The 115,343-nt window shown below is 57.1% G+C and carries 96 protein-coding genes and 3 pseudogenes (1 of these 99 running past the window's edge); 34 read left to right on the forward strand and 65 right to left on the reverse strand.

Annotated features, from left to right (window positions below):
- Nucleotides 1-119 precede the first annotated feature (119 nt).
- Entirely contained in the window at nucleotides 120-1,184 is a 1,065-nt protein-coding gene (locus IM282_RS10785) for an AI-2E family transporter (RefSeq protein ID WP_003860546.1), read from the reverse strand.
- 220 nt (nucleotides 1,185-1,404) lie between these two features.
- Here IM282_RS10785 and bepA point away from each other — a divergent pair, with 220 nt between their 5' ends.
- Both bepA and arsC read left to right on the forward strand, forming a co-directional pair.
- Nucleotides 1,405-2,868, forward strand: coding sequence for a beta-barrel assembly-enhancing protease (gene bepA / locus IM282_RS10790; protein WP_003860547.1), 1,464 nt, complete (start codon nucleotides 1,405-1,407; stop codon nucleotides 2,866-2,868).
- Between the two features lie 13 nt (nucleotides 2,869-2,881).
- Nucleotides 2,882-3,238, forward strand: coding sequence for an arsenate reductase (glutaredoxin) (arsC, locus tag IM282_RS10795; RefSeq protein ID WP_022648973.1), 357 nt, complete (start codon nucleotides 2,882-2,884; stop codon nucleotides 3,236-3,238).
- On the opposite strand, the gene IM282_RS10800 is transcribed toward arsC, so the two are convergent.
- Nucleotides 3,235-4,059, reverse strand: a complete 825-nt coding sequence (locus IM282_RS10800) for a homeodomain-like domain protein (protein ID WP_032623803.1) — start codon at nucleotides 4,057-4,059, stop codon at nucleotides 3,235-3,237. The genes arsC and IM282_RS10800 overlap by 4 nt on opposite strands.
- A 147-nt stretch (nucleotides 4,060-4,206) precedes the next feature.
- On the opposite strand from IM282_RS10800, the gene celB reads away from it, so the two are divergent.
- From celB to IM282_RS10815, 3 genes are read left to right on the forward strand one after another with little or no spacing between them, the layout of a single operon-like run.
- Nucleotides 4,207-5,526: a PTS cellobiose transporter subunit IIC gene (celB, locus tag IM282_RS10805; protein WP_023306683.1), complete on the forward strand. Its 1,320-nt coding sequence runs from the start codon at nucleotides 4,207-4,209 to the stop codon at nucleotides 5,524-5,526.
- A gap of 3 nt (nucleotides 5,527-5,529) precedes the next feature.
- Entirely contained in the window at nucleotides 5,530-6,486 is a 957-nt protein-coding gene (locus tag IM282_RS10810) for a N(4)-(beta-N-acetylglucosaminyl)-L-asparaginase (RefSeq protein ID WP_192970391.1), read from the forward strand.
- The gene (locus IM282_RS10815) at nucleotides 6,486-7,904 is read left to right on the forward strand and encodes a M17 family metallopeptidase (protein ID WP_063850019.1); all 1,419 of its coding nucleotides are present in this window, start codon (nucleotides 6,486-6,488) and stop codon (nucleotides 7,902-7,904) included. Before IM282_RS10810 ends, IM282_RS10815 begins: the two co-directional genes overlap by 1 nt.
- Before the next feature lie 76 nt (nucleotides 7,905-7,980).
- Here the strand turns inward: IM282_RS10815 and IM282_RS10820 are convergent, their stop codons facing one another.
- From IM282_RS10820 to IM282_RS10835, 4 genes are all read right to left on the reverse strand, one after another.
- Nucleotides 7,981-8,682 (reverse strand): DnaA inactivator Hda, encoded by a 702-nt coding sequence (locus IM282_RS10820; RefSeq protein ID WP_211482948.1) that lies wholly within the window; start codon nucleotides 8,680-8,682, stop codon nucleotides 7,981-7,983.
- A 97-nt stretch (nucleotides 8,683-8,779) separates the two neighbouring features.
- Nucleotides 8,780-10,069 (reverse strand): uracil permease, encoded by a 1,290-nt coding sequence (gene uraA, locus IM282_RS10825; RefSeq protein WP_022648978.1) that lies wholly within the window; start codon nucleotides 10,067-10,069, stop codon nucleotides 8,780-8,782.
- A gap of 82 nt (nucleotides 10,070-10,151) precedes the next feature.
- Nucleotides 10,152-10,778: a uracil phosphoribosyltransferase gene (upp, locus tag IM282_RS10830; protein WP_022648979.1), complete on the reverse strand. Its 627-nt coding sequence runs from the start codon at nucleotides 10,776-10,778 to the stop codon at nucleotides 10,152-10,154.
- Nucleotides 10,779-10,995: 217 nt separating this feature from the next.
- Complete coding sequence (locus tag IM282_RS10835) at nucleotides 10,996-12,426, reverse strand: 6-phospho-beta-glucosidase (RefSeq protein WP_192970392.1); 1,431 nt, start codon at nucleotides 12,424-12,426, stop codon at nucleotides 10,996-10,998.
- Nucleotides 12,427-12,692: 266 nt separating this feature from the next.
- Between IM282_RS10835 and purM the strand changes: the two genes are divergently transcribed.
- From purM to ppx, 4 genes are all read left to right on the forward strand, one after another.
- A complete protein-coding gene (purM, locus tag IM282_RS10840) occupies nucleotides 12,693-13,730 on the forward strand; it encodes a phosphoribosylformylglycinamidine cyclo-ligase (protein WP_023300680.1) in 1,038 nt (345 codons plus the stop codon).
- Nucleotides 13,727-14,368 carry a phosphoribosylglycinamide formyltransferase gene (gene purN, locus IM282_RS10845; protein ID WP_192970393.1) on the forward strand — a complete coding sequence of 214 codons (642 nt, stop codon included), beginning with the start codon at nucleotides 13,727-13,729 and terminating at the stop codon, nucleotides 14,366-14,368. Before purM ends, purN begins: the two co-directional genes overlap by 4 nt.
- A gap of 204 nt (nucleotides 14,369-14,572) precedes the next feature.
- Nucleotides 14,573-16,633, forward strand: coding sequence for a polyphosphate kinase 1 (gene ppk1 / locus IM282_RS10850; RefSeq protein WP_006811494.1), 2,061 nt, complete (start codon nucleotides 14,573-14,575; stop codon nucleotides 16,631-16,633).
- Nucleotides 16,634-16,636: 3 nt separating this feature from the next.
- Nucleotides 16,637-18,175, forward strand: a complete 1,539-nt coding sequence (ppx, locus tag IM282_RS10855) for an exopolyphosphatase (RefSeq protein WP_003860570.1) — start codon at nucleotides 16,637-16,639, stop codon at nucleotides 18,173-18,175.
- Here the strand turns inward: ppx and IM282_RS10860 are convergent.
- A complete protein-coding gene (locus IM282_RS10860) occupies nucleotides 18,123-20,420 on the reverse strand; it encodes an EAL domain-containing protein (RefSeq protein WP_058646175.1) in 2,298 nt (765 codons plus the stop codon). The two genes, ppx and IM282_RS10860, sit on opposite strands and share 53 nt — an antisense overlap.
- Before the next feature lie 368 nt (nucleotides 20,421-20,788).
- On the opposite strand from IM282_RS10860, the gene IM282_RS10865 reads away from it, so the two are divergent.
- The gene (locus IM282_RS10865; RefSeq protein WP_017383512.1) at nucleotides 20,789-20,959 is read left to right on the forward strand and encodes a YfgG family protein; all 171 of its coding nucleotides are present in this window, start codon (nucleotides 20,789-20,791) and stop codon (nucleotides 20,957-20,959) included.
- Here IM282_RS10865 and IM282_RS10870 read toward each other — a convergent pair.
- Complete coding sequence (locus IM282_RS10870) at nucleotides 20,956-21,846, reverse strand: LysR family transcriptional regulator (RefSeq protein ID WP_023300684.1); 891 nt, start codon at nucleotides 21,844-21,846, stop codon at nucleotides 20,956-20,958. The genes IM282_RS10865 and IM282_RS10870 overlap by 4 nt on opposite strands.
- A gap of 97 nt (nucleotides 21,847-21,943) precedes the next feature.
- Between IM282_RS10870 and IM282_RS10875 the strand changes: the two genes are divergently transcribed.
- The 3 genes and pseudogenes from IM282_RS10875 to IM282_RS22020 all read left to right on the forward strand — a co-directional run.
- Nucleotides 21,944-23,173: an MFS transporter gene (locus tag IM282_RS10875; protein ID WP_192970394.1), complete on the forward strand. Its 1,230-nt coding sequence runs from the start codon at nucleotides 21,944-21,946 to the stop codon at nucleotides 23,171-23,173.
- 51 nt (nucleotides 23,174-23,224) lie between these two features.
- On the forward strand, nucleotides 23,225-23,692 hold the full coding sequence (locus IM282_RS10880) for a DUF6130 family protein (protein WP_163347876.1): 468 nt from the start codon (nucleotides 23,225-23,227) through the stop codon (nucleotides 23,690-23,692).
- A gap of 90 nt (nucleotides 23,693-23,782) precedes the next feature.
- Nucleotides 23,783-23,974, forward strand: a pseudogene (locus IM282_RS22020) (hypothetical protein); the annotation flags it as partial.
- 13 nt (nucleotides 23,975-23,987) lie between these two features.
- On the opposite strand, the gene IM282_RS10890 reads toward IM282_RS22020, so the two are convergent.
- Nucleotides 23,988-24,431 (reverse strand): helix-turn-helix domain-containing protein, encoded by a 444-nt coding sequence (locus IM282_RS10890; protein WP_163347878.1) that lies wholly within the window; start codon nucleotides 24,429-24,431, stop codon nucleotides 23,988-23,990.
- Nucleotides 24,432-24,547: 116 nt separating this feature from the next.
- Here IM282_RS10890 and IM282_RS10895 point away from each other — a divergent pair, with 116 nt between their 5' ends.
- The gene (locus IM282_RS10895; RefSeq protein WP_163347880.1) at nucleotides 24,548-25,762 is read left to right on the forward strand and encodes an MFS transporter; all 1,215 of its coding nucleotides are present in this window, start codon (nucleotides 24,548-24,550) and stop codon (nucleotides 25,760-25,762) included.
- Here IM282_RS10895 and iolB read toward each other — a convergent pair.
- The 10 genes from iolB to IM282_RS10945 form a co-directional block, all read right to left on the reverse strand.
- Complete coding sequence (gene iolB, locus IM282_RS10900; protein ID WP_163347881.1) at nucleotides 25,728-26,552, reverse strand: 5-deoxy-glucuronate isomerase; 825 nt, start codon at nucleotides 26,550-26,552, stop codon at nucleotides 25,728-25,730. The genes IM282_RS10895 and iolB overlap by 35 nt on opposite strands.
- 9 nt (nucleotides 26,553-26,561) lie before the next feature.
- Entirely contained in the window at nucleotides 26,562-27,452 is an 891-nt protein-coding gene (gene iolE / locus IM282_RS10905) for a myo-inosose-2 dehydratase (protein WP_192970395.1), read from the reverse strand.
- Nucleotides 27,453-27,463: 11 nt separating this feature from the next.
- Nucleotides 27,464-29,368, reverse strand: coding sequence for a 5-dehydro-2-deoxygluconokinase (gene iolC, locus IM282_RS10910; protein ID WP_192970396.1), 1,905 nt, complete (start codon nucleotides 29,366-29,368; stop codon nucleotides 27,464-27,466).
- A gap of 12 nt (nucleotides 29,369-29,380) precedes the next feature.
- Nucleotides 29,381-30,514: a Gfo/Idh/MocA family protein gene (locus tag IM282_RS10915; RefSeq protein ID WP_192970397.1), complete on the reverse strand. Its 1,134-nt coding sequence runs from the start codon at nucleotides 30,512-30,514 to the stop codon at nucleotides 29,381-29,383.
- An 8-nt stretch (nucleotides 30,515-30,522) separates the two neighbouring features.
- A complete protein-coding gene (locus tag IM282_RS10920; RefSeq protein WP_008502116.1) occupies nucleotides 30,523-31,551 on the reverse strand; it encodes an ABC transporter permease in 1,029 nt (342 codons plus the stop codon).
- A gap of 11 nt (nucleotides 31,552-31,562) precedes the next feature.
- Nucleotides 31,563-33,110, reverse strand: coding sequence for a sugar ABC transporter ATP-binding protein (locus IM282_RS10925; RefSeq protein ID WP_021241823.1), 1,548 nt, complete (start codon nucleotides 33,108-33,110; stop codon nucleotides 31,563-31,565).
- A 54-nt stretch (nucleotides 33,111-33,164) separates the two neighbouring features.
- A complete protein-coding gene (locus IM282_RS10930; RefSeq protein ID WP_192970398.1) occupies nucleotides 33,165-34,094 on the reverse strand; it encodes a substrate-binding domain-containing protein in 930 nt (309 codons plus the stop codon).
- A gap of 31 nt (nucleotides 34,095-34,125) precedes the next feature.
- Entirely contained in the window at nucleotides 34,126-35,112 is a 987-nt protein-coding gene (iolG, locus tag IM282_RS10935; RefSeq protein WP_045351544.1) for an inositol 2-dehydrogenase, read from the reverse strand.
- A 342-nt stretch (nucleotides 35,113-35,454) separates the two neighbouring features.
- Nucleotides 35,455-37,380 carry a 3D-(3,5/4)-trihydroxycyclohexane-1,2-dione acylhydrolase (decyclizing) gene (gene iolD, locus IM282_RS10940; RefSeq protein WP_192970399.1) on the reverse strand — a complete coding sequence of 642 codons (1,926 nt, stop codon included), beginning with the start codon at nucleotides 37,378-37,380 and terminating at the stop codon, nucleotides 35,455-35,457.
- A gap of 11 nt (nucleotides 37,381-37,391) precedes the next feature.
- The gene (locus IM282_RS10945; RefSeq protein ID WP_192970400.1) at nucleotides 37,392-38,897 is read right to left on the reverse strand and encodes a CoA-acylating methylmalonate-semialdehyde dehydrogenase; all 1,506 of its coding nucleotides are present in this window, start codon (nucleotides 38,895-38,897) and stop codon (nucleotides 37,392-37,394) included.
- Between the two features lie 291 nt (nucleotides 38,898-39,188).
- Here IM282_RS10945 and IM282_RS10950 point away from each other — a divergent pair, with 291 nt between their 5' ends.
- Complete coding sequence (locus IM282_RS10950; RefSeq protein WP_023300698.1) at nucleotides 39,189-40,019, forward strand: MurR/RpiR family transcriptional regulator; 831 nt, start codon at nucleotides 39,189-39,191, stop codon at nucleotides 40,017-40,019.
- A 28-nt stretch (nucleotides 40,020-40,047) separates the two neighbouring features.
- On the opposite strand, the pseudogene IM282_RS10955 reads toward IM282_RS10950, so the two are convergent.
- Nucleotides 40,048-40,251, reverse strand: a pseudogene (locus IM282_RS10955) (MipA/OmpV family protein); the annotation flags it as partial.
- Here IM282_RS10955 and IM282_RS10960 point away from each other — a divergent pair.
- Both IM282_RS10960 and IM282_RS10965 read left to right on the forward strand, forming a co-directional pair.
- Nucleotides 40,239-40,967, forward strand: a pseudogene (locus tag IM282_RS10960) (sensor histidine kinase); the annotation flags it as partial. The pseudogenes IM282_RS10955 and IM282_RS10960 overlap by 13 nt on opposite strands.
- A 167-nt stretch (nucleotides 40,968-41,134) precedes the next feature.
- Nucleotides 41,135-41,614: an Rrf2 family transcriptional regulator gene (locus tag IM282_RS10965; RefSeq protein ID WP_003860591.1), complete on the forward strand. Its 480-nt coding sequence runs from the start codon at nucleotides 41,135-41,137 to the stop codon at nucleotides 41,612-41,614.
- Between the two features lie 65 nt (nucleotides 41,615-41,679).
- Here IM282_RS10965 and oqxB read toward each other — a convergent pair whose 3' ends face one another.
- Together oqxB and IM282_RS10975 are read right to left on the reverse strand one after the other, a co-directional pair.
- On the reverse strand, nucleotides 41,680-44,832 hold the full coding sequence (gene oqxB / locus IM282_RS10970) for a multidrug efflux RND transporter permease subunit OqxB (RefSeq protein ID WP_023300700.1): 3,153 nt from the start codon (nucleotides 44,830-44,832) through the stop codon (nucleotides 41,680-41,682).
- 23 nt (nucleotides 44,833-44,855) lie between these two features.
- Nucleotides 44,856-46,031 (reverse strand): efflux RND transporter periplasmic adaptor subunit, encoded by a 1,176-nt coding sequence (locus IM282_RS10975; protein WP_045308556.1) that lies wholly within the window; start codon nucleotides 46,029-46,031, stop codon nucleotides 44,856-44,858.
- A gap of 334 nt (nucleotides 46,032-46,365) precedes the next feature.
- On the opposite strand from IM282_RS10975, the gene IM282_RS10980 reads away from it, so the two are divergent.
- The 3 genes from IM282_RS10980 to IM282_RS10990 all read left to right on the forward strand — a co-directional run bounded on the left by IM282_RS10980 (nucleotide 46,366) and on the right by IM282_RS10990 (nucleotide 48,439).
- Nucleotides 46,366-46,719 (forward strand): helix-turn-helix domain-containing protein, encoded by a 354-nt coding sequence (locus IM282_RS10980; RefSeq protein ID WP_006811509.1) that lies wholly within the window; start codon nucleotides 46,366-46,368, stop codon nucleotides 46,717-46,719.
- 461 nt (nucleotides 46,720-47,180) lie between these two features.
- Nucleotides 47,181-47,696: a DUF2778 domain-containing protein gene (locus IM282_RS10985; protein WP_023300701.1), complete on the forward strand. Its 516-nt coding sequence runs from the start codon at nucleotides 47,181-47,183 to the stop codon at nucleotides 47,694-47,696.
- Nucleotides 47,697-47,947: 251 nt separating this feature from the next.
- Complete coding sequence (locus IM282_RS10990) at nucleotides 47,948-48,439, forward strand: type VI secretion system tube protein TssD (protein ID WP_023300702.1); 492 nt, start codon at nucleotides 47,948-47,950, stop codon at nucleotides 48,437-48,439.
- A 159-nt stretch (nucleotides 48,440-48,598) separates the two neighbouring features.
- On the opposite strand, the gene guaA is transcribed toward IM282_RS10990, so the two are convergent.
- Both guaA and guaB read right to left on the reverse strand, forming a co-directional pair.
- Nucleotides 48,599-50,176, reverse strand: a complete 1,578-nt coding sequence (gene guaA / locus IM282_RS10995; RefSeq protein ID WP_006811514.1) for a glutamine-hydrolyzing GMP synthase — start codon at nucleotides 50,174-50,176, stop codon at nucleotides 48,599-48,601.
- 68 nt (nucleotides 50,177-50,244) lie between these two features.
- A complete protein-coding gene (gene guaB / locus IM282_RS11000; protein WP_003860601.1) occupies nucleotides 50,245-51,711 on the reverse strand; it encodes an IMP dehydrogenase in 1,467 nt (488 codons plus the stop codon).
- Between the two features lie 159 nt (nucleotides 51,712-51,870).
- Between guaB and xseA the strand changes: the two genes are divergently transcribed.
- Genes xseA through IM282_RS11015 form a run of 3 tightly spaced genes read left to right on the forward strand, consistent with a single transcriptional unit; the run spans nucleotide 51,871 to nucleotide 54,672 of the window.
- Nucleotides 51,871-53,244, forward strand: a complete 1,374-nt coding sequence (xseA, locus tag IM282_RS11005) for an exodeoxyribonuclease VII large subunit (protein WP_045621484.1) — start codon at nucleotides 51,871-51,873, stop codon at nucleotides 53,242-53,244.
- A gap of 58 nt (nucleotides 53,245-53,302) precedes the next feature.
- Nucleotides 53,303-54,322, forward strand: a complete 1,020-nt coding sequence (locus tag IM282_RS11010; protein WP_192970401.1) for a M4 family metallopeptidase — start codon at nucleotides 53,303-53,305, stop codon at nucleotides 54,320-54,322.
- Nucleotides 54,322-54,672 carry a protealysin inhibitor emfourin gene (locus IM282_RS11015; protein WP_023300706.1) on the forward strand — a complete coding sequence of 117 codons (351 nt, stop codon included), beginning with the start codon at nucleotides 54,322-54,324 and terminating at the stop codon, nucleotides 54,670-54,672. Before IM282_RS11010 ends, IM282_RS11015 begins: the two co-directional genes overlap by 1 nt.
- On the opposite strand, the gene IM282_RS11020 is transcribed toward IM282_RS11015, so the two are convergent.
- The 16 genes from IM282_RS11020 to IM282_RS11095 form a co-directional block, all read right to left on the reverse strand.
- Entirely contained in the window at nucleotides 54,669-54,890 is a 222-nt protein-coding gene (locus IM282_RS11020; RefSeq protein WP_023300707.1) for a zinc ribbon domain-containing protein, read from the reverse strand. The genes IM282_RS11015 and IM282_RS11020 overlap by 4 nt on opposite strands.
- A 58-nt stretch (nucleotides 54,891-54,948) precedes the next feature.
- The gene (locus IM282_RS11025; protein WP_023306697.1) at nucleotides 54,949-56,490 is read right to left on the reverse strand and encodes a peptide MFS transporter; all 1,542 of its coding nucleotides are present in this window, start codon (nucleotides 56,488-56,490) and stop codon (nucleotides 54,949-54,951) included.
- A 299-nt stretch (nucleotides 56,491-56,789) separates the two neighbouring features.
- A complete protein-coding gene (der, locus tag IM282_RS11030) occupies nucleotides 56,790-58,262 on the reverse strand; it encodes a ribosome biogenesis GTPase Der (protein WP_022648998.1) in 1,473 nt (490 codons plus the stop codon).
- 112 nt (nucleotides 58,263-58,374) lie between these two features.
- Entirely contained in the window at nucleotides 58,375-59,553 is a 1,179-nt protein-coding gene (gene bamB / locus IM282_RS11035; protein WP_022648999.1) for an outer membrane protein assembly factor BamB, read from the reverse strand.
- A 10-nt stretch (nucleotides 59,554-59,563) separates the two neighbouring features.
- Nucleotides 59,564-60,184: a YfgM family protein gene (locus IM282_RS11040; RefSeq protein ID WP_032622338.1), complete on the reverse strand. Its 621-nt coding sequence runs from the start codon at nucleotides 60,182-60,184 to the stop codon at nucleotides 59,564-59,566.
- A gap of 13 nt (nucleotides 60,185-60,197) precedes the next feature.
- Entirely contained in the window at nucleotides 60,198-61,472 is a 1,275-nt protein-coding gene (gene hisS / locus IM282_RS11045; RefSeq protein ID WP_022649001.1) for a histidine--tRNA ligase, read from the reverse strand.
- An 81-nt stretch (nucleotides 61,473-61,553) separates the two neighbouring features.
- Nucleotides 61,554-62,672 (reverse strand): flavodoxin-dependent (E)-4-hydroxy-3-methylbut-2-enyl-diphosphate synthase, encoded by a 1,119-nt coding sequence (gene ispG / locus IM282_RS11050; RefSeq protein WP_003860619.1) that lies wholly within the window; start codon nucleotides 62,670-62,672, stop codon nucleotides 61,554-61,556.
- 26 nt (nucleotides 62,673-62,698) lie between these two features.
- Nucleotides 62,699-63,709, reverse strand: coding sequence for a cytoskeleton protein RodZ (gene rodZ, locus IM282_RS11055; protein WP_192970402.1), 1,011 nt, complete (start codon nucleotides 63,707-63,709; stop codon nucleotides 62,699-62,701).
- 291 nt (nucleotides 63,710-64,000) lie between these two features.
- Complete coding sequence (locus tag IM282_RS11060; protein WP_003860623.1) at nucleotides 64,001-65,167, reverse strand: bifunctional tRNA (adenosine(37)-C2)-methyltransferase TrmG/ribosomal RNA large subunit methyltransferase RlmN; 1,167 nt, start codon at nucleotides 65,165-65,167, stop codon at nucleotides 64,001-64,003.
- 147 nt (nucleotides 65,168-65,314) lie between these two features.
- Nucleotides 65,315-65,746 (reverse strand): nucleoside-diphosphate kinase, encoded by a 432-nt coding sequence (gene ndk, locus IM282_RS11065; RefSeq protein WP_003860625.1) that lies wholly within the window; start codon nucleotides 65,744-65,746, stop codon nucleotides 65,315-65,317.
- 124 nt (nucleotides 65,747-65,870) lie between these two features.
- Nucleotides 65,871-66,746: a 4Fe-4S binding protein gene (locus IM282_RS11070; protein WP_063216251.1), complete on the reverse strand. Its 876-nt coding sequence runs from the start codon at nucleotides 66,744-66,746 to the stop codon at nucleotides 65,871-65,873.
- Nucleotides 66,746-67,525, reverse strand: coding sequence for a DmsC/YnfH family molybdoenzyme membrane anchor subunit (locus IM282_RS11075; RefSeq protein ID WP_022649005.1), 780 nt, complete (start codon nucleotides 67,523-67,525; stop codon nucleotides 66,746-66,748). Before IM282_RS11075 ends, IM282_RS11070 begins: the two co-directional genes overlap by 1 nt.
- Nucleotides 67,518-68,147 carry a DMSO/selenate family reductase complex B subunit gene (locus IM282_RS11080; protein ID WP_022649006.1) on the reverse strand — a complete coding sequence of 210 codons (630 nt, stop codon included), beginning with the start codon at nucleotides 68,145-68,147 and terminating at the stop codon, nucleotides 67,518-67,520. Before IM282_RS11080 ends, IM282_RS11075 begins: the two co-directional genes overlap by 8 nt.
- Entirely contained in the window at nucleotides 68,144-70,522 is a 2,379-nt protein-coding gene (locus tag IM282_RS11085) for a DMSO/selenate family reductase complex A subunit (protein ID WP_022649007.1), read from the reverse strand. Before IM282_RS11085 ends, IM282_RS11080 begins: the two co-directional genes overlap by 4 nt.
- 88 nt (nucleotides 70,523-70,610) lie before the next feature.
- The gene (gene pbpC / locus IM282_RS11090; RefSeq protein WP_192970403.1) at nucleotides 70,611-72,938 is read right to left on the reverse strand and encodes a peptidoglycan glycosyltransferase PbpC; all 2,328 of its coding nucleotides are present in this window, start codon (nucleotides 72,936-72,938) and stop codon (nucleotides 70,611-70,613) included.
- A gap of 1 nt (nucleotide 72,939) precedes the next feature.
- Nucleotides 72,940-77,901, reverse strand: a complete 4,962-nt coding sequence (locus IM282_RS11095) for an alpha-2-macroglobulin (protein ID WP_192970404.1) — start codon at nucleotides 77,899-77,901, stop codon at nucleotides 72,940-72,942.
- Nucleotides 77,902-78,187: 286 nt separating this feature from the next.
- On the opposite strand from IM282_RS11095, the gene IM282_RS11100 reads away from it, so the two are divergent.
- The 4 genes from IM282_RS11100 to IM282_RS11115 all read left to right on the forward strand — a co-directional run bounded on the left by IM282_RS11100 (nucleotide 78,188) and on the right by IM282_RS11115 (nucleotide 82,817).
- A complete protein-coding gene (locus IM282_RS11100; protein WP_038416508.1) occupies nucleotides 78,188-79,732 on the forward strand; it encodes a PTS transporter subunit EIIC in 1,545 nt (514 codons plus the stop codon).
- A 12-nt stretch (nucleotides 79,733-79,744) separates the two neighbouring features.
- The gene (locus IM282_RS11105) at nucleotides 79,745-81,112 is read left to right on the forward strand and encodes a 6-phospho-alpha-glucosidase (RefSeq protein WP_192970405.1); all 1,368 of its coding nucleotides are present in this window, start codon (nucleotides 79,745-79,747) and stop codon (nucleotides 81,110-81,112) included.
- 89 nt (nucleotides 81,113-81,201) lie between these two features.
- Nucleotides 81,202-82,047 (forward strand): 3-mercaptopyruvate sulfurtransferase, encoded by an 846-nt coding sequence (gene sseA / locus IM282_RS11110; RefSeq protein WP_063138181.1) that lies wholly within the window; start codon nucleotides 81,202-81,204, stop codon nucleotides 82,045-82,047.
- A complete protein-coding gene (locus tag IM282_RS11115; protein ID WP_045621497.1) occupies nucleotides 82,047-82,817 on the forward strand; it encodes a MurR/RpiR family transcriptional regulator in 771 nt (256 codons plus the stop codon). Before sseA ends, IM282_RS11115 begins: the two co-directional genes overlap by 1 nt.
- A 17-nt stretch (nucleotides 82,818-82,834) precedes the next feature.
- Here the strand turns inward: IM282_RS11115 and sseB are convergent, their stop codons facing one another.
- The 11 genes from sseB to trmJ all read right to left on the reverse strand — a co-directional run bounded on the left by sseB (nucleotide 82,835) and on the right by trmJ (nucleotide 91,699).
- Nucleotides 82,835-83,611, reverse strand: a complete 777-nt coding sequence (gene sseB / locus IM282_RS11120) for an enhanced serine sensitivity protein SseB (protein WP_032623766.1) — start codon at nucleotides 83,609-83,611, stop codon at nucleotides 82,835-82,837.
- A 96-nt stretch (nucleotides 83,612-83,707) separates the two neighbouring features.
- A complete protein-coding gene (pepB, locus tag IM282_RS11125) occupies nucleotides 83,708-84,994 on the reverse strand; it encodes an aminopeptidase PepB (protein ID WP_023300718.1) in 1,287 nt (428 codons plus the stop codon).
- A gap of 53 nt (nucleotides 84,995-85,047) precedes the next feature.
- A complete protein-coding gene (gene iscX / locus IM282_RS11130; RefSeq protein ID WP_003860650.1) occupies nucleotides 85,048-85,248 on the reverse strand; it encodes a Fe-S cluster assembly protein IscX in 201 nt (66 codons plus the stop codon).
- 1 nt (nucleotide 85,249) lies between these two features.
- Nucleotides 85,250-85,585, reverse strand: coding sequence for an ISC system 2Fe-2S type ferredoxin (fdx, locus tag IM282_RS11135; RefSeq protein ID WP_003860652.1), 336 nt, complete (start codon nucleotides 85,583-85,585; stop codon nucleotides 85,250-85,252).
- Nucleotide 85,586: 1 nt separating this feature from the next.
- Nucleotides 85,587-87,437 carry a Fe-S protein assembly chaperone HscA gene (gene hscA, locus IM282_RS11140; RefSeq protein WP_045621501.1) on the reverse strand — a complete coding sequence of 617 codons (1,851 nt, stop codon included), beginning with the start codon at nucleotides 87,435-87,437 and terminating at the stop codon, nucleotides 85,587-85,589.
- Between the two features lie 14 nt (nucleotides 87,438-87,451).
- On the reverse strand, nucleotides 87,452-87,967 hold the full coding sequence (gene hscB / locus IM282_RS11145; RefSeq protein WP_022649017.1) for a co-chaperone HscB: 516 nt from the start codon (nucleotides 87,965-87,967) through the stop codon (nucleotides 87,452-87,454).
- A gap of 198 nt (nucleotides 87,968-88,165) precedes the next feature.
- Nucleotides 88,166-88,489 carry an iron-sulfur cluster assembly protein IscA gene (iscA, locus tag IM282_RS11150; protein WP_003860659.1) on the reverse strand — a complete coding sequence of 108 codons (324 nt, stop codon included), beginning with the start codon at nucleotides 88,487-88,489 and terminating at the stop codon, nucleotides 88,166-88,168.
- Between the two features lie 13 nt (nucleotides 88,490-88,502).
- Nucleotides 88,503-88,889, reverse strand: a complete 387-nt coding sequence (iscU, locus tag IM282_RS11155) for a Fe-S cluster assembly scaffold IscU (RefSeq protein ID WP_003860661.1) — start codon at nucleotides 88,887-88,889, stop codon at nucleotides 88,503-88,505.
- 24 nt (nucleotides 88,890-88,913) lie between these two features.
- The gene (gene iscS / locus IM282_RS11160; protein ID WP_006176692.1) at nucleotides 88,914-90,128 is read right to left on the reverse strand and encodes a cysteine desulfurase; all 1,215 of its coding nucleotides are present in this window, start codon (nucleotides 90,126-90,128) and stop codon (nucleotides 88,914-88,916) included.
- A 117-nt stretch (nucleotides 90,129-90,245) separates the two neighbouring features.
- Nucleotides 90,246-90,737: a Fe-S cluster assembly transcriptional regulator IscR gene (iscR, locus tag IM282_RS11165; RefSeq protein WP_022649018.1), complete on the reverse strand. Its 492-nt coding sequence runs from the start codon at nucleotides 90,735-90,737 to the stop codon at nucleotides 90,246-90,248.
- Nucleotides 90,738-90,973: 236 nt separating this feature from the next.
- On the reverse strand, nucleotides 90,974-91,699 hold the full coding sequence (gene trmJ, locus IM282_RS11170) for a tRNA (cytosine(32)/uridine(32)-2'-O)-methyltransferase TrmJ (RefSeq protein WP_015572157.1): 726 nt from the start codon (nucleotides 91,697-91,699) through the stop codon (nucleotides 90,974-90,976).
- 132 nt (nucleotides 91,700-91,831) lie between these two features.
- Between trmJ and suhB the strand changes: the two genes are divergently transcribed.
- On the forward strand, nucleotides 91,832-92,635 hold the full coding sequence (suhB, locus tag IM282_RS11175) for an inositol-1-monophosphatase (RefSeq protein WP_022649020.1): 804 nt from the start codon (nucleotides 91,832-91,834) through the stop codon (nucleotides 92,633-92,635).
- A 60-nt stretch (nucleotides 92,636-92,695) separates the two neighbouring features.
- Here suhB and IM282_RS11180 read toward each other — a convergent pair whose 3' ends face one another.
- On the reverse strand, nucleotides 92,696-93,676 hold the full coding sequence (locus IM282_RS11180; RefSeq protein WP_192970406.1) for a nickel/cobalt transporter: 981 nt from the start codon (nucleotides 93,674-93,676) through the stop codon (nucleotides 92,696-92,698).
- Nucleotides 93,667-94,305 carry a DUF1007 family protein gene (locus tag IM282_RS11185; RefSeq protein ID WP_022649022.1) on the reverse strand — a complete coding sequence of 213 codons (639 nt, stop codon included), beginning with the start codon at nucleotides 94,303-94,305 and terminating at the stop codon, nucleotides 93,667-93,669. The genes IM282_RS11180 and IM282_RS11185 overlap by 10 nt, the downstream gene beginning before the upstream one ends.
- Nucleotides 94,306-94,430: 125 nt before the next feature.
- Between IM282_RS11185 and csiE the strand changes: the two genes are divergently transcribed.
- On the forward strand, nucleotides 94,431-95,708 hold the full coding sequence (gene csiE / locus IM282_RS11190; protein ID WP_032623757.1) for a stationary phase inducible protein CsiE: 1,278 nt from the start codon (nucleotides 94,431-94,433) through the stop codon (nucleotides 95,706-95,708).
- On the opposite strand, the gene IM282_RS11195 is transcribed toward csiE, so the two are convergent.
- Complete coding sequence (locus IM282_RS11195; protein WP_003860673.1) at nucleotides 95,709-96,848, reverse strand: 3-phenylpropionate MFS transporter; 1,140 nt, start codon at nucleotides 96,846-96,848, stop codon at nucleotides 95,709-95,711.
- A gap of 172 nt (nucleotides 96,849-97,020) precedes the next feature.
- Here IM282_RS11195 and IM282_RS11200 point away from each other — a divergent pair, with 172 nt between their 5' ends.
- Complete coding sequence (locus IM282_RS11200; RefSeq protein WP_192970407.1) at nucleotides 97,021-97,443, forward strand: DoxX family protein; 423 nt, start codon at nucleotides 97,021-97,023, stop codon at nucleotides 97,441-97,443.
- A gap of 53 nt (nucleotides 97,444-97,496) precedes the next feature.
- Here IM282_RS11200 and glyA read toward each other — a convergent pair whose 3' ends face one another.
- Nucleotides 97,497-98,750 carry a serine hydroxymethyltransferase gene (glyA, locus tag IM282_RS11205; RefSeq protein WP_003860678.1) on the reverse strand — a complete coding sequence of 418 codons (1,254 nt, stop codon included), beginning with the start codon at nucleotides 98,748-98,750 and terminating at the stop codon, nucleotides 97,497-97,499.
- 304 nt (nucleotides 98,751-99,054) lie between these two features.
- Here glyA and hmpA point away from each other — a divergent pair, with 304 nt between their 5' ends.
- On the forward strand, nucleotides 99,055-100,245 hold the full coding sequence (hmpA, locus tag IM282_RS11210) for an NO-inducible flavohemoprotein (RefSeq protein ID WP_032623756.1): 1,191 nt from the start codon (nucleotides 99,055-99,057) through the stop codon (nucleotides 100,243-100,245).
- Nucleotides 100,246-100,325: 80 nt separating this feature from the next.
- On the opposite strand, the gene glnB is transcribed toward hmpA, so the two are convergent.
- The 5 genes from glnB to purL all read right to left on the reverse strand — a co-directional run bounded on the left by glnB (nucleotide 100,326) and on the right by purL (nucleotide 108,681).
- A complete protein-coding gene (gene glnB, locus IM282_RS11215) occupies nucleotides 100,326-100,664 on the reverse strand; it encodes a nitrogen regulatory protein P-II (protein WP_003860685.1) in 339 nt (112 codons plus the stop codon).
- 80 nt (nucleotides 100,665-100,744) lie between these two features.
- Nucleotides 100,745-102,082 (reverse strand): two-component system response regulator GlrR, encoded by a 1,338-nt coding sequence (gene glrR, locus IM282_RS11220; RefSeq protein ID WP_015572150.1) that lies wholly within the window; start codon nucleotides 102,080-102,082, stop codon nucleotides 100,745-100,747.
- On the reverse strand, nucleotides 102,079-102,831 hold the full coding sequence (qseG, locus tag IM282_RS11225) for a two-component system QseEF-associated lipoprotein QseG (RefSeq protein WP_032623754.1): 753 nt from the start codon (nucleotides 102,829-102,831) through the stop codon (nucleotides 102,079-102,081). The genes glrR and qseG overlap by 4 nt, the downstream gene beginning before the upstream one ends.
- Nucleotides 102,828-104,261 (reverse strand): two component system sensor histidine kinase QseE/GlrK, encoded by a 1,434-nt coding sequence (gene qseE / locus IM282_RS11230; protein WP_038417062.1) that lies wholly within the window; start codon nucleotides 104,259-104,261, stop codon nucleotides 102,828-102,830. The genes qseG and qseE overlap by 4 nt, the downstream gene beginning before the upstream one ends.
- A gap of 532 nt (nucleotides 104,262-104,793) precedes the next feature.
- Complete coding sequence (gene purL / locus IM282_RS11235) at nucleotides 104,794-108,681, reverse strand: phosphoribosylformylglycinamidine synthase (RefSeq protein WP_045308545.1); 3,888 nt, start codon at nucleotides 108,679-108,681, stop codon at nucleotides 104,794-104,796.
- Between the two features lie 268 nt (nucleotides 108,682-108,949).
- Between purL and mltF the strand changes: the two genes are divergently transcribed.
- Nucleotides 108,950-110,500, forward strand: a complete 1,551-nt coding sequence (gene mltF / locus IM282_RS11240) for a membrane-bound lytic murein transglycosylase MltF (RefSeq protein WP_032623752.1) — start codon at nucleotides 108,950-108,952, stop codon at nucleotides 110,498-110,500.
- Here mltF and tadA read toward each other — a convergent pair.
- The 4 genes from tadA to murQ are packed head-to-tail and all read right to left on the reverse strand — an operon-like array spanning nucleotide 110,388 to nucleotide 113,861.
- Nucleotides 110,388-110,927 carry a tRNA adenosine(34) deaminase TadA gene (tadA, locus tag IM282_RS11245; protein WP_023300729.1) on the reverse strand — a complete coding sequence of 180 codons (540 nt, stop codon included), beginning with the start codon at nucleotides 110,925-110,927 and terminating at the stop codon, nucleotides 110,388-110,390. The two genes, mltF and tadA, sit on opposite strands and share 113 nt — an antisense overlap.
- Before the next feature lie 24 nt (nucleotides 110,928-110,951).
- Nucleotides 110,952-111,587 (reverse strand): phosphatidylglycerophosphatase C, encoded by a 636-nt coding sequence (gene yfhb, locus IM282_RS11250; RefSeq protein ID WP_022649033.1) that lies wholly within the window; start codon nucleotides 111,585-111,587, stop codon nucleotides 110,952-110,954.
- 3 nt (nucleotides 111,588-111,590) lie between these two features.
- Entirely contained in the window at nucleotides 111,591-112,955 is a 1,365-nt protein-coding gene (locus IM282_RS11255) for a PTS transporter subunit EIIC (RefSeq protein WP_023306720.1), read from the reverse strand.
- 9 nt (nucleotides 112,956-112,964) lie between these two features.
- Nucleotides 112,965-113,861, reverse strand: coding sequence for an N-acetylmuramic acid 6-phosphate etherase (gene murQ / locus IM282_RS11260; protein WP_192970408.1), 897 nt, complete (start codon nucleotides 113,859-113,861; stop codon nucleotides 112,965-112,967).
- Nucleotides 113,862-113,979: 118 nt separating this feature from the next.
- Between murQ and IM282_RS11265 the strand changes: the two genes are divergently transcribed.
- Nucleotides 113,980-114,828: a MurR/RpiR family transcriptional regulator gene (locus tag IM282_RS11265; RefSeq protein ID WP_023300733.1), complete on the forward strand. Its 849-nt coding sequence runs from the start codon at nucleotides 113,980-113,982 to the stop codon at nucleotides 114,826-114,828.
- Nucleotides 114,829-114,884: 56 nt separating this feature from the next.
- Nucleotides 114,885-115,145, forward strand: a complete 261-nt coding sequence (locus IM282_RS11270; RefSeq protein ID WP_023300734.1) for a YfhL family 4Fe-4S dicluster ferredoxin — start codon at nucleotides 114,885-114,887, stop codon at nucleotides 115,143-115,145.
- Here IM282_RS11270 and acpS read toward each other — a convergent pair.
- Nucleotides 115,142-115,343, reverse strand: the 3' portion of a protein-coding gene (gene acpS / locus IM282_RS11275; RefSeq protein WP_015572144.1) for a holo-ACP synthase. 179 nt of this gene lie beyond the right edge of the window; only the last 202 of its 381 coding nucleotides appear in the window; its start codon lies beyond the right edge, outside the window; the stop codon is at nucleotides 115,142-115,144. The two genes, IM282_RS11270 and acpS, sit on opposite strands and share 4 nt — an antisense overlap.

Below are 115,343 nucleotides of genomic sequence, written 5' to 3' on the forward strand. Positions count from 1 at the left end.
TCGCTGACAGCCCTCAGTCATTTAGAAAGCAACTTTATTGCTTCTGCATAAAAAAATTACTGGGGATCCCTCAGCCCCGTGGGAGAGGGTTGGGGTGAGGGCATCAGCCCGCACTAAATCTACTTCTCTTCCACCGCCGGCACATCCGGCCACGCGTGGACCACGGCTTTAATCAGCGTCGCCAGCGGAATGGCGAAGAACACGCCCCAGAATCCCCACAGCCCGCCGAAAATCACCACTGACAGGATAATCACCAGCGGATGCAGGTTAACTGCTTCAGAGAACAGCACCGGTACCAGCAGGTTCCCGTCCAGTCCCTGAATAATCAGGTATACGGCGAAACAGCTCCAGAACTCCGTACCCAGACCAAACTGGAACAGCGCCACACCGACTACCGGAATGGTCACCACAAACGCGCCGATATACGGGATCAGAACCGAGAATCCGACCAACACCGCCAGCAGCAGCGAGTAGTTCAGCCCGAAAATCACGAAGCCAATCCAGGTCGCCACGCCCACCACAATCATCTCCAGCACTTTGCCGCGAATGTAGTTGGTGATCTGCTGGTTCATCTCCTGCCAGACCTGTCCTGCGAGACCGCGATTGCGCGGCAGCACGCGGCGCACCGCATTCAGCATCTGCTCTTTATCTTTGACCAGGAAAAACACCATTAGCGGCACGAGAACAAGGTAAACCGCCAGCGTCAGCAACCCCACCAGCGAGGCCAGAGAGTATTTCACCACCGAGTCACCCATGGTCATGATGCGGGCGCGCATGTTTTCGGCCATCGCATCGATGATCCCGGCGTCCATCAGCGCAGGATAGCGGCGCGGCAGCGTGGCGGCAAAATCAGACAGTTTATTCAGCATGCCGGGCATGTCGCGGATCAGGTAGATCCCCTGTTGCCAGGCGATGGGCATCACCACGAAGGACATCAGCAGCAGAATGCCGACAAACAGCACCAGGACAATGCTGGTCGCCCAGCGTCGGGAACAGCCGATATGTTCCAGACGCGCGGTGGGCCACTCCAGCAGATACGCCAGCACAATTGCCACCAGAAGCGGTGCCAACAGGCCACTAAAGAAGAACAGGATACCGAATCCGGCAACCAGAATGACCAGCAAAGCAATGGCTTCCGGATCGCTAAACCGACGCCGATACCACTGCATTAACATTTCGAGCATACAACCCTTCCCTGAATCGAATGGCGGGAGTGAGACGGTGAATTGTATCTAACTGTCACAAAAAAGACTTTCCTTTTTGTTTCACTGTCAGGTTTCGCAAAACCCTGATGAATGGGATTTTCTTCATCTCTTAACACGGCTACACTCGCAGAGCAGCGGAGATGAACGTTATGCGGGTTCATCGGTCAAATTAGCACATCCAACATACAGGACAGTGGTTATGTTCAGGCAGTTGAGAAAAACACTGGTTGCGACACTGATTGCCGCCGTGACGGTGGGTCAGGTGTTGCCCGCTTTCGCTGACTCGTCCGATTCATTGCCGGACATGGGCACCACGGCAGGAAGCACGCTCTCCATCGGGCAGGAGATGCAGATGGGTGATTATTACGTACGCCAGCTGCGCGGCAGTGCTCCGCTGATTAACGACCCTTTGCTGGTGCAGTACATCAACGGTCTGGGGATGCGACTGGTGGCGCACGCAGACTCGGTAAAAACGCCCTTCCACTTCTATTTAATCAATAACGACGAAATCAACGCCTTCGCCTTCTTTGGCGGGAACGTGGTGCTGCATTCGGCGTTGTTCCGTTATTCCGATAACGAAAGCCAGCTGGCGTCCGTCATGGCGCACGAAATTTCGCACGTCACCCAGCGCCATCTGGCGCGTGCGATGGAAGATCAGAAGCGTAACGCCCCCCTGACCTGGGTGGGCGCGCTGGGCTCTATTCTGCTGGCGATGGCCAGCCCGCAGGCCGGGATGGCGGCGCTTACCGGGACACTGGCGGGAACGCGTCAGGGGATGATCAGCTTTACCCAGCAGAACGAGCAGGAAGCAGACCGCATCGGCATTCAGGTTTTACAGCGTTCCGGCTTTGACCCGCAGGCCATGCCGAGCTTCCTGGAAAAACTGCTCGACCAGGCACGCTACTCGTCGCGCCCGCCTGAAATTCTGTTGACCCACCCGTTGCCGGAAAGCCGTCTCTCGGATGCGCGTAACCGTGCTAACCAGATGCGTCCGGTCGTCGTGCAGTCCTCGCAGGATTTCTACATGGCCAAAGTGAGAACGCTTGGCATGTACAACTCCGGACGTAATCAGCTCACCAGCGATCTGCTGGACGCGCTGGCGAAAGGCAACGTGCGCGAGAAGAACGCCGCGCAGTATGGTCAGGCACTCCAGGCGATGGAAGCAAGCAAGTACGATGAAGCGCGTAAAGCGCTACAGCCGCTGCTGGCGTCGGCGCCTGACAATCCGTGGTATCTCGACCTCGCAACCGATATCGATTTAGGACAGAAAAAAGCGACCGATGCGATCAACCGTCTGAAAGGGGCTAAAGACATTCGCAACAATCCGGTATTGCAGCTAAACCTGGCGAACGCCTACTTACAGGGCGGCCAGCCCGGCGAGGCGGTGACCATTCTGAACCGCTATACCTTTAACAATAAAGATGACCAGAACGGCTGGGAGCTGCTCGCCCAGGCCCAGGGGCAACTGGGTAATCGCGATCAGGAGCTGGCCGCGCGTGCGGAAGGTCTGGCGCTGGCGGGGCGCCTCGATCAGGCCATTTCCCTGCTAAGCAGCGCCAGCTCACAGGTGAAGCTCGGCAGCCTGCAACAGGCCCGCTACGATGCGCGAATCGACCAGCTGCGTGGCCTGCAACAACGCTTTAAGCCGTACGAGAAGATGTAATAAAGGAGAAGTCATGACAGACGCGGTAAAAATTTACCATAACCCTCGCTGCTCCAAGAGCCGCGAGACTCTGAATTTGCTGAAGTCTAACGACATCGATCCGGAAGTGGTGTTGTATCTGGAGACGCCCCCGGACGCGCAGACGATCCGCCAGCTGCTGAAGATGCTGAACATGGGCAGCGCACGCGAGCTGATGCGTCAGAAAGAAGATCTGTATAAATCGCTCAATCTGAACGATACCAGTCTCACTGAAGATCGGCTGATTCAGGCGATGGTCGACAATCCAAAGCTGATTGAGCGCCCGATTGTCGTGGCGAACGGCAAGGCGCGTATCGGCCGTCCGCCGGAAGACGTACTCGGGATCGTCTAATCGTTACGCCGCAGCGCTTCCAGAAACGCCTGCGGCGTACTCTCCCCCAGCTTTTTCTGCGCTTTTCCCCGGTTGAAAAATTCACACAGCTGGATCAACAGTTCTCCCGCCGGTTCACTATTCACGCGCGGAATGATCTCACGTAACGGCACGGCGACCTGAAGGGCAAGATAATACTGTGAATGCACTTTTACGATGACGTTATGCTCCGGCAAGTTCACTTCTAGCCCAAAAGTCTCAATAGATTGAATATCAGCCGGACAGGCAGCCAGCACCTCGTTCGTCCAGCGGGTCAGCAACTGCGGCGAGACACCGGCATAAAGCCGGGCGTAGCACCAGCCGCTGACGGGTTCACGCGCCCAGAGCAGGTGTTGCTCCCCACCGTCGTCCATATGCAGCGATAGCGGCTGATGATGCAGAAGTAGCTTCTGCGGCATGATACCGGCCTTCAGTGCCTTTTTGCCCTGCAACGATGCCCCCTTTTGTCTTACCGAAGCCGGTTTGAGGTAGCGGTTCAGGGTCGCGCGGGAAACGGCGATCCCGAGTCCGTCATTCACCAGCAGCAGCAGTTCATCCAGCGGTGCCCCAGTGATATCCCGCAGGGCATTTATCAGTGCCGCCTGCTCTTGTCTCAATGCTTTGTGTATCACTTTTGGCGTTGTGTGGTTATCCGAAACCTGGTCGCGGTTGCGCCAGCGCCTGACGGTGGTGACCGAGATCCCCAGTTCAACAGCTAGCTCTCTGTCGCTTTTATCTGACTGCTGAAGATAGCGACGGATACGCGGTGTGGTGGTGGCGTTAGCATGCAGTTTGATTTCCATCGCGTCCCTCTCCGCAACTAATCTCATGAGATTTATAGTAGAGCAGCGAATGCTTTGTGACCGATTTCACCTTTCGCTCGCCGCGCTTCACTGATAATCCACAGACATAACATAAACAACACCTCTCAATCTTGTACGGAGTTCACAATGAACAATGTTCTGGGATTTCTTGAAGCAAAACTGATGCCGCTGGCGGCGAAAACGGCCCAGCAGCGTCATCTTGGGGCCATTCGTGGGGCCTACGTTTCATTCATGCCGTTTATCATCGTCGGCTCCATCCTGCTGGTGATCTCCTCCTTCCCGAATCAGGCCTATCAGCAGTTTATGTCTCAGGCCTTTGGTGAGAGCTGGAGTGCGATTATAGAGATTCCATTCAACGCGGTATTCTCAACCATGTCGCTGTTTATCAGCTTCCTGGTGGCCTACCGCCTGGCTGAGCACTATGGCGAGGACCGCATCTCCTGCGGCATCCTGGCGCTGGTCGCCTTCCTGATCCTGACGCCCTTTATCAAAGTGGCGGAAAACGGCGGCATTACCGTGATGCCGGTGGAGTGGATTGGCAGCAAAGGGTTGTTTGTGGCGATGATCGGTTCCCTGCTGTGGACGGAACTGTTCTGCTGGCTGAAGCGCAAAAAGCTGGTCATCAAAATGCCGGACGGCGTACCTCCGGCGGTGCAGGAGTCGTTCGCGGCGCTGATCCCGGCCCTGCTGGTGATGATTCTGGTGCTTATTATCCGCATCATATTTGAAAACACCCACTACCACACCATCCACCAGTTTATTTATGAAGTGGTTGCCACCCCGGTGCGCCACTACGGCACCTCTTATTTCGGTGCGCTGATGACCGTATTCAGTATCACCATTCTGTGGTCAGTGGGCATTAACTCCGGTTCGATGATCAACGGCATTATTCGCCCGCTGTGGATGGAAAACCAGACCGACAACATCGCCGCGATCCAGGCGGGAACGACACCGCCGCACATTATCACGGAACAGTTTTTTGACATGATCTGGATGGGGGGCGCGGGGGCCACGCTGTCGCTGGTGATTGCGATGTTGATTTTCGCCCGCAGCAAAAACATGCGAGAAGTGGCGCGCCTCGGCGCAGGAGCCTCGGTATTTAACATCAACGAACCGATCCTGTTTGGCCTGCCGGTGATCATGAACCCGATCATGCTCATCCCGTTTAATCTGGTGCCGCTGGTGCTGGTCACCGTGCAGTATGCGGCGATGAAAATTGGCGCGGTCGCCGTCACCACCGGGGTGTTTATTCCCTGGACGCTGCCGCCGGTTATCAGCGGCTTTATCGTCACCGGGCACCTGAGCGGCAGCGTGATGCAGCTGATCAACCTGCTGATTGGCGCCATGCTGTACCTGCCTTTCATGCGTATCGTGGATAAACAGTACCGCGCCGCGGAGCTGACTACCGCTACGCAACCCGACACCACCCTTGCAAAACAGGAGTAAAGCATGTGGGGAATTATCGCAACCTGGCGAATGGCACTTGAAGGGGTAACGGAATCCGCGTCTGCCCTGGCGGCGGGAAAACCGGTCGCTTCGGCGGTGGTCGATGCCGTCGCTGCCGTGGAAGACTTTCCGCTGTATAAATCCGTCGGCTACGGTGGCCTGCCGACCGAGAACGGCGAGGTGGAGCTGGACGCGGCGTATATGGACGGCGACACGCTGGCGTTCGGCGCCGTGGGGAATCTGGTGGATATCGCCAACCCGGTGCGCGTGGCGCACGCGCTCAGCCGTCAGCGCTATAACAGCCTGCTGGTCGGCCAGGGCGCGCGCGAATGGGCGCTGAGCCAGGGCTTTGCCGGCAAAACTATGCTCACGGATCGCGCCATGCAGCACTACCGCAAGCGCTGCCGCGAAACGCTGGATAAGGGGTTAAGCCCCTACGACGGACATGACACCGTCGGCATCATTGGCCTTGATAAACAGGGTTCGATGAGCGTCGCCACCTCCACCAGTGGCCTGTTTATGAAAAAACGCGGTCGCCTCGGTGACTCACCCATCATCGGCTCCGGCTTTTACTGCGACAGCGAAACCGGCGCGGCCACCGCCACAGGCGTCGGTGAAGACCTGATGAAGGGCTGTACCAGCTACGAAATCGTTCGCCGGATGGCGCAAGGGATGACGCCGCAGCAGGCGGCGGATTCAGTCGTATTCGAACTGGAAGACAAGCTGATGTCGCGCTTCGGTCGCGCGGGCGATCTCTCCGTGGTGTGCATGAACAACCAGGGTGAATTTGGCGCCTCGACCAACATAAAAACCTTCTCGTTCGTGGTGGCGACGGCTCGCCAGCCCCTCACCGTTTTTCGTACTGAACGCCTGCGGGAGAAAACGCACTATCACGCGGTAGATGAGGAGTGGATGCAGGCCTATGCCGCACGGATCCGCGCGCCGATTGAGGAATCATGATGATCACGTACCAGTTTATCAACGCGCTTTCAGACGCGAAGCCGAACAACCATTTGATTGCGCGCGCTGACAGTTCCCTGTTACCGGATAGCGCTCTTGTCGCTGAAATGCGCCAGCAGAGCACCGTCGCGGACGCGCGCTTTGGCTGCGCGCCGTTTGCGCGCATTACTCTGTTGCCGGACACGATCTGGCATGACGCCCTGACCGAAGGGTTGCTCACCGCCCTGCGACCGCTGCTTACCGCCCCCGCCAGCGCCGAACTCGTGCTGGACGTGACGGATATCGACGATGTGGTGCTGGCGCAGGTGCTGCGTTTTCTCTTTAATCAGGCGCACAGGCTCAGTGACCTGAAGCTGAAGAAGACGAACGAAGCGGTGCGTCTTACCTGCATCACTGCCCTCTGCCTGCCGGAACAGCAGGCGAAGCTGGAGACGACCTTCCGCCAGCAGCAGGCCATTGCGCTCGGCATGATCGCGGCGCGACGTCTGGCGGATATGCCGTCCGACCGCTGCACGCCGCAGTTTGTGGTGGAAGAGGCGCAAAAACTGTGTGCCGCCAGCCCTGCCCTGCGCTGCGAGGTGCTGAACGAAAAAGATATTGCTGAGCAGGGTCTTGGACTGCTGCACGCCGTTGGCAAAGGGGCGACCTGCCCGCCGCGTCTGCTGGCTATTCATTATGATGGTGCCAACGACGGCCCGATGCGCTGCTACGTGGGAAAAGGCATTACCTTTGACACCGGCGGCCTGTGGCTGAAGGAAGGCGCGGGCATGTACACCATGAAATATGACATGTGCGGCGCGGCCAACGTACTGGGGCTGATGCTGACCGTTGCGGAGCTGAAATTACCCGTGCGCATCATGGGCGTGCTGGCGCTGGCGGAAAACGCCATCGGCCCCGACGCCATGCAGCCCGGCACGGTGGCAACAGCCTGTAACGGAACCACCGTTGAAATCAATAATACCGATGCCGAGGGCCGGCTGGTGCTGGCTGACGCCATTGCCTGGGCCAGCCAGCGGTACCCGCAGGCCCGCTACATCATTGATATGGCGACTTTGACGGGCGCAGTGGTGAAAGCGCTGGGGTATGAGCTGAGCGGGCTGATGACCCAGGATGAACCGCTGCGCGCCGCGTTGACGCAGGCAGGCAAACGGAGCGGTGACGAGGTGTGGTCTCTGCCGCTGGACGCACGGCTGAAAAAGCAGACCGACAGCGCGATTGCCGATCTGTGCAATACGCCGACTAACAATGCGGCGATAAGCGCCTCGGCGGCGTGGCTGCTGCATCACTTCTGTCCGCCGGCGATCCCCTGGGCACATCTGGATATCAGCGGGACGGCGCTGTGGCGTGAGAACGGCAGAAGCGTGGCGTCGGGAAGACCGATTCCGCTGCTGGTTGAGCACCTGATGGGGGATCTTTAGCCCGGTGGCGCTGCGCTTACCGGGCCTACGGGTGCCAAATGTAGGCCGGGTAAGGCGCAGCCGCCACCCGGCATAACTACAGCTTAAGAATATCTTTCACAAACGGAATGGTCAGCTTGCGCTGGGCGGTGATGGAGGCGCGATCGAGCTGATCGAGCGTATCAAAGAGCGTGCGCATCTCCCGATCCAGACGCTTGAGCAGGAAGCGGCCTACGTCTTCCGGCAGTTCAAATCCGCGCAGTCTGGCGCGCAACTGAAGTGCCTGGAGTTTGTCTTCATCCGACAGCGGTTGCAGCTTGTAGATTTGCCCCCAGTCCAGACGAGACGCCAGATCCGGCAGCCCCAGATTGAGCTGACGCGGCGGACGATCGCCGGTGATCAGCAGCCGGGTTTTGCCCGACTCCAGAATGCGGTTGTAGAGGTTAAAGATCGCCATTTCCCACGGCTCGTCTCCCGCCACGCATTCAATATTATCGATGCAGACCAGGGAGAGATGTTCCATGCCCTCCAGCACTTCAGGCACAAACCAGGTGCGTTTATCCAGCGGCACATAGCCTACCGCGTCACCGCGCGCCGAAAGTTCCGCACAGGCGGCATGCAGCAGGTGGCTGCGTCCCGCGCCTTCGCGTGACCAGATATAGATGTATCCGCTGTGTTCCTGGCGCAGCACGTTTTGCAGTGCAGCCAGTAAAGAGGGGTTATCACCCGGCCAGAAACTCGCGAAAGTTTCGTCGTCAGGGAGATAAAGTGGCAGAGAGAGCTGTGCCGGTCCGTTCAGAAATACCTCAACCAGAGATCTTACATAAAATCGGAATGGAGTTTAACACGGAACCAGCAAGGAGAGAACCGGGCGGATCGTCCGCCCGGTTAAAGGATCAATGTGGTGCTTTTTCGCTATCGTCAGCGTCCAGGATTTCTTCTTCCGGACGAATGACCGAGATCAGCTTGAAAATCAGGCTCAGGCCCACGCCGACGATGGTCGCCAGCGCCATACCCTTCAGCTCTGCCGCGCCGATGTGCACCTTCGCGCCGCTCACGCCGATGATCAGGATAACGGAGGTCAGGATCAGGTTCTGCGCCTTGCTGTAATCCACTTTGGATTCAATCAGCACGCGAATACCGGACGCACCGATCACCCCGTACAGCAGCAGGGAAACGCCGCCCATCACCGGAACCGGGATAATCTGGATCGCCGCCGCCAGTTTGCCGACGCAGGAGAGCAGAATAGCGATGATCGCCGCGCCGCCGATAACCCAGGTGCTGTAGACGCGGGTGATCGCCATTACGCCGATGTTCTCCCCGTAAGTCGTGTTTGGCGTGGAGCCGAAGAAACCGGAGATGATGGTGGAGAAACCGTTGGCAAACATGGAGCGATGAAGGCCCGGGTCGCGGATCAGGTCACGCTTCACGATGTTCGCCGTCACCACCAGGTGGCCAACGTGCTCAGCAATCACCACCAGTGCAGCAGGCAGAATGGTGAAGATAGCAAACCATTCGAAGCGTGGGGTGTAGAAGGTCGGCAGCGCGAACCAGTGTGCCTCGGCAATCGGTGTGGTATCCACAACGCCCATCACGAAGGAGAGCGCGTAACCCGCCAGCACGCCGATCAGGATCGGGATAATCGCCATAAAGCCGCGGAACAGGACGGAACCGAAAACCGTCACGCCCAGCGTCACCAGCGAAATAATAATGGTTTTAGAATCCGGTGACTGACCGTCCGCAGGCAGCAGCCCAGCCATGTTCGCCGCGACACCCGCCAGTTCCAGGCCGATGACGGCAACGATTGCCCCCATTGCCGCAGGCGGGAACATCACGTCCAGCCAGCCGGTACCCGCTTTCTTCACGATGAAGGAGACCAGGCAGAACAGCACGCCGCACATGATAAAGCCGCCCAGCGCGACCTCGTAACCCAGCGGCAGCAACAGCAGTACCGGGGAGATAAACGCGAAGCTCGACCCGAGATAGGCCGGGATTTTGCCTTTACAGATGAAGAGGTAAAGCAGCGTACCGATGCCGTTAAACAGCAGCACGGTAGCCGGGTTAATGTGAAACAGGATTGGCACCAGCACGGTTGCGCCAAACATGGCGAACAGGTGCTGCAAACTAAGCGGGATTGTCTGTAAAAGCGGCGGTCTTTCACTCACCCCGATAGCACGGCGCGTCATAGTGTTTTCCTCTGAGTGTCATTGTTGGTTTTTATTCAAAAAAAAGCCGACTATCAAAGTCGGCTTCTTTATCGTTATTCGATTATTTAGTCCCAAAAATCTTATCGCCGGCATCGCCGAGCCCCGGGATGATGTACCCGTGCTCGTTCAGTCCCTGGTCGACAGACGCGGTATAGAGTTCAACGTCCGGGTGCGCTTTTTCCAGCGCCGCGATACCTTCCGGCGCCGCGACCAGCACCAGCACTTTGATGCTGCTGCAGCCTGCTTGTTTCAGCAGGTCAATGGTGGCGATCATCGAACCACCGGTCGCCAGCATCGGGTCAACTACCAGCGCCATACGCTCATCAATGTTAGAGACCAGCTTCTGGAAGTATGGGACCGGCTCAAGCGTCTCTTCGTTACGGTAGATACCCACCACGCTGATACGCGCGCTTGGGACGTGCTCCAGCACGCCTTCCATCATGCCCAGACCCGCACGCAGGATTGGCACCACGGTAATTTTTTTACCTTTGATCTGCTCAACCTGTACCGGGCCGTTCCAGCCTTCGATGGTCACTTTTTCCGTTTCCAGATCAGAGGTCGCTTCGTAGGTCAGCAGGCTACCCACTTCAGAAGCCAGTTCGCGAAAACGCTTCGTGCTGATGTCATGCTCACGCATCAGGCCCAACTTGTGTTTAACGAGTGGGTGTTTCACTTCCACAATCTTCATTCTCTTTCTCCTCTGAGGTGGCATCCGCAAAAAAATCGCGGGATTATACCGCTTTTTTCGGATTGCGCCATACCCATGTTGCTTGATGTACATCAATCAAAAACAAAAAAGCCGGAGGCTGGGCTCCGGTTTGGGTGCGGGGTCTTGCCCGGTGGCGCTGCGCTTACGCGGGCCTACGTGTAGTGTAGGTCGGGTAAGCGTTAGCGCCACCCGACAATTACAGGTTATCGCCGTTGCTCGCAATCACCTGCTTATACCAGTCGAACGATTTCTTCTTGCTGCGGTTCAGCGTGCCGTTACCTTCGTTATCTTTATCGACAAAGATAAAACCGTAGCGTTTCTTCATCTCGCCAGTGCCGGCAGAGACCAGGTCGATACAGCCCCACGGGGTATAGCCCATCAGATCCACGCCGTCTTCCACCACCGCTTTTTTCATCTCGCGGATGTGGGCGGAAAGGTAGTCGATGCGGTACTGGTCGTTCACCGTGCCGTCGCTCTCCAGCACGTCGATCGCGCCAAAGCCGTTTTCCACAATAAACAGCGGCAGCTGATAGTGATCCCAGAACCAGTTCAGAGAGTAGCGCAGCCCGACAGGATCGATCTGCCAGCCCCAGTCCGATTTCTGCACGTACGGGTTAGAAACCAGGCTCTTGCTCTCGTCGTAATCCAGCGTCGGATTATCCGCCGTCGCTTTGGTGGCGAACGACATGTAGTAGCTGAACCCGATGTAATCCACGCAGCCCTGCGTCAACGCCACTTTATCTTCTTCGGTGATATCCAGCGCGAAGCCGCGACGTTCAAAGTAGTTGAGCAGATGCTGCGGATACTTGCCGCGCACGTGAACGTCGGTGAACCAGTAGCGGCGATGCATGGCGTTCATCGCCATCATCATGTCGTCCGGGGCACAGGTCAGCGGATAGATGGGGCACATGGCAATCATGCAGCCGATGTGTAGTGATGGGTTGATCTTGCGCCCCGCTTTCACCGCCAGGGCGCTGGCCACCAGCTCATAGTGCGCCGCCTGGAACATCACCGGCTCGCGATCTTCTCCCGGGGCATATTTCAGCCCGGAGTTGGTAAACGGCGCAAAGTCTTCGTGAAAGTTGGCCTGGTTATTGATCTCGTTAAAGGTCATCCAGTACTTCACTTTATGCTGATAGCGCTCAAAAACGACCTTCGCGAAGCGGACAAAGAAGTCGATCAGCTTACGGTTACGCCAGCCGCCGTATTCCGTTACGAGGTGGAAAGGCATCTCGAAGTGGGAAAGCGTGATCACCGGCTCGATGCCGTGCTTCAGGCACTCGTCGAAAAGATCGTCATAGAATTTGAGTCCCGCTTCGTTCGGCTCCAGCTCGTCGCCTTTAGGGAAGATACGCGTCCAGGCAATGGAGGTGCGGAAGCATTTGAACCCCATCTCGGCAAAGAGTTTGATGTCTTCTTTATAGCGGTGGTAAAAGTCGATGGCTTCGTGGTTTGGGTAATTTTTCCCCTCCAGCACGCCGTTGGTGATTTTACGCGGTACCCCGTGGGCACCTGCCGTCATGACATCGGCAACGCTCACGCCCTTGCCGCCCTCTTTCCAGCCGCCTTCAAGCTGGTGCGCCGCAACGGCCCCACCCCACAGAAAACCTGCTTTAAATCCTGACATTCGCTTTCCCTCATTCTGCGTTATTTTCTGCAAAAACAGTTACAGAAACCGGTTTCATTTTGATGATGTGCAAAGGGGATATCCGTTGCAAGCAGATCGCCGAAACCGGTTTCATTTTCGTGAACAGAGTCAAGTTTGTTGCCCTGGACAGTCCGCACAGAAAAAAAGATCCTCGCGCCGAGAATAGGCTCGCAAACGTTTGCCTGGACTGTTAGAATTGCGCCGATTTTTCTTACTAGCTATGCAATCGCGTGGGGATTTAAGCCGTGACCAACAAAACTTCTCTCAGCTACAAAGATGCCGGTGTTGATATTGACGCAGGTAATGCGCTGGTTGACCGAATCAAAGGTGTGGTGAAAAAAACCCGCCGCCCGGAAGTGATGGGTGGCCTGGGTGGATTCGGCGCACTGTGCGCGCTGCCGCAAAAATATCGTGAACCTGTGCTGGTCTCGGGTACGGATGGTGTCGGTACAAAACTGCGCCTGGCGATGGATCTTAAGCGTCACGATACGATTGGTATTGATCTGGTGGCGATGTGCGTCAACGACCTGGTGGTACAGGGCGCTGAGCCGCTGTTCTTCCTGGATTACTACGCGACCGGCAAGCTGGATGTGGATACCGCAGCCAGCGTCATTAACGGTATCGCCGAAGGCTGTCTGCAATCCGGCTGTGCGCTGGTCGGCGGTGAAACCGCTGAAATGCCCGGCATGTATCACGGTGAAGATTATGACGTCGCAGGCTTCTGCGTCGGCGTGGTAGAAAAATCAGAAATTATCGACGGCAGCAAAGTGGCTGACGGCGATGTGCTGGTTGCGCTGGCCTCCAGCGGTCCGCACTCCAACGGCTACTCTCTGGTGCGTAAGATCCTCGAAGTGAGCGGTTGCGACCCGCTGACCACCGAGCTGGACGGCAAACCGCTGGCCGATCACCTGCTGGCCCCGACCCGCATCTACGTGAAAAACGTGCTGGAGCTGATTGAGAACGTTGACGTGCACGCCATCGCTCACCTTACTGGCGGCGGCTTCTGGGAAAACATTCCGCGCGTGCTGCCGGACAATACCCAGGCGGTGATCGACGCCTCCTCATGGCAGTGGCCGTCCGTCTTCAACTGGCTGCAAACCGCAGGCAACGTGAGCGAGCATGAAATGTACCGCACCTTTAACTGCGGCGTGGGCATGGTTATCGCCCTGCCCGCCAGCGAAGCGGATAAAGCGGTTAAGCTGCTGACAGAAAAAGGTGAAAACGCGTGGAAAATCGGTACGATTAAAGCTTCCGATTCCGAACAGCGTGTGGTCATTGAATGAAAAACATCGTGGTGCTCATTTCCGGCAACGGAAGCAATTTGCAGGCAATCATAGACGCCTGCAAACAGAAGAAAATCAATGGCACCATTCGGGCAGTATTCAGCAACAAGGCCGATGCGTTCGGCCTTGAGCGCGCGCGGGAAGCGAACATTCCTGCGCACGCGCTGGAAGCCAGCCAGTTCGCCGGGCGTGAAGCCTTTGACCGTGAGCTGGTGCAGGAGATTGACGCCTACGCGCCTGACGTGGTGGTGCTGGCGGGCTACATGCGTATCCTGAGCCCGGCCTTCGTCGCGCATTACAACGGACGTTTGCTGAATATCCACCCTTCTCTTCTGCCGAAATATCCTGGCCTGCATACCCATCGTCAGGTGCTGGAGAACGGCGATGAGGAGCATGGTACCTCCGTGCATTTCGTTACCGACGAGCTGGACGGCGGTCCGGTCATTTTGCAGGCAAAAGTACCGGTCTTTGACGGTGACAACGAAGACGACGTGACCGAACGTGTACAGGCTCAGGAACATGCCATTTATCCGCTGGTGGTAAGCTGGTTTGTTGACGGCCGTCTTGAGATGCGCGACGGTGCCGCCTGGCTGGACGGCGTGAAGTTGCCCCCGCAGGGTCATGTGGCTGAAGAGTAGTTTGTTCTGTCGGGTGGCGCTGCGCTTACCCGACCTACATATTGCATTACCCGATATTCCCTTCTCCAACCCCCTAAAATCCCCAACAAAAAAAATAACTGTCATACTTTTCTGGCACTGTTGGACATATCGTGGAAATGCTCGCCATAATAAGGACGAGACGGATTTACCACGTCCTGTGATTGAACTGGAGTGTGAGCTGTAATGGGTCAGGAAAAGTTATATATCGAGAAAGAGCTAAGCTGGTTAGCATTCAACGAACGTGTACTTCAGGAAGCGGCCGATAAAAGCAACCCGCTGATTGAGCGTATGCGTTTTTTAGGCATCTATTCCAACAATCTGGATGAGTTCTACAAGGTTCGCTTCGCCGAACTGAAACGCCGAATCATCATCAGCGAAGAACAGGGCTTAAACTCCCACTCGCGGCATCTGCTTGGAAAAATCCAGTCTCGCGTCATGAAAGCCGATCAGGAATTTGATGGCCTCTATAACGAGCTGCTGCTGGAAATGGCACGCAACCAAATCTTCTTGATCAACGAACGCCAGCTCTCCGCGAATCAGCAAAACTGGCTGCGCCACTATTTCAAACACTATCTGCGCCAGCATATCACCCCGATTCTGATCAACCGTGAAACCGATCTGGTGCAGTTCCTGAAAGATGATTACACCTATCTGGCGGTAGAAATCATTCGTGGTGAGACCATTAACTACGCGCTGCTGGAAATACCGTCTGATAAAGTCCCGCGCTTTGTAAATCTGCCGCCGGAAACCCCGCGCCGACGTAAGCCGATGATCCTGCTGGATAACATTCTGCGCTACTGTCTGGACGATATCTTCAAAGGTTTCTTCGATTACGACGCGCTCAACGCCTACTCGATGAAGATGACCCGTGATGCCGAGTACGATCTGGTGCATGAGATGGAGGCCAGCCTGATGGAACTGATGTCTTCCAGCCTCAAGCAGCGCCTGACGGCAGAGCCGGTGCGTTTTGTCTATCAGCGCGATATGCCGGACGCGATGGTGGAGATGCTGCGCGATAAGCTGACCATCTCCCGCTACGACTCCATAATCCCCGGTGGGCGTTACCACAACTTTAAAGATTTCATTGGCTTCCCGAACGTCGGCAAAGCCAATCTGGTAAACAAACCGCTGCCGCGCCTGCGCCATATCTGGTTCGATAAATTCCGCAACGGGTTCGATGCCATCCGCGAGCGGGATGTGCTGCTCTACTATCCGTATCACACCTTTGAACACGTGCTGGAATTGCTGCGTCAGGCCTCGTTCGATCCGAACGTGCTGGCGATTAAAATCAACATTTATCGCGTGGCGAAAGATTCCCGCATCATCGATGCGATGATCCACGCGGCGCACAACGGCAAGAAAGTGACCGTGGTGGTTGAGCTCCAGGCTCGCTTCGACGAAGAGGCCAACATCCACTGGGCACGCCGACTGACGGAAGCGGGCGTGCACGTCATCTTCTCCGCGCCGGGGCTGAAAATTCACGCCAAGTTGTTCCTGATCTCCCGTAAAGAGGGCGACGACGTGGTGCGCTACGCCCATATCGGTACCGGGAACTTTAACGAGAAAACCGCGCGTATTTACACCGACTATTCGCTGCTGACTGCCGATGCCCGCATCACCAACGAAGTGCGTCGGGTGTTCAACTTCATTGAGAACCCGTACCGCCCGGTGAGCTTCGATTATCTGCTGGTGTCACCGCAGAACTCACGGCGCCTGCTGTACGATATGATCGACAAAGAGATTGCCAATGCGCAGAACGGCTTGTCGTCCGGCATCACGCTGAAGCTCAACAATCTGGTGGACAAAGGCCTGGTGGATCGCCTGTATGCGGCCTCCAGCTCCGGCGTTCCGGTAAATCTGCTCATTCGCGGCATGTGCTCGCTCATTCCGGAACTGGAAGGCATCAGCGACAACATCCGCGTGATCAGCATTGTGGATCGCTATCTTGAACACGATCGCGTCTATATTTTCGATAACGCCGGTGATAAGCGCGTATACCTCTCGTCCGCCGACTGGATGACGCGTAACATTGATTACCGTATTGAAGTGGCGGCACCGCTGCTGGATCCTCGCCTGAAGCAGCGTATCCTGGACATTATTGAGATCCTGTTCAGCGATACGGTGAAAGCACGTTATATCGACAAAGAACTCAGTAATCGCTATGTACCGCGCGGCAATCGCCGTAAAGTGCGGTCGCAGCTGGCGATTTACGATTACATCAAATCACTTGAGCAACCCGATTAACCTATGCCAATAAACGATAATACCCCACGCCCGCAGGAGTTCGCTGCGGTCGATCTTGGCTCAAACAGTTTCCATATGGTCATCGCCCGCGAGGTGGATGGCGCGATGCAGATCATCGGTCGTCTGAAGCAGCGCGTGCATCTGGCCGATGGGCTCGACGCGCGTAACATGCTGAGCGAAGAGGCAATGGAGCGCGGGCTTAACTGCCTGTCGCTGTTCGCAGAACGTCTGCAAGGCTTTTCGCCGTCCAGCGTCTGCATCGTCGGGACGCATACGCTACGCCAGGCGCTGAACGCGCCGGAATTTCTTAAGCGCGCGGAAAAGGTTATCCCCTACCCGATTGAGATCATCTCTGGTAACGAAGAAGCGCGCCTGATTTTTATGGGCGTGGAGCATACGCAGCCGGAAAAAGGCCGCAAGCTGGTGATTGATATCGGCGGAGGCTCAACCGAACTGGTGATTGGCGAAGATTTCGAGCCGCGTCTGGTTGAAAGCCGCCGTATGGGCTGCGTCAGCTTCGCGCAAATGTATTTTCCGGGCGGCGTCATCACCCGCGAAAACTTCCAGCGCGCGCGCATGGCCGCCGTGCAAAAACTGGAAAATCTGGCCTGGCAGTATCGTATTCAGGGCTGGAACGTGGCGCTGGGCGCATCGGGGTCGATTAAAGCGGCCCATGAAGTGCTGCTGGCGATGGGTGAAAAGGACGGGTTTATTACGCCTGAGCGCCTGGTGAAACTCACCGAAGAGGTGCTTAAGCACAAGAGCTTCGACGCCCTGAGTCTGCCGGGCTTGTCCGACGAGCGTAAAGCGGTGTTCGTACCGGGGCTGGCGATCCTCTGCGGCGTGTTTGACGCGCTGGCGATCAAAGAGCTGCGCCTCTCTGACGGCGCCCTGCGCGAAGGTGTGCTGTATGAGATGGAAGGCCGTTTCCGTCATCAGGATATTCGCAGCCGCACCGCGCAGAGCCTTGCCAACCAGTACAATATCGACCGCGAACAGGCGAAACGGGTGCTGGAAACCACGGTTCAGATGTACGAGCAGTGGGAGGAGCAGAATCCAAAGCTGGCGCATCCGCAGCTGGCCGCGCTGTTAAAATGGGCCGCGATGCTGCATGAGGTGGGGCTGAACATTAACCACAGCGGAATGCATCGCCATTCAGCCTATATTCTGCAAAATAGCGATCTGCCTGGCTTCAACCAGGAGCAGCAAACCATGATGGCGACGCTGGTGCGCTATCACCGCAAAGCCATCAAGCTCGACGATCTGCCGCGCTTTACGCTATTTAAGAAAAAGCAGTTCCTGCCACTCATTCAGCTTCTGCGCCTGGGCGTGCTGCTCAATAATCAGCGACAGGCGACCACCACGCCGCCGACGTTGAAGCTTAAAACGGATGACTATCACTGGACGCTGAGCTTCCCGCACGACTGGTTTAGCCAGAACGCGCTGGTGCTGCTGGATCTGGAAAAAGAGCAGCAGTACTGGGAAGCGGTCACCGGCTGGCTGTTGAAGATTGAAGAAGAGAGTTCTGAGGCGGCAGCGTAACGGCTAAGGCGTTCTCCTGAGAAGGCTGTGTTTCGAGCAACGTATCAAGCTCAACTGGCAATCCAATCAAGTAGCCCTGCACATAATCGATACCTAGCGCGTGCACCGCGCTACGTATCTCTTCTGTTTCCACACATTCCGCCACCACCAGCATTTTCTTCATCCGGGCCAGATGGCAAATGGATGCCACGATCTGGTAATCCAGGCTGTTGCTGACAATATTGCGAATAAAGCCGCCGTCGATTTTGAGAATGTCGGCGTCCACGCTTTTTAACCGCGCATAGCTGGCGTAGCCGGTGCCAAAATCATCAATGGCGATCCGTATTCCCATTTTTTGCAATTGCCTGAGGGTGGATGCCGCCAGATCCGCATGACCAAAGGCGCTACTTTCGGTCACTTCAAAGATCAGCTGCCATGCTTCAACGGCATATCTGGCTAACAGGCGGCTCACTTCAAGCGGGAACTGCGCCCGGTAGACGGTTGAAGGTGCGAGGTTGATGGCAAAGCGCTGGCCCGGCAAACGCTGGCGGTGCTGTGCCAGGAAACTCAACGTACGCTCCAGTACCCATAAATCGACACGCGACGATAAACCAAACTCCTGTGCTATGGGCAGGAACTGCTCGGGAAAGATCAGCGCCCCGTTATCATCACGCATTCGCAGCAGCACTTCGTGGTAATGATCGCCGCGCAGGCCGCGAACGGGCTGAACTAACAGGCTAAAAGCGTTCTGCTCCAGCGCTGTCTGCAAACGGCTCATCATCGCCACCTTATCTTTCAGGCTACGCTGCAAGTGAACAGCCCCGCGCTGCTGAAGATTTTCCGGGTGATTCGTTGAGAGGGAGAGGTCAGCCACGATGCCCAGTTCCCCCAGCACCAGATAGAGGTGATTGACGGGTGAGCGTACATAGCAGTAGCTCACGCCAACCTGAGGCTGCACCGGCATACCATCCCAGATAAAAACAAACTGCTTAATATGCTCGTCCAGCGTCTCAATGCGCTGTTGATGCGACTCCGCCTCCAGACGCACCGCCATGTCATATCCGGTGAGGTGATAGACTTGCTCTTTTGGCTGAAGGGTGCCATTTATCCATTGCGCCAGCTGCTGTTTATACTGGATCCGTAGCAGTACGCCGTAATTACGCCCCAGCACTTCCAGCTCGGGCACGCGCAGTAAACAGAGCGCCGACCAGGGGTTACTGGCCAGCTCTCGCGACAGCGCCCGCAGGTTGGGCATATGCACCACCGGATCGAGAAAAGCCTGACTGCGGGAGCGAATATTGATGGTCCGCTGGCGTGTCGCCAGCATCGACATGTACGTCACAACGAAGGAAAAGACCAGATAGCTGGATGAAGTGATCGCCAGCTGAATGCCATAACCCCCCTGCACCGGAATGTAGTGATAAAAAAAGTGAATCGACACCAGCAGGACCGGCGTCCAGATGATTGACATCAGCTTGTAGCCAAAGCGCATCGCCCCCCAGAGCATCACGGGCATCAGCAGTGACAAAGTGTAGTTGGTGCTGAAAATGGAACTGTTTTCATTCATGGGCAGCAGCAGCATGGCCAGCAACCCACCAAGAGCTAAAAACCACACCACAAACTCAACGGCCGTCACCTTTTTGTCTATTTGCGTGCGGAGCTGGGACATCAGTCCCTTGATATAGCGCGGATGACGTATCAGGCGGATCAGCAGGTAGCTTAGCGGCACACCCGTCAGCCCGCTCACCAGCAGCCCCTGATAGTTAATAAGGGTCCGAATATTGAGGGGATTCAATCCTGCAAGGCTCTGGCGGCTCTCATAGACCCCGAGATAAACCGCAAACTGAAATAGCACCAGAAAAAGCGTTGCCGGGCAAAACACCTGCCAGAAGATACGTTGCCCCATCAGGCGTATGTCACCGTAAGCGGTCATATTGCGTCGGGGCGCAAACACGCGGTAACCGCCCCAGCTGAGCACCAGGGGGACGATAAAATGTAGAATGCCGGTCACGGTTTCAAACAGCCCAACGGACGGGTAATAACGTAAAAACAGCGACACCACCACTCCGGGAAGGGCTTCCAGGCCAAAGAACAACATCAGCGTCAGCAGAAAGGAGAGCGGGAGATAATAGAGCGCAACGATACCGTCGCCCAGCTGCGTTAAGGTATTAGCCACACTAAGCACCGGGAGTAACACGACGGGTAATATAAGAGGAAGTGCCCACCAGCGGTCTTTATTTTGCTTCAGGATGTGGTGAATATTCATAGATGCTCGTTTACAACCCTTGCGCTCCAGAGGGTAAATGAAGACAGGCATCCAACCTGACGTACACGATGCCCGGAAAATTCCTGGCAAGCACAGTGGAGGTGGGATTTTAAATATCAACGACGAGATGCCGTTGACCTAAATCAAATTAATTTATCTGAATAAACATTTCTTACGTTTTATTTGAATATTTTTCCTGTAATTATCAATGCGATAAATAAAAGCGTTGTTTTTAATAACATAAATTAATGTAAGCATTGACGGTATTTTACATTTCGCTGAATTGACCCCGTCTTGCGGCTGTGCCTTAATAGCCGTATCGCCCAAAAGGGTATACTCAGGAAAAGAAAGTGAGTCAGGCTACGCGTATGCGAAAACGACATCGATTTAACACCCGGATGACCCGCATCATACTGCTCATCAGTTTCCTGTTTTTCTTTGGCCGCTTTGTTTATTCCTCCATTGGCGCCTGGTATCACCATCAGGACAAAATTCAGTCGCAGCAATCAGGCCTCGTAGTGGATTCGCCCGAGCGCTAACGTCCATGTTCACGCTGTAACAGCCGAATAATCACCGTCATCCCTTTGCTGAGGATCTTATCCTGACGCATCACTATCGCCAGTTGCCGGCGCAGAACGGGCGTTAACGATTGAACGCGTAATCCCTCCCGGTCGTCGGCATGCTCTACCGCCATTCGCGGCACAATACTGTAGCCCAGCCCTGCACGTACCATGCGTTTGATGGCCTCAATACTGCCAAGCTGCATAACCGGTGAGACGGCTAGTCCGCGGGCTTCAAACCAGCCGTCAATCAACGTTCGCGTACCGCTGCCCGACTCAAACGCAATGAGCGGCTGAGCGTATAAAGAGTCTGGCGTAAACTGCTCCCCTTCTTCCAGCTGAACCTGCGCGCTAATCCAGACAAACTCTTCCTCCATCGCGTGCATAATCGCCAACGTACGACCGCTCGCCGGTAGCGTGACCAGCCCCATATCCAGCCGATTCTCCTCAATCGCCCTGACGATATCCGGCGTATTTCCCGTCGTCACTCCGATCCGTAACAGGGGATACTCCTCACGAAGCTGCTGCAACAGCGCTGGAAGCAGATGAATACAGGCCGTCGCGCCCGTGCCGAGCGTGATGGTGCCGCTCACTTCCTGATTGAACGCGCTAACCGAACGAATTGTCTCCTCAACCGCCAGTTCAAGACGTTCACCGTGCACCCGTAGCGCCTCACCGGCAGCAGTGGCTTTGATTCCACGCCCCGTACGTTCGATCAGCCGCGTCTGAAGAAACTGCTCTAGCTGGCGTATTTGCAGGCTGACGGCGGGCTGGGAAATACCCATTACATCTGCTGCCGCAGAAAAGCTGCCGCGTTGAACGACCAGACGAAAAGTGGCGAGGTGTCCCAGATTGAGCGTCGTCATGCAAAGTTTCTCTTATACGGTGAATAAGGATACGGCTCTGCCAGCACAATACCGCGCCCTGTATGCTCGGGACAACTGCCTAACGGAATGAAAAATAATGGAAACACCTGCACTTCCTCGCCGTCTTGCGCTCACTGCGGGATGTAATCAGCTCATTAACTGGGGGATCTCCTTTTACATGCCGGGAACCTTTGCTCATGCCATTACAGCAGACCGAAGCTGGTCGTCCCCCGAAATCTATCTCGGCCTGACGCTGGCCATGCTGGTTATGGCTATTGTCTCGCCGTTTGTCGCTCCTCTGCTGGCGCGTTTTGGTGGACAAAGGGTGGTAATGAGCGGGACCTTGCTGATCGCCGTAAGCTGTCTGTCAATGGCCTTTACGCCCACACTTTCAGGCTGGTATGGCGCCTGGTTGCTGACCGGCATCGGGATGCGCCTGTCGCTGTATGATGCGCTTTTCTCTGCTCTTGTGAACCTATACGGACCGCAGGCACGCAGGACAATCTCTCGTGTCACCCTGGCGGGCGGGCTGGCGTCCGCTGTCTTTTGGCCGCTGGGAGACGCCTTACTGAACGTGATGGGTTGGCAGGATGCGCTGAAGATCTACGCCCTGTTCGGTCTGCTCAGTGCCCTGCTTCTTCGGCGCTTCCCGCGCCAGCGCTTTACGGTCAAGCCCAAAGCATGTACGCAGGTCTCCCCTCATGACAGGCGTAACGGCTGGCTTTATGCAACCTTCATTGCTCTCATCACCTTCGTCTCTAACGGCACCTCTACCCACCTTCCCGAATTTATCGCCAGCTTCGGCCTGCCGGTCGCCGTCGGCATGCTGTGGGGAATGGGGCAGACCGGTGCGCGCCTTATGGAGGTGCTGGCAGGGGCGCGCATCACTCCGCTAAAACTGACGCTTTTCACTGCGCTCGCCATGCCGCTTTGTTTTCTCATCGGACTGAGCAGCGACATGCTGGCCTGGTGTGCCGCCGGATTTGTGTTCGGCTTTGGTGCCATTAACGGGCTGATGACTATCGTCAAAGCGACGCTACCCCTGGAACTGTTTAGTACAGAGCGCTATGCCAGCCGCACCGGGCTGCTGCTTATTCCAGGCCAACTGATGGCAGCCGCCTCTCCGTTTGCGTATGCGTGGCTGAATAAGTCGCTGGGTATAACAGGCGGAATGTGGGTTTCCGCAGGACTGACGCTGGTCATTGCGGGGTTCGCAGTGGCGCTCGTGCGCAGCCCAGGCAAACAAACTGTATCGCACTGTATCCCGAGCGCTACGCTGACAAACCGGTACAAAACGCCCGCAAAAGCAAACATCCCCGATACATAAAAATGGTCTTCTGTGTCCCTCGCCATAATAAACTGATGAGGAGAGCCACAGATGATTCGTCGATATTTCCTGCTTCCTGTATTTGCGCTGACGTCCTTTGCTGGCGCACTGGCCGCACCGTTGGATGGCCTGAGCGCCGCTGATGTTAATGGCCCGGCCGCCCTAGCGCCGCAGGAAAAACCCCAGCCGCCAGCAAAACTGATCGTCGACCCACCGCTGGCGGGACCGCTGAGTAAAGGTGCGGTCTTTATTCAGTACCGCGTCGAAAACCTGCGCATTGAACCTGTATTTGGACCCGACGCGCTGAAAGTCACTCCGCGTATCGGCCATATTCACGTAGTGGTGGATGACGCGCCCTGGCACTGGGCTGATACCAGCGGCGAGCCGGTGAGCCTGGTCGGGCTGCCCGCCGGGAAACACAAGGTAACCATCATCGTTGCCGACCCGACGCATAAGCCCATCGACCATAAAACCGTTGAATTCACCGTACCGCCCCACGCGGCGGTTCACCATTTTTAAGGACGCTTAAGATGAAAGCACTGTATGTAGTGACAGCGGGCCTGCTGGCGCTTTCCGCCAGCCCTTAGCGGAGAGTAAAACCAGCGTCGTTACGTGGCGGCGTTCGCGCCGGACGCCGGCCAGTCGACGGCGGATCTGGCAGGAAGCTTCCCGGCGCAGGAGCGCGCGATGGCGAAGGCGATCCGCGCAAAAACCACCGAGGTGGCGGCCAGCAACGTGTCGATGGTGAGCCAGCCGGAGGCCATCGCCCGTACGATTAAGCAGGCGGTCAGGAGCAATTGACGACCGCGGCAGCTCATTCGACTTTCTGCACTTCCGTATCCCCATGCAGCAGCGCAGTGCCGTCCTGCGCCGCTGGCGCCATAAAGGCAACCGGCTTGCCCGTTCGCCTGTCGACCAGCAGCGAGTGGCGCTCGCCCTGCGAAAACAGATGCTGTTCTCCCCACTGACGCAGCGCCACGACCACGGGGAAAAGACTCTCACCTTTATCGGTCAGCACATATTCCTGATACGCCGTGCCGTCTGATGCCCCCTGTAACGTCAGGATGTCCGCATCTACCAGCTTGCGAAGCCGGTCAGAAAGGATGTTGCGCGCCACCCCGAGGCTTCGCTGAAAATCCCCGAAGCGCGTCATGCCGTCAAAGGCATTACGCACGATAAGCAGCGACCAGCGATCCCCGATCGCCTCGACGCTGCGTGCAACGGGACAATATTCCTCTTTAACCATCTTTTGGGACATCTCGTCTTTTCCTCGCAAAGTCCAGATCGCAACTGGTTGCATTTTAAAACCACATAGCCTAGCATTCAACCAGTTTCATTTTAAAACCAGATTGATTCAGGCGAGGAACAGTAAATATGTCACTGACATTGGCCCCTCTTTCAGCCGTCATGCCGCGCGGCATGGTCTGGCTGTTCGCCATCGCCAGCGGTTTAAGCGTGGCAAACGTCTATTACGCACAGCCCCTGCTTGATGCGCTGGCGAGCGACTTCGGTATCAGCCATGCGGCGGTGGGTGGCGTGGTGACCGCGACGCAGATTGGCTGCGCGCTAGCCCTGCTTTTTGTCGTTCCCCTGGGCGATAAAGTGGATCGCCGACGCTTGATGGCACTTCAACTTGTTGCTCTGGTGGTCGCTCTGGCCTCGGTCGGTCTGGCGCAAAACACCTCAGCACTATTGGCCGGTATGCTTGCGACCGGCATGCTGGGTACGGCAATGACGCAAGGGCTGATCGCCTACGCCGCCAGCGCGGCGTCTCCGCATGAGCAAGGCCGCGTTGTCGGCGCGGCACAGGGCGGCGTGTTCATGGGGCTGCTGCTCGCGCGCGTCTTTGCTGGCGGCATTAGCGATATCGCGGGCTGGCGCGGCGTCTACCTGTGTGCCGCCGCGCTGATGCTCATCATTGCGTTACCGCTGTGGTGGAGGCTCCCCATCCTGCCAGCCGTCACTGCCACGATGAGCTACCCGCGCCTTATAGGTTCGATGCTGACGCTGTTGAGACAGGAAAAGGTGCTGCAGATACGCGGCGTGCTGGCGCTGCTGATGTTTGCATCGTTCAACATTTTCTGGAGCGCGCTGGTGCTGCCGCTGAGCGCCCCGCCCTTTAGCTTCTCGCATACGGCGATTGGCGCTTTTGGACTCGCAGGCGCAGTGGGGGCGCTGGCGGCTGGCCGGGCAGGACGCTGGGCAGATCGGGGCTATGCCCAACGCACCAGCGCGGCGGCGCTAGTGATTTTGCTGTTGGCATGGTGGCCATTGTCGCTGATGGACCGTTCACTCGGGATCCTGCTTATCGGCATCATCCTGCTCGATTTGGGGGGACAGGCGCTGCACGTCACCAGTCAAAGCATGATTTTTCGCACCCGCCCCGAGGCGCACAGCCGGCTGGTCGGGCTTTATATGCTGTTTTATGCCGTCGGTAGCGGGCTCGGGGCGCTCGGCACGACGATGATGTATGCCTTTGCCGGCTGGCCGGGCGTCTGCCTGCTTGGTGCCTCGGTCAGCCTGCTGGCGCTGATGTTCTGGTGGCTAACCCGCGCTAGCCACCCCTCTCTGCAGGATAATCGCGATTAATCCACGCGTGATCATCTTCCCAGGTGAACATCCATTTGCGCACCGGCCCGGCCATCACGTTGAGGTAATAGCTGTCATACCCGGCCATCGTCGCAACCGGGTGGTAGCCCTTCGGCACCATGACCACGTCACGGTTATAGACCGCCATACACTCATCCAGCGTTCTGTCGTCAGTGTAAACGCGCTGCATGCAGAACCCCTGTTCCGGGTTGAGGCGATGGTAATAGGTCTCCTCCAGATACGTCTCCTGGGGCGGGTTATCCGTGTCGTGCTTGTGGCTCGGGTACGAGCTGGTGCAGCCTTCGTTGGTCCAGACCTCCACCACCAGCAGGCTGTCGGCGGACTTATCTTCCGGCAGAATGTTATGCACGTAGCGCTGGTTGTGGCCCTTGCCGCGCGCCTCACCGTCGATATCCTGCGGAGCAATCAGCCGCGTAGGGTACGTGCCTTTGCCGGGAGCGGCGCAGACCGCCAGCTCGAGCTTCGTCAGCGCCTTCACATGCACCACCTCCTGCGGGGTGACGTAAACCGCCCACGGCTTGATGCGCTCGAACGGGCTCATCCGCTCCCCGATGTCGTTAAACCGTGCGGATGGCGTGCTGATGGAGGCGCGCCCGGCCACCAGCACCAGACAGCGCTCTTCGCTGACCGCGGGCAGCGTCAGTTGCTGCCCCTCCTGAAGTTCATAGGCCTCAAAGCCAACATATCCCCACCCCGCGCTTTGGGGCGTCACGGACTGGGTGCGGCCCTCAGCGTTCGGCTGTTGCCAGCGTGATAGCAGACGTGACATGTCATATCCTCAGATAAGCCCGGCGTCATGCGCCAGGCAGCTTAGGTTGTTATACCCCAGACGGGCGTAGGTCAGCGGATGGGCAATCGCCGGATCCTGCTCGGCCTCCACCACCAGCCAGCCGTGATAGTCCTGCGCCTTCAGCAACCGCATAATCGGCGGATAATCCACGCAGCCGTCGCCTGGCACGGTAAACACGCCGCTCAGCACCGCGTCGAGGAAACTGGTTTTGCGGTTTTTGACGTCCGCCAGCACGTCGGCGCGCACGTCTTTGCAGTGGACGTGGTTGATGCGCGATGCCCAGCGCTGCGCCACCGCCAGCGGATCGGCCCCGGCAAAGGTCAGATGCCCGGTATCCAGCAGCAGTCCCACCTCTTCGCCGGTGTGGATCATCAGGTTGTCCACGTCGTCGGCGGACTCAATCACCGTGCCCATATGGTGATGGTAGGCAATCTGCACCCCCTGCTGCTGCGTATAGCGCGCAAATTCGGTGAGCTTCTCGCCGTACTCCTTCCAGCGATCCTTTGGGAAGCGCGGGCGCAGGTGCACCGGCGTCTGCTGCTCGCCGTGAATGCAGCCGCTCACCTCCGCAAAGACCAGCACCTTCGCCCCCAGCTCGCGCAGCAGCGTCAGGTGCGGCTGCACGGCGGCAATCTCCTCCTCCACGCTGCGCTCCAGCAGGCGGCCGGAGTACCAGCCGGAGACCAGCTGCAGGTCGTGGCGCTGTAGAATGGGGCCAAGCAGGCGCGCTTCGCGCGGGAACTTATTGCCCAGTTCGAAGCCGGCAAAACCGGCCTCTTTGCCTTCGCTCAGGCAGGTCTCCAGCGGCGTCTCCGCGCCGAGCGAAGGCAGATCGTCGTTCGTCCACGTCAGCGGGTTGATGCCCAGTTGTACACTCATTGTCGTCTCCATTATGCGTGCCCGCGCTCGCGCCACCAGGCGATAAGCTGCAGGTAGTTGTCCCGGATGCGCGCCACCAGCTGCGCATCGTCGATATCGTGCTTCAGCCATGCGCGGGAAGCATCGCCGAACAGCGTGCGCCCCACGGCAAACCCCTTCACCAGATCGTGCCCCGCGGCCGCGTTAAACCCGGCGCGCAGCTGTTCGGCCGGCGCGTCCAGCCCGAGGATCACCACTCCGCGGCAGTGCGGGTCCCGGCGTTCGATAATTTCGCCGAGCGACGTCCATCCATCGGCCGAGAGCGGCGGCAGCTTCCACCAGTCCGGATAAATGCCCAGGTTGTAGAAGCGGGAGATGGCGCGCAGGTAGAGCTCGTCGCTGCGCGGCATGGTCGCGGGCAGGATCACCTCCAGCAGCAGCTCGTGCCCGGACCGGCAGCAGGCGTGGTACACCTCGGCGATTTTCTGCTCCTGCTCCAGGCGCAGGCCGTGGGCATCTTCCGGATGGAAAAAGACCAGGCACTTCACCACATGCTCCTGCGGCCAGCTGATAAGCTGGGTGCCGATATTGCCGTGCTCCATTTCCAGCGGCCGCGAGCCCGGCAGCTCAATGGGCCGCCCGATCCACCACCCTTCACCGGTAATGGCGTTGAGCGCGTCCTGACCAAAGGTGCCGTCGCACAGCAGACCGGCTTTGCCCTCCAGCCCGGCGCGGCTCGCCGCCTCGCGGCTGGCCTGCAGGATCAGCTGCTTCAGGGTCGGAATGCGCCCGAGCGACGCGCCGCACTGTATAGCCATATCCTCAAGCTGGCTGCGATGGTCGAACGCCATCACGCACAGCTCCGGCCACTCGCGGCGGCGGGTAGTGACCCGGTGGAGATGGTTGAGACGCGGGTCGAGATCCGGGCGCGGCACATTCACGACGCGGGATAGATAGTCATCCAGCTCGATTTTGCTCGGCATCGCCGGGGCGCAGCCGTGGCGCGAGACCACCAGCGCGCCGCAGGCGTTGGCGTAGCGGCACGCCTGCTCCCAGCCCTCATCGTTCAGGTAGCCGCGCAGCAGGCCGGACATAAACGCGTCCCCCGCGCCGAGGACGTTGAGCACCTCCACGCGCACGCCGGTCACCGTCAGGCCGTCGTCCAGCCGTGGCGGAATGGTGCCGGTATAGACCGAGCAGCCGAGCGCGCCGCGCTTGTAGACCAGCGTGGCCTGACTCACGTCGCGCACCCGTTCCAGCGCCTGTAAGGTATCCGTGCTGCCGCCCGCAATATGGAACTCTTCCTCGGTGCCGACAATGACGTCGAAGTGGTGTAGCACCTCCTGCAGCTCGCGGGTGACCTGATCGGCGGCAATAAAGCGCGTTTCGCCGTCGCCCAGGGAGGTCAGCCCCCACAGCACCGGACGATAATCGATGTCCAGCACCGTGCGCACGCCGTGACGGCGGGCATAGCCCAGCGCCGTCAGCACCGCCTCGCGGGTCCGCGGGTGAGAAAGATGCGTCCCGGTGATGGCAAGACAACGGGCGGAGGCAATGTAGCTTTCGTCCACATCGCTGGCGGTAATCGCCATATCCGCGCAGTTATCGCGATAAAAAATCAGAGGAAAGGTGTCCCGGTCTTTAATGCCGAGTAACACCAGCGCCGTGAGGCGGTCTTTATCGGTAATCAGATGGCTGGTGTCGCAGCCCACCTGGCTTAACTCTTCCCGCAGGAAGCGGCCCATATGTTCATCGCCGACGCGCGCCAGCATCGACGAACGTAAACCCTGACGCGCGGTACCGTACGCCACGTTGCCGGACGAGCCGCCGAGGTATTTGGCGAAGCTCGACGCATCCTCCAGACGGGCGCCAATCTGCTGGCTGTAGAGATCTACCGCCACGCGGCCCATGCATATCACATCAAACTGCTTTTCCACGTTGATACCTCTTCAGACAATGTCGTTCACGTTCAGCCAGCGGCCCTGCCGGTGCGAGAGTGCGATGGCGTCCAGCACGCGCGAAACCCTCCAGCCCTCTTCGAAGTCCGGCCACATCGGGGCGTCGGCGGCAATGCCGTCCACCAGATCACGCACCTCCACCGTTTTTTGATCGTTAAAGCCGATCCCGTGGCCCGCGCCCATGCAGAACGCGGCGTAGTCCGGGTGTGACGGGCCAACGAGCAGCGTGCGGAACCCCTGACGGTTGACCGGATCGTCATGCAGATAGAGCTTCAGCTCCGCCATGCGCTCCTGGGTGAAGCTGATGGCGCCTTTCGTCCCGGTGATGACGTACGACAGCCCCATCTTGCGGCCGCAGGCGACGCGGGAGGTTTCAATGACCCCCTGCGCCCCGCCCGCGAAGCGCACCATCGCTTGGGCCTGATCCTCGTTTTCGACGGCAACCATGTCCGACGATCCGGCCTTCGCCGGACGTTCCGGGACCACAACTTTCAGGTCGCCGCAAACCTGCTCAATCTCCCCCACCAGGTACTGGGCCATATTGACGATATGCGCCGCGAGGTCGCCCAGCGCGCCCAGCCCGGCGGTCTCTTTAAAGCAGTGCCAGTGAATGGGCGACAGCGGGTCGGCCATATAGTCTTCGTTGTGAGTGCCGTAAAAGTGGATCACCTCGCCAATCTCGCCGCGGGCGATAATCTCCTTCGCCAGCTGCGCCGTCGGGTTCTTCATGTAGTTGAACCCCACCAGGGTTTTCACCCCGGCCCGCTTCGCGGCGTCGACCATTTCGCGCGCGTCGTGGGCGTTCAGCGCCAGCGGCTTCTCCGAGTAAACGTGCTTGCCGTGGCGGATCGCCTCCAGCGCCATCTCTTTATGCAGGTGGTTAGGTGAACAAATATCCACCACATCAATGGCCGGGTCGGCCACCAGCGCCCGCCAGTCTCCGGTGGAGCGGTTGAAGCCAAATGCCTGCGCGCGCTCTGCCGCCAGCTCCGGCGTGACTTCCGCCACCATCTCGCGCACCAGCCTGCCGCGCAGGTTGAACACCGTCGGGGCTTGGGCATAGGCGATAGCGTGCGCCTTGCCGATATACCCGGTGCCAATCAATCCAATACGAACCTCTTTCATCGTGATCCTCACAGTGCGCCGCGACGGCTCTTGGCGTAGGTATCGAACGCCACCGCCAGAACGATAATTAACCCGGTGATAATCTGCTGGTAGTAGGCCGAGACGTTCATCAGCACCAGGCCGTTAATCAGAATACCCATGATGATGGAGCCGATAATGGTGCCGCCGATGCGCCCGTAGCCGCCCATCAGCGAGGTGCCGCCAATCACCACCGAGGCGATGACGCGCAGCTCAAAGGAGATCCCGGCCACCGCCTCGGCGCTCCCCAGACGCGCGCTCAGAATGAAGCCCGCCAGCCCCGCCAGGCAGCCGATCAGCACGTAGACGCTGACCAGCACGCGCTTGACGTTGACCCCCGCCAGGCGCGCCGCCTCCGGGTTACCGCCGATGGCGTAGACGAAGCGGCCCCAGCGGGTTTTATGCAGCGCCAGATAGCCGCCGAGGGCGACGATGGCGAAGATCCAGATCGGAATGGAGATGCCGAGCAGCTCCCCGCGCCCCCACCAGCGGTAGCCCTGATCGAAACCGGCGATCGGCGCGCCGTCGTTGATCACCAGCGTCAGGCCGCGCCAGATGGTCATCCCACCGAGGGTGACGATGAACGGCGGCAGGCGCAGGCGGGTCACGCCCAGACCGTGCAGGAAGCCAATCGCCGTCCCCATCGCCAGACAAATCCCCAGCCCAATCAGCCAGCTCATGCCGCCCCAGGCGTTCGGGTCAACGGTGGTAAAGTTGTCGCCCTTGATCACGTACGCCGCGGTCATGGCGCACACCGCCAGAATGGAGCCGACGGAGAGGTCGATCCCGGCGGTCAGGATGACGAAGGTCATCCCCACGGCCATGATCCCGTAGATGGAGACCTCGGTCAGGATGTTGAAAATATTGCGTTCAGAGAAAAAGTTGCTGTTCTGCGACTGGAAGAAGATCAGCAGCAGGATCATGAAAATCAGCACCCCGAAGCGCTCGAAGAAGGCGATGGGATCGATGCGTCCGGCGCGTTTGACCGGGGCCTGCGTTTTAGAAATCATCTGCGTCATGAGTAACTCCGTTATGCCGCGTTCAGGGCGTTGTGGTTGATGGCCATCATCGTCATCAGCCGTTCTTCGTTAGCGTCGTCGCCGTGGATCTCGCCGGTCACTCGCCCTTCGCTCAGGGTGATGATCCGGTCTGACACCGCCATCACTTCAGGCAGATCGGAGGAGATCACGATCACCGCCACGCCCTTTTTCGCCATGTCAAACAGCACCTGGTGCACTTCTGATTTGGTCCCCACGTCGATGCCGCGCGTCGGCTCGTCGACGATCAGCACCCGCGGGTTGAGCGCCATGCAGCGCGCGAGGATCACCTTCTGCTGGTTACCACCGGAGAGCTTGCGCACCTCCTGCGCGCTGTTGACCATTTTGATCTGCAGCGCCTTGCGGTAGGACTCGATCAGATCGTCCTCTTTGCGGGTATTCACGAACCAGCGCCACTGCAGCAGCGAGGAGAGGCAGGAGAGCGACAGGTTGTCGCGAATGGACAGCCCCAGCACCGCCCCCTCTTTTTTGCGGTCTTCCGGCACCAGCGCCACGCCCTGGTCGAGGGCATACAGCGGGTCGCGCGGCTGGTAGGGCACGCCGTCCAGCTCAAAGCTGCCCGAGGTAAACGCGTCTGCGCCAAACAGGCAGCGGGCCACCTCGGTGCGCCCGGCGCCCACCAGTCCGGCAATGCCTAAGACCTCCCCGGCGTGGACGTGGAAGCTGATGTCGTGCAGGGCGATGCCGTGCGGATCCAGCGGCGGCTTTTCGCGGCTCAGCCCCTTCACCGCCAGGCGGACGGGTTTGTCCTCATGATGCGTTTCGCTGGCGGGACGGCGATTAAAGGCCACGTCGCGCCCGACCATCAGGCGGATCAGCTGTTCGACGTTGGTCTCCGCCACCGCGCCGGTGCCAGTGAAGCGGCCGTCCTGGAAAACGGTGAAGCGGTCGCAGAGCTGGAAAACCTCGTGCAGACGGTGGGTAACGTAAATAATGCTCACGCCACGGTTTTTAAGCTCGCGCACCACGCGGTGCAGGCTTTCGACCTCGCTGTCGCTCAGCGCGGCGGAGGGTTCGTCCATAATGATGAGCCTGGCGTTGAGGGTCAGCGCCCGGGCGATCTCCACCATCTGCTGCTGGGCCACGCTCAGGCGGGCGACCGGGGTGGTCGGTGCAACGTTCAGTTGCAGATAGTCGAGAATGACCTGCGCCTCCTGATTGACCGCCTTTTCGTCGACGATCAGATTACGTTTACGCGGCTCGCGCCCGAGAAACATGTTTTCCGCGACGGTCATGTTGGGCAGCAGGTTGAATTCCTGATAAATGGTGATAATGCCCTTGTTCTGCCGTTCCACCGGGGAGTCGTCCACCGGCAGCGTTTCGCCGTTGAACCAGATCTCTCCGCGGGTTTGCGGCTGCGCCCCCGCGAGCGCCTTCAGCAGCGTGGATTTACCCGCCCCGTTTTCTCCCAGCAGAGCGTGGATCTCGCCCGCGCCGACGGTCAGTTGAGCGCTGCTCAGCGCCCAGACGCCGGAAAAGCTTTTTGCCAGGTCGGTCACTTTCAGTAAGGGTTGCGACATCGGTCTGCTCCTCCTTTAGAGTGCGCCGCCGCTCGCGCGGCGGCTGCGGATAGATCAGTTACCGGCCTCGCCGATGCGCTCAGCCTGCTGCAGGTTCTCTTTGGTGATAAGCGTTGGCGGGTAGTCCGCGCCGGTGATGGCTTTCTTCTCGCGCACGCTGGCCACCAGTTGGCTCATCGCCGTCTGCACCGCAAAGCCCGGACGCTGATCGGCGGTCACCGCCAGCCAGCCCTCACGCACGCGGGCCAGCGCTTCCGGTACCGCATCAAAGCCGGTCACCAGGATTTCGCCCGGCTTCACGCCCTGGCTTTGCAGGGCTTCAATCGCCCCCAGCGCCATATCGTCGTTGGCGGAGAGGATCACCTGCGGGCGTTTCGGCAGTGACGGCAGGACGCTTTCAACGATGCGCATCCCTTCTGAACGCATCCAGTTGCCGGTCTGATCGGCGACGATCTTGTACTTATCCCCGCCCGCCTTCAGGCTGTCGCGGATCCCTTTGGTGCGTTCGATGTTGGAGGAGGAGCCCGGCTGGCCGGTCAGCAGAATGATTTCCGCCCCGTCGGGGAATTTGGTTTTGACGAAGTCGCCAATCGCCTGGCCGCCCTTGTAGTTGTTGGCCCCGAAGTGCGGCACTTTTTTCTGGCTGTCGACGGAGCGATCAAGGGTGACCACCGGCAGCTTCGCATCCTGAATTTCATCCACCGCGCTGGAGACCGCGTTCACGTCGTTCGGGGAGACGATAAAGCCCTGCGCCCCGCGGGTGATGGCGTTTTCCAGGTCAGCCACCTGCTTCGGTGAACTGCCCTGCCCGTCCAGTACCTGAAGCTTCACGCCCATCTCTTTTGCGGCTTTTACCGCCGTGCGCTGCATGTGAACCTCAAACGGCATGGCCAGGTTTGGCGTACTGAACACAATTTGCTCGTTTTCGGCGAGGGCGGCCCCGGACGTCATGGCGATGAGGGCGGCTACGATCAGTTTTTTCATTATTATGTCTCTCTGTGTAGGGTGGTTGTGTTTAGAGGACGATCTCGCGCTGGCTGCGCAGTGACTCCAGCGCTTTATCCGCGAGGTACAGCGCACGTTCACCATCATCGCCGCTGCAGTCAGGCACCGCTTCGCCGCGCAGGACCGCAACAAAGTGTTCCCATTCCGCGGCGTAAGCGGATTTGTAGCGCTGCAGGAAGAAGTGTTCCGGCAGCGCGCTGGTGCAGCCCTGTTTGCCGTAGTGCTGCACCTGGTTTTCCAGAATGTTGCCCGCGCACAGCAGCCCTTCGGAGCCGTGCAGCTCCAGGCGCTGGTCGTAGCCATACGAGGAGCGGCGGCTGTTGACGATGGTCGCCATCGCGCCGGAAGCGTATTTCAGGACGATAAACGCGGTATCGATGTCGCCTGCCTCGCCAATCGCCGGATCCACCAGGTTGCTGCCCTGGGCATACACCGACACCGGCTCTTCACCCATGATGAAGCGCGCCATGTCAAAATCGTGAATGGTCATATCGCGGAACATGCCGCCGGAGACGCGCACGTACTCCGCAGGCGGTGGAGACGGGTCGCGGGAAACGATCAGCAGCGATTCCGGTTTGCCGATGCGCCCGGCCTGCGCGTCGGTTTTCACGCGGCGGAACTGCGGGTCAAAGCGGCGGTTAAAGCCGATGAACAGAGGCACGTCGTACTCTTTGACCACCTTCAGGCAGTCGCGCACGCGGGCGAGGTCGAGGTGTACCGGCTTTTCGCAGAAGATGGCCTTGCCGTGGCGGGCGGCCATTTCAATCAGGTCCGCGTGGGTATCGGTGGCGGAGGCGATCAGCACGGCGTGAACGTTGGGGTCGGTCATCGCTTCATCCAGGCTCTGCTGGCGGGCCTGATACTGCGTGGCGAGACGGGTGGCAAATTCCTGATTCGGGTCAACTACGGACCAGAGCGTGGTCGCGCCGTGGCTGGCGATGTTAGCTGCATGTACCTGGCCAATTCGGCCAGCGCCCAGTAAAGCAATGTTAAACATAACGGCTCCCGGTATTGGTGAATGCTGTGAACTAACGACTCTATAAATAAAACATTTATTTCATTTTTATAAATAGTGAAAATTATGTTTTTGAGTGCGAGTTAACACTTTTGAGATGTATGAGATAATTTTTGTTATCAATCTCACAACATGAAAGGGATGACACCTCCCCCTCACCCCGGCCCTCTCCCCATAGGGGCGAGGGAGAAAAGACAGCCCCGAGCCGTCTCCTCTCCAAGTGGGCGAGGGAGAAAAGGCCGCACCGAACCATCCCCTCTCCCATTTGGGGAGAGGGTTAGGGTGAGGGAAAATGAAATGAAAATTTCGTTACGGCAGGAAAACTCAATACTGACGGGCTTTTTTCACCTGCGACTGCGTTTGCTCCGCGGCCTCACGCACGGCAGACGACTTCGCCACCTGCGCATCACCGGTTCGCCACCAGGAGGCGTAGTCGTGGGTCATGGTCTTCGGCAGCACCTTGATGTCCAGCAGCGTCGGGCCAGGATGGGCGCGGGCCGCCTCCAGCGCCGCCAGCAGGCTTTGCTCATCGTTTACCCGCCACGCGCGGCAGCCGTAGCTTTCCGCGTTTTGCGCAAAATCGACCTTCACCAGCGGCCCGTCAAGCCGTCCGCTTTCCGGGTTGCGATGGCGGTTTTCCGTGCCAAAACTGCCCATACCGTGCCCCATCTGCAGGTTGTTAATGCAGCCGAAGCTGGCATTATCAAACAGCAGAACGGTGACCTTAATGCCCTCCTGAACGGCGGTTTGCAGCTCGGAGTGCAGCATCATGTAGGAGCCATCCCCCACCATGGCGTATACCGGCTGCTCGGGTCGGGCAAGCTTCGCGCCGATGGCTGCCGCAATCTCGTAGCCCATGCAGGAATAGCCGTACTCCAGGTGATAGCTGTCCGGCGTTTTGACCTGCCAGAGGCGCTGTAAATCGCCCGGCAGCGAACCGGCCGCGCCCACCACGATGGCGTTATCTTCCACATGCTGGTTGATGAGCCCCAGCACCCGCGTCTGGGTCAGGCGGGTATTGAGCGCCTCGCCGTATTCCACCAGCTGCGCGTCCAGGTGCCCCGCCACCTCAGGCGCATCTGCCGGATGCCACTGGCGATCCCACAGGCGGCGGCACTCGTCGCGCCAGGCGGATTTCGCCTCAGCAATCTCCTCTCCCCAGCCGCTGCGGTAATCCTTCAGCGCATGGGTCAGGGCCTGCAGCCCGGTTTGGGCATCGGCCACCAGCGCGGTGGCGTCCAGCTTCAGGGCGTCAAATTCGGCCACGTTCAGCAGCAGGAATTCCACGTCCGGATGGGAAAAGAGCGCCTTGGAGCCGGTGGTAAAGTCGGTCAGGCGCGTGCCGATGCCGATCACCAGGTCGGCCTGCGGGGCGAGCTGGTTGGCCGCCATCCCGCCCGTCACCCCTACGCCACCGAGGTTAAGTGGGTGGTCACTTACCAGCGCCCCCTTTCCGGCCTGGGTTTCGGCGAACGGCAGCCGCAGCGTCTCGACAAAGTCGCGAAACGCCTCATGCGCGCCGGAATAGCGCACGCCGCCGCCGCACACCACCAGCGGGCGACGCTTGCGGGCGATCAGCGCCCGCGCCTGCGCCAGACGCTGCGGATCGGGCGGACGGCGCTCGATGTGGTGCACACGACGCGCGAAGAAGCTCAGCGGGTAATCCCACGCTTCCCCCTGCACGTCCTGCGGGAGGCAAATCGTCACCGCACCGGTATCTGCCGGGTCAGTAAGCGTTCGCATCGCGCTGAGCATCGCGCTCATGAGTTGCTCCGGGCGGTTAATGCGGTCCCAGTAGCGGGAGACCGGACGGAAGCAGTCGTTGGTGCTGATGCTCAGATCGTGATACTGCTCGATCTGCTGCAGCACCGGGTCCGGCTGGCGGCTGGCGTAGATATCGCCCGGCAGCAGCAGCAGGGGGATTCGGTTCGCCGTAGCGGTTGCCGCGGCCGTGACCATATTGGCGGCGCCCGGCCCGACGGAGGAGGTGACGGCAAAGATGCGCTGACGGCGGTGCTGTTTGGCGAATCCCGTCGCCATATGGGCAATGCCCTGCTCGTTGCAGCCCTGCATCACCTGCAGATGGCCCGGATCCTGTTCCAGCGCCTGGCCGATACCCAGCACGTTGCCGTGTCCAAAGATGGTGGCGACGCCCTCCACGAAGGGGGTTTCGTGGCCATCCACGCTGACGTACTGTTGATTCAGGAACCGGACCAGCGCCTGGGCCATGGTCATACGTTCGGTTTGCATAAAATCTCCTGTCAGCCCAGCGTCGGCATGGAGAACGCAGCGCCTGTCTCCTGCTGCATTTCCGGCCAGCGCGCGGTGATGGTTTTCATTCGGGTGTAGAAGCGCACGCCGTCGTTGCCGTGGACGTTGAGCGCGCCGAAGATGGAACGCTTCCAGCCGCCGAAGCTGTGGAACGCCATCGGCACCGGGATCGGCACGTTGACGCCCACCATACCTGCCTGCACCTCTTCGCAGAAGCGGCGCGCGCAGCCGCCGTCGCGAGTGAAGATCGCCGAGCCATTACCATATTCATGGCGGTTAATCAGGTCCACCGCGCTGGCGTAATCTGCTACGCGCACCACAGAAAGCACCGGGCCGAAAATTTCTTCTTTATAGATGGTCATCTCCGGGGTGACGTTATCGAACAGCGTCGGCCCAACGAAGTAGCCCTGCTCGTGCCCCTTCACGCTGAAGCCGCGACCGTCCACGCGAAGTTTTGCCCCCTGCGACTCGCCACTGTCGATGTAGCCCAGCACCTTGCTGCGGTGCGCGGAGGAGATGAGTGGCCCCATTTCGTTTTCCGGCGACTGGTCCAGGCCCGGCCCGACGCGCAGCGCGGCAATCTGTTTTTCCAGCCGGGCGCAGAGGTCGTCGGCGGTATTATCGCCCACCGCCAGCACCACCGAGAGCGCCATACAGCGCTCGCCCGCCGCGCCGTAGGCCGCCCCGATAATGGCGTTGGCCGCCATCTCCATATCGGCATCCGGCATCAAAATGCAGTGGTTTTTCGCCCCACCCAGCGCCTGACAGCGCTTACCGTGGGCGGAGGCGGTCTGGTAAATGTATTCCGCAACCGGCGTGGAGCCGACAAAGCTCACCGCCTGCACGCGCGGGTCGGTCAGGAGCACGTCAACGGACTCCTTATCGCCCTGCACCACGTTGAACACGCCGTCCGGCAGACCGGCCTCTTTTAGCAGCTGCGCCAGCGCCAGCGCGAGCGAAGGGTCTTTTTCCGACGGCTTCAGCACGAAGGTATTCCCGGTTGCCAGCGCAATCGGGAACATCCACATCGGCACCATCGCCGGGAAGTTAAATGGCGCGATCCCGGCGCAGACCCCGAGCGGCTGCATCAGCGAGTGGCTGTCGACGCCGGTACCGACGTTCGCAGAGTGTTCACCCTTTTGCAGATGCGGGATGCCGCAGGCAAATTCCACCACTTCCAGACCGCGGGTCAGTTCCCCCACCGCGTCGGAGAAGACCTTGCCGTGCTCTTCGCTGATGAGGCGGGCCAGGCGTGCCATGTTCTCCTCCAGCAGTGCCTTAAAGCGGAACATCACGCGCGCGCGCTTAAGCGGAGCCTGGCGTGCCCACGCGGGAAAGGCCTGCTGCGCTGCGGCAACCGCCTGCTCCGCCTCCTGTGCCGTACTCATCACCACCTGGCGGATCTGCTCGCCGGTGGCCGGGTTGAAGATCGCCTGAACGCGCTGGCCTGAACCGGTGACACATTCGCCGTGAATAAAATTCGCTACCGTCTCCATCCTTAACCTCTCGCTGTTGATACGTGACCGTTATTTGAACGCTTTGTACTCACACTATATATGAAACAAATATTCCATTTTAAGTTGAAATAAAATAAATGATGATTATTGTGATCAAGGATGGATTTTTATGTTAATAGCCAGCAACACTGACGCAGCGTGCGCTATTAAGGCATTTCGGGCGAGGAAATGGCTGAAGCTTCTGTTTCATTTTTGCTGCCAGATGGATGGCCGACATTTAAAAGACGCGGCTTTGCGTTTAGAATCATAAAACTGTATTTGGGGGATAACATGACGACAGCAACCAGCCTGAATGAACTTCAGCAGCAAATCCGCGATCGCTACGATAGCCTGAGCAAGAGGCTGCAGCAGGTCTCCCGCTATGTACTGGATAACACCAACAGCGTGGCCTTTGATACGGTTGCCGTCATTGCCGAGCGCGCCGACGTGCCGCCGTCAACGCTGATCCGCTTCGCCAACGCCTTTGACTTCACCGGCTTTAACGAAATGAAACAGCTGTTTCGCATGAACCTGATGGAGGAGACCGCCAGCTACAGCGACCGTGCGCGGCTGTTTCGCGAAATGGAGAGCGAGGCCGTGCCGGAAACGCCGCTCGATATTTTACAGGAGTTCGCCCGCTCAAATGCCCAGGCGCTCCAGCAGCTCGCTGCCCGTGCCGAACCGGAGATGCTGGAGCGCGCCGTTCAGCTGCTGGCCGGCGCCGACACCATCTACATCGCCGGACTGCGCCGCTCCTTTAGCGTCGCCGCCTATCTGACCTATGCCCTGAGCCACCTTGAGTGCCGCCCTATTCTGCTCGACGGCATGGGCGGCATGCTGCGCGAGCAGATTAGCCGCATCAAGGCGCGCGATATAGTGGTGTCGATCAGCTTCTCGCCATACGCGGAAGAAACGGTGATGGTCAGCGAAACCGCCGACCACGTCGGCGCGCGCCAGATTGTGATCACCGACAGCCAGATCAGCCCGCTGGCGACGTTCAGCGACCTCTGTTTCGTGGTGAAAGAGGCGCAGGTGGATGCGTTTCGCTCTCAGTCGGCGACGCTGTGCCTGGTGCAGTCGCTGGTAGTGGCGCTGGCATATCGGCTGGGCGAAGGAAAGTAGGCTACCGCTCCTTCGCCTGCAACACCGGTCAGAAGCTGTACGTCACCTTTAGGCTTCCCGTGGGCGACGTTTTTTTCTGAACGACTGGGCTATCGCCCGCCTCTCCCGTCAGCTGCATAACGCCAGCAGCAGCAAGCAGGCTCCAGCGGGAGGTGAGCTTATGGGTCCAGTCCAGGTTCAGCGAATAGGCGTATATTCCCGATCCTGCATCATGTCGGGCAAATCCTGATGCGCCCCTGGAACAGGGTAGTGAATGAAATTTCATTGCGCACGCCAGACGATCTCTCTCCCTTAAAAGCCGTTCCCAGGCACAGGGAGCTGCGCCAGACGGTGGACGCGATGCGAATCAACGTCGAGGCGCTGCAGTCCTGGGTCATCAGCGAAAGCCAGCAGGAGCTGCTTGCAGGCATTGTTCGCAGCAATAGCCGTGCTGCTCGTCTCGTCAATCAGCTTCTGCTGATGAAGCACAGCGAAGCGCACATCGACACGGTAATGGAGCCTGTGCCGCTGACAACGCTTATTCAGGAGCGAATGGCCGCACTGGAGCCGCTGGCATCGGCACGCGGGATTGAGTTTGAATTCTTCGCCGACGATGAAATCCATGTCGCAGGCATTCGGGAACGTCTGGTGTCGCTGATCGACAATTTAATTGAGAATGCCGTGAAGTATAGCCCTGAGGGTGGACGCATTGAGGTACAACTGCAATCGCGTGATAAGTCCGCTCAGCTGCGCGTCTCAGACGCGGGCCCCGGTATCCCGGTTGAACTGCGGGAGCGCGTGTTCGACAGATTTTTCCGCGATCCTAATCAGACCCAAAGCGGGAGTGGACTGGGGCTTGCCATCGTCAAAGCCGTTACGCAGCAACACAACGGCAGGGTCAATCTGAGTACGTCAGCCGAAGGTGGTCTTATGGTGACCGTTGATTTCCCGAATCCGTCATTCGCATGAACGTAAACCCGGCGCTACACGTCCTGACATGTGTCAGCGCAGCGTTACTTCACGTATGCCGCAGATTGCTTCAATAAAATTACCGTATTTGTTATATTGTTACTTACTGATTATTCACCTCTGCGGTGCCAAAAAAAACAAGATTCACCGCAACCCAGGACAGAAAAATGTTAGATTACCGCTTCCCGACAGCTTTGCAGATGGTTCTCAGCGTAGCGATGGCGGAGCAATCGGGTGAACGTTCGACGAGTGCAATCCTGGCTTACGGCCTGGAAGCGAATCCGAGCTTTATCCGCAAATTAATGGTTCCTCTCGCCCGGGACGGCATTATCGTCTCCACGCTTGGCCGCAACGGCTCTATTCACCTTGGCCGCCCGGCTGAAGAGATCACCCTGCGTGATATCTACCTTTCCGTCACTGAAGATAAAAAGCTGTGGGCGTCCCGTCCTGACGTCCCGGCCCGCTGTGTGGTCAGCGCCAACGCCTGCTGGTACTTCAAATCAATCGCTGATGAAGCGGAGCAGGCTTCGTTAGCGGTTTTAGCGCGCCATACCGTCGCCAGCGCGCTGGAAGAGGTGAAAAAAGCCGATACCAGCGGGTGCGATCCGGTGCCGGAACTCTGTACGCAGCATAAAAAAGCGCCTTAATCCTGACGGATTGCGAAAAAAAGCCGCCTTCACAATGAAGGCGGCTTTTTGTTATCTGCTACGTCCTACGCAGGCAACACCTCTCTTTCCGCTTTGCCGCGCGTCACGAACTTACGCAGCGTCACGTAAAAGACCGGCGTCAGGAACAGACCAAACAGCGTCACGCCCAGCATCCCGGAGAAGACGGTGATCCCGGTGACGCCGCGGACTTCTGCCCCTGCCCCGTGACCTAGGATCAGTGGAATGGTCCCGGCAATAAAGGCGATAGAGGTCATTACAATCGGGCGTAAACGCAGGCGGCACGCCTCCAGCGCAGCCTCCATGATGCCTTTGCCCTGAATTTCCAGCTCGCGGGCAAACTCCACGATAAGTATCGCGTTTTTACAGGCCAGCCCCATCAGCACGACCAGCCCCACCTGCACGAAGACGTTGTTATCGCCCCCGGTCAGCCAGACGCCGAACAGCGCGGAGAGCATCGTCATCGGCACGATAAGGATCACCGCCAGCGGCAGCGTCCAGCTTTCATACAGCGCCGCCAGCACCAGGAACGCCAGCAGCACCGCGACCGGGAAGACGATCAGCGCCGTATTGCCCTGGGTGGCCTGCTGGAAACTCAGGTCCGTCCATTCAATATTCATCCCGTTCGGCAGGATCTGCTTAGACATGGCGTCCAGCTGCGTCATCGCCTGCGCGGAAGAGAGCACGCGCGGGTCAGCATCACCAATAAGATCCGCCGCCGGGTAACCATTATAGCGGATCACCGGGTCCGGCCCGTAGGTGGTCGTGATTTTCACCATACTGCCAATCGGCACCATTTCGCCCTGGTCATTGCGTGTGCGTAAATTCGCGATATCTTCCACGCTGTCGCGGAACTGCCCGTCGGCCTGTGCCATTACGCGCCAGGTCCGTCCAAACTGGTTAAAGTCGTTTACATATGACGAGCCCAGATAGGTTTGCAGCGTGCCGAAAAGATCGGTAAGCGATACGCCCTGCGCTTTCGCTTTATCACGGTCAACCTGCACATCCAGCTGCGGAACGTTAGCCTGGTAGGTTGAGATGGGGAAATGCATACCCGGCGTCTGCATAATCGCCCCGGACATGGTGTTCACCGCGTTTTGCAGCGCGCCATAGCCCAGACCAGCACGGTCCTGAATGTACAGCGAATAACCGGACCCTTGACCCAGCCCTAAAATCGGCGGCGGCAGAATCGAGAAGCCAAAGCCCTGCTGGATTTGAGCGATTTTCGCATTGATCTCCGCGTTAATTTCCGCCGCAGTATGTTTACGCTGGTCGAACGGCTTCAGGCCAAAGAAGACCGTCCCGGTGTTCGGCGTATTGGTGAACTGGAGCGCGTTCAGGCCAGGAAACGCGACCGCATAATCCACGCCTTCGGTATTCATCCCGATTTCGCTCATTTTGCGGATCACCGCATCGGTACGCGCCAGCGACGAGCCTTCCGGCATTTTCACGCCGCCGATCAGGTACAGCTTATCCTGCGTCGGAATAAACCCGCCGGGTACGACTTTAAACATCACACCCGCGGCACAAAGCAGCAGCAAATAAACCGCAAACACTGCACCGCGTCGGCCAAGCGTTTTCCCTACCAGTCCCTGATAGCCGGTCGAGCTGCGATGGAAAAAGCGGTTAAACGGACGGAAAATCCAGCCGAACAGACGATCGATAAGCCGGGTCGGGAAATCTTTCGGGGCACCATGCGGCTTCAACAGCAGCGCGGCCAGCGCCGGAGAAAGCGTCAGCGAGTTGATCGCGGAGATCACCGTGGAAATGGCTATCGTTACCGCAAACTGTTTGTAGAACTGGCCGGTCACGCCAGAGAGGAACGCCATCGGCACAAACACTGCACACAGCACCAGCGCAATGGCGATAATCGGCCCGGACACTTCACGCATCGCCTGATGCGCCGCCGCAAGCGGGGCGAGCCCCTCTTCGATATTTCGCTCGACGTTCTCCACCACCACGATGGCATCATCCACCACGATACCGATGGCCAGCACCAGCCCGAACAGGCTCAGGGTATTCAGCGAGAAGCCCAGCAGGTAAAGAATGCTGAAGGTACCCACCACCGATACCGGCACCGCGATCAGCGGGATGATCGACGCGCGCCAGGTTTGCAGGAAAAGGATCACCACCAGCACGACCAGCACCACCGCTTCCAGCAGCGTTTGTACAACCGCACGGATCGAGTCGCGCACAAATACCGTTGGGTCGTAAGGTGCCGCCCACTTCATATCGTCCGGGAAACGGGTGGACAGTTCGTCCATTTTGGCGCGCACCGCGTTAGACAGATCGATGGCGTTTGCCCCCGGCGACTGGAAGATACCAATCCCGACCGCGTCTTTATTGTTCAGCTGGGAGCGCAGCGCATAGCTGCCGGAACCCATCTCGATACGCGCCACGTCGCGCAGGCGGACGACCGTACCGTCCTGCGTTGTTTTCAGGACAATATTGCCAAACTCTTCTTCGGTATGCAGACGGCCCTGGGCGTTAATGGAGATCAGGAAATCGCTCTCTTTCGGCAGCGGCTCGGCGCCAAGCTGCCCGGCGGATACCTGTACGTTTTGCTCCTGCATCGCCGTCACCACGTCCGAGGCCGTCAGTCCGCGCGCCGCCACCTTGTTTGGATCCAGCCAGACGCGCATCGCGTATTCACCCGAGCCGAAAATCTGGATCTGACCCACGCCGGGCAGACGCGCCAGCTCGTCCTTCACCTTCAGCGTGGCGTAGTTACGCATATACAGTGAATCGTACTTACCGCCAGGCGAAAAGAGATGCACCACCAGCGTCAGCGTTGGCGACTGTTTCTGAGTCGTAATGCCCAGACGCCGAACGTCTTCCGGCAGACGCGCCTCGGCCTGTGCGACGCGGTTTTGCACCTGTACCTGCGCCTGATCCGGGTCGGTACCCGGACGGAAGGTGACGGTAGTCACCAGCACGCCATCGGAGCCCGCGACGGATTTCATGTACATCATGTTTTCAACGCCGTTGATCGCCTCTTCCAGCGGCGTCGCCACGGTTTCGGCAATCACTTTCGGGTTGGCGCCCGGGTACTCGGCGCGCACCTGCACGCTTGGCGGCACGACATCAGGATATTCGCTCACCGGCAGCAGCGGGATGGCGATTAATCCTGTGATAAAAATCAGAATCGACAGTACGGCGGCAAAAATCGGCCTGTCGATGAAAAAACGGGAAAAGTCCATGGATTGGATTCTCAGGTAAGGGATCAGTTGAGGGCGGCGCTGGCGGTCATGGCAACGGTTTTCGCGTTAACCGGCATACCCGGCATAAACACTTTTTGTAAACCATCGACGATGACTTTATCCCCGGGTTTCAGCCCCTGCTGTACGATACGTAAACCGTCGGCCAGACGCCCCGGCGTAATATCGCGGCGCTGCGCTTTCCCGTCTTTATCTACGACATAAACATACTTACGATCCTGATCGGTCAGCACCGCCTTATCGTCAACAAGCGTGGCTTTAAATTCCGCACTGCCCGGCAGGCGCACGCGTGCGAAGAGTCCCGGCGTGAACTGACGCTGTGAGTTGTCCAGCAGCGCACGCATGCGGATTGTACCGGTACTCGGCGTGAGCTGGTTATCCAGGAAATCCACTTTGCCCTGATGGGGATAGCCCTCCTCACCCGTCAGACCAATCTCCACCGGCAGCGCCGTGTGGTGACTGGACGCCCCCTGCCCGCTGCGGGCCAGGTTCTGATAGTGAAGATAGGTGGACTCGTCCACGTCGAAGTAGACGTAAACCGTCTTCTGTGAGACCAGGGTGGTGAGCACGCTGGCGCTGTCACCCGCAGTCACCAGGTTACCGCTGGTGATCAGCGCCCGGCTGGCGCGACCGTCGATAGGCGCGGTCACTTTGGTGAAGTCGAGGTTGAGCTGCGCGGCATCAACCGCCGCCTGCGCCGCGCGAATATCGGCCTGCGCCTGGGTAGCGGCGGAACGGCGCTGCTCCCACTCTTCACGAGATACCACGTTGGTATTGACTAATTTATCGGTACGGTTAGCCTCGCTTCGCGCCAGGCTGGCCTGCGTTTTGGCTCTCGCCAGGTTCGCCTGCGCCTGTTCCAGCGCCGCGCGATAGGTTCGGTCATCAATCGTGAACAGCACCTCGCCCTTTTTCACCTCCTGGCCGTCGGTGTAATTCACTTTATCAATGTAGCCGGAGACGCGTGGGCGCAGCTGAACGCTTTCCACCGCTTCAATGCGACCGTTAAAGCTGTCCCACTGGCTAATGGATTTCACCACCACGTCAGCTGCGCTGACGACGGGCGCTTGCGGTGCAGCATTTTGCGCGACACTGTCATCGCACCCGACGAGAAGCGCGGAGAGTAAAACCACCCCCGTCGCGCTCAGATGAAAGTAACCCCAGGTTTTTTGCAGGCTCATTATTTTTATTCCGGTTATTGTAGCCGCCGGGCAAGACGCAGCGGGAGGCGCCGCGCCACTTCCTTTGTCCGGTCTGGCTTAAGGCCATTTGTGTCGTTCATCGCCACAAAACTGTAACAGTTGCGAATACACTATCGCGGCGATTGTAGGAAGGCGCTTAATTAAGTGCAAGAATAATTGTTGCACTTAATGTGCTATTTGCGGCGAAGGTAAATCACGGGTTTTTAGAAGGGATTTAAATGTAACAATAAAACTTGCAATTAATATCAAAACGGGCCACCTTTAAGTGCAACAAACAAAGATGCTTTTAATGCGTGGCGTAGGGGGAAGCAAGATGAACACGGGTGCATTCATTCACGATTTGCTCGACTGGATCGACAACAACCTTGATAGCCGCCTGGACATTGAAACCGTCTCCAGGCGAGCCGGCTATTCGAAATGGCATCTCCAGCGGATCTTCAAAGAACATACCGGCTCCCCTCTCGCCGAATATATTCGCGCGCAAAAGCTGCAAAAATCGGTTGAGCGCTTAGCCCAAAGCGATGAACCGATTCTGAACGTGGCGATCGCGCTGGGCTTTGACTCTCAGCAGTCCTTCAACCGCAGCTTTAAGCGTCAGTATGGTCAGGCGCCAGGGGCATGGCGACGCAGTATCGGCTGCCGTGGATCCCGACAGATGAGCCAATAATTCACGTCCCGTTCGGATATCAGTTACAAAAGAAAAACCCTCTGTAAAAGGGGGGTTTAGCAGTCTTAACTGCTTATGACGTGCAGAAAGGTTTACGGGCTTATTCCTACTCAATCATATCAGCTCAGTCCTTGCATTTTGGCTTTACGCTATTCTCGATAATCGGCTTTCTTATATATTGTCCTTAATCTCGTTACGTCGAGGTTCCGAGCACAACTGTAGGGATGATTTTTGTCGGGATTATCTGTGGAACTTCACTTTATATTTTTATGAACACATCCCTTAAAACGATCTACTATCGGGTGTAGCTGTAAAATTGATATAGATCTACTTTCCAAAGGCAAGCCAACCTTTTTTAGAGTAAAATAATTAAATGCGCACTTTATGTATATTTTATTTTAAAAATACACGCACTATATGCAGATAATTTTCATAAGCATCTATAAAGAAAAGAGAGATACATGACTTTGCATGGAAAGTTTATTATAAATGATGCTGATTACTCACCACTTGAATTTGATGGTGTTGGAGTCTTTATGGCTTTTTCTGGTAACGGTGCATACAGAAACAAAGGAGCATGTGGCATCATTCCTAACGTTGGACCGCTACCAAAAGGTAAATATTATATAGTAGACAGGCCTAAAGGAAGTATGGCTAACAGATTTAGAGCCTGGGGAGTCGATACATATAAAAGCACTTTTAGTTATCATGTTGATCATTCTGAATGGTTTGCTTTATTTCGCGACGATGGGAATATAGATGATTCTACATTTTACAAAAGCGTAGCCAGAGGTGGATTTAGGCTACATCCCGGTCAGGTATCAGAAGGGTGTATAACTTTACCAAGCCAATCAGATTACAATAGATTAAGAAACGCACTATTAAGAACAAAGACAGCAAAGGTTAAAGGTCTTGATTTAGAATCCTATGGAACAATTGAGGTCATTATTGGTGGTTATCAGAAAACTTGTCCTTAGTTCTGTTAGAATGGTTCTTTTCATCGGCATATTCGCTATTGTTTCATGGTTAGATGTTTGCTACTTAACTGAACATCCATTAATAAGTCACGAAACAGCTATTAGAATTTCCTATTTAATTAGCAACAACCCAACACCCGAAGATATCTATTATAGTTATGATTATGTATTAATTTCATTCAACACTCTTACCTCTCTCTTTTTCTACATCATAACAATGAAGTTTATTAAACTAATAAGGAGTAAATAAAATGCCTATCCCTCCCTATCTTTGGCTAAAAGATGATGGTGGTGCAGATATCAAAGGCTCTGTAGATGTTCAGGATCGTGAGGGCTCTATCGAGGTAATCAGTATGGGTCATGGTGTTAACCTTCCCGTCGATACTGCCAATGGAAAGATCACCGGAACACGCCAACATTCATCATTTAATTTTGAAAAAGAAGTCGACAGTTCCAGTCCCTATCTCTACAAAGCAGCAGCTACAGGGCAAACATTAAAAAGTGCAGAAGTAAAATTTTATCATATCAATGATGCGGGCCAGGAGGTGTGTTATTACACCGTATTAATGGAAAATGTAAAAATAACGGGTGTTAATTGTGGTGTGCCCAATGTTAAATTATCAGGCAATGATAAGTTAAATCATATGGAATCCGTCTCTATGCAATATGAAAAAATCACATGGCGTATTGTAGATGGGAATATCCAATTCTCTGATTCATGGTACGAGAGGCCAACAGCATAAATTTCTGTTACTTTCTGCGCCACAGTGCGTTCTGAAATTATGCTCTTCGTTGCTAACGCTGCCAGAAAGTGCCAGACATAAAAAACAAAAAAGCCCGCAGTTACGCGGGCTTAGAGATACTTTACTGCATTTACCTACAGGCTGTAGCCAGACGCGAAATCATTCCCACTCGATCGTCGCCGGTGGCTTGCCGCTGATGTCATACACCACGCGGGAAATGCCGTTCACTTCGTTGATGATGCGGTTAGACACGCGGCCTAAGAAGTCATACGGCAGGTGCGCCCAGTGCGCGGTCATGAAGTCGATGGTTTCAACCGCACGCAGGGAGACAACCCAGTCGTACTTGCGGCCATCGCCCATCACGCCGACGGAGCGAACCGGCAGGAACACGGTGAACGCCTGGCTAACCTTGTTGTACAGGTCAGCCTTGTGCAGCTCTTCAATGAAGATCGCGTCCGCACGACGCAGCAGGTCGCAGTACTCTTTCTTCACTTCGCCCAGCACGCGTACGCCGAGGCCCGGGCCCGGGAATGGGTGACGGTAGAGCATGTCGTACGGCAGCCCCAGCTCCAGACCGATCTTACGCACTTCGTCTTTGAATAGCTCACGCAGTGGTTCAACCAGGCCCATCTTCATCTCTTTCGGCAGGCCGCCCACGTTGTGGTGAGATTTGATAACGTGCGCTTTACCGGTCGCGGAGGCCGCAGACTCGATCACGTCAGGGTAGATAGTACCCTGCGCCAGCCATTTCACGTCTTCCAGCTTCAGCGCTTCTTCGTCGAACACTTCCACGAATACGCGGCCGATGATTTTACGTTTCGCTTCCGGATCGTTCTCGCCTTTCAGCGCGTCCAGGAAGCGCTGTTCGCCTTCCACGTGAACGATGTTCAGACCGAAGTGGTCGCCGAACATGTCCATGACCTGCTGGGCTTCGTTCAGACGCAGCAGGCCGTTGTCCACGAAGACGCAGGTCAGGTTTTTGCCGATGGCGCGGTGCAGCAGCATCGCGGTCACGGAGGAGTCGACGCCGCCGGAGAGGCCGAGGATCACTTTGTCATCACCAACCTGCTGGCGGATACGCTCCACGGCGTCGTCGATGATTTTTGCCGGGGTCCACAGGGCTTCACACTGGCAGATATCACGCACGAAGCGCTCCAGCATGCGCATACCCTGACGGGTGTGAGTCACTTCCGGGTGGAACTGCACGCCGTAGAAGCGTTTTTCTTCGTTCGCCATAATCGCGAACGGGCAGCTTTCGGTGCTGGCTACGGTCACGAAGTCCGATGGGATGGCGGTGACTTTGTCGCCGTGGCTCATCCACACGTCCAGCAGCGGTTTGCCGTCTGCGGTCAGGGAGTCTTCGATACCGCGCACCAGCGCGCTGTCGGTGACGACTTCTACCTGCGCGTAGCCGAACTCACGCTCGTTAGAGCCTTCTACGTGGCCGCCCAGCTGCATCGCCATAGTCTGCATGCCGTAGCACACGCCGAACACCGGTACGCCCGCTTCGAATACGTACTGTGGCGCGCGCGGGCTGTTCTCTTCGGTGGTGCTCTCCGGGCCGCCGGACAGGATGATGCCGCTTGGATTGAACTCGCGAATCTGTGCTTCCGTAACATCCCACGCCCACAGTTCACAGTAAACGCCCAGCTCACGCACGCGACGCGCCACCAGTTGAGTGTACTGAGAACCAAAATCGAGGATGAGGATGCGATGTTTATGAATGTTTTCCGTCATTGACGCTAATTCCGAGGCAAGTGAAACAGATTAAATAAATCGCCCGACACGAGGTCGGGCGAAGAAAATCATGATCCCAGACGGTAGTTCGGGGACTCTTTGGTGATCGTCACGTCGTGCACGTGGCTCTCCTGGATACCCGCACCGCTGATGCGTACGAATTCCGCTTTGGTACGCAGCAGGTCAATGGTACCACAGCCGGTAAGACCCATACAGGAACGCAGGCCGCCCATCTGCTGGTGGATGATCTCTTTCAGACGGCCTTTATAGGCCACGCGGCCTTCGATGCCTTCCGGTACCAGTTTGTCAGCGGCGTTATCGGTCTGGAAGTAACGGTCGGAGGAACCTTTGGACATCGCGCCCAGGGAGCCCATACCGCGGTAGGATTTATAAGAACGGCCCTGGTAGAGTTCGATTTCGCCCGGGGATTCTTCGGTACCGGCCAGCATGGAGCCCACCATCACGGCTGCGGCACCTGCGGCGATCGCTTTGGCGATGTCGCCAGAGAAGCGGATACCGCCGTCCGCGATAACCGGAATACCGGTGCCTTCCAGCGCTTCAACCGCGTCAGACACCGCGGTGATCTGCGGAACGCCCACGCCGGTGACGATACGGGTAGTACAGATAGAGCCAGGGCCGATACCCACTTTCACCGCGCTGCAACCGGCTTCCGCCAGCGCGCGAGCACCTGCGCCCGTAGCCACGTTACCGCCAATGATCTGGAGATCCGGGTATTTAGCACGGGTTTCACGAATACGTTGCAGAACGCCTTCGGAGTGGCCATGTGAGGAGTCAATCAGCAGCACGTCAACGCCCGCGGCAACCAGCGCGTCAACGCGCTCTTCGTTACCTGCGCCCGCGCCAACCGCAGCGCCGACACGCAGACGGCCATGCTCGTCTTTACAGGCGTTCGGTTTACGTTCTGCTTTCTGGAAATCTTTAACGGTGATCATGCCACGCAGGTGGAAGTTCGCATCCACAACCAGCGCTTTCTCAACGCGTTTTTCGTGCATTTTCGCCAGCACCACGTCGCGGGTTTCGCCTTCGCGAACGGTCACCAGGCGCTCTTTTGGTGTCATATAGACGCTGACAGGCTGGTTCAGGTCAGTCACGAAACGCACATCACGACCGGTGATGATGCCCACCAGCTCGTTGTCTTCGGTCACAACCGGGTAACCTGCAAAGCCGTTACGCTCGGTTAGCGCTTTCACTTCGTGCAGGGTGGTGGTTGGCAGAACGGTCTGAGGATCGGACACGATACCGGATTCATGTTTCTTCACGCGGCGAACTTCTTCCGCCTGACGCTCGATAGACATGTTTTTGTGGATAAAGCCAATGCCGCCTTCCTGTGCCAAAGCGATAGCCAGACGCGCTTCAGTCACGGTGTCCATTGCTGCGGAGAGCATAGGAATGTTCAGACGAATGGTTTTCGTCAACTGCGTGCTGAGGTCGGCAGTATTCGGCAGAACGGTGGAATGAGCGGGAACGAGGAGGACGTCGTCAAACGTCAGTGCTTCTTTAGCGATACGTAGCATGGGCAATATCTCTGACCTGGGTGGTTAAATATTGCCGTGGCATTATACAGAGCGTAACCGATTGCATCTACACTTTTTTGAAAAAAATGCTTGCGATCGCCTCTCAGCAGGTTACTATCGACTGAATAACTTGCTGATTTAGAATTTGATCCCGCTCACATGTTATCCTCTCAATCCCCCTCAATTTATACTGTCAGCCGCCTTAATCAGACGGTGCGTTTGCTGCTTGAGCAGGAAATGGGACAGGTCTGGATCAGCGGTGAAATCTCTAACTTCACGCAGCCTGCTTCCGGTCACTGGTACTTTACGCTAAAAGACGACACCGCTCAGGTGCGCTGCGCGATGTTCCGCAACAGCAATCGTCGCGTGACGTTCCGCCCTCAGCATGGCCAGCAGGTTCTGGTTCGCGCCAACATTACCCTGTATGAGCCGCGCGGCGATTATCAGATTATCGTCGAGAGCATGCAGCCCGCCGGTGAAGGCTTGTTGCAGCAGAAGTACGAGCAGTTAAAAGCCATGCTTTCGGCTGAGGGATTGTTTGACCAGCAGTTTAAAAAGCCCCTGCCCTCACCTGCCCACTGTGTTGGAGTTATCACCTCGAAAACCGGCGCGGCGCTGCACGATATTTTGCACGTCCTGAAGCGCCGTGACCCTTCCCTGCCCGTCATTATCTACCCAACTGCCGTTCAGGGTGACGATGCGCCGGGGCAGATCGTGCGCGCGATTGAGCTGGCGAATGCGCGTCAGGAGTGCGATGTCCTGATCGTCGGGCGCGGCGGCGGCTCGCTGGAAGACCTGTGGAGCTTTAACGACGAGCGCGTGGCGCGGGCAATCTTTGCCAGCCTTATCCCTGTGGTGAGCGCCGTCGGCCATGAAACGGATGTGACGATAGCCGATTTTGTCGCGGATTTACGCGCGCCCACGCCGTCCGCGGCGGCAGAGGTGGTCAGCCGTAATCAGCAGGAGCTGCTGCGCCAGATCCAGAACGGGCAGCAGCGCCTGGAGATGGCGATGGACTACTTCCTCGCCAACCGTACCCGCCGCTTTACCCAGCTTCATCATCGTCTGCAACAGCAGCATCCGCAATTGCGTCTGGCGCGTCAGCAAACCGTACTGGAGCGTCTGCGTCAGCGGATGAACTTCGCGCTGGATAACCAGCTTAAGAAAGCGATATCGCGCCAGCAGCGCACGACTCAGCGTCTGAACCAGCAGAATCCGCAGCCAAAGATTTATCGCGCACAAACGCGGATCCAGCAGCTTGAGTTCCGCCTCGCGGAAAATATCCGCTCACGCCTGAGCGCCACCCGCGAGCGTTTTGGCAATGCGGTCACCCATCTGGAAGCCGTCAGCCCACTCTCCACGCTGGCCCGCGGCTATAGCGTGACCACCGCGACGGACGGCAAAGTGCTGAAGCAGACGAAGCAGGTTAAAGCAGGGGATGTGCTCACCACCCGGCTTTCTGACGGCTGGGTCGAGAGTGAAGTGAAAGAGATCAAACCGGTGAAAAAAACGCGTCAGCGTAAAAGCGGATAAATCTTCGCCGGTTACAAACTATACTGCTGCTATTGCCTTTTTTAATAAGGAGAGCAGCATGCCCCATCTACATAGCGTCATCCCTCCGTATATTCTTCGCCGTATTATCGAAAGCGGTTCTGAGCCGCAGCAGCGCTGCGCCCGTCAGACCTTAACCCACGTCCAGACGCTGATGGCCCATATGCCGGGCAAACCCGCCGCGCCGCATGTGAATAAAGCCGGTCAGCTTGAGCGTGACATCTACGATGCGAAACAGACCCAGGAGCTGCCGGGTACCCAGGTACGCTATGAAGGCCAGCCCTCCAACGGAGACGTGGCGGTGGATGAAGCGTACGATTATCTGGGTATTACCCATGATTTCTTCTGGAAGGAATATCAGCGCGATTCGCTCGATAACAAAGGGCTGATCCTCACCGGCACCGTGCACTATGGCCGTGAGTATCAAAACGCCTTCTGGAACGGCCAGCAGATGGTCTTTGGCGATGGCGACGGGGAAATCTTCAACCGCTTTACCATTGCCATCGACGTGGTAGCGCATGAGCTTAGCCACGGCGTGACGGAGACCGAAGCCGGACTCATCTACTTTGAACAATCGGGCGCGCTGAACGAGTCGTTATCCGACGTGTTCGGTTCGCTGGTGAAGCAATACTATCTTAAGCAAACCGCCGATAAAGCAGACTGGCTGATTGGTGAAGGGCTGCTGGCGGAGGGCATCAACGGGAAAGGGCTTCGCTCCATGTCTGAACCCGGCACGGCCTATAACGATCCGCTGCTCGGTAAAGATCCGCAGCCCGGGCATATGAAAGATTTCATCAAAACGCGCGAGGATAACGGCGGCGTACACCTTAACTCCGGTATCCCCAACCGCGCGTTTTACCTGGCCGCAACGGCGATCGGTGGCTACGCCTGGGAAAAAGCGGGTTATGCCTGGTACGACACGGTTTGCGATCGCAACCTGGCGCAGGATGCGGATTTTGATGCCTTTGCAAAACTGACGATAGCGCACGGCGAGAAACGCTCCGGTAGCGACGTTGGGGGGGCTATAAAACAAGCCTGGGAACAGGTAGGAGTGCTGTAATGCAGGTTCCGGAACTGACGGATGACGCCGTGGTTGAGCTGGCCCGGGAAGGCGGCGTCGCTTTTATCCCTAAGCTGAGCGGCCAGCGCACCATTGCGCTCTCCTCGCTTAATGAGGCCCAGCGCCAGCGCCTGGTGAGCATTCTGGAGCAGGCTTTCCCGCGCGGCCAGCCGCCCGGACAAGCCTCTTCCCCCGGCAGAGGTGACCAGCGCTATTTCCGCATCCAGATTATCTGGACCGGCCAAAATCAGGCGCACTACGCCGATATCATCGTGCTGGTACCCGAGCAGGAAGCACCCGAGTCGCTGGTGGAACTGTGGCAGAAAGGTGAAGGCTGCGTGTGCGATTAACCTTCAGCCCGAACAAACTCCACGCGTTTTTTAGAGATAAGACCGTGGCCGTTCTGGCAAAAGTAATCCACCGCACCGCAGGCCTTGAGTACCTGAAGCGGTTGATGGCAATCAGGGCAGCGCGCTTCGAGGGGAATATCGTTATTGCAGCTGTCGCAGTGCGCGATACCGTTTTGCGGCTCGAGCGCTGCGTGGCAATCCGGACAGGTTATCGACATGCTCTCTCCTGTTGAGGTGGGCCGGGGCTGCATAACTGCCCCGGCAGGCTGAATAGTATCAGGCTTCGGTAGCCGGTTTTGTCTGCACATTTTCCAGCATGCGACGCACCGGAACAATGAGGACGATCAGCACCGCAGCACAAATCAACAGCGCGATGGAGCAACGGGCAAAGAGGTCTGGCAGCATATCCAGCTGGTCGGCCTTCACGTGACCACCAATCAGGCCCGCAGCCAGGTTACCCAGCGCACTGGCGCAGAACCACAGGCCCATCATCTGACCGCGCATTCTTTCCGGCGCCAGCAGGGTCATGGTTGCCAGACCAATCGGACTCAGGCACAGTTCCCCGAGCGTCAGCATCAGGATACTGCCCACCAGCCAGAACGGAGAAACCCCTGCTCCACCGTTGCTCAGCACGTTCTGTGCCGCCAGCATCATCAGGCCGAAGCCCGCCGCCGCGCACAAAATACCGATCACGAACTTGGTGATACTGCTCGGGCGAATATTATTGCTCGCCAGCTTCGGCCATGCCCAGCTAAATACCGGTGCCAGCAGAATGATGAACAGGGCATTAATCGACTGGAACCACACCGCCGGGATCTCAAAATCACCGATCATGCGGTTAGTGTAGTCGTTGGCGAACAGGTTGAAGGAGGTTGGCTTCTGCTCGAACGCGGACCAGAAGAACGCGGCGGAGACCAGCAGAATAAAGCATACCAGCAGCCTTGCGCGCTCTTTGCGATTCAGCCCGGCGAAGATGAACAGGTAGATGAAGTAGAGCGCGACGGAGGCGGCAATCACATATACCAGCACGCTGGCCACCGCGACCGGATTAATCACAATCACGCCCTGGGCAATCAACGTGACGATGATTGCAACACCCACAGCCAGCGCCAGCAGCCAGGCACCCACGCCGTTACGTTTCACTACTGGACTGTTCCAGGTGGAGTCCAGACCGACTTCGCTGTCGTAGCGCTTCATGGCCGGAACGGCAAACACGCGGAAGATAATCAGGGCGACCAACATCCCGATACCGCCGATACCAAAGCCCCAGTGCCAGCCGTGGGTTTTAATCAGCCAGCCGGAAATCAGAGGAGCAATGAACGAGCCCATGTTGATGCCCATATAGAACAGCGAGAAACCGCCGTCACGACGCGCATCGCCCTTTTTGTAGAGGGTACCGACCATGACCGAGATACAGGTCTTGAACAGGCCGGAGCCGAGCACGATGAACATCAGGCCGATGAAGAACAGGTTGTCGCCCATAATGGCCGACAGGGCAATCGACAGGTGCCCAAGTGCAATCAAAATCGAACCGTACCAGACGGCCCGCTGCTGGCCGAGCCAGTTATCCGCCAGCCAGCCGCCCGGCAGTGCGGCGAGGTACATGGTGCCCGCGAAGATGCCGACAATCGCCGAGGCGTTTTCACGCGCCAGGCCCATTCCGCCGTCATACACGGTGGCGGCCATAAACAGGATCAATAGCGGGCGAATACCGTAAAACGAGAAACGCTCCCACATCTCGGTGAAGAACAGCGAACCGAGCGGATAAGGATGGCCGAAGAAGGTTCGGCTCTCTTTTTGATTAACAGAGGATTGCATAATTCTCCCGAAAAGGTATGTGTCGTGCTTGTAAACACCAGCATGTACGCCGAACGGTTACGTATCCGATCGATTTTTTACATGCGGCGAAATGTTGGTTAACCATTTGATAACCAGGCGCTAGTTTTGTCTAGTACCGAACCCTGGACTTTAAGATGAAAATTCGACGATTGTCTACTTTCTTAGATATAAACATGGTTAAAAGCGAATAGTGATTGACATCACACAGGGAAGGCAGACCTTTTGAATGAGCGAAAAAAACCCGCGACAGGCGCGGGTTTTAGTGAGTTCGGTAAGAATTATTTGCTTTTCTTAATGTGCTTAATCAAACGCTTACGCTTACGCATCTGGTTCGGCGTCAGGGTATTACGTTTATTCGCAAACGGGTTTTCCCCTTCCTTGAACTGAATACGGATAGGCGTACCCATCACGTCCAGCGACTTACGGAAGTAGTTCATCAGGTAGCGTTTGTAGGAGTCCGGCAGGTCTTTCACCTGGTTACCGTGGATCACCACGATAGGCGGGTTATACCCCCCGGCGTGGGCATATTTCAGCTTCACGCGACGGCCACGCACCAGCGGCGGTTGGTGGTCTTCAGCAGCCATGTTCATGATACGGGTCAGCATCGCCGTGCTCTGGCGGCGGGTAGAGCTGTCATAGGCTTCACGAACGGATTCGAACAGGTTGCCTACGCCGCTGCCGTGCAGGGCAGAGATGAAGTGAACGCGGGCAAAGTCGATAAAGCCCAGACGGAAGTCCAGCGTCTCTTTCACCTGTTCGCGTACTTCATTGCTCAGGCCATCCCACTTGTTGACGACGATAACCAGTGAGCGCCCACTATTAAGGATAAAGCCGAGCAGAGAGAGATCCTGATCGGAGATACCTTCACGTGCGTCAATAACCAGCAGCACCACGTTGGCGTCTTCAATCGCCTGAAGGGTTTTGATCACCGAGAATTTTTCCACTACATCGGTGATTTTCCCGCGCTTACGCACCCCTGCAGTGTCGATAAGTACGTACTCACGTTCATCGCGCTGCATTGGAATGTAAATGCTGTCGCGCGTTGTGCCTGGCATGTCGTAAACCACCACGCGCTCTTCGCCCAGAATACGGTTAGTAAGCGTAGACTTACCTACGTTTGGGCGACCAACGATAGCCAGCTTAATCGGCAGATCCTGCGGGTTGAAGTCATCTTCCGGCTCTTCCTCGCCTTCCTCTCCGGCTTCAAACTGTGCCCAGTATTCGGCGTCTTCGTCCACCTCTTCCGGCGGGTTTACTTCATCAACCCACGGCAGCAGAACGGTTTCCAGCAGGCTGGTGACGCCACGGCCATGCGAGGCCGCAATTGGATAAATATCGCCAAGGCCTAAAGACCAGAAATCCGCAACGGCCTGATCGGCATCGATACCGTCAGTTTTGTTCGCCACCAGGAAGGTTGGCTTTTCGCGTGAACGCAGATGTTTAGCGATAGCGGAGTCCGCGGGCATCAGGCCAGCGCGCGCATCCACCATAAACAGAACCACATCCGCTTCTTCGATAGCCAGCAGAGATTGCTCTGCCATGCGGGTTTCTACGCCGTCTTCCGTACCGTCAATACCCCCGGTATCGATACAGATGAACTCGCGTCCTTCCACCTCTGCACGACCGTACTTACGGTCACGCGTCAGCCCCGGGAAATCCGCAACCAGCGCATCACGGGTGCGTGTTAAACGGTTAAAAAGAGTGGATTTTCCAACGTTAGGGCGCCCGACAAGCGCGACCACAGGTACCATGTTTGAAGCCTCATAAAATTCAAAATAACGTCGCTTTCGCAGCGTTTTTAAAAATGTCAAAACGGCTCCTGAGTGAACAGGAGCCGTTTAGTATACTACAACCGCCGTGTAATTAACGCGTGATCGCGTACAGCGTGCCGTCTTTTGCCTGAATCAGCAGTTTGCCGTCAGCCACAACCGGGTCGGTCAGGAAGCCCGAGCCGTCCACTTTCTGCTGCGCCACGAAGCGGCCATTCTCTGGATCGATCCAGTGCATATAGCCTTCGCTGTCGCCCACCACCAGGCTGCCGTTATACAGTGCCGGTGCGGTCAGCAGACGGTGCAGCAGATCGCTCTGCGTCCACAGCGTCACGCCACCTTCGGTGCTCAGCGCCAGCAGACGGTCGTTCTGATCCACCATATAAATACGGTTGCCGTCGACAATGAAATCGTTCACGGAACCCAGCTCACGTTTCCACATGATCTGGCCGCTACGCAGGTCCAGCGCCGTCAGGTTGCCGTTATACGCCAGCGCGTAAACCACACCGTCAACGATGACCGGCGTGGTGTCCACGTCACTCAGACGGTCGATTTCAGTTGAACCGGTCGCCTGGGAAATACGCTGCTGCCAGATCATCTGACCCTGCTGCATCAGTACTGCGCTGACACGACCGTTGTCACCACCCACAATGGCGGCGCCAAATGCAGTCGCCGGAGCAGATTCACCACGCAGAGACAGCGCTGGCATATCCAGGTTAACCGTCCATTTTACCAGACCATCGGCTTCGTTCAGCGCCTGCAACTGGCCGTTGCTGGTATGGATCAACACCAGGCCGTCGCTGACAACCGGACGTGACAAGGATTCACCGGCAACGCTGGTCTGCCATGCAACCGAACCGTCGCTGGCATTCAGCGCGTAAACCTGCGCTTTTTCGCTGCCCACATACACGTGACCGCCAGCAACGGTCAGGCCGCCAGAAAGCAGCGCAGGTTTACGGGAGAACCAGCCGTCTTTTTCCGCCAGGTTAATGGACCACACTTCCTTTCCGTCATCAGCGTTCAGCGCTTTAACGGTGCCTTTGCGATCGGCCGCATAGACCACGCCGTCAGCAAATGCCGGGTGCAGGTTGGAATAAAAATCGCCAATACCATCACCCACGGAGGTGTCCCAGGCGGTGGACGGAGTGAACTGGTTTTCAACCGTCGGCAGCGGGGACATTTTGACAACGTCTTCTTCGCCACTGAACAGTGAACAACCACTCAATAACGTAACAGAAAGCAGTCCTGGCAGAAGTAATTTACGCAATTGCATTGGGTCCCTCTCAGACGGACAAATTATTTATTTTCATCTGCATCATTTCGCTCAGCGCAGGTGAAGCTTTACTATCCACGCCAGCTTGCCACGCTTTACGCGCGCCCGCTTTATCACCCTTACTCAGCAGTGCTTCACCGCGAAGATCGGCGACAATAGCGGCAAAGCCATCACCTTTGATGGTATCAAGCGTTTTCAGCGCGTCGTCGGCTTTTTTCTGCTGAACCTGAATACGTGCCAGGCGCAGATTGATCACCGCTTTCAGATTTTCGTCACTGGCAGCAGCAAGCCCCTGAGACAGTTGCGCAGCGGCTTTATCCAGTTCGTTTTTATCAACATACTGCTGAGCCACTTCCAGCGCAGCCAGCGCACCGTAGGTGTTTTTGTTGTCAGCGGCAAATTTCTCCGCAGCCGTCAGCGTTTGCGGCTGATCGGCACGGATTGCGCTAACGGTATTTTCGTAGTTCAGGGATGAACCGCGAGCAGAGTCAGCCTGATGATTGTTCCAGTAACGCCAGCCAACCAGCGCACCAACACCTAAAATAACCCCTACAACCAGTGCCTTGCCGTTTTCAGCAAAGAAGCGTTTAACCGCATCAACCTGGTCGTGTTCGTTCTCGTACATTTCCACGCAGTCCTTCTCCTTAGCCCAATAGAGTGCGCAAGTGCGCCGCAACGCCATCCTGCGTTACCGTAGTTTGCTCACCAGAGCGCAGGTCTTTAACCACCACTTCGCCGTTGGCCACTTCGGACTCACCCAGCACCAGTGCAATACTTGCGCCCCACTTATCGGCACGAGCAAACTGTTTTTTAAAGTTGCCGCCGCCGTGGTTGGTCATCAGCTTTACGTCCGGCAGCGCATCGCGCACGCGTTCGGCAAGCTGCATCGCCGCAGACTGCGTATCCGCACCTGAGGCCACCAGGTATATATCGACAACAGGATCGGCTTTAAATTCCGGATTAACTGCCTGAACCAGCAAAACAAGTCGCTCAAGGCCCATCGCGAAGCCTACAGCCGGTGCTGCGCGACCACCCAGTTGCTCGACCAGTCCGTCATAACGACCGCCAGCACAGACGGTGCCCTGCGAACCGAGGCTGGTGGTGACCCACTCAAATACGGTGCGGTTGTAGTAGTCCAGACCGCGCACCAGACGCTGGTTAACGGTATAAGCAATGCCCGCCGCTTCAAGCAGCTTGCACAGGCCAGCAAAGTGTTCGCGGGAATCCTCATCCAGGTAGTCACCCAGCGCTGGCGCATCGTTCAGCAGCGCCTGTACGTCAGGATTTTTGGAATCGAGTACGCGCAGCGGGTTGCTGTACATACGACGTTTACAGTCTTCGTCGAGCTTCTCTTTGTGTTGTTCCAGGAACGCCACCAGCGCATCGCGATAGTTCGCACGCGCTTCCAGAGAACCGATAGAGTTCAGCTCCAGGGAAACGTGCTCAGAAATACCGAGCGCACGCCACCAGCGGGCAGTCAGCATAATCAGTTCGGCATCGATATCTGGTCCTTGCAGACCAAACACCTCCACGCCAAGTTGGTTGAACTGACGGTAGCGGCCTTTTTGCGGACGTTCGTGGCGGAACATCGGGCCGATATACCACAGGCGCTGCTCCTGATTGTACAGGAGACCATGTTCGATGCCGGCGCGTACGCAACCCGCCGTCCCCTCAGGACGCAGGGTCAGGCTGTCGCCGTTGCGGTCCTCAAAGGTATACATCTCTTTTTCAACCACGTCGGTTACTTCGCCGATCGCGCGTTTGAATAACGGGGTCTGCTCTACAATCGGCAAACGAATTTCGCTGTAACCGTAGCTGCCGAGCACCTGCTTCAGTGTGCCTTCAATGCGCTGCCAGATGGCGGTTTCGCCAGGCAGATAATCGTTCATGCCGCGGATGGCTTGAATGTTTTTTGCCACGTTTATTCTCTTTCTATATACAAAAAAGAACCCAAAGAATGGGTTCAATCATACATGGGAAGCAGCCTGCTTCCCATCACGTTATTTTTCAACCTGCTGAACGCTGATGCGCTGCGCTTCGTCCATCATCGTCGCTTTTGCGCGAATGCGGGCTTCAAGCTGGTCGATCATATCACTATTATCCAGACGATCTTTACGAACGCCATCTTCATAGAGACCACTTTTCTTGTTACCGCCGGTAACGCCCAGCGTGGACACCAGCGCTTCACCCGGACCGTTCACCACGCAGCCGATGATGGAAACGTCCATCGGGGTGATAATGTCTTCCAGTCTCTGCTCCAGGGCATTGACGGTGCCGATCACGTCAAACTCCTGACGTGAACAGGTTGGGCAGGCGATGAAGTTGATCCCACGCGCGCGGATACGCAGTGATTTCAGGATGTCGAAACCGACTTTGATCTCTTCCACCGGATCGGCGGCCAGGGAGACGCGTAACGTGTCACCGATGCCTTCAGAGAGCAGCAGGCCGAGACCAATTGCCGATTTTACCGAACCGCTGCGCAGCCCACCCGCCTCGGTGATGCCAAGGTGCAGCGGCTGATCGATCTGTTTTGCCAGCAGACGATACGATTCAACGGCCAGGAAAACGTCAGACGCTTTCACGCTCACTTTGAACTGATCGAAGTTAAGGCGATCCAGATGATCGACGTGACGCATGGCGGATTCGAGCAGCGCCTGCGGCGTCGGCTCACCGTACTTTTCCTGGAGATCTTTTTCCAGAGAGCCAGCGTTTACGCCGATACGGATTGGAATGTTTTTGTCGCGGGCGCAGTCAACCACCATGCGAATGCGCTCTTCGTTGCCGATGTTGCCTGGGTTAATACGCAGACAATCGACACCGTATTCAGCGACTTTCAGCGCGATACGGTAATCGAAGTGAATATCGGCAACCAGCGGAACGCTCACCTGCTGCTTGATCAGTTTGAACGCCTCAGCGGCGTCCATGGTCGGCACTGAGACGCGAACAATGTCCGCGCCGACGCGTTCTAATGCTTTGATTTGATTAACCGTCGCTTCTACATCCGTAGTACGCGTATTGGTCATCGACTGGACGGCGATAGGCGCCCCATCGCCGATTGGCACGTTCCCAACGTAAATCCGTTTCGATTTTCTACGTTGAATAGGAGCCTGGTTATGCATGTAAAATCTCCCGCATTGCCCGTCTGTTACTGTGCTGCTGATTGTTCGGCATTAACGGTAAGACGCGCAACCTGGTTAGTTCTGATAAAGCGGCTCAGATCGACAGGTTTTCCTTGATACTGGATCTGTACCGCTGCCGGTGCGCCGATTTTAAGCTTGTATGGTGCCTGGCCCGTTAGATTTAACGTGCCATCTTTACGTTGCAGGCCGCTGAACAGCTTTTTACCTGTCGCGTCAGTCACTTCCAGCCAGCAATCAGCCGTGAAATTCATCACCAGCGCATTCGGGTCAACGGCAGGTGCCGCCGTACCCGCCGGGTCAGTTGGCAGTGACGCCGCGGTGTTATCTGCCGGTGCCGTTGCCGCAGGGGCGGTATCAACATTGGCCTGAGAAGGTGATACGACCGCGTTCTGATCCTGGGCCTGGGTAGCCGGTGCGGTATTCGCCGTCGATTCTGGCGTCGCCGCTGGCTCGGTTGCAGGCGTGCTGGTTGCTGTCGCCTGAGGTTCGCTGGAGGTCGCAGCCCCTTCGGTGCTCAGCGGCACGCTTTGCGCGCCGTTAGTACCAGACTGATTAAGCTCAGCGGAGGACTGATCGGCCATGGTGGTGATCTCTTCCTGTTGCGCTTTGTGGTTTTGCCACCACCATGCGCCCGTCAGGCCGACAACCACGAACAGGACCAGCCAGGTAAAGCTCATCAGCCAGCCATCGCGTTTTTTACGACGTTTGCCCAGAGAGAAGCTCTGCATCGGCGCAACTTTTGCCGCACGCACAGGCGCCTGCTTCTCCATCATCGGCAGTAATTCGTCTTCAGGAATATGAACCAGTTTGGCGTAAGAACGGATATAACCGCGCAGAAACGTTGAAGCCAGATCGGCGGGTGCCTTATCTTCTTCAATGTCGCGAACGGTGGAAACCTTCAGGCACAGGCGTTCTGCAACGGCTTGCTGGCTGAGTCCGAGTTGTTCACGGGCGTTGCGAAGACGAACGCCAGTGGAGAGTGCTGCATTTTGATCGTGAGTGGCTTCAGTATTCATTCGCTACAACTACTGGTACGTGAAAATAAGGGTTCAGGTGCCGGTGAGTCACAATGCCACCCGCACCGCGAAACTTTAGGTCAGTTAACCTGGAACAAACAGTATAAGACTGTCGGGCCGCAGATGACAGCGCTGGCAGGCCTTCACGCTAAACTGTTGTTACGTCGTTACATACTGCCCGAAAGTCGTATGAAACGCACCGTAATTATTAATCAGTCATAAGGATTGTGACTGAATATTCAGTAAATTAATGCTTCACGGCGCAAAAAACGCGCCGTGTCTGCATAATAATCAAACGGTTTTGACCGCGATTGACTCACCCTGCATGCGCTTACGCAGCGTACGTTTGGTACGGTCAATAACGTCACCCGCCAGCTGACCACAGGCTGCGTCGATATCATCGCCACGCGTTTTACGTACGATGGTGGTGAAACCATACTCCATCAGCACTTTTGAGAAGCGATCGATACGGCTGTTCGAGCTACGGCCATACGGCGCGCCCGGGAACGGGTTCCATGGGATCAGGTTGATCTTACATGGCGTATCTTTCAGCAGTTCAGCCAGCTCATGTGCATGCTCGGTACCGTCGTTAACATGATCCAGCATCACGTATTCAATGGTCACGCGGCCCTGGTTAGCATTGGATTTCTCCAGGTAACGGCGCACGCCAGCCAGGAAAGTTTCGATATTGTACTTTTTGTTGATCGGCACAATTTCGTCACGGATGGCGTCGTTTGGCGCGTGAAGGGAGATGGCCAGCGCAACGTCAATCATATCGCCCAGTTTGTCCAGCGCAGGCACCACGCCGGAAGTAGAGAGCGTAACGCGGCGCTTGGACAGACCAAAACCGAAATCGTCGAGCATAATTTCCATCGCCGGAACGACGTTGGTCAGGTTGAGCAGCGGTTCACCCATCCCCATCATCACCACGTTGGTGATTGGACGTGTACCGGTGACTTTCGCTGCACCCACGATTTTCGCAGCACGCCAGACCTGGCCGATAATTTCCGATACGCGCAGGTTACGGTTAAAGCCCTGCTGCGCCGTAGAGCAGAATTTGCACTCCAGCGCACAGCCCACCTGAGAAGAGACGCACAGCGTGGCGCGATCGTCTTCCGGGATATACACGGTTTCAACACGCTGATCGCCAACGGCAATGGCCCACTTGATAGTGCCATCTGAAGAGCGCTGCTCTTCCACCACTTCCGGTGCGCGGATTTCCGCCACTTCTTTAAGCTTATTGCGCAGCACTTTGTTGATGTCCGTCATGTCATCAAAGTTGTCGCTGCAATAGTGGTACATCCATTTCATGACCTGATCGGCACGAAACGGCTTCTCGCCCATCTCTTTAAAGAACTCGCGCATCTGCTGACGGTTCAGGTCCAGCAGGTTAATTTTTCCATTTTTATTGGGAACCGCAGGAATGGCGACTTCGGAGGTATTCACTAATTCAGACATAATTTTTTCCGGCCTCGTTGTTACACGTTGTGGCCCTTGGTGGGTTGAAAAGAAACGCCCCGGTAAGCAGTCTGCTCGTCCGGGGCGTTGCATTGTACAAAGTCTGGCGCAGGGATGCCACGTTTGCACGCGGCATTTACGAAATTATTAGCGAGTGCGCGGGCACACTTCGCCTTCTGCAAAGAAGAACGCGATTTCGCGCGCAGCAGATTCAACAGAGTCGGAACCGTGAGTGCCGTTCTCGGTGAAGCTGTCTGCGTAGTCAGCGCGCAGAGTACCTGCCAGCGCGTTGTCCGGGTTGGTTGCACCCAGCAGATCGCGGTGACGCTGTACCGCGTTTTCGCCTTCCAGTACGGATACCACGATTGGGCCAGAAGTCATGAACTCGACCAGACCGTCAAAGAATGGGCGACCTTCGTGCTCAGCGTAGAAACCGCGAGCCTGTTCAACGGTCAGGTGCAGCATTTTGGTGCCAACGATCTTAAACCCTGCTGATTCAAAGCGAGCGAAGATGCTGCCAATAACGTTTTTTGCCACCGCGTTTGGTTTGATGATGGAAAAAGTACGTTCAATAGCCATTGATAACCTCTGTAAAATGTTCTGTTGTTTTTGCATACCTGAGTATGGTGTGGCGCGGATTATAAAGAGCAATAGCGCCATTGCCTATGGTTATGCATAACATTTTTTTAAAATGAGACGAAGATTAGCAACAGCTCGTATTTCGCATGCCGTACTGATGGTGAAAACAGAGCGGACACTGCTTTTCATCAGAACTAAATGACCAGAAATGACGGTGGCACGTCAAACAAACGGCTTCATATGCCGGTATGGTCACGCTTTTCGCTGTCCCGTCTGTTTGCGTCACGTTTATCGCCGCATGCTGGCATACCGCTTCGCAGCCGCCACACCCCGTACAGCGTCCGGTTTCCACGACCAGTTCAGCGTTCTCAAACCGAATCGCGTTTTCCGTACAACTCCGCCAGCACGCGCCGCAGAGTACGCAGGATTCGGTATCGAGAGTTATCTCTGCCTCGCTAAACGCAGAAAACGCCCTGCGCAGCTCACGCTGACCGGGCACGACGCAACAGACCCGGACATCCTCACGGGGAACGTGCATCAGCGCACGCCGGGCGGTATTTACCTCGTTGACGGGTATATGTTTAAACGCCCACGCTGCTTCACCACGTCGACGAAGCGCCAGATTCAGCCGGGCAATCGCCAGCAACCAGTCAGGATTCTGCTCCGCGTCGATACTGATAAAACGAACGTGGTGCTGCGCGTGCCACAGCAGAAGCTCATTCACCCCTGGCGCACGGTCAGTAAAAGGCCCAACAAGCGTATCGCCACACAGAAAACGTTTTCGCGGCGTGATGCCGGTGATGGCTTCAGCGGGGCAGACAAACAGGCAGTCACCGCATTCAATACAGCGGCTGTCATCAACCGAGACGCCGGTGTCGGTAAAAGAAAAAGCCTGCACAGGACAGACGTCCGCGCAGGCGCAGCAGGAAGAGTGGCGAAAACGACGACGGACGCACGCATGCGTCACGTCCATCGCCGGGGCAAAGGTTAATCCGCCCATCAGCCAATACTGAAGAAAACAAAGCGCAGCATCAGCTCACCCACAATCAGCAAGGCGCTGCCCAACAGCATTGTGCCTCGCGCCGCTTTTAAGCCGCCCGCAGCAAAGCACAGCATACCCGCAACGGAAACGCACCAGCTCAGCAGATGCACGGTTCGCAGTTGCTCCAGCATTTGTAACGGTGCGTGTGGGAACGTCACAACGGTGTTGTCCATAGCCGTAATATCTGCCAGCCAGACGGGCTGCATCACCAGACGTGCAATCACCAGCAGCGTGATAATGACAATCGCCGTTCGCACGCGAGTCTGGGAACGTGCCCCAACGGCCATGCAGGCTGAACCGATAATTCCCACCGAACCGATAAACAGCACCAGGGTATTAATGTGATGCCACGTCACCACGGATGCATGCATGTAGATCTGCGCCATGCAGAACACATCCACCAGCCCGACAAGACCTGCCACAACCAACAGCGGCTTCCAGCCTGGTTTTTTGACAAACATCAGCAGCGTTGCGAGGCCAAGTGCCGCAAGATAAAGACTGGCAAAGATAATCTCACGGCTCAGCCAGGAGCTGGATACGTGACGCAGCGCGTTGAACGCATTAAGTGGATAACCCATGTGCAACGCGGAGGCGAGCAGACCGAGGCTGGCCAGCACAAACGCTCCGGCAGCCGGCAGCAGCGCGCTGCGTTGCGTGCTTCCGAAGGCCAGCCACAGCGTAACGCCAACCGATCCTTGCAGGAACAGCGTAAAAATCAGCAGCGGTAACTCATGCATGACGTTTCCCCTCTTTCTCTGCGCCCTGATGCGCTTTGATCACCAGGTTCGGTTTGGTGATGGAGGAATCAGGCAAGCCTTTCACATCACAGACCGCACCATACTTCGCCCGCAGTTCATCAATCGGCCCGAATTTAATCGCTTCGAGAGGACAGGTTGCCACACAGACAGGCTGTTCCCCCTTCGCCTGTAGATCCACGCAGAAATCACATTTGGACATCTGCCCGGTCTGCTCGTTGAGCTGTGGCGCGCCGTAAGGGCATGACCACGCGCAGTAGCCGCAGCCGACGCACTTATCAGTATCTACGCGCACAATACCGTCCCCCGGACGCTTATGCATCGCGGTGGTCGGACAGTTTTTAGTGCAGATTGGGTCGGCACAGTGGTTACAGGAGATAGAGAGCGTGTAGGCAAAAACGTTATTGCTGACGCCGCCCTGCCCGGTCGGGATAAAGCTCCCGCCATTAACTTCGTACACGCGACGGAAACGACGTCCGACCTCAAGGTTGTTTTTATCTTTGCACGCTACCTGACATGCTTTGCAGCCCGAGCAGCGAGAAGAGTCGATATAAAAACCCAGCTGTTTGTCGCTTACCGGTGCGTAATGTTTAAACTGACTCATGCTTTAGCTACCTCCACCAGCATGGTTTGATGGGAATTCCCTTTCGCAAGCGCGGTAATACGTGCGGAACTGAGCACGTTCGCGCAGCCGCCCTTATCAATACCCTGCTCGTCCGGCTGCCACCAGGCACCCGCCTGCATGGCCACAACGCCTGGAATGATGCGCGGCGTGACCTCCGCCGGGATCTCGCAAATGCCGCGCGCGTTATGAATACGCACGGTATCTCCCTGCGCAATGCCGCGTTTTTGCGCATCCTGCGGGTTGATCCACAGCTTTTGCTGCTGCGCCTCAATTAACCACGGGTTGGCGTACTGGGTGGAGTTAGCGCGGTTTTTTCCTTTCCAGGTAATCAGCTGGAGCGGGAAGCGTTTCGCCAGCGCGTCTTCCGGCCCTTCATGGGCAGGCACGTAGTGCGACAGCGCCGGAATTTCCGGGTGATGCATGTCGTACAGACGCTTCGAGAAGATCTCAATTTTTCCGGACGGCGTCGGGAACGGATGATTCTGCGGATCGCGAATGTTGTCTTCAAAGGCGACGAACGGCGCGCTTTTGAAAAGGTGCTGACGCGTCTTCTGTAGCGTCGCGAAGTCCGGCAGGTTTTCGTCAGGCATGGAAAGACGCGTCTGCTCCCAGATGTGCTCAATCCACGCTTTTTCGTCACGCCCTTCACTGAACGCGGGTTCGACGCCAAGCTTAGCGGCGACCTCCCGCAGCCAGTCGTAGTCTGAACGGCGTTCAAATTCAGGTTCAATGAGCTTTTCTGACAGGATCAGATAGCTTGCCGTGCCCCAGGTTTCGCCGATATTCCAGCGTTCCATAAAGCTGGTTTCCGGCAAAAGAAGGTCGGCGTATCGGGCGCTCGGCGTCATAAACAGATCGCTTGCGACGATAAACTCAATTTTCGACTCGTCTTCCAGGACACGGGTTGCCTGATGAAGATCCGGGTTCTGGTTAGCCAGATAATTTCCCGCCAGCGAGAACAGGATGCGGATATTGCTGTCCAGCTTTTCGGCATCCTTCAGGCCGACGTCCGCGGTGACCTGAGAGGCATCGTCGGCGGCCTGCACCCAGTTCATCACCGATATTTTGGCTTTGACCGGGTTGTCCGGCATTTCTGGTCCGGCGGCAAATTTCCGGTTTGCGCAGCCGCCATAGCCCGCTGCCCAACCGCCTTTCACCCCGACGTTACCCGTGAGCGTAGCCAGCAACGTCGAGCCGCGCGCGGTGCGCTCGCCGCAGTTATGACGCTGCGGTCCCCAGCCCTGGATCAGCGCAGCGGGTTTGGTGGTTGCGTAGTCGCGCGCCAGTTGCCGAATTGTTTGTGCAGGCACGTGGGTGATTTTCTCTGCCCACTCGGGCGTTTTCGCCACGCCATCTTTTGCGCCGCTAAGGTAAGCCATCAGGGATTCATTGGCCGGAACGCCTTCTGGCATAGTGTCTTCGTCAAAGCCCAGGGTGTAGCGCTGAATAAAGTCGCGATCGTGCAGGTTCTCCGTGACGATCACATACATCATCGCGTCCATCAGGGCGTTGTCCGTGGTGGGAAGCAGCGGGATCCACTGATCGGCCAGGGAGGAAACCGTATCGGAATAGCGAGGGTCGACAACAATAAAGCGAGTGCCGTTTTGCTTCATCTTCTGGTAGAAGTGGTTGCTGTGACCAAAGATCGTTTCCGTCGGGTTATGTCCCCAGAGGATGACCAGTTTGGTGTCCAGCAGCGTGTCAAGAGAGCTGCCGCTGGCAGCGGTGCCATAGGTATACGGCGTTGCTGCCGCCGTGTTACCCATACTGACAGAGTGATAGCTTTCGAGATAGCCGCCGGTTAAGTTGAGCAGACGACGAACCATTTTATCGCCGGAAAAAGTCCCGCCGGACACAGCGGTGCCCACATGAACATAGCGTGAAGCCGCACCGTATTTTTGCGTAATAGTTTTTAATTGATTCGCAATAAGGGTGGTGGCTTCATCCCAGGTAATACGCTCGAATTTTCCTTCGCCACGTTTCCCTACACGTTTCATTGGGTATTTCAGCCGATCGGGATGGTAAACAAATTTCCGATAAGCCCGGCCACGCACGCAGGCGCGCATTACGGGCATTTGCGGATCCAACGCGTTATCCGGACGCGTAGAAATTCGGGTCACAACGCCCTCACTGACGTGAGCACGAATATCACACTTGCCGCCGCAGTCAAACGTACTACAGGTTTGCACCACTTTTTCTTCAGGCGTAGTGTCTGAAACCGCCGCGCCCTGTGCCTGTACTTTGCCGGTTTTGACGACAAAAGGCAGAGCGGCGAGCGCCGATCCTGCCTGAATAAACTGACGCCGGGATATGGCGGGAATAGTCCCCTCTCCCTGATGTTTATTTTTTTCCATTGCTCGTTCCTTAAAATAAAAACGCATTCTCGTTTTTTTTCAGGAACGGATATTGATAATTATCAAGCTAACTCTTGAGGAGTAACACTTAGCGATCTAACTCAAAATTGACCGTCGCCGTTTGTCCTGTTTCATCTAATACAACTAACTGATATTTACCCGACAAATATAATTGCAGTGAATAATTCTTCTGATGTCCGTCCAGCGGTTCGCCATTCAAAAACCACCATCGTTGCCCCTCCCCGCCGCTGGTTGAAACGAACAGGGTCATGTTTTTCTCACCCGGAAGACGTTTAATTACCGCCCCTTCTCTGACGCCTGACAACATCAGCGGCGCCGCATTATGGTTATCCAGCGGAGGGCAAACCGCTGAACGGGCGGGGAGACGAGCAGCCCGTTTTTCGGCAGCAGGCAGCCAGGGCTCCAGCGGCAGCGGCCAGACATCCAGCACTTTTTCTGTCGCATCAGGACAATCCGCTGCGACGCGTTTGCCTTCTTTATCCAGCCAGACCGGGAAACGGATCCCGCGAATACCTTCCTGTTCCGGCAGCAGCAGCGTAGGCGGTTCACTGCCTTCCAGCAGCCAGGTTGACAGCCGACGCCGACAGTTTTCGTTCCCTTCAGGCAGGGACTGGCCCCCCGGCCAGCAAATCACGCCCCGTCCTACGCTTGCAGGACGCGGATCGCGCGGCAGACGGGCTTCATCCACCATCGAGCGGGACTGAAGCATGTTATTGACCTGATTCAGGAGCGGAACTGCGCTGGCGAAACCAAACTGCCCGGCAACGGGCGTGCCGTCCGGACGTCCGGTCCAGATTCCAATGACATACCGGGCGTTCAGCCCGATGGCCCAGGCATCCCGGTAGCCGTAACTGGTGCCCGTTTTCCACGCCAGCGGCGCAACCTGGGGCAGCGCACTGTCCGGCAGGGGCTGTGCTTCACTGGCGAGAATGCGACGAATGATCCACGCCGCCCCCTGCGACAGCAGCGGACGTTCGATCAGCGGATCGCCCGGCTGTAAACGCAACCGGCCCGCCTGCCCCTGCCGCGCAAAGGCACTGTAGGCGGCAGCGATATCAGCCAGGCGTGCCCCTGCGCCCCCCAGGATCAGGGAGAGGTTGGGCTGCGCACCCGCGGGGAGTATGAGCGGTAATCCCGCGTTGCTCAGCATGCCTGCAAAACGTTTTGGGCCGTACGCTTCCAGCACCTGCACCGCAGGCAGGTTGAGGGAACGCACCAGGGCTTCGCTCATGCTGACCGGCCCATGAAAACCGCTGTCAAAGTTGCCGGGGCGATAATCCCCCGTTTTTCTTGGAACATCCTGTAATAACGAAGCGGGATGGATCAGGCCATCGTCCAGCGCCATGCCATAGATGAATGGCTTGAGGACCGATCCCGGCGATCGGATCGCATTGACCATATCCACGTGACTAAAGCGACTGCCATCATTGATATCTACCGAGCCTACCCAGCCACGCACTTTCATGGATGTATGATCCACGACGATCATCGCCAGTGAACTGCGGGCAGGCAGGCGCGATTTCCAGTTCATTGCCAGCTCTTCAAGCTGTCGTTGCAAAGCTGCATCCAGCGTGGTGACTATTTTTGTGTCGCGGCTTTTACTCAACATCATGCGGGAAAAGAGCGGCGCCAGCTGCGGCATCTGCCGGGGGGCCAGCCAGACCGGCTCTTCACGGGACTCTTTCACCTGCTTCTCAGACCAGACGCCCTGAGTCAGCATGCGGTCGAGCACTTTGTTCCGCGCCGCTTCGGCACGTTCCGGCCAGCGGTCGGGGCGCAGACGGCTGGGTGCCTGTGGCAGTACAGCCAGCAGCGCCGCGTCGGAATAGCTCAGCTGAGACGGCGGTTTGCCAAGATAAGTCCAGCTTGCCGCGCCCACGCCCTGCAACGTGCCGCCAAACGGGGCACGGTTGAGATACAGCGTCAGGATTTCACGCTTGGAGAGATGCCACTCCAGCTGCATCGCCCGCCACAGCTGACGAATTTTACCGCCAAAGGTACGCGGATGCGGATCCAGCAGGCGTGCCACCTGCATGGTAAGCGTGCTCCCGCCAGAAACCACTCTCCCGGCGGTGAGATCCTGCCAGGCGGCACGCAGTACAGAAAGCGGATTGACGCCAGGGTGATCCCAGAACCAGCGATCTTCATACTGGATCAGCGCCTCAAGATAGCGTGGGGAAACCTCTTCAATGGTAACCGGATAGCGCCAGATGCCTTCGCTGTCGGCAAAACGCCACAACGGAACACCCTGCTCATCCACGACCACTCGCGCAGGGTTGACCTCTTTCAGGGGCAACGGCCACACGCGGTCAGCGGCGACAATCAGCCCCCCTGAAAAGAGAAGCGCTCCCGCAAGCCACAGCCAGCGGGAGCGAATCAGGCGTGCTATCCGCATCTTACGGAACAACGATCAGCGGGCCACTGGCCGACCCCGTTGCCCGCCACTGCGGAACGTACATGGACTCGACCATCGGAACAGGCACCTGATAGGTTCCCGGCGTAACGGCACGGGCCAGGTAAACCAGCGTGACCGGCTGACCTTCATTGACCGGCACGGCGGCCACAAAGCGATCGTCCCGGAATTCCATGTGCTGAATATCAGACTGTTGCATCTGATTCAGCAGGTTTTGCACTTCACTGCCGCTGTCCTGCAAGCTGGCGCTGCTGCTCGCCAGATTCTGGTTTTCCAGCTCCAGACCTGCCGGGAGCAGATCCACCACCAGCGCATCCGGTACGTTCTGGCTGGCCTTCACTTCCAGCCACACCAGAACCAGCTCACCGCTCTTAAGTGAAGAGAGCGACTTGCTGCTGCCGTCTGTCGCCAGGATATGACGTTCAATCTGCAAGACGTGAGAAGATGGCTGGGGCGCATACTCCGGATAGCCAGTAGTGTCCAGTCGTACCCACAGCGGCGTCGTGCCGGTATTCGTCACCTGCAAGGCACCAGGCTGGTCGCCGTTCAGGTTTTCTACCTGCGCTTTATCACTGCTCTGGGTCTGTTCAGAGAGGGTGGTCGTTGCCTGCCACGCGCCTGACAAGGTTTGCAGTGAACGTCCAGCCAGGAACAGCGCATTGCTCTCCTGGGTTGACAGCCAGCGCTGGCTGAACGCGTCTTCAGATAACGCGTTCAACAGCCTGTTTTGCGCATCCGGCAGCAGCTTGTTCTCTTCCAGCAGGAAGAGCATCAGGGCATTATCACGCAGCTGGCTGCCGTAATCCGCCATCCAGTTTCGGCTATCGTTACGGGGAGTTTTGAGAGCCAGATCCAGCGCCTGCTGGCTGCGCGGTGTATCCCCCATCAGTTTGAGTGCCATGCCCAGCTGCATCAACGGAAGCCCGGAAGCGGCCTGAGCGTGACGCTCCCAGATTTCACGCAGTGCACCGAGCGGCGCTTTTTGCTGACGAGCCAGCACCAGCGAAGCATACGCCTGGACAGCAAATTTGCTGGCCTGGGTGTCGTCGCTGTAGCGGATGGACATCATCCCCGGATCCTGTAAATAGCGCAGCAGTCGGCTGTTGGCGTTATTCACCGCCTCGGCAGGCACGCTGTAACCCTGCTCCCCTGCCCGCACCAGGAAGTCCGTAACATAGGCGGTCAGCCAGTACTCTTCCGGGCCGTTTTTATCCCACAAGGCAAAACCGCCATCGTCACGCTGCATTTGCAGCAGACGGGAGATGCCGATATCAATGGCCGCACGGCGTTTATCGTCGGTGTCGCCTTTAATGCCCAACGCCGTAAGCTGTGCCGCGTTGGTGTAGAGGGACGGGAACAGGCCGCTGGTGGTCTGCTCAAGACATCCGTATGGATAGGCCTGAAGTTCACGAATGTAGCGCGCCAGGTTCAAAGGTGGTTTACCGCTGAGCAACAGCTGTCCCTGTAGCGTGGCAGGCGAGAAACCGTCGATATGCTGTGCTGGCGCGCTCCAGGATTCGCCAGGGTTCAGCATCGTGCCCGTATTCACCGTTTGCGCCGGGAATGCGGGGCGTACCCCAATTTTCCAGCTCTTATGCTGCGGCGCAAACGTCTCACCAGGGAGCTGAAGCCCCGTCACCTGAGCAGTTACTTCACCATCGCCATAGCCTTCCAGCGCGCGCACCGGAATAAACAGAGTGCTACGAGCGCCAGGCGGCAGCTTAACCGGCTCTGGCTGAGCACCTTCGAGCGACACCTTACCGGTTGCGGTTAACGCAATGTTCAGCGTTTGCGGCTGGTCAGTAAGGTTGGTCAGGTCCAGCGTCAGGCGAGAGGTATCGCCACTTGCGAGGAATCGCGGCGTGTTAAGCTCGGTGATAATCGGAGCCGCCACAATGATTTTGCTTTCGCTGCTGCCGAAATCATCTTCCGTCCAGGCCTGCGCCATCAGACGCAGTTCGCCGTTAAAATCGCCAATCGGCAGCGTGATGGTGCCTTCACCGTTGGCATCAAGCCTAACCGGCTGCGCCTGCTGAGCAATAATGGTGACATGGTTCACCGGTGGCTTACCGCCGCGTTTCAGTTCATCGCCGTCTCCGCCAAAGCGCAGTGCGGCCAAACGTCCCTGACCTTCAATCACCTGGCCGTAAACATCATAGATGTCCGCGCCATAGCGCTTCTGACCGAAGAAAGCTTCCCACGGATCCGGCGTGACGTAGTCGGTAATGTTCAGCACGCCGCTATCAACAGCCGAGACCAGCACGTTCACCTTCTGTGGCACAGCCCCCTCTTTTACGCTGGCTTTCACTTTCACAGAAAGCGTCTGGTTCGGACGCATTTTTTGTGGGTTATCAAGTGCGATGCTCAGGCGACGATTTTCGTCCCCCATTGGCAGATGCAGCAGACCAACCGCGCGTTTTGGCGTGGCGGACTTAGATTTATCGCCAGGACGAACCACCAGCGTGCTGAGGTAGAGATCGTGACGTTTCCAGGCCTTATCCACCGGAATGGCGAGATCCAGACCGTTAACCGGTACGTCGATCTCTTTCCACCACAGTGGCCCTTCGCTGGATTCGATCATTGCATAGCCCTTGCCTGCGGCCGGCGCTGCAATATGCAGGTTGATGGTATCGCCTGGCTGATAGGATGGCTTGTCCAGTTTCAGCGTCACACGATCCGGGCGTGCAGCACCCGTGCCATCGCTGTTATCCTGCCAGCTGTACCCCGCCCAGAAGCGCACGCTGCTGACCATGCTATCAGGGGCTTTCACTTCCAGACGGTATGAGCCCCACTCCACCGGGAAGGTGACTTTACCGGTTTCATCGGCCTTGAGGTTAAGTTCCTGCTCGCCCTCAACCAGATCTTTTTGATCAAACTGAGACTGCCAGCCCTCGCTCTCGGACCAGTTCCAGAAGTAGTCGCGACGCTCACGGACCAGACGCACCTGCAGACCAGATACCGCTTTTTTCGCCCCGCTGGCATCGGCATAGACGATGTCAAAGCTGGCGTTGCCGTTCTCGTCGACAATCGGCTGGTTGACGGTGGTATCGGTGCGGTAGTCGTACACGGCCTTGCTGGCGAACTGTGGGCGGATCCCCGGAAGTTCAGCCGCAGGCCAGATAGCCTGCTCGGCGCGTCGCGTTACCGGACGCCCGCCTGATTCCAGCAGGCTGGCCTGCAAAATCAGTTGCAGCGGCGAGTGCACCTCTTTCCACTGGCTTTCGGTGGTAACCTGTCCGCGCCCCTGTTCGTCCAGCGTAAGCTGCACTTCATCCAGGCTGCGGCTCAGGTTCTCCTCGGCAATATCACCGAACTGGAAGCCAGGCAGTGCAGGCACCGCGTCACGTAGCGGACGCAGGAAAAGCTGGCCTTGCAGAGAATTACCGTTAGCCGGCGCGCCATACAGGTAATAGCCCACAACGATAAAGTCCACATCCTCCTGCGGGGAAATCGGCGTTTTTTGCCCGGTCAGATTCAGCGCCATACGCTCAGGCATAAAATCTTCGACGTGGAAATCCCACATGCGCTGCTGGTTATCCCCCGTATTCGCGCGAATATGCCACATGCCGGTCTGGGCGCCGCTATCAAGCGAATAGTTGAAGCGATAAAGGCCGTTCTCAGGTTGCACAACGACCGTACGCGCTACCTGGCCGTCCGGACGCAGCACGTCAAGTTTTACCGGCTGCTCGGGAAGCGGTTTGCCATCGCTGTCGCGAAGCAGGCCGTTAAGGATCACCGTTTCACCCGGACGATAGAGATCGCGCGGGCCAAACATAAAGAACTGTTTGCTGTAACCCGGGTTACCGGCGATATCAAACTCCGCCAGATCCAGCGCCGGAAGTTTGAGGTCAAGAAGCGTGGTCTGGCCATCTTTACTGGCCAGGATCAGCGCGGCTTCTTTATCGGTTTCCAGTTTCGCATGACCATCGGCGTCGCTGTTCGCCTCGGCCAGGGTCTGTCCTTTATCGTTCAGAAGGGTAATGGTCACGCCTGACTGCGCCGCACCGTTTTCAAGACTCTGGGTGAAGATGTCCAGGCGGTTATGATAACGGTGAGCGGACAGCCCAATATCACTTAAGGTAAAGAGCGTCGCGGCGTTACTGTAGTTATAGTGACCAGCCTGATTCATCACGGCGATATAGACGCCAGACTGCTGGAGCGGCTTAATATCTTTGAGCGGCAGGAGCAGTTTTTCACGCGTGTTGCGCGCCGGGTTGAGGTCGAAACGGCCGGTGTAGACCAGTTCCGCCATCTTCAGCAGGTTGTCAGATTCCCAGTTGGTCAGCGAGTTACGGTACTCCCACTGGCTGACAAACGAGGCCAGCGACTCCGGCTTAACGCGGTAGAAGTTCACGTCCACATTGTTGACGTTGAGCGCCATCACCGGCAACCCTTCCACCACTTTACCCGGCAGCAGCGATCCGCGGCTGGCGAATCCGACCGTCGGTTCAACATCCCGGGTGGTGATCGCTTTTTCATAGTCAATGCCGAATGTCGCTTTGTTCAGCGCCAGCAAATTACGCTCGACGGTGACGACCAGATTACGATTCGGCTCCAGATGGCGCAGGCGCAGCTCTTTCAGATTGGGGGCCAGTTCCCAGGCGCCGTCCACTTTGCCACTTTTTTTATCCACCACATGCACCGTTTTCGCAAAATCCTGGCTGGGATCCAGCGGTACAGAGAAGGTCAGAACCAGTGTCGCAGCACCGTCGAGTTGCACTTCAGAGGCATCCAGCAGCGTCAACGCCTTACCCTGACTCTGCGCGGCCAGCTTAGCCAGCTTTTCAGGATCCGGTTTTACCGGGGTTTTCTGTGCTGATGTAGTAGACGCTGCGGGGGCTGCGGGGGCTGCGGCCTGAGGTTTGTCATCACTGTTATCACAGCCGGCAAGCGTAAAGGTGGTGAGCAGCGCGAGAGAGATCGCAGCTAAGCGAAACGGTTTCATCCTATGTCCCTGGCCTGAGGGGCCTGTTGGTCGTCGTCCGGATAAGTATTATCCGCAAGTTTCGTTAATACAAAAAGTCCAATTTTATAATCTGGAAAGCGCCTCGCAGAATGGCATCGTACTCGCATGCGAGGGTGGAACCGCGATCACACAGCGTAACGTAACATGTTACCTTTCGCGTCATTTGTTTTTAAAACAAGAAGATAGCTGGATAAGCTCGCATCATGCCTGCTAGTTTTATGACCATGACGCACCCCGAGTGCGCGGTTCAATAAGAGAGAAAGCCATGAAACGAGCCGTGAACGCCCTACAAAATTTCGGAAAATCACTTTACGGACCTGTACTTATCTTACCTATCGTCGGTCTGTTTATCGCCTTTGGGAATGTGCTGGGTAACGGCAATCTGGCCGAGTACCTGCCGTTTCTCGGCCATCCGCTGATCCAGAGTGTCGGCCAGCTGATCGCCAAATCTGCCGTGTCGGTGCTGGTCAACCTGGCGCTGGTGTTTGCCGTCGGGATCCCCATTGGCCTGGCAACCCGAGACAAAGGCTACGCGGCGCTGATTGGGCTGGTGACCTTTATCGTATTCATTAACGCGATGAACGTGACGTTACAGCTTCAGGGAGAACTGGCCCCTGCAGAGCAGATGAAAGCCGCCGGACAAAGCATGGTACTGGGCGTCCAGGTGCTGGAGATGGGCGTTTTCGCCGGGATCCTGACCGGGGCGCTCTCCGGTTATCTGTACAACAAATATTCCGGTGTCCAATTTAACGGCGCGATGGCGATATACTCCGGCCACTGCTTTGTCGCGATTGTGATGTTGCCAGTCTCTATGCTGCTCGGCGTGGTCATGAGCGAACTCTGGCCGTACGCACAGCATGGAATAAGCGCCCTGGCGCTGGCGATCAAAGGGTCCGGTCCGTTTGGGGTGGCGATCTACGGTTTCCTTGAACGCATTCTGGTGCCGACGGGCCTGCATCATCTGGTCTATACGCCGTTCCTGTATACCGAACTGGGCGGTACGCAGGAGGTGTGCGGTACGGCTTACCAGGGCGCGCGCAATATCTACTTCGCCGAGATGGCCTGCCCGGACGTGAAGCAGCTCAGCAGCACCGTGGTGTGGGATGCTCGCGGCATCAGCAAGATGTTCGGCCTTCCCGCCGCCGCGCTGGCGATGTACATGACCGCGAAGCCAGAGCGTAAAGCGATTGCGAAAGCCATTCTGATCCCGGCGGCGCTGACCTCGCTGCTGGTCGGCGTAACCGAGCCGATCGAGTTCTCTTTCCTGTTTGTCGCCCCGCTGTTGTTCGTGGTGCATGCGGTGCTGACCGGCATTGGCATGATGCTGTTCACCCTGTTTGGCGTTCACGCCATCGGCGCCAACGGAATTATCGATTTTATCCTCTACAACCTGCCGCTCGGCACGGAAAAGTCCAACTGGCCCATGTACATCGTGGTCGGGCTGATCATGTTCGCCCTTTATTTCGTGGTGTTCCGCTTCCTGATCCTGCGTTTCAACATGAAAACGCCCGGTCGTGAAGATGACGATCGGGAGACGCGCCTCTACAGCAAACAGGAATACCAGGCGAAGGGAAATAACGACGGGCTGGGGGAATCGATCGTCGTCGGTCTGGGCGGTCGGGAAAACATTCAGGTGGTTGATAACTGCTACACCCGCTTACGCGTCACGGTGAAGGACGTCGCCATCATCGACGAACCGCGCCTGAAAGCGACCGGCGCGAAAGGGATTATCAAACAAGGTAACAACGTTCAGGTGGTCTACGGGCTGCATGTCAAAAAAATGCGAGAAGCCGTTGAGACGTTTCTCTGAAAGGAGCTAAAGATGTTAACACCCCCATTCATTCTGTCGATTGCCGGCGGCGGCAGCACCTACACGCCAGGTATAGTAAAAAGCCTGATGGTACGCCTGCACGATTTCCCCCTGGCAGAGATTCGCCTGTATGACATCGACGAGGCGCGCCAGAACACCATTGCGCCCGTGGTGGAAAAGGTCATTCGCGACCACAGCCAGAGCATCAAATTCACGGTCACCAGCGATCCGGAGGTGGCCTTCAGCGGCGCGCATTTTGTTTTTGCTCAGATGCGCGTCGGACAGTACAAAATGCGCGAGCAGGATGAAAAAATTCCGCTGCGCCACGGGGTGGTCGGCCAGGAAACCTGCGGACCCGGCGGGCTGGCATATGGCCTGCGTACGATCCTGCCGATGGTAGAGCTTATCGATAGGGTGGAACGCTACGCGCACGAAAAGGCGTGGATCGTGAACTACTCCAACCCGGCGGCGATTGTCGCTGAGGGCGTGCGTCGCCTGCGCCCCAACGCACGCGTGCTGAACATCTGCGATATGCCTGTCGCCGCGATGCGCAATATGGGCGCCATTCTGGGCGTGGATCGTCATAAACTGGAGGTGGACTATTTTGGCCTCAACCACTTCGGCTGGTTTACCCGCGTGCTGGTGGACGGCGAGGACAAATTACCGGAGCTGCGTAAACATATCGCGAAGTTTGGCCTGCTGACGGAAGACGCGGCCAAAACCGACCCGCAGCACTCGGATCCGTCATGGGTGAAAACCTGGCGCAACATCAAGCCGATTATGGATAACTTCCCGGAGTACCTGCCGAACCCGTATCTACAGTACTACCTGATGCCGAACCAGATTGTGGAGCATCAGACCCCGGACTATACCCGTGCCAACGAAGTGATGAACGGACGTGAGAAAAAGCTGTTTGCCGCCGCCGAAGAGTATCAGCGCAGCGGGATCTTACCGGACGCCTTCCACGTAGGTGTTCACGGCGAATTTATCGTCGATGTCGCCTGCTCGCTGGCATTCAACCTGCGCCAACGTCATCTGGTGATGGTGGAAAACCGCGGGGCGATTACCAATCTGCCGTACGATGCGGTGGTGGAAGTACCTGCCTATATCACCTCCGAAGGGCCGGAGCCTGTCCGCGTGGGTCAGGTGCCGTTGTTCCACCAGACGCTCCTGCAACAGCAGCTCGCTTCTGAACAGCTGCTGGTGGAGGCAACCATCGAAGGCAGCTACGAGAAAGCGTTGCAGGCGTTTACTCTGAACCGCACCGTGCCGACCATGGAGCACGCGAAAGCGATTCTGGATGAGATGATCGAAGCCAACCGCGACTACTGGCCAGCGCTGCAAAAGGCATGGCAGGACGGTGAAGCGGTGAAAAAATAGGGGCTTGCTCGCGAGTTGAACGTGGTTAACTTGTCGGTGTCAGAAAAAACACCGACAATCCTTTTTTACGGAAAAGAATGGAGGCAACCATGTCCACCTCATATTTTGTCGCCGCCGACTGGCTGATTGAGCACGGCGACGACCCGGAAGTTCAGATTATCGACGCGCGCATGGCCCCTCCGGGCCAGGAGCATCGTGACGTTCCCGCTGAATATCGCGCAGGGCACCTGCCTGGCGCGGTTTTTTTCGATATCGAAGCCCTCTCCGATCACACCTCTCCCCTGCCGCACATGCTGCCTCGTCCGGAAGCGTTTTCCGTGGCGATGCGCGAGCTCGGCATCAGCAAAGACAAACACCTCGTTGTTTACGATGAGGGTAACCTCTTCTCCGCCCCGCGGGCGTGGTGGATGCTGAAAAACTTCGGCGTGGAAAAAGTGTCGATTCTGGCGGGCGGGCTTGCGGGCTGGAAGCGCGACGAGCTGCCGCTTCAGCAGGGCGACGTGACGCTGCCGGAAGGCGAATTCGATGCCACGTTCGACGCACACGTGGTCAAGCGCCTGACCGACGTTCTGGTCGTGAGCCATGAAAAAACGGCGCAAATCGTCGATGCCCGTCCCGCTCCACGCTTCAACGCTGAAGCGGATGAGCCGCGTCCGGGGCTGAAGCGCGGACATATCCCGGGGGCGCTGAACGTGCCGTGGGGCGATCTGGTGTTTGAAGGCGAGCTGAAAACCACCGATGAATTGCGTGCCATTTTTGAACGTCAGGGCGTGGATTTGCATCGTCCGGTTATTGCCAGCTGCGGCTCCGGCGTGACGGCCTGCGTGGTGATCCTGGCGCTGGCAACCCTTGGCGCGAATGACGTGACGCTGTATGACGGCGCCTGGAGTGAATGGGGTGCACGGGACGATCTGCCGGTAGAACCGGCGAAATAATGGATAACCGCCTGGCAACGCTGTTAACACGCGGGTCGTCACTGACCCGCGCGGAATATCGCGTCCTCGCCCACCTCACTGAGCATCCGCTGCTGGTGGGCAATATCACGGTGCGCGAGCTGGCGCTGGCGACATTTGTTTCCACCGCGACGATTATGCGGCTGTGCCAGAAGCTGGGCTTCAGCGGATTTAGCGAGTTTATCTGGCACTGCAAGCAGCTGCTTTCTGACACGCCGCGGATCACCGTACAGTCTTCGCAACATGCAGAAATGCCCGCGCTTTTTGCCCGGTTCATTGCCAACTATCAGCAGACCTTCCAGTGGGTTACCCAGGACAAACGCCAGCAGTTTGCCAGCCTGCTGCGCCAGAAAGAGAGCTTCTTTCTCTACGGCGCCGGGTTTTCATATCTTTTTGCCGAGTACCTGACCAAGAAGTTGCAGGTGCTGGGAAAAACCGCGTTCATCTCCGGACCGGGGGACAGCCGGAATATTTTTCTCAGCAACGCCGCACGCTATCAGGTATTTATTGCCGTTTCGCGCAGCGGCGAAACGGAGCAGGTGCTGGATAAAGCGCGGATCGCCAAAAACGTCGGCATGACGATCGTCGCGTTTACCCGCGCGTCGGCCAATACGCTGGCAGGTATGGCCGACGTGCATTTTGCCCTCTATGACGAAGCGGTACATTTCGCCGCCGAAGCCGCAGGGGTGACGTCGTTTGAGTCGAATCTGGTGCTGCTGATGGATTTACTGTTGCTGGAAGCAACGGGGTGAAGGTCACCCCGCCGTAATCAGATAATGCGGTTGGTCTTGAGATCGCGCAGGAAGCCGCCCCAGCGACGCTCGTAGAACGGGGTGATGTGCTCGGTAATAAAGTGGCTGATGCCCTGCTCACCTTTCTTCACCTGACAGATATCAATCGGCTCATCGCCCGGCAGGGTGTCGGTTGCCACGCTTCCCGCTGCCTGGATGATCTCGTCGATATCGCCGTCGGCCTCAATCCCTATCAGCAGAACAGGCTTTTCGTCAGCGCTCTCTTTGATAGAGCAGAGAAACGCGCGTTTTACCGGCTTGATGGTTTTAAACAGCGTGGTCAGGGAGTCAATCATCTGCGCGGGCGGCTCGGCCACTTCAGACAGCAGCAGCGTTTCGCCCCCTTCCAGCACCTCCTGAGTGCTGAGCGGGTTGCCCTCGTCACCAATCAGGTGGCTGATTTCGCGCGGAGTAAACTCTTTCCCGGTCGGCAGTTTGGCGTTGAGGAACAGCGTCTGCCCCAGGGTCATTTCGAACAACGTGCGCACCGGCATCACCACGAACGCTTGTTCGTCTTCTACCGCTTCCTGCAAGGCCTCGAGCGAGGTAAAGAACGGGATCACCGACGTGCCGTCGTCTTTCTCCCAGTGCAGCAGATCCAGGGCGCTGTCTTCGACAACCTGCTCCCCTTCCGCGGCGGTGCCCGGCACCCAGACGGTGGATTCCAGCAGCGTGCGGAAAAAGGCCGGACGGTGGGCGGGCTCGGTCGCCGCCTGCTCCAGCAGGGTTTCTAATTCGTTTTTGGTTTCTGACATAGTTTGGCTACTTCACAATTGCCCGGCGGCGCTACGCTTGCACGGGCCTACGGGTTTTGTAGGCCGGGTAAGCGTAGCGCCACCCGGCAAAAAAGATCACTCAGCCGTCAGCAGGTTCGCCACGGTACGCACACCCAGACCGGTTGCGCCTGCTGACCACTGCTCAACCGCCGCTTTACGGTAGGTTGCGGAGCAGTCAATGTGCAGCCAGCCTTCATGGTAGTTCTCAACGAAGTGAGACAGGAAGCCTGCTGCTGTGCTGGCTCCCGCCGGGTACGCCGCGCTCGCGGTGTTGTTCAGCTCGGCGAAGTTAGACGGCAGCTGGCTGCGGTGGAACTCGGCCAGCGGCAGACGCCAGAACGGCTCGTTTTCCGCCGCCGCGCTGGCCAGCAGGCGAGCGGCCAGCTTGTCGTCGAAGCTGAACAGCGCATGGTAATCGTTGCCAAGGGCAGTTTTCGCCGCGCCGGTCAGGGTCGCCATGTCGATAATCAGCTCCGGCTTCTGCGCAGAGGCGTCGATCAGGCCATCGGCCAGCACCAGACGGCCTTCGGCATCGGTGTTCATCACCTCAACATTTTTACCGTTGCGGTAGCGAATGATGTCGCCCAGCTTGAAGGCATTGCCACTCACCATGTTATCCGCGCAGCACAGGTAGAGCTTCACGCGCTTGTTCAGACCACGGGTGATGGCGAACGCCAGCGCGCCGGTAATGGTCGCCGCGCCGCCCATGTCGGACTTCATGGAGTCCATGAACGCGCTCTGCTTCAGGCTGTAACCGCCGGTATCGAAGGTGATACCTTTCCCGACCAGACAGGCAAAGACCGGCGCTTCTTTATCGCCGGTTGGGTTGTAATCCAGCGCCAGCAGGACCGGAGGACGCTCGGAGCCACGACCCACGGTGTGGATACCCATGTAATTTTGTTCGCGCAGGTCTTCACCTTTGGTGATGCGGTAGGTCATCTTGTCATCCGCCACGCCGCACAGCAGGTCAACCGCGCGCTGCGCCAGCTGCTCAGGCCCCAACTCTTCCGCCGGGGCGTTGATGGTGTCGCGCACCCAGTCGATAATTTTCAGGCGGCTTTCCAGCTCTTTCTGACCGGCTTCATCGAGGTTCGCCCACTCAATTTTACGGGTGCCTTTCGGCCCTTTGTAACCCGCCCAGAAAGCCCAGCTGCGGTCTGTGTCCCAGCCTTCGCCAGCCAGAGTGACATGCTTAATGCCCAGGCCGTCAATTTTACGCGCGGCGCGCTGGATCAGGCCCAAATCATCGTTACCCGTCAGGTGCAGGGTAATACCGTCGTTATTGATGCTCCAGGTGGCTTTCTCGCCCCAGCGTGCGTCGGCTGGCTGCGTGGAGAGCGTAATCTTCATCGCTTCGGTCATTTTATTTGTCCTTATTAGCAAACGGGCCGCCTGAAGGCAGCCCGTTAAGTGATTTACTCTGCTTCATCTAACCAGACTAACAGAATCGCCTCCAGAATTTTTTCATTGGATGCGTTTGGATCGTCGTCAAAATCCTCTAAATCGCAGATCCACTGATGCATGTCGGTGAATCGTACGGTCTTCGGATCGAGATCCGGGTTCGCGTCGTAGAGCGCTTCGCCGATTTCACGGCTGTCTGTCCACTTCAGTCCCATATTAATGCTCGCGTGCGTGGTTGATGGTGTAGCGTGGGAATTCCACGACCAGATCTTCATCGGTCACCGCGGCCTGGCAGCTTAAGCGGCTGTCTGGCTCCAGACCCCATGCTTTGTCCAGCATGTCGTCTTCGTCTTCGGTGCTCTCGGCGAGAGAATCAAAACCTTCACGCACGATGCAGTGGCAGGTGGTACAGGCACAGGATTTTTCACAGGCGTGTTCCACTTCGATACCTGCACGCAGGGCTACATCGAGAATGGTTTCACCGGTCTTCGCTTCCAGAACAGCGCCATCCGGACAGAGGTCCGCATGAGGCAAAATAACAATCTTTGGCATATTAAACCTCGTCCACGGACTGGCCTTTCAGCGCGACGCGGACAGATTTGTCCATGCGGCGAGCAGCGAAGTCCTGGGTTTGTTTATCAACGTTTTTAATGGCTTCTTCTATTGCGTCAGCGTCATTGCCTTCGGCGACTACGCTTAAGCGCGCGGCAGCCTCGTCAATCACCTGGCGCTCAGCGGCGCTTAACAGCGCGGCGTCGGCAGCGAGCGCGCCGTTCAGGCTCTCCAGCACGCGTGCGGCTTCCACTTTTTGTTCCGCCAGCATACGCGCCTTCACATCCTGCTCGGCGTAGCTCATTGAGTCCTGAATCATGGAGGCGATTTCGCCATCGGTCAGGCCGTAGGACGGCTTCACCTGAATGGACGATTCGACGCCGGTGGATTTTTCCATCGCCGTCACGCTCAGGAGACCGTCCGCATCCACCTGGAAGGTGACGCGAATATGCGCCCCGCCCGCCGGCAGCGCCGGAATTCCGCGCAGCGCAAAGCGCGCCAGAGAGCGGCAGTCCTGCACCAGCTCGCGCTCGCCCTGCATCACGTGGATGGACATCGCGGTCTGGCCGTCTTTGAAGGTCGTAAACTCCTGCGCGCGCGCCACCGGAATGGTGGTGTTACGGGGAATGACTTTCTCCACCAGGCCGCCCATGGTTTCTAAACCCAGAGACAGCGGGATGACGTCCAGCAGCAGCATTTCGCTGTCCGGCTTGTTGCCGACCAGGATATCGGCCTGGATAGCGGCACCCACGGCAACCACTTTGTCCGGGTCGATAGAGGTCAGCGGCGTGCGGCCAAAGAATTCCCCTACGCGCTCACGTACCAGCGGCACGCGGGTTGAGCCGCCAACCATGACCACTTCCAGCACCTCGTTAGCCTCAACGCCCGCATCTTTCAATGCGCGACGGCAGGCCAGTAGGGTACGCTTAACCAGAGGCGCAATCAGTTCGCTGAACTGGTCGCGGGTGATCTCACCCTGCCAGCCTGCGACGTTCACGCTGACGGACTGCGCATCGCTCAGGGCGATTTTGGCGTCGATGGCCGCATCCAGCAGTTCACGCTGGACGCGCGCATCGCTGCGATCGCTGATGCCCGCCTGCTCGCGGATGTAGTCCGCCAGCAGATGGTCGAAGTCATCGCCGCCGAGCGCGGAATCCCCGCCGGTGGCCAGCACTTCGAACACACCGCGGCTTAAGCGCAGGATAGAGATATCAAACGTCCCGCCGCCGAGATCGTAAACCGCAATCACCCCTTCCTGACCGGAATCGAGGCCGTAGGCAATGGCTGCCGCTGTCGGTTCGTTCAGCAGACGCAGCACGTGCAGGCCCGCCAGACGCGCGGCGTCTTTGGTGCCCTGACGCTGTGCATCGTCGAAGTAGGCCGGAACGGTGATTACCACGCCGTCCAGATCGCCACCGAGCGTCGCCGTCGCGCGCGCCGCCAGCGCTTTGAGGATGTCAGCAGAAACACGAATCGGGTTCAGCAGACCGGCAGATGTCGCAATCATCGGCAGGCCGTTTTCGCTGGCCTGTAACTGGTACGGCAGATGCGGATAACGGGTCTGGATATCCGCCAGCGAGCGGCCCATCATGCGCTTAACCGAGCTGATGGTGTTAGCCGGATCGCGCGCGGCATTGGCGCGGGCATCAAAGCCGACAGCGTGACCCTGCTGCTGGTAGTGGACCACGGAAGGCAGCAGATGGCGGCCCTGCTCGTCAGCCAGCGTTTCCGCCTGGCCGCTACGCACGGTCGCCACGAGAGAATTGGTGGTGCCCAGGTCAATACCGACCGCCAGACGACGCTGGTGCGGTGCGGCGCTTAAGCCTGGCTCACTAATTTGTAATAAGGCCATAATTGCTTCCGAAATTAAAAATCGAGCAGCTTTTCTTCGAGTTGTTCAGCACTGCTTCGCAGTTTATCGAGAAAACGGAGTTTGCGCACAGTGTCTGCCGCCACGTCCCAGGTCTCGTTGTTCAGTTGCTCAACCATCTGCTGATGGCGGGTATCGAACATGCCCTTTACGCGCTGGAGAAAACGTTCCAGACGCGCTTCGTCTTTAGCCTGTTCAATTTCATCCAGCTCTTCGCGAAGCTCCAGCTGCTCCATCAGAAACGCGGTGTCGCGCACGGTATGCTGTTCGCTCGCCAGATCAAAACCGTGGAGCGAGAGCAGATATTCTGCACGCGCCAGCGGATGACGCAGCGTTTGCCAGGCCTGGTTGATGGTTGCGGAGTGTGATACCGCAGCCAGCTGCTCTGCCTGCGTCCCGCTGGCGAATTTATCCGGATGGTACTGACGCTGGAGATCCTGAAAACGGATCGTCAGCGCCTGGAGATCAATCGGGTATTGAGCGGGTAGTCCGAAGAGAGTGAAGTAATCCATAACAATCTCAGGGGTAGCCTGTTAGAACAAACCCCACGCGTAGCACAGCCACGGTGGGGTTATACCTTCTTACTTCGCGCTGCAGATGCGTTGTCTGCGCTCGTTCACCCCAGTCACTTACTTAAGTAAGCTCCCGGGGATTCACTCGCTTGCCGCCTTTCTGCAACACGAATTAATCGGTATAACAGCGGAACGCGGTTAAACGTGGAAGCTTTCGCCGCAACCACACTCGTCTTTGACGTTCGGGTTCGTAAATTTGAACCCTTCGTTCAGGCCTTCTTTTACAAAGTCCAGCTGAGTGCCGTTGAGAAATTGCAGGCTTTTGCCATCGACCACCACCTTCACGCCCTTGTCTTCAAACACGGTGTCATCAGACGCCGGTTCGTCAACAAACTCCAGTACGTAAGCCATACCAGAACAGCCGGAGGTACGTACGCCCAGTCGCAGGCCAAAGCCTTTACCACGGTTCGCCAGAAAAGAGCTTACTCGCGCGGCAGCGCTGTCGCTAAGGGTAATCGACATACTCAAACCTCAATTATTTTGCTTCACGTTTGCTTTTGTAATCCGCAATGGCGGCTTTGATCGCGTCTTCTGCCAGAATTGAACAGTGAATTTTCACCGGCGGCAGTTCGAGTTCTTCAGCAATGTCCGTGTTTTTGATTGCCTGTGCTTCGTCCAGAGACTTGCCCTTCACCCACTCGGTGACCAGGGAGCTGGAGGCGATAGCAGAACCGCAGCCGTAGGTCTTGAAGCGCGCGTCTTCAATGATACCTTCATTGTTGACTTTAATCTGCAACTTCATCACGTCGCCACACGCTGGCGCGCCAACCATACCGCTACCGACAGATTCGTCGCTGTTGTCAAAAGAGCCAACGTTGCGCGGGTTCTCGTAATGATCGATAACTTTTTCGCTGTATGCCATGATTGAATTCTCCTTATGTACCGATTAGTGATGTGACCATTCAATGCTGTTCAGATCCACGCCCTGCTTGAACATTTCCCACAGTGGAGAAAGGTCGCGCAGACGGCCGATGGAGTTACGAACCAGTTTGATGGTGTAGTCAATCTCTTCTTCGGTAGTGAAACGACCTAAAGAGAAACGGATAGAGCTGTGTGCCAGCTCGTCAGTCATGCCCAGCGCACGCAGCACGTAGGATGGCTCCAGGCTTGCAGACGTACAGGCAGAACCGGAAGAAACGGCCAGGTCTTTCAGCGCCATGATCAGCGACTCGCCTTCAACATAGTTGAAGCTGACGTTGAGGATGTTCGGCGCGCCCTGCTCGAGATCGCCGTTCAGATAGACTTCTTCCATATCCTTCACGCCGTCCCAAAGACGGTTACGCAGCGTACGCAGGCGTGCCATCTCGCTTTCCATCTCTTCTTTCGCGATGCGATACGCTTCGCCCATCCCCACGATCTGGTGAACAGGCAAAGTACCGGAACGCATGCCGCGCTCGTGACCGCCGCCGTGCATCTGTGCTTCAATGCGGATACGTGGCTTACGACGAACGTACAGCGCGCCGATCCCTTTCGGGCCATAGATTTTGTGGCCGGAGAAGGACATCAGGTCCACTTTCAGCTGGCTCAGGTCGATAGGCAGTTTGCCCACGCTCTGGGTCGCATCCACGTGGTAGATGATGCCGCGCGCACGGCACATTTCGCCGATGGTGGCGATGTCCTGCACAACACCGATTTCGTTGTTAACGTGCATGATGGAAACCAGAATGGTGTCATCACGCATCGCCGCTTCGAGCTCTTTCAGGTCGATGATCCCGTTGCTCTGCGGCGCCAGGTAAGTCACTTCGAACCCTTCACGCTCCAGCTGACGGCAGGTGTCCAGCACGGCTTTGTGTTCGGTTTTGCTGGTGATGATGTGCTTGCCTTTTTTCTGATAAAAGTTGGCTGCACCTTTGATCGCCAGGTTGTCGGATTCGGTCGCACCGGAGGTGAAAACAATTTCACGCGGGTCGGCACCGACCAGGTCAGCAATCTGATTACGGGCGATATCAACCGCCTCTTCAGCATGCCAGCCAAAACGGTGTGAACGGGAAGCTGGGTTACCAAAGTTTCCGTCCAGGGTCAGACACTGCATCATTTTCTCGGCAACACGCGGGTCCACCGGCGTGGTTGCGGAGTAGTCGAGATAAATCGGTAATTTCATTGCTCTATAAACTCCGTACATCGCTTCAATGCAAGGAATCAGGCAACCGGCTGGATGTACGACCGAGTACGCGGGGTGTGACCACCCCGGCCTGATTCTGAATACTTATCTTTTTAATTACGCGCGCAGTTTAACGTCGATGGCGTCCTGCGAGCGGGTGCTGCGTTGTGAATCCTGACTGTGCTGACGACCAGAAACATCCAGAACTTCCTGGTTATTAACCAGCTCACCCAGGGTGATGTTATTCAGGAAGCCGGTCAGACGGTCGCTCAGATCGCGCCACAGCGCGTGGGTCAGGCATTTATCGCCGCCCTGGCAGCCGCCTTTGCCCTGGCAACGGGTCGCATCAACGGATTCGTCAACTGCGCTAATCACTTCGCCAACCGCAATACTGCCCGCGTCTTTACCCAGCAGATAACCGCCGCCCGGGCCACGAACGCTGGACACCAGTCCATTTTTACGCAGTCTGGAGAACAGCTGTTCCAGATAAGAGAGGGAGATCCCCTGTCGTTCAGAAATATCAGCCAACGGAACCGGGCCCGCTTCGGAGTTGAGCGCAACGTCCAGCATCGCGGTCACGGCATAACGCCCTTTAGATGTCAGTCTCATGTCTTACTTAACCTCAAACTCGCCCCTGCCCGGGGTTTTTTATTGTAAAATGGGGGTATTGCATAGCAGGGCCAAGTCTGACATTCCTGACTAAATTGGTCAACTATTTACTTGACTGTTTTAGTCAGGTATTTAACCTTCTGTGCCGTATTTTTTGCCCGGCGGCGCTGCGCTTGCACGGGCCTACGGGCTTTGTAGGCCGGGTAAGCGCAGCGCAACCCGGCGAACACACTGCACTACTCTTTATTCTTCTGCTCAATCGACGCCAGGATCCCGCGCAGGATGTTCAGCTCCTGGCTTTCCGGGCGCGCGCGGGTGAACATACGGCGCAGCTTGTTCATCACCTGCCCTGGATGGCCTTCACGGATAAAGCCGGTAGAGAGCAGCGTCTGCTCCAGGTGGCCGTAGAAGCGCTCCAGATCGTCCACCAGCGGGTAGGCCGTCTCTTCTTTAGGTTCGACCGGTTTTTCCTGCGTCGCCAGCCATGCCATGCGCACTTCGTAGGCAATCACCTGCACCGCCATCGCCAGGTTCAGCGAGCTGTATTCCGGGTTGGCGGCAATCGCCACGTGGTAGTGACACTTCTGTAGTTCCTCGTTGGTCAGGCCAACGCGTTCACGACCAAACACCAGCGCAACCGGCGCCTGTTCCGCTTCTGAGATACTTTTCAGGCCGCATTCGCGCGGGTCCAGCATCGGCCAGGGCAGCGTACGGGAGCGCGCGCTGGTCCCCACCACCAGACTGCAACCGGCCAGGGCTTCGTCCAGGGTGTCCACAATCTGTGCATTCCCTATCACGTCGCTGGCGCCGGCCGCCAGCGCAATAGCCTGAGAGTCTGGTTTCACCAGCGGATTAACCAGCCACAGGTTCGTTAAGCCCATGGTTTTCATAGCGCGGGCCACAGAGCCCATGTTGCCGGTGTGCGATGTTTCGACCAGCACGATTCGAATGTTTTGCAGCATAATTTTTAGATGTCTGGATTCAGTGTCTGAAGAATATTCGGGCATATTATCATAAACGAGAGACATAATCCGATCCCGCTGCTATACTCTGCGCCGATTTTCCTGTTCTTTAACATCCAGTGAGAGAGACCGATGCATCCGATGCTGACCATCGCCGTGCGCGCAGCGCGCAAGGCGGGTAATGTAATTGCCAAACACTACGAAACCCCAGACTCCGTAGAAACCAGCCAGAAAGGCAGCAATGATTTCGTGACTAACGTCGATAAAGCCGCCGAAGCGATTATTATCGAAACGATCCGCAAATCTTACCCGCAGCACACCATCATCACCGAAGAAAGCGGTGAACATGAAGGTACCGATCAGGATGTTCAATGGGTTATCGATCCACTGGATGGCACCACCAACTTCGTTAAGCGCCTGCCACACTTCTCTGTGTCTATCGCAGTACGCATCAAAGGCCGTACTGAAGTCGCCGTTGTTTACGATCCAATGCGTAACGAACTGTTCACCGCGACCCGCGGTCAGGGCGCGCAACTGAACGGCTACCGTCTGCGCTGCAGCAATGCACGCGATCTGGACGGCACGATTCTGGCGACCGGCTTCCCGTTCAAGGCGAAGCAGCACGCAACCACTTATATGAATATCCTCGGCAAACTGTTCACCGAATGCGCGGACTTCCGTCGCACCGGCTCTGCTGCACTGGATCTGGCCTACGTGGCGACCGGCCGCGTTGACGGTTACTTTGAGCTGTCACTGAAGCCGTGGGACTTCGCGGCGGGCGAGCTGATCGCACGTGAAGCTGGCGCGATTGTTTGTGACTTCACCGGCGGCCATAACTATATGTCTACCGGCAACATCGTTGCAGGTAACCCGCGCGTTGTTAAAGCCATGCTGGCAAACATGCGTGAAGAACTGAGCGATGCGCTGAAGCGTTAATCCAGTCTGTTAAGCCCGGTGGCGCTACGCTTACCGGGCCTACAAACCCCTCAGGTATGGCTAAAAAGGCCGCAACCCCCTTCCCACCGGCACCGCACTTATCCACATCGTGACCGCAGCCACCAGCAGAATCACCCCGCCCGCCAGCGCAAGCGTCGTCCAGCCAACCTGTCGCCACAATACCGGCGTTTTATTGCCGCTGAGTTTTACCGCCAGCTGACGGAAGCTGTGCACCAGCAAGGCTAACGAAGAGATAGTCAGAGATGTTCCCGCCGCCATCGCCAGCGCCGAGATCATGCCCCAGCCAAATACACCTATCACTTTGCTGAACAACAGCACCATGATTGCGCCCGAGCACGGACGCATCCCCATTGAGAGAACAATCATCAGGCGCGCACGCCAGTCGTCACCATTCTGTAATTGTTCCTGCGTCGGGAGATGCTGATGCCCGCACCCGCAGTTTTCATGGTGAAGGTGATGCGGCGTAAAGGCTTTGAATTTTGGTTTTTGCAGCAACGCGCGCAATTTTTTCAGCGCCCGCCAGCAGAGAATCAGCCCCAGTAAGCCTACCAGCGCGTAACTTCCCTTCTCCAGCCAGAAGCTGCTCATATGCAGCTGGCGGGCCGGGAGCTGTAGCAGCGAAAGGACGACCACGACCAGCACAATTGCCACACCGCCCTGAAGTAACGAGGAAGCCAGCGTCAGGCCGATACTCGATTTCAGCTTCGACGGATGGGTGGCAAGCCAGGTCGTGATGACGATTTTGCCGTGCCCCGGCCCCAGGGCATGCAGCACGCCATAGATAAAGCTGAACGCCAGAAGAGAGCCGCCCGCTTTGGACGGATTTTCCGCCACGGCTTTCAGCAGCCCGCTCATCTGCAGATTAACTTCCCGCTGCCAGAGGATACTTTTCATCATCACCTGCGGCCATGCCTGCCACAGCCAGAGCGCGCCGCCAGACGCTAACAGCAAAAAGAGCGCCAGAGGCCAGAGGTGCAGCCAGCGACGCGGCTTACTGACGGGGGAGGAGATCACTGACATTGTAACGTCACCTCCTGCGCAAACTGTTTTCCTAATTCCATGTCTTCTGGAGGCGCATCTTCTTTATCAAGGGAAACGGCAAAGTTCAGCGTCTCTTCACTGGGCGTCGGCGTGTGCACGGCAATTTTGCAGCTTTTTTGCAATATTTCTGGCAACTGTACGTCGCTGTCCTGGGCGTAATGCATATCGACATAGTAGGTTGGGTCAAACGTGGAAAACCTGTACTTCTGCCCGGCCAGCGGCTGAGGGTGCGCCAGCGGAAGGATAAACGTCAGCACCGCCTGATGGCCGTCGCGGGTCATACCGTACTCCGTGGGACGGTTAAGAAATTTCACCTTTTGTCCGTTGTGCCAGAACTCGGTGAAGTAGTGCTGACCCAGCACGTTGGCCATGACTTCCGCCGCCAGCTTTTTCCAGATCTCGTCGCCGGGCTTTGCGTTTCCGGCATCGTACAGCAGGTCGGCGGAGGTGATTTCATCCATCGTCCAGCGCATCTTCAGGCCGCTGAGCTGTGTGCCGTCCGTCACCAGTTCGGTTTTCAGGCTGATAAAGCTGTGAGGATGTGCGCTGGCGGCGGAGGTGATAACCGCCAAAAATAACGCTGTCACGCTTTGTTTAACTGTTTGCATCAATTCCTCACGTCAAAAATTCTGTGATGTTCGCCAGCAATCCTGAATGAAAGGCCTGCCGGCGCGCTTTTCAGCGCCCATCCTTTAGCTATTCTTATCAAACATTCACACTGGATACCCGACAGATGATGACGACGCTTGAAATTCCATCTGTGCTTTCCAGTTCGCAGCGCCGTTGCCAGGTGCTTTTGATGCTTTACCTGCCCGATGCTGCCGTCACCGCACAGAGCATAATCGCTGCCAATGGCGTGGACGACGTCCTGGCACGGCAAGATATAGCCGAGACGCGCGATGAAATCCAGCGCTATCATCGGCTTGATATCGTCACGCACCATGACGGTTGTTACCGAATTGAGGGCTCCGCCCTGAATCAGCGTTTGTGCCTGCTGCACTGGCTGCGCAGGGCGCTTCGGCTGTGTCCACATTTTGTCGCCCAACAGTTTACCCCTGCCTTAAAAACCGCGCTCAAACAGCACGGCATTGCCCGCCCGCTTTATGACGATGCGAACCTTCGGGCGCTTATCAACTTTTGCGCGCGCAAGCTTCAGCGCCAGTTTGAGTCCCGCGACGTACAGTTTTTACAGCTTTATCTGCAATATTGTCTGATTCAGCATCATCTGGGCAATACGCCGGAGTTTTCACCCGTTCAGCGCAGCTGGACGCAATCGAGAGGGGAATACTTTACGGCGCAGGAAATTGTCCGTCACTGGAAACGGCGCGTCCCGCAGGGAACGCACAGTGATGAACAGCTGTTCCTGGCGCTGCTGTTTATGATGCTCCGCACACCCGACCCGGTACTGGATAAACACCAGCAGGATCAGCGCCTGCGTCGGGCCATCGTGCGTATGATTGCCCGTTTCCGGGCGCAAACCGGGATGAACTTCAGCGATGAGCAAGGGCTGACCGATCAGCTGTATATTCATCTGGCTCAGGCGCTGGACCGCTCCTTATTTGACATCGGCATCGACAACAGTCTGCCGGAAGAGATCCACCGTCTATACCCCCGGCTGCTGCGCACCACTAAAGAGGCGCTGTTTGAGCTGGAAGCCGAATTTGGCCTGCGATTCTCCGGTGAAGAGATGGCTCTGGTGGCGGTGATTTTTGGTGCCTGGCTGATGCAGGAAACCGATCTTCATGAAAAACAGGTGGTCCTGTTAACGGGGGAAGATAAAGCCTGCGAGGAGTTAATTGAGCAGCAGCTTCGCGAGCTGACGCTGCTGCCGCTCAATATTCGTTATCTTAGCCTGGAAGCGTTTAAGAAGGAGGGCGCCCCCCGCGAGGCGGCGCTGGTTATTACGCCTTATCCAACCGCGCTGCCGCTGTTCTCGCCGCCGCTCATTCATGCCGTTGAGACCCTGAACACGCAGCAGCAGGAACATATTCGCGTTATGCTCGAATCCTAGTTACGTGCGAGCAGCGACTTTAGGGCGGATGACAATGGCCGGTAAAGCGACCAGCGCCATCACCCAGAACACACCGTGGCCCAGGTGCTGATAGAGGAAACCGGCAAATACGGTCATCACCGCAATACTGCCGCCCATCGCCACCGCTGAATAGACTGCCTGAAGACGAATAACGTCCCCACCCTCTCGCGCCGCGATATAGCGCATCGCCGCCAGATGGCAGACGGTGAAGGTTCCGCAGTGCAGAATTTGCGCCACAATCAGCCACGGCAGCTCCGTCGTCCAGCCCATGATGCCCCAGCGCGCCACGCCGCACACGGCGGAAAGCAGCAGCAGGTCACGCGCCCCGAAACGACGGAACAGTTTTTGGCTCAGCGCGAAGATAATAACCTCCGCCACCACGCCGAGCGACCACAGGTAGCCTACCGCAGAAGCCGAGTAACCCGCCCCCTGCCAGTAGATGGCGCTGAAGCCATAATAGGCCGCATGCGCCCCCTGAAGCAGACAGACGCAGGCAAGGAAACGCCAGCTTTGCGCCACCAGCGAGCGCCAGGCGGGCCAGCCGGCGCTCTCCTGATGGCGGCTTTCGCCCTGCGGCATCACCGACGGACGCAGCAACATACCGAGCAGCATCGAGGCGATGCCGAGCGTTAACAGCGCCAGAATGGCACGATAGTCATAGAGGCTGACCAGTTTCCCGACCAGCGCAGAGCCGATCACGAAGGCAATCGATCCCCACAGGCGCACGCGGCCATAGTCCATGGTGATCTGCTTTTGCCAGGTGTTCGCCAGGGCATCCGTCAGCGGCACCAGCGGGGAGAAGAACAGATTAAAGCCAACCATTACCACCATCAGCCAGGCAAACTGGTGGCTAACCCAGAAGCAGGCTGCAAAGACCAGCGTCAGCAGGGCCAGAATTCGCACCGCTTTAATCAGTAAGGAGGGATCGCTGACGCGGGGCGCAATCAGCAGACTACCCAGGAAACGTGCCACCAGCCCCGCGCCCAGCAGGATGCCAATGGTCTCAGGCGTCAGACCAATTCCCTTGAGCCAGACGCTCCAGAAAGGCAGAAAAATACCGTAACTAAAGAAATAGGTGAAATAGCTGAGCGCCAGCCAGCGCGTGGAATGCAAGACCATGAATCCCTCCCGAAATGGAGGCGATAGTCTGGCGTTAATCCCTGACTTTAGCAAGTCGTTAGCGCGCTATAAATTAACTAAAAATTAACATCATCACCAGCCGGGCAGCGTATGGCGAGAGCGGTAAAACTGTATTACGTTTATAAGACATCGCCTGAAGAGGTCGTTTGCCATGAACAGCTTACGTTATTTCGATTTCGGCTCCTCTCGTTCTCTCCTGCTTTTAATTGCCCGCATTGCTATCTTGGTCCTGTTTATTATTTTCGGTTATCCCAAGCTGACGGGGTTTAGCGGCACCGTTCAGTATATGACGTCGCTCGGCGCCCCCATGCCCATGCTGGCCGCGATTATTGCGGTGGTGATGGAAGTCCCCGCCGCGATTCTAATCGTGCTGGGCTTTTTCACCCGCCCTCTCGCGGTGATCTTTGTCTTCTATACGCTGGGAACGGCGGTGATTGGTCACCACTACTGGGATATGACGGGCGATGCGGTCCTGCCAAATATGATTAACTTCTACAAAAATGTGAGTATCGCTGGCGCATTTATTTTGCTGGCGATTACCGGGCCGGGGGCCATCTCCCTCGATCGACGTTAGCCCATAAAAAAAGGCCGCATTAGCGGCCTTTTTCAGTTCTGCAACGCAGAGAATTATGCGTACACCGGGAAGCGTGCGCAGATGTCCAGCACTTTACCTTTAACGCGCTCGATAACCGCGTCGTCATTGATGTTGTCCAGAACGTCACACATCCAGCCCGCCAGCTCTTTCACTTCCGCTTCTTTAAAGCCACGGCGAGTTACGGCCGGAGAACCGATACGGATACCGGAAGTCACGAACGGGCTCTTCGGATCGTTTGGCACGCTGTTTTTGTTCACGGTGATGTTGGCGCGGCCGAGGGCTGCGTCAGCTTCTTTACCGGTCAGGTTCTTGTCGACAAGATCCAGCAGGAACAGGTGGTTTTCAGTCCCGCCGGATACCACTTTGTAACCGCGGTTCAGGAACACTTCCACCATCGCTTTGGCGTTCTTAGCAACCTGCTGCTGATAAACCTTGAACTCTGGCTCCATCGCTTCTTTCAGCGCGACGGCTTTCGCGGCGATAACGTGCATCAGCGGGCCGCCCTGGGCACTTGGGAACACGGCGGAGTTCAGCTTTTTGTACAGCTCTTCGTCACCGCCTTTCGCCAGGATCAGGCCACCGCGTGGACCCGCCAGGGTTTTGTGGGTGGTGGTGGTCACAACGTGCGCATGTGGAACCGGGTTCGGGTAAACGCCAGCGGCAATCAGACCGGCAACGTGCGCCATGTCGACGAACAGGTACGCGCCGATGCTGTCAGCGATTTCACGCATTTTTGCCCAGTCAACGATGCCGGAGTAAGCAGAGAAGCCACCGATGATCATCTTCGGCTTGTGCTCTTTGGCCTGCTTCGCCATGTCTTCGTAGTCAATTTTACCGGACTCATCAATACCGTAAGGGATGATGTTGTACAGTTTGCCAGAGAAGTTAACCGGAGAGCCGTGAGTCAGGTGGCCGCCCTGCGCCAGGTTCATACCCAGAACGGTATCGCCCGGCTGCAACAGCGCGGTGTAAACAGCGAAGTTAGCCTGAGAGCCAGAGTGCGGCTGGACGTTCGCGTAGTCAGCGCCAAAGAGTTCTTTCGCACGGTCAATCGCCAGTTGCTCAACGATATCAACGTATTCGCAACCGCCGTAGTAGCGCTTGCCCGGATAACCTTCAGCATATTTGTTGGTCAGCTGAGAACCCTGCGCCTGCATCACGCGCGGGCTGGTGTAGTTTTCGGAGGCGATCAGTTCGATGTGCTCTTCCTGACGTACTTTTTCCTGCTCCATAGCCTGCCACAGTTCGGCATCATAATCGGCAATGTTCATTTCACGCTTTAACATCCGCATCTCCTGACTCAGCTAACAAGTAAATTTTTGGCCTGAAAAGGCAGTCCTGTTGGACGACGGGCAACAGTATAACTGAATAGTTCTGCGATAACAGGTCTTGACAAACGATTTTACGCAAACGTTTACCTCCACGCCACGCAAGGGTTTGAGCAATAAAGCTCTCGCCATTTTCAACGGATTTCTTTTCAGCTTTGTGATGCATATTTTTCACGATGCAAAGAACCATTTACATTGCAGGGGTATTTTTATAAGATGCATATAAAATACATCATTAAAGTAACATCAGAAGGAAGCTGCTATGCTCGACGCCCAAACCATCGCTACCGTGAAAGCCACAATCCCCCTGCTGGTTGAAACGGGTCCTAAACTGACCGCTCATTTCTACGATCGCATGTTCGCGCATAACCCGGAGCTCAAAGAGATTTTCAACATGAGCAACCAGCGTAACGGCGATCAGCGCGAAGCGCTGTTTAACGCTATTGCCGCCTATGCCAGCAACATCGAAAACCTGCCGGCTCTGCTGCCTGCGGTGGAAAAAATCGCCCAGAAGCACACCAGCTTCCAGATCAAACCTGAGCAGTACAACATCGTGGGCAGTCACCTGCTGGCAACCCTGGACGAAATGTTCAGCCCGGGCCAGGAAGTGCTGGATGCCTGGGGTAAGGCATACGGCGTGCTGGCAAACGTGTTCATCAACCGTGAAGCGCAGATCTACAGCGAAAACGCCAGCAAGAATGGCGGCTGGGAAGGCACGCGTGCTTTCCGCATCGTTGAGAAAACCCCGCGCAGCGCACTGATCACCAGCTTTGAGTTTGAGCCGGTGGACGGCCAGCCAGTTGCCGATTACCAGCCGGGGCAGTATCTGGGCGTCTGGCTGAAGCCTGAAGGCTTCCCGCACCAGGAGATTCGCCAGTACTCCCTGACCCGCAAGCCAGACGGCAAAGGCTATCGCATTGCGGTTAAACGTGAGGAAGGCGGTCAGGTATCCAGCTGGCTGCATAACGTCGCCAGCGTGGGTGATATCGTTCATCTGGCCGCGCCAGCGGGTGATTTCTTTATGGCGGTGGAATCGGGTACCCCGGTGACGCTGATTTCCGCAGGTGTTGGTCAAACGCCAATGCTGGCGATGCTGGATACGCTGGCAAAATCAAACCACAGCGCGCAGGTTAACTGGTTCCACGCGGCCGAAAACGGTGATGTGCACGCCTTTGCAGATGAAGTGAAAGCGCTCGGAGCGGGTCTGCCACACTTTACCGCGCATACCTGGTATCGTTTACCCACGGAAGCTGACCGCGCAGCGGCACGTTTTGACAGCGAAGGCCTGATGAATTTAGGGCAGCACGAAGGGGCGTTTAGCGCACCGGGGATGCAGTTCTACGTGTGTGGGCCGGTAGCGTTTATGCAGTATGCCGCGAAGCAGCTGGTAGACCTGGGCGTGAACAAAGACAACATTCATTACGAATGTTTCGGCCCGCATAAAGTGCTGTAATCGCCCGGCGGCGCTGCGCTTGCACGGACCTGCGAAGGGTTCTGTAGGCCGGGTAAGCGCAGCGCCACCCGGCAAGAATGTTAAATCGCCGCGTCGTCTTCTTCGCCGGTACGGATACGGATCACGCGCGCCACGTCAAAGACGAAGATTTTCCCGTCGCCAATTTTACCGGTCTGCGCCGTGCGGATGATGGTATCCACACAGGTATCGACGATATCATCGCTCACCACGATCTCGATTTTCACTTTCGGCAGAAAGTCCACCATGTACTCTGCGCCACGGTATAGCTCGGTGTGGCCCTTCTGACGACCAAAACCTTTCACTTCAGTTACGGTCATCCCGGTGATGCCTACTTCTGCCAGCGCTTCACGTACATCATCCAGTTTGAAAGGTTTAATAATCGCATCAATTTTTTTCATGGTGGGTCCTTAAACTCTTGCCAGTAAGCAGCCTCGTAATCGGTTGCTCACAGTATCATATTCAGGCGAATTTTGCGGTATTACTCTTTAAAATCGTTCGCTTCCAGCTCGTGGCGTGAGAGCAATTTATAGAACTCGGTACGGTTACGCCCGGCCATGCGCGCCGCGTGGGTCACGTTGCCTTTGGTGATTTGCAGCAGCTTGCGCAGATAGTTCAGCTCGAACTGATTTCGCGCTTCCGCAAACGTCGGTAAGGCCGTGTTTTCCCCCTCGAGCGCCTGCTCCACCAGCGCATCGCTGATCACCGGCGATGACGTCAGCGCCACGCACTGCTCAATCACGTTCACCAGCTGGCGTACGTTACCCGGCCAGCTTGCGGTCATCAGGCGTTTCATCGCATCGGTGGAGAACGCGCGCACAAACGGTTTGTGGCGGTCAGCGGCCTGGCGCAAAAGGTGATTTGCCAGCAGCGGGATATCTTCCGCACGCTCGGCCAGCGCCGGGATTTTCAGGTTGACGACATTCAGTCGATAGTAGAGATCTTCGCGGAACTCGTTGCGCGCCATCACCTTGGGTAAATCACGGTGGGTGGCAGAAATAATACGCACGTTGATATCGATATCGCGGTTGCTGCCGAGCGGACGTACTTTCCGCTCCTGCAACACGCGCAGCAATTTGACCTGCAGCGGCGCGGGCATATCGCCAATTTCATCAAGAAACAGCGTGCCGCCCTCAGCCGCCTGGAACAGCCCTTCACGGCTGCTCACCGCGCCGGTAAAGGCGCCGCGGGCATGGCCGAAGAGCTCTGATTCGAGCAGCTGTTCCGGCAACGCGCCACAGTTAATGGCAATAAAAGCATTTTTACTGCGCGGGCTGGCGTTGTGGATCGCCTGGGCGAGGATCTCTTTCCCGGTCCCGCTCTGGCCGTTGATCAGCACGCTAACGTCGGATTGCGCCACCATCCGCGCCTGTTCCAGCAGGCGCAGCATTACAGGGCTACGCGTCACGATGGATTCACGCCAGGCGTCGTCTCCGGATGGCGCCGCGTGCTCAAGGGCGCTGTCGATCGCTTTATAGAGGGCGTCTTTATCCACCGGTTTGGTGAGGAAGCTGAATACCCCCTGCTGCGTCGCGGCCACCGCATCAGGAATAGATCCGTGAGCGGTGAGGATAATCACCGGCATCCCGGGCTGCTGCTTCTGGATCTCCGTGAACAGTTGCAGGCCATCCATTTCATCCATGCGCAAATCGCTGATCACCAGATCGATTTTCTCACGGCTGAGCACCTTCAGCCCCTCCTGCCCGCTTTCAGCGGTGACCACGCTGTAGCCTTCGCTGACCAGACGCATCCCCAGCAGCTTTAACAGCCCGGGATCGTCATCCACCAGTAACAGATGGGCAGGTTTACGGCTTGTCATGGCTTCACATCCTCTTGTTTCGGCGTCTCACTGTCTGGCGTCGTGGCAGAGTTGCCTTTCGACCCATCAGGCAGATAGCTGCCTGCCGGCTTACGCGTCGAGAGCTGTCTTTCGATATCGGTCAGATTTTCGAGCTTGCGGGTGGTGGTTTCCAGCTGCTCGCGCAGCGACTCCTGCTGCTGGCGAAGCGCATCAAGCTCGCTGTCGCTTGACTGCTGCAATTTGCTGTAGCGGAAACGCTCTTCAGACAGCTGTAATTGCAGGGTTTGTCCGTCCCGCCAGAGCTGATAGACCGGGCGCACCTGCGGGGGAATATTGATCACGTAAGTATCCAGCCGCGTCACGTTGGCGCGGCGTTCGACAGGCGTGATTCTGGCATCCGCCATCACGATCCCGCGTTTAAACGCGTCCTGCCAGGTATCGTCCACCAGCATCGCCGCCTGGGCACGGGCCTCGGCGGGCGCCAGCCGCTGGGCGCAGTCTATTCCGCGCAGCCAGAACAGAGGATTGGATTCTACATCACGCCCCGACAGGCTCCAGATATCATCGCAACGTGTCGAAAGGAAATCAGCCAGCTGTTTTTGCGGCCATTTATCTTCCTGTTTGTGGCTAATTGCACTTTTCGGTGCATGGGTTACACAGCCTGCCAGCAGTAAGCAGGGCAGGCTGAGGCGCACATTTTTGCTGGAAAACACCGCGCGCAGTGCGCGGTAAAAGACGTGTGACATACTCACCAGGTTGTTATTCATTTCATTGATTTTTCCGGCTCAAGAGGCAGTTCGATACGAAAACAGACATCGGCGCGTTCATCACTCACGATGTTAAGCTCACCCTGCATGCGTCGTATGCAGTCGCGGGCAATACTCAGCCCCAGACCACTTCCTTTTACCGCACCTTTTCGCTGATGACTCCCCTGGAAGAAGGGTTCAAAGATCAGCGTTTTTTCATCATCCGGAATCGGGCTTCCGGTATTCGCTACGTCAATAAATACCCGCGAACCGTTGTTATTGCTTCTGATATAAATGGTACCGGATTCAGTACCATAGTGCACCGCATTGGAATAAAGATTATCCAGTACGCTCATTAACAGCATCGGTTCTGCAAGACAGGCTGGCGCGTTGAGTTCCACCTGGGTATGCATCATTTTAGCTCTTGCTGGCAGGCTATGGGCGGAGATCACCATGTCCACCAGCGGTTCAATCTCAACGCTTTCAAGCACCACAGCACCATCCGCCAGCTTGCGGTTATAGTCCAGCAGTTGTTCAATAAGCTTTTGTAAATTGCGGCTGCTGGCATCCAGAATCGCCACGATCTCTTTTTGCTCAGGGGTTAACGGCCCCGCCACTTCGTCGGCCAGCAGTTCCGTACCTTCACGCATGCTGGCCAGCGGCGTTTTGAGTTCGTGTGAGATATGGCGCAGGAACTGGTGGCGCTGCGATTCCAGCCACGCCAGGCGCTCTGAAAGCCAGATGATGCGTTGACCGACCGAGCGCAGCTCGCGCGGGCCTTTAAAAACGACCGTATCCCCGAGAGATTTACCCTCCCCCAGGCGGTTAATCATCCGCTGGATCCCCTTCACGGGGCCGATGATCATGCGGGTAAAGAGCAGCACCAGCCCCAGGCTGACGAGGAACAGCACCAGCGCCTGCCAGCCGAAGAACTGGCCGCGCTCGGCAATCTCCTGCTGAAGCTGCTGACCACGGGAAAAGATAACCGTACGGGTGGACTGAACCATCTCCGTATTGGCGTTCGCGAAGGCTTCAAGTCGGGCGGCGGCGGCGGCATCAGGACCGCTGTTTTTGCACTGGAGCTGCGCCAGATCGTTCAGATCCTGACGCAGCGCCTGATAGAGTTTGTCATCTGGCAGCACCCCGGCGTGGGCGTCCAGCATTTCGCTGTAGCGTTTACGCTGGTTCTGATAGACCCTCTCCAGCGTGCGATCGTCCAGCACGCAGTACTGGCGATAGCTACGCTCCATCTCAAGCGCGGCGTTGGTCATCGCCTCGCTACGGCGAGCATCAATAAGCGTGGTGCGGTTAGTCAGGGCCGCCTGAGCACTTAACGCGTTCAGGCTTTGCCAGGCCTGCCAGGCCAGAACCAGCAAAGGTAGCAGGATCAGCAGGAAGGCCATCATAACGAGCTGTCGCAGGGAGCGAGGGAAAGCGGGCCAGCGTTTCAACACATTACTCTCTTCATCCGGGTTTGAGGAGAGCGTAACTGAGTCTGCCCTTCAGATACAACAAAGCCGGGTAAAAACCCGGCTTTGTCATGGAATAAGGCGGTGCCTAACTCGACGTTTCGCCCTGGCCTGATAAAGCATTGCAATAATCAGTAGTTGGACGGCAGGCACCTTTTTGTGCGTCATTCGAAGTTTATGTAGCACGTCCCGAAGGGGCTGACATAAGAAGGTGAATGAGCCACTGGTTACTATTATGCAACACGCGTGCCAGATTGCAAAAATTAATGCTATCCTTATGATTAGTAATATTTTTATTATCAAACCGTATTGATTGTTACGTGAATGATTTCCAGGCTAAGTGTCGCTATTAAGCAACACCTTAACGGGAACCTGTCCTGCCGCATATAAATCAATAGGTTAAATGTCTCCTTTTGGAGACACTCAGACCAGAGAGTTGTCGCGATTTTGCGACAGAGACAAAAAAGCCCGGTGGCGCTCGCGCTTACCGGGCCTACAGTCAGGGCGTAGAAACTTAACCTAGTTGTTTACGTGCGTTGCGGAAAATGCGCATCCACGGGCTGTCCTCGCCCCAGTTTTCCGGGTGCCAGGAGTTGCTCACGGTACGGAAGACACGCTCCGGGTGCGGCATCATAATCGTCACCCGACCGCTTTCGCTGGTGACCGCGGTAATGCCATTTGCCGAACCGTTCGGGTTAGCCGGATAGGTTTCGGTGACCTTGCCAAAGTTATCAACAAAGCGCAGCGCCACCAGTCCTTTGCTTTCAAGCTGAGCCAGGTGCGCCGCATCACGGACTTCAACCTGACCTTCACCGTGCGAAACCGCGATTGGCATCTGCGAACCGACCATCCCCTGCAACAGCAGAGACGGGCTTTGGGTTACTTCTACCAGGCTGAAGCGCGCTTCAAAGCGGTCAGACTGGTTACGCACAAAGCGCGGCCAGGCTTCGCTGCCCGGGATCAGCTCGCGCAGGTTAGACATCATCTGGCAGCCGTTACACACCCCCAGCGCCAGCGTCTGCGGACGGTGGAAGAAGGTTTCAAACTCGTCACGTACGCGGCTGTTGAACAGGATGGACTTCGCCCAGCCTTCGCCCGCGCCCAGCACGTCACCGTAAGAGAACCCCCCGCAGGCTACCAGTGCCTGGAAATCATCCAGCCCGGTACGCCCTGCCAGCAGGTCGCTCATGTGGACGTCGATGGCGTCAAAGCCCGCCCGGTGGAAGGCCGCTGCCATCTCAACGTGGGAGTTAACGCCCTGCTCGCGCAGCACGGCCACTTTCGGACGCGCACCGGTCGCAATGTACGGCGCGGCAATGTCTTCGTTGATGTCAAAGGTGAGCTTCACGTTCAGGCCAGGATCGTTGTCGTTCGCCTTCGCGTTATGCTCCTGATCGGCACATTCCGGGTTGTCACGCAGGCGCTGCATCTGCCAGGTGGTTTCCGCCCACCACATACGCAACGTGGTGCGGCTTTCGCTGAACACCGGGTGGCCGTCGGCTTCAATCACGAAGCGGTCGCCCTGCACCGCTTTACCGAGATAGTGCACGCAGTCTGCCAGACCGTGCTGCGCCAGAATCGCTTCCACCGCGTCGCGATCTGCGGCGCGTACCTGAATGACGGCACCCAGCTCTTCGTTAAACAGCGCCGCCAGGCGGTCTTCACCAAGCGTTGCAATGTTTGCTTCAACGCCGCAGTGGCCGGTGAAGGCCATCTCTGCCAGCGTCACCAGCAGGCCGCCATCGGAACGATCGTGGTAGGCAAGCAGCTTACGCTGCGCCACCAGCGCCTGAATTGCGTCGTAGAAGCCTTTCAACTGTGCGACGTCCCGCACGTCGGCTGGCTTTTCGCCGAGCTGGCGATAAACCTGTGCCAGCGCGGTGGCACCCAGCGCGTTATGGCCTTTGCCGAGGTCAATCAACAGCAGGGCGTTATCATCAGTGGAAAGCTGCGGCGTAACGGTATGACGCACGTCTTCCACGCGCGCAAACGCGGTGATCACCAGCGACAGAGGCGAAGTCATCTCGCGCTGCTCGCTGCCTTCCTGCCAGCGGGTTTTCATCGACATGGAGTCTTTACCCACCGGAATGGTCAGGCCGAGCGCAGGACACAGCTCTTCACCCACCGCTTTTACCGCTTCGTACAGGCCCGCGTCTTCGCCAGGGTGACCGGCAGCGGCCATCCAGTTCGCGGAAAGTTTGATGCGTTTGATGTCGCCAATCTGCGTCGCGGCGATATTGGTCAGCGCTTCACCGACCGCCAGACGGGCAGAAGCGGCGAAGTCCAGCAGAGCCACCGGGGTGCGTTCACCCAGCGCCATCGCTTCGCCGTAGTAGCTGTCGAGGCTCGCGGTGGTCACGGCGCAGTTAGCGACCGGGATCTGCCACGGGCCGACCATCTGATCGCGTGACACCATACCGGTCACGGTACGGTCGCCGATGGTGACCAGGAAGGTTTTCTCCGCCACCGCAGGCAGGTGCAGCACGCGGTTAACCGCTTCCGCCACAATAATGCCCTGACGATCCAGCGCTTTACCCGCCGCTTTGCGGGTTGTAACGTCGCGGGTCATCTTCGGCGTTTTGCCGAGAAGCACGTCGAGCGGCAGATCGATCGGCTGGTTGTCGAAATGGGTATCACTGAGAGTCAGGTGCTGCTCTTCGGTAGCTTCACCGATGACGGCATACGGCGCGCGCTCGCGGCGGCACAGCTCGTCAAACAGCGGCAGCTGATCGGCAGCAACCGCCAGCACGTAGCGCTCCTGGGATTCGTTACACCAGATTTCCAGCGGGCTCATGCCTGGCTCATCGCTCAGGATATCGCGCAGGTTGAAGCGCCCGCCGCGACCGCCGTCGCTCACCAGTTCCGGCATGGCGTTAGAGAGCCCACCCGCGCCCACGTCGTGGATGAACAGAATCGGGTTGGCATCGCCGAGCTGCCAGCAGCGGTCGATCACTTCCTGACAGCGGCGCTCCATTTCCGGGTTGTCGCGCTGCACGGACGCGAAGTCGAGATCCGCATCAGACTGGCCGGAAGCCATAGACGAGGCTGCACCACCGCCCAGACCAATGTTCATGGCCGGGCCGCCGAGCACGATCAGCTTCGCGCCCACGACGATCTCACCTTTTTGCACGTGATCGGCGCGAATGTTGCCGATCCCGCCCGCCAGCATGATGGGTTTGTGGTAGCCGCGCAGCTCTTCGCCGTTGTGGCTGTCCACTTTCTCTTCATAGGTACGGAAATAACCGTTCAGCGCCGGACGACCAAATTCGTTGTTAAACGCCGCGCCGCCCAGCGGGCCTTCGGTCATGATATCCAGCGCGGTCACGATGCGCTCTGGCTTGCCGAAATCTTCTTCCCACGGCTGTTCAAAGCCCGGGATACGCAGGTTGGAAACGGAGAAACCGACCAGACCCGCTTTTGGTTTCGCGCCGCGACCGGTCGCACCTTCGTCACGGATTTCACCGCCGGAGCCGGTCGCCGCACCCGGCCACGGAGAGATGGCCGTCGGGTGGTTGTGGGTTTCCACTTTCATCAGGATATGCGCAGGCTCCTGGTGGAAGTCATAGCGCCCTGCTTCGCGGTCAGCGAAGAAGCGGCCCACCTCGGAACCTTCCATCACCGCGGCGTTGTCTTTATAGGCAGACAGCACGTGGTCAGGGGTTTGCTCCATGGTGTTTTTGATCATTTTGAACAGCGACTTCGGCTGCTGTTCGCCGTCGATAATCCAGTCGGCGTTGAAAATTTTGTGGCGGCAGTGCTCGGAGTTGGCCTGCGCGAACATATACAGTTCGATGTCGTTCGGGTTGCGATTCAGCTTAACGAATGCATCCTGAAGGTAGTCGATTTCATCTTCTGCGAGCGCCAGACCAAGACGCAGGTTTGCGTCGATCAGCGCCTGACGCCCCTGCCCCAGCAGATCCACGCTCTGTACCGGCGCAGGCTGATGGTGGGAGAACAGTTTCTGCGCATCATCCAGAGAGTCAAACACGCTCTCCATCATGCGGTCGTGCAGCTCCGCTGTCACGGCCTGCCACTGCGCGTCGCTCAGGGTTGACGCTTCCACATAGTACGCCACGCCGCGCTCCAGACGGTTAATCTGGCTCAGGCCGCAGTTGTGAGCGATGTCGGTGGCTTTGGAAGACCAGGGGGAGATGGTGCCAGGACGTGGCGTGGCGAGGATTAATTTGCCGGTCGGCGTATGGCTGCTCAGGCTTGGGCCATATTTAAGCAGACGTTCCAGCTGTACGCGCTCCTCTGCATTCAGGGGGGCATTCAGGTCAGCAAAATGGACATACTCAGCGTAAATATTGCTTACCGGAAGGTCGGCCGCCTGAAAACGTGCCAGCAGTTTATTAATACGGAAGGCAGACAGTGCAGGCGAACCACGCAGAATTTCCATCATAAGTCTCTCGTCTTCGAAGCGCCGGGGCGCTTACAGTGTGCGCAAGGGGGGGAAAACGGGCGTCATTATAGAGAATCCTGAGCGCCGACGAAACCGTTTGCGTCGAAATAAAATCATCCTTTTTGTTTAACAATAGATGTGACCTGTCTCTCTAATTGGTTGCCAACTGGCGCTACTTTGCGCAAAATGCCGCTCAATCAATGGCAAACTCTACTCTTAACATGACTACAGCACACTGAGGCAACCGGCGTCGCAGAGAATTAACTAATTGAAAAAATTAAAGATTAATTATCTGCTCATCGGCATTGTTACGTTGCTGCTGGCAGTGGCCCTCTGGCCGTCTATCCCCTGGTTCGGCAAAGCCGAAAACCGTATCGCCGCCATTCAGGAGCGGGGGGAGTTGCGCGTCAGTACCCTCTCCTCTCCGCTTATATACGACGATATCAACGGTAAAACCATTGGTCTTGATTACGAACTGGCACAGCTGTTTGCGGACTATCTGGGCGTGAAGCTGAAAGTCACCGTGCGGCAGAACATCAACCAGCTGTTTGATGATTTAGACCATGACCGTGCCGATATTCTCGCCGCAGGTCTGGTGTACAACAGCGAACGCAGCAAAAATTATCAGCCGGGCCCGACCTATTACTCCGTGTCGCAGCAGGTGGTTTATCGTGTGGGTAGCTTGCGCCCGCGCTCACTGGCCGACATTACCGACCAGCAATTGACCATTGCGCCAGGCCATGTGGTGATTGACGATCTGCGGGCGTTGAAAGAGAAAAAATACCCGAACCTCAGCTGGACGGTCGATCCTAAACTCGGCACTACCGAATTGCTGGAGCAGGTAAAAGATAAAAAGCTGGCCTATACCATTGCTGATTCGGTGGCGATCAGCCTTTTCCAGCGCGTTCATCCTGAAATCGCCGTGGCGCTGGATGTGACCGATGAACAGCCGGTAACCTGGTTTACCCAGTTGGACGACGATCAAACCGTCTCTGCGGCTATGCTCGATTTCTTTAATTCCATCAATGAAGACGGCACCCTGGCGCGTCTGGAAGAGAAATATCTCGGTCACGGTGACGATTTTGATTACGTTGACACCCGCTCCTTCCTGCGCGCGGTGGATAGCGTGCTGCCGGACCTGCAACCGCTGTTCGAGAAGTACGCTCAGGAGATTGACTGGAAGTTACTGGCGGCAATTTCCTACCAGGAATCGCACTGGGATGCTCAGGCCACCTCCCCCACGGGCGTGCGCGGGTTGATGATGCTGACCAAAAATACCGCGCAGAGCCTCGGCATTAGCGATCGAACCGATGCGGAACAGAGCATCAGCGGCGGCGCGCAATATTTACAGGATATGATGGCGAAAGTGCCGGAGACGGTCCCTGAAGGGGAGCGGATCTGGTTTGCGCTGGCCGCCTATAACATGGGTTATGCCCATATGCTCGACGCGCGGACGCTGACGGCAAAAACCAAAGGTAACCCGGACAGCTGGTCAGATGTAAAACAGCGCCTGCCGCTGCTTAGCCAGAAACAGTGGTACCAGAAGCTGACGTACGGCTATGCGCGCGGGCATGAAGCGTATGCCTACGTGGAAAATATTCGTAAGTATCAGATAAGCCTGGTGGGATATCTGCTGGAGAAAGAAAAAGAGGCGGCCGAGGCGCAACAGCTGGCTGAAAGCTATCCGGTGGTCGCACCGGACGAGCTTAATCACCCTGCGGTTTCAATTCTGCCTTTTGTTGCTTTTTCTGCAGCCGACGCATTCGAAAAAAGTCACTTAACAGACCCGAACATTCTGGTGCAAGTACCCCGCCGATAGTTTTCACCTGGTGGTTCATCCCCGGATGCCCAAGCACGTCCATCAGTGAACCAGCAGCGCCCGTTTTTTCATCCCGCGCGCCAAACACCAGCGTACCGATTCGGCTGTGCACCATCGCCCCGGAGCACATCACGCACGGTTCAAGGGTGACGTACAGAGTGGTATCAAGCAGACGATAGTTTTGCAGCACCAGTCCGCCCTGACGCAGCGCCATAATTTCAGCATGCGCGGTAGGATCGTGACGGCCAATCGGACGGTTCCACCCTTCACCAATTACCTGATTGTTATGGACCAGCACCGCGCCCACGGGAACTTCGCCCTCTTCCCAGGCGCGCTGAGCCAGCGCCAGCGCGTGGCGCATCCAGTATTCATGATTGTGTTCAGGGTTGGACAAGGGCTGATACTCCAGTCGAAAAGCGGGCGGCATTATACACAGCCGGTACAGATAAGACTATTCGAGTTGCTGAAGTTCGCCCAGAGGCGTGACGCGCCAGCGGTGCTGGCAAAAATAGAGCAGCGGGTTGTCCTGCTTGCTGTCGCTGTAGCCGCTGTACAGACGCAGCGGCGTACCGATGCGTTTCTCCAGCTGCACCACTTTTTCATGTCCGAGGCAACGCAGGGTGAGCACCCAGCCGCCGTAGCCGCGCGCGATCTGCGTGGCGATAAGGTTTACGCGCGGCAGCCAGGGCGTATCATAATAGACCTGCTCCACCAGCGTCTGCGGGGAGCCGGTAATCAGCCAGATATCGGCATCGTTGGCGTCGAGATAGCTGGTCAGGCGCGCCTGGACCACGGGAAACGCGGCGACGTGCCCGCGAAACCAGTGGGCAAAATCCTGTTCAAGCTGCTTAAGACGCGCTTCGCTATGACCAAACGTGCATCCCCAGAGCAGCAGGCTCATCGGCCAGCGCGCTGAACGGCCTTTCACCAGTAGCGCGATGCCAATAACGGGTAAAAGGGGCAATACCAGCAACGCGTTAAGGGGCTGGCGCCGCAGCAGATAGCGCATAAAGGTGCCGAACATATCCTGCTGATGCAGCGTTCCATCCAGATCAAAAAAGACAACGCGACGCTCGTGATTTGCCAAACCTTACTCCTCTGGGTCGTTGAATCCTAATAGCCAGGTAAACAGGAACCCGGCGATCACCGCTACCAGATAGCCTAACAGATAGAGCATCACTTTTCCGGTCACGATGGTTAATGCCAGCGGTAAACCGGAAATCCCGAAGGTGATAACGGTCGCCACTTTCCAGTAGCTAATCAACGCCCCGCCCACCGCGCCACCGAGACAGGCGGCCAGGAACGGCTTGCCCAGCGGCAGCGTAACGCCGAAAATCAGCGGCTCGCCGATACCGAGCAACCCGACCGGCAACGCCCCTTTAATGACCTTTTTCAGACGTGCGTTGCGGGTTTTCATCAGCACCGCGATGGCCGCGCCGACCTGCCCAACGCCCGCCATCGACAGGATCGGCAGCAGGGCGTTATAGCCGTGCGCCTGTACCAGTTCGACGTGAATCGGCACTAGCCCCTGATGCAGACCGGTCAGCACTAACGGCAGGAAGGTTCCGGACAGCACAGCCCCCACCAATAACCCACCGCGATCGATAGCCAGAGACGCGCCGTGGGCGATGGCTTCAGAGATGGCGCCACCTAACGGTTGCAGCGCCACAATCGCCACGCTCCCGGTAATCAATGTGGTCAGCAGCGGGTTGAGGATCAGCTCAATCGAGCCTGGCAGCACCGCGCGCAGCTTTTTCTCGATCCAGCACATCAGAATGACCACCAGCAGCACGGCAATCACCCCGCCGCGGCCAGGCTGAAGCGCCTCGCCAAACAGCGTAATCTGCGCCAGCTGCGGGCTGGAGAGGATACCCGCCATAACGCCGCCCATCGCCAGCGAGCCGCCAAACACTTTGGCCGTGTTCACCCCCACCAGAATGTTCATGATGGCAAACACCGCGCTGCCGAAAATCGCCAGAATACCCAGCAGGTTCGGATACTGCGTGGCAAAATCCCCGACAATATCCGGACGCTTAAGAATATTGATAATCCCGGTGATCAGCCCCGACGCGATAAACGCCGGGATCAGCGGAATAAAGACGTTAGCCAGCTGGCGCAGCGCATCGCTCATAGGGGCTTTGTATTTGGCTTTCGCCTGCGCTTTGGTGCGTTCCGCATCGTCAAAGGCGGGAGCCGTTTCACCGCCCGTCATCAGGGCGCGCATGGCATCTACCACCTGCGCCGCTTTGCCCGGACCGACAATCAACTGGTGCTGTTGCCCCTGCTTAACGTACCCGCTCACGCCGGGAAGCTGCTTAAGGCGCGTCAAATCAAGCTGTTCGTCGTTATGCACCTCGACGCGAACACGCGTCATACAGTTCTCAAGACGCTGAATATTTTTTTCCCCACCGATCCCGAGCAGGATGTCGCTGGCGAGCGCTGCTGTTTTGTCCATACACGCCTCTTATTGGTGTTCTAATGCCGCCCGTAAAAACCCGTGATGGGCTTCGAGTCTGGCTCTGGCCGCGGCTGCATCCAGCCCGGTTAATATCATCAGAATGGCGGGTTTTACATCGTGATCGGTCTGCTGAAGCACCTTTTCCGCCTCTTCACGACTGGCGCCTGTCGCTTCCATTACCATGCGACACGCTCTGTCCACCAGCTTGATGTTAGTGGCCTGCATATCCACCATCAGGTTTTGGTAGACCTTGCCAAATTTCACCATCGCGCCAGTGGAGATCATATTGAGCACCAGCTTCTGCGCGGTACCCGACTTCAGCCGTGTGGAGCCGGTGAGCGCTTCCGGCCCGACGACCGGAGAGATGGCAATGGCGGCCACCTGCGCAATCGGCGAGCCCGGGTTACAGGAGATGGCCACTGTGGTGCACCCGGTCTGTCTGGCATATTCCAGTCCACCAATGACGTACGGCGTACGACCAGAAGCCGCCAGGCCGACCACCAGATCCTGCGCGGTCAGGTTTAGCGCCCTGAGATCATCTTCCCCAAGCTGTTTATTGTCTTCTGCCCCTTCTACCGCTTTCAGCAGCGCGCCGGGGCCACCGGCAATCAGGCCAACGACCAGCCCGTGCGGAACGCCAAAAGTCGGCGGACATTCTGAGGCATCCAGCACACCGAGGCGCCCACTGGTTCCCGCTCCCATATAAATAATGCGTCCTCCTGCTTTCAGAGCGCCGGCAGCGGCGTCTACGGCTTTTGCTACCTCAGGCAATGTCTCTTTGACTGCCAGCGCGACGAGGGTATCCTGTTGATTAAAGCGGTTTACCAGCTCCAGCGTGGGCAGTGCATCAAGATCCATGGTTTGCGGGTTACGCGTTTCAGAAACAAGAGAGCCAAGATTCATGTTATTTACCTCTGGAATTTTTAATTCATAATAAACGCACTATAATGGAATATAAAATTCATTCAGGCGAGCAAAATTCGTATTTGCGCGGGTAATCACATTTTCGCCAGGAGACCGTATGAACTGTTTAATTCGTATTCGTCAGCGCTACGCAGGGTTTGCCCAGAGTGATAAAAAGCTGGCGGATTTTTTACTTTCTCAGCCCGATCGCGCGCGACACCTCAGCTCCCAGCAGCTGGCAGGCGAAGCCGGGGTGAGCCAGTCGAGCGTGGTGAAATTCGCCCAGAAAATAGGCTATAAGGGCTTTCCGGCGCTAAAGCTGGCGATCAGTGAAGCACTGGTGAGCAACCCGAATCCGCAGTCAATGCCGGTGCATAACCAGATCCGTGGCGACGATCCGATGCGTCTGGTGGGCGAAAAGCTGATCAAGGAGAACGTGGCGGCAATGCATGCCACGCTGGATGTGAACACAGAAGAGAAACTGCTGGAAAGCGTAGCCATGCTTCGCGACGCGCGGCGTATTGTGTTGACCGGGATCGGCGCCTCCGGACTGGTTGCGCGTAACTTTGGCTGGAAGCTGACAAAAATCGGCTATAACGCCATCGTTGAACAGGATATGCACGCGCTGCTGGCGACCGTGCAGGCCATGGATCCTGACGATTTACTGCTGGCCATCTCCTATTCTGGCGAGCGACGTGAAATTAATATGGCCACTGACGAAGCCCTGCGCGTAGGGGGAAAAATTCTGGCGATTACCGGATTTAGCCCGAATGCGCTCCAGCAACGGGCAACCCGCTGCCTGTATACCATTGCCGAGGAACAGGCCACTCGCAGCGCGGCGATTTCGTCGACGAGTGCGCAGATGATGCTGACGGACCTGCTGTTTATGGCGCTGGTTCAGCAGGATCTGGAGCGTGCGCCAGAACGTATTCGGCACAGCGAAGAGCTGGTAAAAAAACTGGTTTGAACAACGAATGAGCGTATAATGCCCGCCCTGTTTGTGATGTTTCTGAGAATTTCCTGATGGCGCTGTTAATCACCAAAAAATGCATCAACTGCGATATGTGCGAACCCGAATGCCCGAACCAGGCGATTTCGATGGGCGACAGCATTTATGAGATTAACAGCGACCGCTGCACCGAATGCATCGGCCACTATGAAACGCCGACCTGCCAGAAGGTGTGCCCAATTCCCAATACGATCTTAAAAGATCCGGCACACGTCGAGAACGAAGAACAGTTGTGGGATAAGTTTGTCCTGATGCACCATGCGGACAAAATTTAACTCTCAATAATCACCGTCGCACAGGCATAGTGGCGTTCATCTGCAAGCGTTACGTGCATGTGCGCCACGCCCAGCTTTTCCGCCAGCTTAAGCGCCTCGCCCCATAAACGCAGACGTGGCTTACCCAGCTCATCGTTAAACACTTCAAACTGGTTAAACGCCAGGCCGTTACGAATGCCCGTGCCGAACGCTTTCGCC

This window comes from Enterobacter cloacae complex sp. P29RS (assembly GCF_014893445.1).
GTDB lineage: Bacteria > Pseudomonadota > Gammaproteobacteria > Enterobacterales > Enterobacteriaceae > Enterobacter > Enterobacter intestinihominis.

Bases quoted from the DNA above. Each gene is read 5' to 3' on its own strand.
- IM282_RS10800 (WP_032623803.1), bottom strand. From the start codon at position 4,059: ATGGAAATCAAACTGCATGCTAACGCCACCACCACACCGCGTATCCGT.
- ppx (WP_003860570.1), top strand. From the start codon at position 16,637: ATGCCAATAAACGATAATACCCCACGCCCGCAGGAGTTCGCTGCGGTC.
- hscA (WP_045621501.1), bottom strand. From the start codon at position 87,437: ATGGCCTTATTACAAATTAGTGAGCCAGGCTTAAGCGCCGCACCGCAC.
- IM282_RS11255 (WP_023306720.1), bottom strand. From the start codon at position 112,955: ATGGACAAAACAGCAGCGCTCGCCAGCGACATCCTGCTCGGGATCGGT.
- iscA (WP_003860659.1), bottom strand. From the start codon at position 88,489: ATGTCGATTACCCTTAGCGACAGCGCTGCCGCGCGAGTAAGCTCTTTT.
- qseG (WP_032623754.1), bottom strand. From the start codon at position 102,831: ATGAATAACAACCTGGTGAGTATGTCACACGTCTTTTACCGCGCACTG.
- guaA (WP_006811514.1), bottom strand. From the start codon at position 50,176: ATGACGGAAAACATTCATAAACATCGCATCCTCATCCTCGATTTTGGT.
- glrR (WP_015572150.1), bottom strand. From the start codon at position 102,082: ATGACAAGCCGTAAACCTGCCCATCTGTTACTGGTGGATGACGATCCC.
- IM282_RS11195 (WP_003860673.1), bottom strand. From the start codon at position 96,848: ATGGTCTTGCATTCCACGCGCTGGCTGGCGCTCAGCTATTTCACCTAT.
- IM282_RS11180 (WP_192970406.1), bottom strand. From the start codon at position 93,676: ATGTCAGTGATCTCCTCCCCCGTCAGTAAGCCGCGTCGCTGGCTGCAC.
- purN (WP_192970393.1), top strand. From the start codon at position 13,727: ATGAAAAACATCGTGGTGCTCATTTCCGGCAACGGAAGCAATTTGCAG.
- glyA (WP_003860678.1), bottom strand. From the start codon at position 98,750: ATGTTAAAGCGTGAAATGAACATTGCCGATTATGATGCCGAACTGTGG.
- purL (WP_045308545.1), bottom strand. From the start codon at position 108,681: ATGATGGAAATTCTGCGTGGTTCGCCTGCACTGTCTGCCTTCCGTATT.
- iscX (WP_003860650.1), bottom strand. From the start codon at position 85,248: ATGGGACTGAAGTGGACAGACAGCCGTGAAATCGGCGAAGCGCTCTAC.
- IM282_RS11270 (WP_023300734.1), top strand. From the start codon at position 114,885: ATGGCGCTGTTAATCACCAAAAAATGCATCAACTGCGATATGTGCGAA.
- IM282_RS11075 (WP_022649005.1), bottom strand. From the start codon at position 67,525: ATGCATGAGTTACCGCTGCTGATTTTTACGCTGTTCCTGCAAGGATCG.
- iscS (WP_006176692.1), bottom strand. From the start codon at position 90,128: ATGAAATTACCGATTTATCTCGACTACTCCGCAACCACGCCGGTGGAC.
- csiE (WP_032623757.1), top strand. From the start codon at position 94,431: ATGATGACGACGCTTGAAATTCCATCTGTGCTTTCCAGTTCGCAGCGC.
- oqxB (WP_023300700.1), bottom strand. From the start codon at position 44,832: ATGGACTTTTCCCGTTTTTTCATCGACAGGCCGATTTTTGCCGCCGTA.
- celB (WP_023306683.1), top strand. From the start codon at position 4,207: ATGAACAATGTTCTGGGATTTCTTGAAGCAAAACTGATGCCGCTGGCG.
- IM282_RS10930 (WP_192970398.1), bottom strand. From the start codon at position 34,094: ATGAAAAAACTGATCGTAGCCGCCCTCATCGCCATGACGTCCGGGGCC.
- upp (WP_022648979.1), bottom strand. From the start codon at position 10,778: ATGAAGATTGTGGAAGTGAAACACCCACTCGTTAAACACAAGTTGGGC.
- ispG (WP_003860619.1), bottom strand. From the start codon at position 62,672: ATGCATAACCAGGCTCCTATTCAACGTAGAAAATCGAAACGGATTTAC.
- ppk1 (WP_006811494.1), top strand. From the start codon at position 14,573: ATGGGTCAGGAAAAGTTATATATCGAGAAAGAGCTAAGCTGGTTAGCA.
- IM282_RS10990 (WP_023300702.1), top strand. From the start codon at position 47,948: ATGCCTATCCCTCCCTATCTTTGGCTAAAAGATGATGGTGGTGCAGAT.
- trmJ (WP_015572157.1), bottom strand. From the start codon at position 91,699: ATGCTGCAAAACATTCGAATCGTGCTGGTCGAAACATCGCACACCGGC.
- IM282_RS10810 (WP_192970391.1), top strand. From the start codon at position 5,530: ATGTGGGGAATTATCGCAACCTGGCGAATGGCACTTGAAGGGGTAACG.
- IM282_RS10785 (WP_003860546.1), bottom strand. From the start codon at position 1,184: ATGCTCGAAATGTTAATGCAGTGGTATCGGCGTCGGTTTAGCGATCCG.
- IM282_RS10890 (WP_163347878.1), bottom strand. From the start codon at position 24,431: ATGTCCCAAAAGATGGTTAAAGAGGAATATTGTCCCGTTGCACGCAGC.
- der (WP_022648998.1), bottom strand. From the start codon at position 58,262: ATGGTACCTGTGGTCGCGCTTGTCGGGCGCCCTAACGTTGGAAAATCC.
- iolD (WP_192970399.1), bottom strand. From the start codon at position 37,380: ATGCAAACCGAACGTATGACCATGGCCCAGGCGCTGGTCCGGTTCCTG.
- IM282_RS11200 (WP_192970407.1), top strand. From the start codon at position 97,021: ATGAACAGCTTACGTTATTTCGATTTCGGCTCCTCTCGTTCTCTCCTG.
- murQ (WP_192970408.1), bottom strand. From the start codon at position 113,861: ATGAATCTTGGCTCTCTTGTTTCTGAAACGCGTAACCCGCAAACCATG.
- fdx (WP_003860652.1), bottom strand. From the start codon at position 85,585: ATGCCAAAGATTGTTATTTTGCCTCATGCGGACCTCTGTCCGGATGGC.
- IM282_RS11100 (WP_038416508.1), top strand. From the start codon at position 78,188: ATGAAACGAGCCGTGAACGCCCTACAAAATTTCGGAAAATCACTTTAC.
- IM282_RS10980 (WP_006811509.1), top strand. From the start codon at position 46,366: ATGAACACGGGTGCATTCATTCACGATTTGCTCGACTGGATCGACAAC.
- IM282_RS10895 (WP_163347880.1), top strand. From the start codon at position 24,548: ATGTCACTGACATTGGCCCCTCTTTCAGCCGTCATGCCGCGCGGCATG.
- pbpC (WP_192970403.1), bottom strand. From the start codon at position 72,938: ATGCGGATAGCACGCCTGATTCGCTCCCGCTGGCTGTGGCTTGCGGGA.
- iscR (WP_022649018.1), bottom strand. From the start codon at position 90,737: ATGAGACTGACATCTAAAGGGCGTTATGCCGTGACCGCGATGCTGGAC.
- IM282_RS11070 (WP_063216251.1), bottom strand. From the start codon at position 66,746: ATGGGCGGATTAACCTTTGCCCCGGCGATGGACGTGACGCATGCGTGC.
- IM282_RS11025 (WP_023306697.1), bottom strand. From the start codon at position 56,490: ATGCAATCCTCTGTTAATCAAAAAGAGAGCCGAACCTTCTTCGGCCAT.
- IM282_RS11085 (WP_022649007.1), bottom strand. From the start codon at position 70,522: ATGGAAAAAAATAAACATCAGGGAGAGGGGACTATTCCCGCCATATCC.
- IM282_RS11115 (WP_045621497.1), top strand. From the start codon at position 82,047: ATGGATAACCGCCTGGCAACGCTGTTAACACGCGGGTCGTCACTGACC.
- bamB (WP_022648999.1), bottom strand. From the start codon at position 59,553: ATGCAATTGCGTAAATTACTTCTGCCAGGACTGCTTTCTGTTACGTTA.
- IM282_RS10870 (WP_023300684.1), bottom strand. From the start codon at position 21,846: ATGACGACGCTCAATCTGGGACACCTCGCCACTTTTCGTCTGGTCGTT.
- sseA (WP_063138181.1), top strand. From the start codon at position 81,202: ATGTCCACCTCATATTTTGTCGCCGCCGACTGGCTGATTGAGCACGGC.
- IM282_RS10925 (WP_021241823.1), bottom strand. From the start codon at position 33,110: ATGTCGCAACCCTTACTGAAAGTGACCGACCTGGCAAAAAGCTTTTCC.
- glnB (WP_003860685.1), bottom strand. From the start codon at position 100,664: ATGAAAAAAATTGATGCGATTATTAAACCTTTCAAACTGGATGATGTA.
- IM282_RS10880 (WP_163347876.1), top strand. From the start codon at position 23,225: ATGATTCGTCGATATTTCCTGCTTCCTGTATTTGCGCTGACGTCCTTT.
- suhB (WP_022649020.1), top strand. From the start codon at position 91,832: ATGCATCCGATGCTGACCATCGCCGTGCGCGCAGCGCGCAAGGCGGGT.
- IM282_RS11095 (WP_192970404.1), bottom strand. From the start codon at position 77,901: ATGAAACCGTTTCGCTTAGCTGCGATCTCTCTCGCGCTGCTCACCACC.
- IM282_RS11020 (WP_023300707.1), bottom strand. From the start codon at position 54,890: ATGTCGATAACCTGTCCGGATTGCCACGCAGCGCTCGAGCCGCAAAAC.
- IM282_RS10915 (WP_192970397.1), bottom strand. From the start codon at position 30,514: ATGAAAGAGGTTCGTATTGGATTGATTGGCACCGGGTATATCGGCAAG.
- IM282_RS10875 (WP_192970394.1), top strand. From the start codon at position 21,944: ATGGAAACACCTGCACTTCCTCGCCGTCTTGCGCTCACTGCGGGATGT.
- IM282_RS10950 (WP_023300698.1), top strand. From the start codon at position 39,189: ATGACGACAGCAACCAGCCTGAATGAACTTCAGCAGCAAATCCGCGAT.
- IM282_RS11105 (WP_192970405.1), top strand. From the start codon at position 79,745: ATGTTAACACCCCCATTCATTCTGTCGATTGCCGGCGGCGGCAGCACC.
- hscB (WP_022649017.1), bottom strand. From the start codon at position 87,967: ATGGATTACTTCACTCTCTTCGGACTACCCGCTCAATACCCGATTGAT.
- IM282_RS11010 (WP_192970401.1), top strand. From the start codon at position 53,303: ATGCCCCATCTACATAGCGTCATCCCTCCGTATATTCTTCGCCGTATT.
- uraA (WP_022648978.1), bottom strand. From the start codon at position 10,069: ATGACGCGCCGTGCTATCGGGGTGAGTGAAAGACCGCCGCTTTTACAG.
- IM282_RS11060 (WP_003860623.1), bottom strand. From the start codon at position 65,167: ATGTCTGAATTAGTGAATACCTCCGAAGTCGCCATTCCTGCGGTTCCC.
- IM282_RS10865 (WP_017383512.1), top strand. From the start codon at position 20,789: ATGCGAAAACGACATCGATTTAACACCCGGATGACCCGCATCATACTG.
- sseB (WP_032623766.1), bottom strand. From the start codon at position 83,611: ATGTCAGAAACCAAAAACGAATTAGAAACCCTGCTGGAGCAGGCGGCG.
- IM282_RS10945 (WP_192970400.1), bottom strand. From the start codon at position 38,897: ATGGAGACGGTAGCGAATTTTATTCACGGCGAATGTGTCACCGGTTCA.
- IM282_RS10815 (WP_063850019.1), top strand. From the start codon at position 6,486: ATGATCACGTACCAGTTTATCAACGCGCTTTCAGACGCGAAGCCGAAC.
- IM282_RS11265 (WP_023300733.1), top strand. From the start codon at position 113,980: ATGAACTGTTTAATTCGTATTCGTCAGCGCTACGCAGGGTTTGCCCAG.
- guaB (WP_003860601.1), bottom strand. From the start codon at position 51,711: ATGCTACGTATCGCTAAAGAAGCACTGACGTTTGACGACGTCCTCCTC.
- ndk (WP_003860625.1), bottom strand. From the start codon at position 65,746: ATGGCTATTGAACGTACTTTTTCCATCATCAAACCAAACGCGGTGGCA.
- IM282_RS11080 (WP_022649006.1), bottom strand. From the start codon at position 68,147: ATGAGTCAGTTTAAACATTACGCACCGGTAAGCGACAAACAGCTGGGT.
- bepA (WP_003860547.1), top strand. From the start codon at position 1,405: ATGTTCAGGCAGTTGAGAAAAACACTGGTTGCGACACTGATTGCCGCC.
- IM282_RS10985 (WP_023300701.1), top strand. From the start codon at position 47,181: ATGACTTTGCATGGAAAGTTTATTATAAATGATGCTGATTACTCACCA.
- IM282_RS10835 (WP_192970392.1), bottom strand. From the start codon at position 12,426: ATGTCAGGATTTAAAGCAGGTTTTCTGTGGGGTGGGGCCGTTGCGGCG.
- arsC (WP_022648973.1), top strand. From the start codon at position 2,882: ATGACAGACGCGGTAAAAATTTACCATAACCCTCGCTGCTCCAAGAGC.
- IM282_RS10920 (WP_008502116.1), bottom strand. From the start codon at position 31,551: ATGACGCAGATGATTTCTAAAACGCAGGCCCCGGTCAAACGCGCCGGA.
- IM282_RS11185 (WP_022649022.1), bottom strand. From the start codon at position 94,305: ATGCAAACAGTTAAACAAAGCGTGACAGCGTTATTTTTGGCGGTTATC.
- pepB (WP_023300718.1), bottom strand. From the start codon at position 84,994: ATGACCGAAGCGATGAAGATTACGCTCTCCACGCAGCCAGCCGACGCA.
- IM282_RS10965 (WP_003860591.1), top strand. From the start codon at position 41,135: ATGTTAGATTACCGCTTCCCGACAGCTTTGCAGATGGTTCTCAGCGTA.
- iolG (WP_045351544.1), bottom strand. From the start codon at position 35,112: ATGTTTAACATTGCTTTACTGGGCGCTGGCCGAATTGGCCAGGTACAT.
- IM282_RS10975 (WP_045308556.1), bottom strand. From the start codon at position 46,031: ATGAGCCTGCAAAAAACCTGGGGTTACTTTCATCTGAGCGCGACGGGG.
- rodZ (WP_192970402.1), bottom strand. From the start codon at position 63,709: ATGAATACTGAAGCCACTCACGATCAAAATGCAGCACTCTCCACTGGC.
- iolE (WP_192970395.1), bottom strand. From the start codon at position 27,452: ATGAGTGTACAACTGGGCATCAACCCGCTGACGTGGACGAACGACGAT.
- xseA (WP_045621484.1), top strand. From the start codon at position 51,871: ATGTTATCCTCTCAATCCCCCTCAATTTATACTGTCAGCCGCCTTAAT.
- tadA (WP_023300729.1), bottom strand. From the start codon at position 110,927: ATGCCGCCCGCTTTTCGACTGGAGTATCAGCCCTTGTCCAACCCTGAA.
- hmpA (WP_032623756.1), top strand. From the start codon at position 99,055: ATGCTCGACGCCCAAACCATCGCTACCGTGAAAGCCACAATCCCCCTG.
- iolB (WP_163347881.1), bottom strand. From the start codon at position 26,552: ATGTCACGTCTGCTATCACGCTGGCAACAGCCGAACGCTGAGGGCCGC.
- IM282_RS10860 (WP_058646175.1), bottom strand. From the start codon at position 20,420: ATGAATATTCACCACATCCTGAAGCAAAATAAAGACCGCTGGTGGGCA.
- iscU (WP_003860661.1), bottom strand. From the start codon at position 88,889: ATGGCATACAGCGAAAAAGTTATCGATCATTACGAGAACCCGCGCAAC.
- IM282_RS11015 (WP_023300706.1), top strand. From the start codon at position 54,322: ATGCAGGTTCCGGAACTGACGGATGACGCCGTGGTTGAGCTGGCCCGG.